Origin of the sequence: Streptomyces incanus, assembly GCF_042656345.1 — a bacterium.
Classification (GTDB): domain Bacteria; phylum Actinomycetota; class Actinomycetes; order Streptomycetales; family Streptomycetaceae; genus Streptomyces; species Streptomyces incanus.
In genome coordinates this window covers 55,499-169,113 of sequence record NZ_JBHSPC010000046.1, presented here as the reverse complement: position 1 = coordinate 169,113, position 113,615 = coordinate 55,499, and the positions used below count along the sequence as shown (strand labels likewise).

The window sequence follows — 113,615 nt, the reverse complement described above, 5'->3', positions numbered from 1 at the left end:
AGGGCTACACCGACGTCATGGCCTGCCACCTCGCCGGCGTCACCACCGCCATCGCCACCTGCGGCACCGCCTTCGGCGGCGACCACATCAAGATCCTGCGCCGACTGCTGATGGACAACGGCTCGGCCCGCGTGATCTTCACCTTCGACGGTGACGCGGCCGGCCAGAAGGCGGCCCTGCGCGCCTTCGAGGACGACCAGAAGTTCGCCGCCGAGACCTACATCGCCATCGCACCCGACGGCATGGACCCCTGCGACCTGCGCCTCGCCAAGGGCGACGACGCGGTCGCGGACCTCACCGAGCCCCGCACCCCGCTCTTCGAGTTCGCGCTCCGCCACATCGTGGGCCGCTACGACCTGGACACCCCGGCCGGCCGCGCCGCCGCCCTCGACGAGGCCGCCCCCGTCGTCGCCCGCATCAAGAACAGCGGTGCCCAGCACGAGGTCGCCGTCCAGCTCGCCGGCATGCTCGGCATCCTCGACACCCAGTTCGTGGTCAAGCGGGTGGCGCAGCTCGCCCGCTGGGCCCGCGACCGCGGCGGCAAGGGCCCCGCCCCCGACCGGCAGCAGCACGGCCGGGGCGGCGGTGGCGGCCCGCAGCAGTACGGCTCCGCCCCCGGACCGGCCTTCCCGCGCGGCCCCGCCCTCAACCTGCGCAACCCCGTCTTCGCCACCGAACGCGAACTGCTCAAGCTCGCCCTCCAGCGTCCCGAGCTGGTCTCCCCGGCCTTCGACGCGTACGGCCTCGACGAGTTCACCGCCCCGGTGTACGCGGCGGTGCGCCAGGCCGTCCTGGACGCGGGCGGCGTCGAATCCGGCGTTCCCGGCTCCCAGGACTATCTGATCCGCGTCCGCGAGGCGGCCCCCGACGACACCGTCCGCGCCATGGTCACCGAGCTCGCCGTCGAGGCGATCATGCTGCACCGGGGCGTCAAGGAGGTCGACGAGACGTACGCGGGCGCCCAACTGGTCACCGTCCGCCGTCGCGCCGTCGAGCGCCGCATCCGCGAGATCACCGGGCGGCTGACCCGCGTCGCCTCCCAGGGCGACCCGGCCGAACTGGCCTCCGTGCAGAACGAGCTGTGGGTCCTCCAGCAGTACGACCAGGCCCTGCGCGAACACGGCGCGGCGGCGCTGTAGGCAGGTCGTAACCGCCGGGTCACCGCGCGGAAGCAAAAAGTCGTCGCACGCCCCTCGTGGGGACGATGTGTCGTACCCCACACTGGGGGGCGGTGCCTGAGTCCTCGGAGCGCGGCCGCTCCGTCCCCGACGGGTCCCGGACCCCCGCGGCCACGCTCATCGCGTACGGGACGGACAGCGGCGAGGCCGTCGGCTCCGCCCCCGAAGTACCGCTGCCGCCCCCCTCGGCAGCGATCACCCTGGAGGTCGCCCCGGTGCAGACCCAGATCCAGACCCTCACCCAGTCCGCCGCGCGTACGGCCGGTGCGCGGCCCGACGCGGATGTCCTGGTGGCGGTGCCCGCACAGAGCCGGCCCGCGCACCACCCGGAGACGGAGCCCGGACCCCCGTCCGCGGCGCTCGATCCGGGGAATCCGGCGGACCCCGCGGACGCGGCGGACCCCATGGAGGCGGCGGACCCTGCGGACGCGGCGGACCCCATGGAGGCGGCGGACTCCGTGGAGGCGGCGGATCCCGTGGAGGTGGTGGAGGCGGCCCCGCCGCCGGTGCGCACCGAGTCCGGCAGCCCCTCCTCGGACCTGTTCCGGCAGTACCTGCGGGAGATCGGCCGTATCCCCCTGCTCACCGCCGCCGAGGAGGTCGAGCTCGCCTGTCGCGTCGAGGCCGGCCTGTTCGCCGAGGAGAAGCTGCGGCTGGCCTCCGACCTGGACAGCAGGCTCGCTCTGGACCTGGACCGGCTCGTCGTCATGGGCCGGATGGCCAAGCGGCGGCTGATCGAGGCCAACCTGCGGCTCGTCGTCTCCGTCGCCAAGCGGTACGTGGGCCGCGGACTGACCATGCTGGACCTGGTGCAGGAGGGCAACCTCGGCCTGATCCGGGCCGTGGAGAAGTTCGACTACGCGCGCGGCTACAAGTTCTCCACCTACGCCACCTGGTGGATCCGCCAGGCCATGTCCCGGGCGCTGGCCGACCAGGCCCGCACCATCCGCGTCCCCGTGCATGTCGTCGAACTCATCAACCGTGTCATCCGTGTCCAGCGCCGCATGCTCCAGGAACGCGGCTGTGAACCGACCACGGACGAGGTCGCCGCCCAGCTCGACCTGGCCCCCGAGCGGGTCGGCGAGGTGCTGCGGCTCGCCCAGGAGCCCGTCTCCCTGCACACCCCGGTGGGCGAGGAGGACGACGTCGCCCTCGGCGACCTCATCGAGGACGGCGACGCCGCGAGCCCTGCCGAGTCGGCCGCGTTCCTGCTGCTGAGGGAGCACCTGGAGGCGGTCCTGTCGACGCTGGGGGAGCGGGAGCGCAAGGTCGTCCAGCTCCGCTACGGCCTGGTCGACGGCCGCCCCCGCACCCTGGAGGAGATAGGCCGCATCTTCGGCGTCACCCGCGAGCGCATACGCCAGATCGAGTCCAAGACCCTCAGCAAACTCCGCGACCACGCCTTCGCCGACCAGCTGAGGGGCTACCTGGATTGACTGCTCCTCTCCCTGACCGGAGGGGATTCCTGGCTCAGGCCGCCTCCGGGAGCAGCGCTCCCGGAGGTCTTACGCCCTCGACACCAGCCGGGGCCAGACCAGCCCGGATCAGCATCACGCGGGCGGAGTTCTTGTCCCTGGAGGACACGGTTCCGCACGTGGTGCAGGTGTAGGTACGTTCCGACAGTGGCAGGCGGTGCTTGGCTCTTGCTCCGCACTGCGCGCAGTCCATGGTGGTGTGCATGGGGTCGACCAGGTGCACGATGCGGCCGTGCTTCCGGGCCATCTCGATCAGGGCCTGTTTGGTGGCTCCGATGGAGGCGTCGGCCGCCTTGCGTGCCATGGTCGACCTGGCGAGGAACTTCGGTTTGAAGTCCTCGACGGCGATGGCGTCGTGGTCGGTCACCACGCGTTTGGCCCACTTGCGGGCGGTGTCCTGCCGCTGCCGGGCCACCTTCTTGGAGGTCTTCGCGGCCTGCCGCTGTGCCTCCCGGTAGCCCTTGGACGCGGTCTGCCCCTTGGCGGGGCGGCGGCGGGCCATCATCCGCTGGTACCGGGCCAGGCGTTGTGAGGCCTTGCGGCCGTGTTCGGCGTGCGGGAGGTCGTGCGCGTCCGAGGTGGTGGTGGCGGTCTCCTTGACGCCCCAGTCGATGCCGAGAACGGTGCCCGTGCCGGGGAGCGATTGCACTTCGGTGGCGACGACGAACGATGCGTACCAGTGGCCGAGGCTGTCCCGGTACACCCGCACCGACGAGGGAGCGGACGGCAGTTCACGCGACCACACCACGGTCGGGGCGATGCCGCCCGCGAGGTGGAGGCGGCCGTCCTTCAGGCGAAACCCGCGCTTGGTGTAGTTCAGCGTCGGGTTGGCGTCACGCTTGCGCTTGTGCCGGGGCATGCCCGCGCGCTGTCTCACCGGCAGACGGCGTTCCATGTCCTTCAGCGCCTTGGAGCGGGACGTGGCGAAGTCCCGGATCGCCTGCTGCTGCGGGACGCTCGCGCCGTCCCGCAGCCACGACAGCTTGCCGCGGACCTCGGTCAGCATCTTGTCGAGCTGCGCCGGACCGCACGTCAGCTTGCCGCCGGAGTGCGCCTTGTTGCGGGCGTGCACCTGCCGGGACTTGGCGACACATTCGTTCCACAGCCACCGGCACCGGTCCCACTCGGCAAGGAGCGCGGTGCGGGCGGTCGACGAGAGGCGAAGCCGGTAGGTGTACCGGGCTTGCCCGGCCTCCTTGACCATGCGTGGTGTCGCCATGGCATCATTTTAGCATGGCCGATGAGAAAAGAATCTCCCTCCGACTCCCCACCGACCTGCACGCACGGCTGGTCGAACAGGCTCGTGCGGACCGGCGGTCCCTCAACTCCGAGATCATCCACCTGCTTGAGGTCGCCCTCACCAACGCGGGTGGAAACGGCGAATCGCCCTGACGGCGATTCCCCTTCCCTGCCACGCTCCGCAGGGGTCCGCTTCTCCCCCGCAAGCGGGAGGCACCCCCACCCTGGCCTGAAGTCCGGGGCATCCTCGGAGGTATCCGGTGAACGGGAAGGGAGCCGCTCGCGGAAACCCGCAGGCGGCCCCCTTGGGCAGAACCGGGGCAGGCCCTAGTCGACCTCCACCACCGCCTGCGCGAACTGCGCCCGGTACAGGCGGGCGTAGGCCCCGCCCGCCGCCAGCAGCTTCTCGTGGGAGCCCTGTTCGACGATCGAGCCGTTCTCCATGACGAGGATCGTGTCCGCGTCCCGGATCGTGGAGAGCCGGTGCGCGATGACGAACGACGTACGCCCGTGCGCCAGTTCGGCCATCCCCTTCTGGATCAGCACCTCGGTACGGGTGTCCACGGAACTCGTCGCCTCGTCCAGCACCAGGATCACCGGGTCGGACAGGAACGCCCGCGCGATGGTGATGAGCTGCTTCTCACCGGCGCTCACCCCGCTGCCCTCGTCGTCGAGCACCGTGTCGTACCCGTCCGGCAGGGTGCGGACGAACCGGTCGGCGTGGGCCGCCCGCGCAGCCTCCTCGATCTCCTCCCGGGTGACCTCCCGCGAGGCGCCGTACGCGATGTTCTCCGCGATGGTGCCGCCGAACAGCCAGGTGTCCTGGAGCACCATGCCGATCCCGGCCCGCAGTTCGTCCCGGGACATGCGCGCTATGTCGACGCCGTCGAGCGTGATGCGCCCGCCTGACACCTCGTAGAACCGCATCAGCAGGTTCACCAGTGTCGTCTTGCCCGCGCCGGTCGGGCCGACGATCGCGACCGTGTGCCCCGGCTCCACCGCGAGCGACAGGTCCTCGATCAGCGGCTTCTGCGGGTCGTACCGGAACGACACCTGCTCCAGCGCCACCCGCCCGCGCAGCTCGGCCGGCTTCTCGGCCGGCGAGACGTCGGCCGACTGCTCGCCGGCGTCGAGCAGTTCGAAGACCCGCTCCGCCGACGCGACACCCGACTGCACCAGGTTCGCCATCGAGGCGACCTGCGTCAGCGGCATCGAGAACTGCCGCGAGTACTGGATGAACGCCTGCACGTCACCGATAGACAGCGAACCCGACGCGACCCGCAGCCCGCCGACGACCGCCACCAGCACGTAGTTGAGGTTCGACACGAAGAGCATCAGCGGCTGCATGACGCCGCTGTTGAACTGCGCCTTGAAACCGGCCTTGTACAGCGCCTCGTTCTCCTCGGCGAACCGCTTCGCCGACTCCTCCTGCCGCCCGAACACCTTCACCAGGGTGTGCCCGGTGTACATCTCCTCGATGTGCGCGTTGAGCCTGCCCGTCGTATGCCACTGCTGCACGAAGTGCGGCTGCGACCGCTTGCCCACGCGGGTGGCGATCACGAACGACAGCGGCACGGTCACCAGCGCGACCAGCGCCAGGATCCAGGACACGTAGAACATCATCGCCAGCACCCCGATGACGGTCAGCAGCGAGTTGATCAGCTGGCCCATCGTCTGCTGGAGCGTCTGCCCGAGGTTGTCGATGTCGTTGGTCGCCCGGCTCAGCACCTCACCGCGCTGCCGCTTGTCGAAGTACGACAGCGGCAGCCGCGACAGCTTCGTCTGCACGTCCTCGCGCATCCGGTACATGGTGCGGTTCACGGCGCCGTTGACCAGCCGCGTCGCGACCGCCATCAGCAGGCCGGCGACCACGAACACCGCCAGCGCGAACAGCAGGACGGTGCCCACGGCCGTGAAGTCGATGCCCTCGCCCGGCGTGAAGTCGGTGCTGCGGAGCATGTCCGCGACACCGCCCTCGCCGCGCTCCCGCATCGACTCCAGCACCTGCTCCTTGGTGGCCCCGGCCGGCATGTCCCGTCCGACGATGCCCGCGAAGACCAGGTCGGTCGCCCGGCCGAGGATCTTCGGCCCGATCACGCTGAGCCCCACACTCAGCACCACGCAGGCCAGCAGCCCGTAGATGGTCAGGCGTTCCGGCCCGAACCGCGCGATGAGCCGTTTGCCCGACTCCTTGAAATTCAGCGACTGGTGGTCGGGGCCCATCCCGGCTCCGGCCCGCGCCATCGGCCCGGCCATCAGGCGGCCTCCGCTTCCGTCAGCTGGGAGAGCACGATCTCCCGGTAGGTCTCGTTGTCCGCCATCAGTTCGTGATGCCGGCCGGTGCCGGCGACCCGGCCCTCGTCCAGGACCACGATCCGGTCGGCGTCGCGGATGGTCGCCACCCGCTGGGCGACGATCACCACCGTCGCCCCGGCGGTCTCCTCGGCCAGCGCCGCCCGCAGCGCCGCGTCGGTCGCGTAGTCGAGCGCGGAGAAGGAGTCGTCGAAGAGATAGATCTCGGGGCGCCGCACCAGCGTCCGCGCGATCGCGAGCCGCTGGCGCTGGCCGCCGGACACATTGGTGCCGCCCTGCGCGATCGGCGCGTCGAGCCCGCCCTCCAGCCGCTCGACGAACTCCCTGGCCTGCGCTACCTCCAGCGCGTGCCACAACTCGGCGTCCGTGGCGTCCGGATTCCCGTACCGCAGATTCGTCGCCACCGTCCCCGCGAACAGGTACGGCTTCTGCGGCACCATCCCGACCGTCCTCGCGAGCAGCGCCGGTTCGAGGTCCGCGACGGGCACGCCGTCCACGAGGACCTCGCCGTCGGTCGCGTCGAACAGCCGGGGGACCAGCCCGAGCAGCGTCGACTTGCCGCTGCCGGTCGAGCCGATGACGGCGGTGACCTCGCCCGGACGGGCCACCAGGTCGACCGACTTCAGCACCGGCTCCTCGGCACCCGGGAAGCGGAAGCCGCCGCCCCGGATCTCCAGATGGCCGTGCCGGGGCAGCTCGGTGACGGGCGCGGCGGGCGGCACGACGCTGGAGGAGGTGTCCAGTACCTCCTGGATGCGCTCGGCGCACACCTCGGCCCGCGGAACCATCATGAACATGAAGGTGGCCATCATCACGGACATGACGATCTGCATCAGATAGGCGAGGAACGCGGTCAGGTCACCGATCTGCATGCCCCCGCTGTCGATCCGGTGCGCGCCGAACCACACCACCGCGATCGACGACAGGTTCACCACCGTCATCACCACGGGGAACATCAGTGCCAGCAGATTGCCGGTGCCCAGCGACACCTCGGTCAGCTCGGCGTTGGCCTTCCCGAACCGCCGCTGCTCGTACGCGTCCCGGACGAACGCCCGGATCACCCGGTTGCCGGTGATCTGCTCGCGCAGCACCCGGTTCACCGTGTCGAGCCGCTCCTGCATGGTCCGGAACAGCGGACGCAGCCGCCGTACGATCAGCGTCACCGAGACGCCCAGCACCGGCACCACCGCGACCAGTACCCCGGACAGCGGCACGTCCAGACCGAGCGCCAGCACGATGCCGCCCAGACACATGATCGGCGCCGACACCATCAGCGTGAACGTCATCAGCGCCAGCATCTGGATCTGCTGGACGTCGTTCGTCGTACGGGTGATGAGCGAGGGGGCGCCGAAGTGGCCGACCTCACGCGCGGAGAAGGACTGCACCCGGTCGAAGACGGCCCCCCGCACGTCACGCCCCAGCGCCGCCGCGGTCCGGGCGCCGTAGTACACGGCACCGACGTTGCACACGACCTGTGCCAGCGAGATGCCGATCATCAGGGCGCCGTAGGACAGGATGTAGCCGGTGTCCCCCTTGACGACACCGTCGTCGATGATGCCGGCGTTGAGGGTGGGTAGGTAGAGCGTGGCGCAGGTCTGCAGGAACTGCAGCAGCACCAGAAGGACGATAGGTCTTTTGTACGGCCGGAGATGAGTCCGAAGTAGTCGTATGAGCACGCTGAATCTCTCGGGTGGTCGGCAGGAGCGAGTGGTTGCCCCTGGCCCCTATCGTCGAACACTCCACCCGTGTTACCTCAACCGATTTAATCCGCGGTTCCATGGACCGACGGATGCGCGGCCCGCACCGCCCGCCGCCCGGCCGGTCACATCCGGAACGCCCCCGGATGGGTCTGTTCGCGCACCGACACGAACTGCTGGCGTATCGCCTGCCCCACCGCCAGGTCCTCACCCGGCTCCAGCACCTGCGCCGCCGCGCCCTGCCAGACCGGCGGCGTCCGCGGGTCGAGGGTGCCCTGGGACACCCCGAGCGCCCACGCCGCCTGCCGGGCGGCGCCGATCGCCGCGTAGTCCGCGGGCTGCGGCACCACCACCTGCGCCCCGAACAGCGAGGGCGCCGCCGCCTGCACGGCGGGCAGCCCCGCGGCCTGGCCCAGCAGGAACACCCGCCGGACCTCCACGCCCCGGCCGCGCATCACGTCCAGCGCGTCCGCGAGCCCGCACAGCATGCCCTCGAACGCGGCCCGCGCCAGGTGTTCCGGCTTCATCGACTCCCGCCGCAGCCCCGACAGGGTCCCGGCGGTGTGCGGCAGATTCGGCGTCCGCTCGCCCTCCAGATAGGGGAGCAGCACCAGCCCGTGCGAACCCGGTGTCGACTTCATCGCCAGGCCGGACAGGCTCTCCAGATCGGGCAGCCCGAGCAGTTCCGCGGTCCCGCGCAGGGCCCGTACCGCGTTCAGCGTGGTGACGACGGGCAGATGCATCCCGGTGGCGTCCGCCAGCGCGGTGACCATGCCGTTCGGGTCGTAGAGCGCCTCGGGGTGGACGGCCATGACCGAGCCGGACGCGCCCAGTGACACCACCGCGTCGCCCAGCCCGATCCCGAGCCCGAGCGCCGCCGCCATCGTCTCCCCGGTGCCCGCGGAGATCAGCAGCCCCTCCGGGGTGGCACCGGCCGCCTCGGCCGGGCCGATCACCTCCGGCAACATGGTCTGGTGCCCGAGCGCCAGCTCCACCAGATCGGGCCGGTAACCCCCGGTCGCCGCCGCCCAGTAGCCGGTTCCGGACGCACCGCCCCGGTCGGTGGTCCGGCGCCCCGGACGGCCCAGGAGCTGCCACACCAGCCAGTCGTGCGCCTGGAGCAGCACGGCGGTGCGCGCCGCGTTCTCGGGCTCCGTACGGGCCAGCCAGCGCAGCTTCGTCACCGGGTGCGCGGCCTGCGGAACGCTGCCCACCGCCCGCGCCCACGCCTCACGACCGCCGAGCGCGTCGATCAGATCGGCCGCCGCGACCTGGGTCCGCCTGTCGGTACCGACCATGGCGGGCCGCACGGTGTTGCCCTGGGAGTCCAGCGGCACCAGCGCGTTCGCCTGCGCGGAGACCCCAATGGCCTGCACGCCCTCGAGCAGTCCACCGCCCGCCGCCTCGCCCAGCGACAGCAGCCAGTTCTGCGGATCGACGTCGGACGGACGGCCCGTGCCCTGGGGGTTGTCCACCGGGTGCGGCGCATACCCCTGTTTGAGCACGGTCCCGCTGTCCGCGTCACAGACGACGATGCGAGTGAAATCGGGCGCACTGTCCAACCCGGCGACTATCCCCATGGCCAAAATTCTGCCGTACCCGGCGACGTCGCGACGCCGGGCGGTCCGCCGAGGGCTCCCCGCCGGGTGTCACCGGTGTCCCGGTCAGGTGTTGCTCGTCCCCCAGTCGTCCTCGCCGGAGCCCTGCGAGGTGCGCTCGCGCAGGGTGCGCACCCGCTGCGCCATCGAGTCCGGCATCCGGTCGCCCACCTTGTCACTCACCGCGTGGTAGGCCCGGCCCGCGATGTCCCGGCCCTGCTGCGCCGCGGTCTCCGCGGTGTTGCGCACGGCGGGGTTCTGCGCGAACCGTTGCGCCGACTTCTTCAACTGCTCGTAGCGCTCGCGCCCGGCCCTCGTGCCCAGCACGTAACCCAGGACGACTCCGGTGACGAACGTGAGCCGGTAACGCATGGCGGCCACCCTTCCCTTGTGTAGGACTGTGTGCGGGTCTGCACAGGTTTCCGGTTGCGGCGACGGCGCCGGAGAGTACCGATTGGCGAAGCACCCCCCTGCTTGCGCTAATGTATGTGTCGCAGAGAGCGCGCGCCCCCTGGCGGATACCCAGGAGGGTGCGTTCGATGCAGACGAGGCATTCCTCCGTAGCTCAATTGGCAGAGCAGCCGGCTGTTAACCGGCAGGTTACTGGTTCGAGTCCAGTCGGGGGAGCTCGGTCCTCCGTAGCTCAATTGGCAGAGCAGCCGGCTGTTAACCGGCAGGTTACTGGTTCGAGTCCAGTCGGGGGAGCATGCTGAACGAGGACCCCCTGGGGGGTCCTTTTTCATGCCCGGTTCACGTCCTGGTCGACCGCCTGGAGGAACCGTGCGGGCCCGGAGGCAGTCTTCGGGGTCGCGAAGGGGAGCCGTGCCTAGTCGATCATCGAGGCAGGAGATCGTATGAGCGGCTATGCTGCGGCAGACGACACGCACACCTGTGCGCGACACGCCGCTTGGGGCGGTAGCTCAGCCGGTTAGAGCAACGGACTCATAATCCGTCGGCCGTGGGTTCGAGTCCCACCCGCCCCACCTATACAGGTCTCTGACCTGCGGAAACGTTCTTTTTTGGCTGTCGGAGCGTCAACTTTGCCTGAACGGACTGAATCCGCTGCTCGTGAGTTTGGGGGCGGCTCGGTCTGTGACAGCTGGTGGCCTTCTGACCTGCACGAATGCGCGTAGGTGCGTAGCCAAGGAGACGTGTTCTGCTGGGCCGCGCTGCGTAGGGCCATGAATTGAGGCCATCCTGAGGCCGCTGGTAACGAGGACAGTGTTATCGATGATCCTGTGCTCCGGTCGGCGCAGGTGGGTCGAGGCGTTCGACGTGGTGGCCGTCTGGGTGTGCGGCGCGCGAGAGTGTGCGTCGTGGTGATGGCCGGTGGGCGCCAGGAACTGCCCCAAGAGGAAACGGCCCCGAGCGGTCACTCGGTCCTCTCGTGTGGTGCTCCGTGGTTCATGTGGTCAGGACGTCGGGGCGGTCGAAGACGGGTCTCGTCCAGCTGCTCAGGTTACGGACCGCCGGCAGCTGAGTATGTTCCGATGCCCGGTCACTGTCGGTGTGACAGCCGGCGGCTTCGACTAACGCGTCTCAGATGGATCACCTCCGCTCGCGCGGTGAGCACGGCGAGGGTGCCGGTGTCCGGGGAGAAGGCAAGGCGGCCGAAGAAGTCGTGAAGCTGTTGTCTTTCCGGACTTGAGGACGGTATCTCCGCTGGTCAGGCGGGTCGGTGATTCCGTGGGAGCCATGGCCTGTCGTGTCGTCGCTCCCCGGGAGGTCGCGGATGCCGTCGGTTGTCGGACTGCTGGAACAGCACGAGCTCGCAGCTCGCCGTCGGGTCGACGAACTGCGCGAGGAGGCCGACCGCATCCAGGCCGAGCTGGCAGACCTCACTGAGAGCCGCACCTGATCTCAAGCACCGCTCGGCTCCCCGGCTCTGCGGCTCCGCAACCATGACGACGCCATGGCAACAGCGCGTACGGGGTGCCGGCCGTGTGGATTCGACGCCCGTTCCCGCAGTCCTGTCTGCGGGAACGGGCATGCCACGTTCAGGCATGCGGCAGGAGCTGTTCCACGCCGGCCTCCATCGCCGCTTCGTCCACCCAGGGCGGGTTCGCGCCGTGGACGGAACAGGTCACGGCGGCCACGTGAGCGGCGAAGGAGCAGGAGTCGGTGACGTCCTCGAGGCTCAGTGCGTCGAGTCGCCCGCCAAGGTGTCCGAGGGCGGCGAGGCGGTGGAGCAGGCCCGCAGTGAAGGAGTCCCCGGCGCCGACGGTGTCCACAACGTCCACGGCCGGGGCTGGGACGGTGACGCGGAGGCCGTCTAGGCCCGCACTTCGCGGGTCACCCGTTAGTGAAGGCTCAGCGCATGATCACCGACCGGTTCCCGCCGCGATCGGTTGCCCGATGACAATCACGCCGCCGGGCCGACCGCCCGTGGACCGATCCCGATCACTTGATCTTCACGATCGAGGGACCCGCGAAGTACGGGTCTAGGGAGGCAAGGGCGCCGCGCCCGCCGAAGGTGATGACGACGAGGCGCGCGCCAGCGGCATGCCAGGTGTCGCACGCCTCCTCAGGGCCGACGCCGGGCAGGAGCAGCGCGAGGTCGTCCTCGCTGAGGCGAAGGATGTCGGCGAGGGCGCACCAGCGGGGAAGCCGTTCGCGGTAGACGGAGGGCGATACGAGCAGGGGCCGGACGTTGGGGTCGATGGACACGGTGACGTGCTCGCGCGCCCTGGCGAGATTGTCCTCGATGCGGCTGCCGCCGGGCTGCTGTATCAGCGCCAGGAAGCCAGTGTGCAGGCAGGCCGCATCGTCCAGCCGGGCGCCGGCGAGTTCGTCGTCGGTCCACTGCCAGTCGGCGGCGCTGTCGGCATAGAACGTGTAGGTGGCCTGGCCGGAGTCGTCGAGGTCGGCGACGGCGAGGGTGCTGGGCTCGGGGGCGGCGGTCACGCTGCCGGTCAGGTCGACGCCGGAGGCACTGAGGCGGGCATGGAAGAGGGCGCCGAAGACGTCGTGGGAGAACCGCCCGAGGAAACGAGTCCGGGTACCGAGCCGGGCGAGGGCGACGGCGGTGTTGGCGGGGCCGCCACCGGGCAGGGCGCGCAGCGCGAGTTCATCGGAGCTGGACCGGGCGGGGTCGGTGAAGGCGTCGGCGACGCACTCGCCGAGGACGGTGACGCTGCTGGGGGCCTGGGGTCGGGCCATGGTGGTTGTTTGCCTCTCTCGGGAAGAGCGCGGGGGGTGAAGGGCACCGGGCCGGTGGCCTGATGCGGCCCATGCACAGGTATTGACATGCCGCTCAAGACGCACGTAACTTCCCTGCCACACGGAAGTAACGCGCGTTATTAAAGCGCGAAACCGGAGGTGCTGTCTCACCGCCGGACGGCCGAAAGGGACTGGAAGTGGCCACGAACAGGACGCATCGCGTGACCATGAGCGATGTGGCGCGCCACGCGGGTGTCTCGCGGACCACCGTCTCCTTCGTCCTCAACGACAAGCCCGGCGCCGCCATCCCCGAGGAGACCCGTCGGCGGATCCTGGAGGCGATCGACGAGCTCGGCTACCGGCCCAACGCCGGGGCGCGGGCGCTGGCCGCGAACCGCAGCGGATGGTTCGGGCTGATCACCGAGATCGTGACCGGCCCCTTCGCGACCGAGGTGATCACGGGTGCGCAGAGCCGCGCCTGGGGTGACCGGAGGTTCCTGCTGATCGCCGCGAGCGAGGGCGACCCCGCCCAGGAGGCCGCCGCGCTCGACCAGATGCTGGAACACCGGGTGGAAGGGCTCCTGTACGCCACGACCTGGCACCGGGCCGTCACGCTCCCCAAGGCCGCCCGGGAGGTGCCGACGGTGCTCGTCAACTGCTACGACGCGGAAGGTGAGCTGCCGTGCATCCTGCCCGACGAGGTGTCGGGCGGTTACAAGGCGACCCGCCGGCTCCTGGACGCCGGTCACACCCGCATCGGGTTCATCAACCTCGACCCGGCGATCCCGGCGGCCATCGGCAGGCGCGAGGGGTACGAACGTGCCCTGCGCGAGGCCGGGATCACCCCCGACCCCTCCCTCGTCGTCCCCGGCTGGGCCACCGCGGACAGCGCCTATACCGCCGCCTGCGAACTCCTTGACCGCCCGGCCGGCGACCGGCCGACCGCGCTGTTCTGCGGAAACGACCGGATGGCGATGGGCGCGTACGACGCGATCAAGGAACGTGGGCTGCGCATCCCGCACGACGTGGCCGTGGTGGGGTTCGACAACCAGGAACTCATCGCCGCCTATCTGCGGCCGAAGCTGACGACGCTCGCCCTGCCCTTCGAGGCCATGGGCACCAAGGGCATCGACATGCTCGCCGCTCTCGCAGCGGGGCAGCCGCTCGACACCCGTCAGGTGACGATCGACTGCCCGCTGCTCGAACGCTCGTCGGTCTGACCGCTAATCAGTCCGCCGAGGAATCCCATCCCGTCTTCGCCCTGTGTGTTGAAGAGAGGAAAAGAGTCTCCATTATGGCACCCTCCCGCATACCTTCACGGCGGCCCCGAGCCGTCCTGAGAGCGGTCACCGTGACCGCCGCCGCGGCCCTGGTCCTGTCCGCCTGTACGGGTGGCTCGGGCACCTCCGGCGCCGGTGACACCTCCGGCAACCAGCTCCTCACCATCCCGCGCGAGGATCTGGCGACGTTCACGCGCAACTTCAACCCGCTCTCCCCGCAGGCCGCCCCCATGACCCTGCAGGCGGTCTACGAGCCGCTGGCGGTGCACAGCATGGCGGACGCCAAGGACACGCCGTGGCTGGCCACCAAGTGGGAGCAGGCCAAGGACGGCAAGTCCCTCACCTTCACGCTGCGCGAGGGCGTCAAGTGGTCGGACGGCCAGGCGCTCACCGCCGACGACGTCGTCTACACCTTCGAGCTCCAGAAGAAGGTGCTCGGCGGCTTCGACTACCTGGACAAGGTCACCGCGGTCGATGCCCACACGGTGAAGTTCTCCTTCAACAAGGCGTTCTCGACCGCCTTCTACGAGATCAGCGGCCACTACATCCTGCCGAAGCACATCTGGTCCAAGGTGAAGGACCCGGCGAAGTTCACCAACCCGAACCCGGTCGGCACCGGCCCGTACACCAAGATCGAGAAGTTCCAGAGCCAGTCGTACGAGCTGCGCAAGAACCCCGACTACTGGCAGCCGGACAAACAGCGGATCGCCGGTATCCAGATGCTCGCCTTCTCCGGCAACGACAGCGCCAACATCGCCTTCACCAACGGCGAGGTGGACTGGACGCAGTCGTTCATCCCGGACATCGAGAAGTCCTTCGTCGCCAAGGACAAGAAGCACAACCACTACTGGTTCCCGGCCACCGGCGCCATGATCAACTGGCAGCTGAACACCACCAAGGCGCCCTTCGACGACCCGGCGGTGCGCAAGGCCCTCAGCATGGCCGTCGACCGCGACCAGATCACCAAGGTCGCGATGAACGGCTACGCCGAACCCGCCGACTGCACTGGCCTGGCCCGCACGTACGACAAGTGGCGTGACACCTTGCTCGCCGCGTCCTGCACCTGGACGAAGTACGACACCGACGCGGCGGCCAAGGCGCTGGATGCGGCCGGCTACGAGGAGAGCGGCGGCAAGCGGAAGCTGAAGAACGGCAAGGACTTCACGCTCGACATCTCCGTCGGCTCAGCCTCCTCCGACTGGATCTCGGTCGCCAACATCATCAAGCAGAACCTCGCGAAGGTCGGCATCACCGCCACCGTGAAGACGCCCGACTGGTCGGCGGTCTCGGCGTCGTACAACACCGGCACGTTCGACACCGGCATCGTGTGGAGCAACAACGGCGCCACGCCGTACGAGTACTTCCGCGGCGTGATGTCGACCAAGATGGTGCAGCCGGTCGGCAAGCAGGCCACGGAGAACTACCACCGCTTCGGCGACAAGAAGGCCGACAAGCTCATCGACGCCTTCGCCGCCGCCACGGACGAGAGTGCGCAGCGCGAGCAGATGAACGGCCTGCAGGAACTGTACGACAAGGACGCACCCGTCGTCCCGCTGTTCACCGGCCCCGAGTGGGGCGCGTACACGGATGCCCGCTTCACCGGCTGGCCCTCCGAGGAAAACCCGTACGCCACCCTCGGCAACCGCAACGGCAGCACGGTCCTCGTGCTCACGTCGCTGAAGCCCGTCAAGGGCTGACGCCGCCCGCGGACCGGCGGCCGCCCTCCTCCCCGGACGGCCGCCCCCGCGCACCGAGCCACACGTTCACCCCCCCCACCGACAGGGAGCACGACCCGTGCGTCTGATCCTGCGCAACCTGGGGTTCTATCTGCTTGCCTTCTGGGCCTCCATCACCCTGAACTTCGTTCTCCCGCGCTTCATGCCGGGCGACCCGGTCTCCCGGATGTTCGCGCAGGCCCAGGGCACCATGCAGCCCGACCAGATAGCCCAGCTGCGGAAACTCTTCGGCCTCGACGACCGCCCCCTCTGGGAGCAGTACGTCTCCTACGTCAAGAGCGTCTTCACCGGCGACCTCGGCATCTCCATCACCCGCTTCCCCACCCCGGTCTCCGACGTGATCGGCTCACAGATCGGCTGGACCCTGCTCCTCGGCGGCGTCGCGCTCGTCATCGCGGCCGTGCTCGGCAACCTGCTCGGCATCGTCGCCGCCTGGCGGCGCGGCGGCGTCCTCGACTCCGCCTTCCCGCCCCTGCTGATCTTCGTCGGCTCGTTCCCGTACTTCTGGCTGGCCATGGGCGCGCTGTACCTGTTCGGGGTGAGCCTCGGCTGGTTCCCCATGCGGCACGCCTACGACGTCGGCCTGACTCCCGGCTTCAACGGCGAGTTCCTCTCGAACGTCGCCACCCACCTGGTGCTGCCGGCGCTGACCATCGTGCTGGTCTCCATCGGCGGCTGGATGCTCGGCATGCGCAACACCATGATCGCCACGGCGGCCGAGGACTACATCATGATGGCCGAGGCCAAGGGCCTCAGCCCCTCGCGGATCATGTTCCGCTACGCCGCCCGCAACGCACTGCTGCCTTCCGTCACCAACTTCGGCATGGCACTCGGCTTCGTCGTCGGCGGCGCCCTGCTCACCGAGGTCGTGTTCGCCTACCCCGGCATCGGCTACCAGCTGCTGATGGCCGTCCAGGGCCTGGACTACCCGCTGATGCAGGGCATCTTCCTGACGATCACGGCCGCGGTGCTGCTCGCGAACTTCCTCGTCGACCTCGTCTACGTCCGCCTCGACCCGCGCGTCCGCGTCCGCTGAGGAGGTTGCCGACATGACCGCCATCGACATCGCGACGGCCACCACGCCGACCATCCCCGCACGCACGTCCCGCCGCCGCGGACTGCTGCGCCAGCTCATCGACAGCAAGAAGGCGCTGGCCGGGCTGATCCTGCTCGCTCTCTTCGCGCTGCTGGCTCTGCTCGCGCCCGTCCTGGCACCGGGCGACCCGTCGCTCATCAACTCCACGGGCAGCCAGGCACCCTCGGCCGCACACTGGCTGGGTACGACCGCCAAGGGACAGGACGTGCTCGCCCTCACCCTGTGGGGTGCGCGCAGCTCCCTCTTCGTCGGCTTCACCGTGGGCCTTGTGGCGACCGGCGTCGCCATCCTCGTCGGCCTGGCGTCCGCGTACTTCGGCCGTATCGTGGACGACGCGCTGACCCTGGTCACCAACATCTTCCTGCTGCTGCCCGGCCTCCCGCTGCTCATCATCCTGGCCGCGTTCCTGCCGCCCGGGACCTCGACCGTGATCCTGGTGCTCGTCGTCACCGGCTGGGCGGGCTCGGCCCGGGTCCTGCGCGCGCAGGCCAAGTCGATCCGCGGCAAGGACTTCGTGGCCGCCGCCGTCGTCACCGGCGAGCGCCCCCTGCGGATCATGTTCCGCGAGATCCTGCCCAACATGGCGTCCGTGGTGATGACCACGCTGCTGGGCTGCGTGATCTTCGGCATCGGCGCCCAGGCCGGCCTGGAGTTCCTCGGCCTCGGCGACAGCAGCGTCGTCAGCTGGGGCACCAACCTGTACTGGGCCAGCAACGACGGCGCGCTGATGACCGGCACGTGGTGGGCCTTCGTCCCCTCCGGACTGTGCATCGCGCTCGTCGCGTTCGCGCTCGCGCTGGTCAACTACGCGGTCGACGAGATCACCAACCCCAGGCTGCGCAGCCGCCGTGCCCGGCGTGAAAGGAGGGGCTGAGCCATGGAACCCGTACTTGAGGTGAACGGCCTGCGCGTCGAATACCGCGGTGACGGACGCACCGTCGTGGGCGCCGACGACGTCTCCTTCTCCATCGGAGCCGGAGAGATCTTCGGCCTCGCCGGAGAATCCGGCTGCGGCAAGTCGACCATCGCCAACGCGGTGATGCGACTGCTGAAGCCCCCGGCGGAAATCACCGCGGGCAGCATCCGCTTCCAGGGCCGCAACGTCCTCACCCTGGACGCACGCGAGCTGCGCGCCTTCCGGTGGCGGGAGATCGCCATGGTCCTCCAGTCGGCGATGAACTCGCTCAACCCCGTCCTGACCATCGGCGAGCAGATCGTCGACATCTTCACCACCCACGAGAAGCTGAAGAAGCGGGCCGCGCGGGAGCGGGCGGGCGAGCTGCTTCAGATGGTGGGCATCGACCCGGGGCGGCTGAAGGCGTACCCGCACCAGCTCTCCGGCGGCATGCGCCAGCGCGTCGTCATCGCCATGGCAGTCGCACTGCGCCCCCGGCTGCTGATCATGGACGAGCCGACCACCGCGCTCGACGTGGTCGTGCAGCAGGAGATCATGGCGCAGATCCGCGACCTCCAGCGGGAGCTGGGCTTCTCCATCCTCTTCATCACCCACGACATGTCCCTGATGGTCGAGCTGTCGGACCGCATGGGCGTGATGTACGGCGGACGGATCGTCGAACTCGCCGACGCCAAGGACTTGTTCACCAATCCGCTCCACCCCTACACCGAGGCGCTGATGAACGCCTTCCCGCCGCTGACCGGCCCGCGCCAAGAACTCACCGGCCTCTTCGACGCCCCGCGCACCGCTGACAGCTGCGGCTTCCACGTCCGCTGTCCCGAGGACCGCTCGGACTGCTCCATGAACATCCCCGACCTGCGCGAGATCGCCCCCGGCCGGTGGGCGGCCCAGAGTGCCCAGGGAGCCCCGCGATGACCCAGCCCCTGCTGTCCGTACGCGGTCTGACCAAGGACTTCCAGGTCGGCACCGTCTTCTCCCGGCGCCGCGTCCGAGCCGTCAACGACGTCTCCTTCGATCTCCCGGCCGGCCGGATCACCGCCCTGGTCGGCGAGTCCGGCAGCGGCAAGTCCACCATCGCCCGCTGTCTCGCCCGCCTCGAACAGCCCTCCGCCGGACAGGTGCTGCTCGACGGCGAGGACGTCCTGCGCACCGAGCGGCGCCGGGCGTCACGGGCGTACCGCCGCAAGGTCCAGATGGTGTTCCAGGACCCCTTCGGCTCACTCAACCCCGTCCACCGCATCGAGCACTTCCTCACCCGGGCCCTCGTCCTGCACGGCCACTCCGCCACACCAGAGGCGCTGCGCGAGCTGATAAAAACGGTCGGCCTGACCGAGGACATGCTCCAGTCCTACCCGCACGAACTCTCCGGCGGCCAGCGTCAGCGCGTCTCCATCGCCCGCGCGTTGGCGGTGGAACCGCGCCTCATCCTGGCCGACGAACCGACGTCGATGCTGGACGTCTCCGTACGCGTCGGCGTGCTCAACCTGATGCGGCGCCTGCGCGACGAGCGGAACATCGCCATGCTCTACATCACCCACGACCTGGGCTCCGCCCGCTACCTCGCCGACACCACGATGGTCATGTTCGCCGGCGAACTCGTCGAGGGCGGCGACGCACTGGCCGTCATGGACGCCCCCGCCCACCCCTACACCCGCCTGCTGCTGTCCGCCGTACCCGACCCCGAACGGGCCGGCAGCTACGACCCCGTCGAGCGCGCCCGCCTGCGCGAGGCGATCCTCAACCCCACGTCCTGCCCCTACGGCGACGACGGCACGTGCAGCCGCACCGAACCCGTCCGCCACATCGTCGGCGAGAACGACGGACAGCCCCACTGGGTGCGCTGCCACCTGCGCGCACCCGCCTCCGACATCGCCCGCCGCGTCCTCAAGGCCACCGACCGGCCGGACAGCGAGGCCACCGACGACACCGAGAAAGCGGAGACCACCGCCGCATGACCCACGACCTCACCCTCCCCTCCGGCAGTCCCACCGCCGAGGGGCTGGCCGAGCGCTCCCTGCGCGACCCCCACCGCCCCCGCTTCCACTTCACCTCGCCCGGCGGCTGGCTCAACGACCCCAACGGGCTGAGTCACTGGAACGGCGTCTACCACCTCTTCTACCAGTACAACCCGCTCGCCGCCGCCCACCACCGCATCCACTGGGGCCACGCCACCAGTACCGACCTCGTGCACTGGGCCGATGAGCCAGTCGCCCTGGTGCCAGGCTCGGACGGCCCGGACCGCGACGGCTGTTGGTCCGGTGTCCTGGTGGACGACGGGGGGGTGCCCACGCTCGTCTACTCGGGCAGGCACGGCGAGCATGAACTCCCTTGCGTGGCCAGGGGATCGGCGGATCTGACGTACTGGACCAAGGACTCGGCCAACCCGGTCATCACCGCCCCGCCGGAGGGCGTCGACATCACGGCCTTCCGCGACCACTGCGTCTGGCGGGAGGGCTCCGGCGAGAACACGGTGTGGCGTCAGCTGGTGGGCTCGGGAATCCGGGGCGTCGGCGGAACGGCCTTCCTGTACGAATCCGACGACCTGCGCAGCTGGCGCTACGTCGGCCCCCTGCTGACCGGCGACGCCTCGCAGAACCAGGGCGAGCTCGACTGGACCGGCACGATGTGGGAGTGCGTCGACCTCTTCCGGCTCGGCGAGGACGAGGAGGCCGGCAGCACCGACGTTCTGGTCTTCTCCGCCTGGGACGAGGGCACCACCCACCACCCCCTGTACTGGACCGGCCGCTACCAGGGCGACACCTTCACCCCGACCGTCCTCCATCGTCTCGACTACGGCGGCCGCTACTTCTACGCCCCCCAGTCCACCCGCGACGAGCACGGCCGCCGCATCATGTTCGGCTGGCTCCAGGAAGGCCGGACGGACGAGGCGAACGCGCAGGCCGGCTGGTGCGGTGTGATGTCCCTGCCGAGGGTCGTCACGCTCGCCACGGACGGCGGCCTGCACCAGGCCCCGGTACCGGAGCTGACCGAGCTGCGGCGGGAGCGCGTAGAGGTGGCTCCGGGCCGGCTGGCCGACCCGTACACCCCGCTGCCCGCCGTGCGCGGGGACCAGCTGGACATCGAGACGACCCTGCGTCTCGCCCCCGGAGCGACCGTCCGGCTCGTGCTCCGAGAGACACCGGACGGCGCGGAACGCACGGTCGTGGAGGTGAGCCGGTCGCACGACGGAACGGGCGGCACCCTCCGTCTGCACCGCGAGACCAGCAGCCTCGACCCGACGGTCGACACCGAACCCCGGTACGGCGACCTGTCGTTGGGCCCCGAGGGCCGGGTCGACCTGCGCGTCCTCGTCGACCACTCCGCACTGGAGATCTTCGCCAACGGGCGGCCCCTCACCGCCCGCATCTACCCCACCCGCCCGGACGAGGCCGTCGGCGTCGGTATCGGTGCCGACGGCGATGTGGCCCTGGAGCGGTTCGACGCCTGGCAGATGGCGTCGGCCTTGACCGACGGGCCCCGGCCGCTGTGGCCGTGACGGTCTTACACACGACCACGGCCCGCGGGGTGGACGTCCCCCCGGGCCGTGGCCCACCCTCCCCTGTTCTCCCTCAGGAGCCGCCATGAGCGTGTCCCGCCGTACCCTCCTGCTCGCCGGAGGAACCGCCGCCACCCTGCTGCCTCTCGGAGGCATCCTCCCCGCAGCACAGGCCGCCACCCCGAGCACCACCGGAGCGGCCCCCGCCGCCACCCCGATCCCCGACCCCATCCCCGTCACCGGCACCTGGACCCGCACCTCCGACGGCGGCCGGACGGCGACCGCCGACCGCCGCGGGCCCGCCCTCGCCCTGTCCGAGCAGCCACTCGCGGCCAAAGGCACGTACGCGGCCCGCGTCACGCCCCAATCCTCTTCCGCCGTAGGCGCGTTGGTGTTCCGGGCCGCCCTCGACGGCTCGACCGGATACGCGGTCGCCCTCGACCCCGGCCGCTCCCGCATACGGCTCTACGACCTGGCCGGCGGCGACACACTCGCCACCGCTCCACTTCCGGGCGCGCAGGCCGGAAAGCCCTACGACCTCGAAGTGGCGGTCGACGGACCCGAGCTGACGGTGCATGTCGACGGCAAGCGGCTTCTCCACACCGAGGACCACCGCCACGACACCGGCTCGGTGGGCCTGCTCGCCCAGGGCGGCAAGGTCACCTTCGGCCCGCCCTCCCTCTCCTCGGTCACCACCAACCTCACCGGCTGGACCACGAGCGGCGGCACCTGGACGGCGAGTCCGCTGGGCTGGCGCGCGGCCCCAACCCAGGGAGCCACCGCCCGCGCCCTCACCACGACCAAGACGTACGACACCGCGTTCCAGGCCGACCTGCTCCTGCACGACGCTTCCGCCATCGCCGCACTGCTGGTGCGCACCGACGCCAAGGCCACGCGCGGCTACGGCGTCCAAGTCGACGCGGACCAGGACAGGCTGAGGCTCTACCGCATCGACGGCGACGTCACCCTCGGCACCTACGCGACCACCATCAAGGCCGACACGGTCTACCGTCTGCGCGTCGAAGCCGAACACGACGAACTGCGCGTGCACTGGCAGACCAACTTCCTCTCTCCCGACGGCTACAGCCCCGTCATCACCGCCCAGGACTCCACCCACACCAAGGGCCGACTCGCCGTCACGGCATCGGCCGGCGAGGTGTCCTTCGAGGACATCGCCGCGGCCGACCTCGCCACCGGCCTCCAGGGCTGGACGGCCCGCTCCGGCACCTGGACCCCGGACCTGCGCGGCATCCGCGGCGAGAACGGCCTGCGCACGGCCCCCTTCACCGACGGCGACCTGGTGGCGAGGGCCGACATCACACCCGGCGACCGCTCCTCCTCGGCCGGCCTCGTCCTGCGCGCGTCCGCGAACGGCTCCGGCGGCTACGAAGCCCGCCTGGAAGCCGGCCGCAACGCCGTCGCCCTGCTGGACCGCTCCTCCGGCACCCGCCTCGCCTCCGCCTCCGGCCCGGTCCGGCGCATCACGGCCGGAGGCACGTACCGCGTCGAGGCCCGCGCGACGGGCAGAACCATCGAGGTGTACGTGGACGGCGTACGCGCGCTCAAGACCCGCGTGTCCCGCACCAAGGGCGCCGCCTTCGGCACCGCGGCCGCGCACGGGACGTCGTACTTCCAGAACGTCGAGGTGCGCGGCACCGCCGACTACTTCACCGAGCCGTACCGCCCCACGTACCACTACTCCCAGCTCACCGGCTCCACCAGCGACCCCTGCGGCCTGCTGCACCACGACGGCGAGTACCACCTCTTCCACCAGGACGAGGGCCGCTGGGCACACGCGGTCAGCACCGACCTCGTCCACTGGCAGCTCCTGCCGATCGCCCTGCCCTGGAACGCCTACGGCCACTGCTGGACCGGCTGCGCGGTCGTGGACGCCGACGACACCTCCGGTCTCTTCGAGGGCGGCTCGGGCCTGATCGCCTATTACACGAGCTACCACCCGGACAAGCCGGGCGGGAACGCCAGCGTGCGCATCGCGTACAGCAAGGACAAGGGCCGATCGTGGCAGCTGCACGGCGGCTCGAGTCCGGCCGTGCAGAACCCGGGCGGCCCAGACGCCGACTGGACCTTCCGCGACCCGAAGGTCATCCGCGACGAGGCCCACGAACAGTGGCTGATGGTCGTCTCCGGCGGCGACCACATCCGCTTCTTCACTTCCACCGACCTCCTCACCTGGACCCAGGTCAGCTCCTTCGGCTACGGCGACTGGGCCACACCCGGCGTCTGGGAGTGCCCCGACTTCTTCCCGCTCCCCGTCGACGGCGACAAGGACAAGGTGAAGTGGGTCCTCACCCTGAGCACCGGTGCCGTACGCGCCACGAACGGCTCGGCCGCCCAGTACTTCACGGGTGAGTGGAACGGCACCGGTTTCGCTCCCGACCAGAAGGCCGGCACGGTCCTGCGCGCCGACTCCGGCCGTGACTACTACGCCGCCATGTCCTTCTACGGCCTGACCGACGACCGCCGCGTCTGGCTCGGCTGGATGAGCAACTGGGACTACCCCTTCAGCGCCCCGACCGGCGGCTGGAACGGCCAGCTGAGCACCCCCCGCGAACTGACCCTCACGGACACCGCCGACGGCGTACGCCTGGCGCAGCGCCCGGTCCCGGAGCTGGTCACGCTGCGCACGTCCACCACAACCCGCAAGGACCTCGCCGTCGGCCCCACCTCCGCGAACCCGCTCGCGGGAGTCCGGGGCATCGCCTACGAGATCGAGGCCGAGATCACCCTTGGTACTGCCAGGGAGATCGGCTTCCGGCTCCGGACCGACGACGAGCAGCACACGACCGTCGGATACGACGCCGAGGCGCAGGAGCTGTTCGTGGACCGCTCGGCATCGGGCCTGAGCGACTTCACGCAGTACTTCACGGGCCGCACGACCGCGCCGATGAAGACGACCGACGGCCGCGCGACCCTGCGCGTGTACGTCGACTCGTCCTCGGTCGAGGCATTCGGCGCGGACGGACAGGCCGCCGTGACCAGCCTGATCTTCCCCGGCCCGGACGCCGACGGCATGGCTTTCTACGCCAAGGGCGGCACCGCGCACATCGAGTCGCTCAAGGTGCACAGGCTCGGCAGCACCTTCCGCCTGGTGGATCGGGTGAAGCCGCTGGTGGCCGCCCCGAGCGGCGGTGAATTCCGCTCGGACCTCGGCAAGTTGACGATCACCCCCGCCGGCCGCTGGTCGACGGACAGCGCGGGCCGCGCCGGAAGCTTCGACAAGGACTCCAACGCGATCTCGGCCCGCACGGCGACGGACTTGGACCTCACCACTCTGGTCCGGCTCGGCGGCCCCGCCCCGGACACGAGCGGCGCCCTCTCCCTCCTCTGGCGCGCCTCCTCCGACGGCGCCGACGCCTACTGCCTCAACATCGACCCCGACCTACGCGTGATCCGCCTGGTCGCCAAGGCCAACGGCTACTTCGACGACGGCGCCGCCCTCGCCCGCGTCCCGGCACTGGTCCGCCGCGGCACGAGCTACCCCGTCCGCATCCTCACCGAGGGCGACCGCATCCAGGTGTTCCTCAACGGCAAGCGGATCATCGACGTGACGGACACGACGTACACGAGCGGACACATCGGCCTGAACGTGTTCGGAGGGAGGGCGGCGTACCAGGACACCCACGCGAAGGAGCTGTGACCGCCGGCCAAGCCGACAAGCAACCGTGACCGCGGAGGCTCCGCCCCCGAGTATCCGGCGGGTGGAGCCTCCGCGAGCGCGAGGGTCAAAACGCTCAGGCGGAGACGGAGGCGCAAAAGCCCTGGCGGCTTGCGCCTCCTCGTCCGTCACCGACCGGGGCGAGCTACGTCAATCCAGAGCAGGACCAGCTAGGGCGAGACCACGTGGGCTGGGATTCGAACATGGACGACGTGGCCCTGTTCCGCGCCAATCGCGGGTGTTGGGTGCTGGGTGCTGGGTGCTCGGTGAGCGGGCCGACCGGGAGCTTGTCGCGCTGTTGTCGGCGCAGGGCATCGTGCGCCAGGCCCACCCGGCACCCCGGAGTGGAGCCTCTGCGCGTTGGAAGTCCACTGCGCGTGGGTTCGAATCCCGTCTTTCAGCTGGCGCGATCGTCCTTTTCGTCTTCAGCGCGATCCTGTCGGGCCTCATTGAGGCCGAGTTGAGGCCGCAAGGGCAGGAACAGACTGACAAGGGCTGAGAAGCACTCACATGGGTAGCCCCATCTGACCTGCGAAAACGTCAAGGATGAGCGTTGATCGGCAAGGATTGCCAAGATCCCCAAAGGACTCATAATCCGTCGGCCGTGGGTTCGAGTCCCACCCGCCCCACCACACACCACGCCTGGTGAATCGATCTGACCAGCAACTTCGCTGGAGGGTCGAGTGAGTCGAGGGGCCCGGTGGCCCTGGGCGGTCATGTTTTCATGATTCTGAGGCCGAGATTGAGGCCGCCGATTTTCTTCGCATCGGACGGGTCGCATTGTTGCTGGATGTGTGTCGCGCTGTCGTGTGTGCCGCGCACATCGGCTTCGCGCGGTGCGAGGTCCGGTGGCTGTCGAACGTGATCCGCGCACAGTGTTTCGGCGGCGGTCCTCTGCTGGTCGTCGAACGGTCCGGCGGGTGCCGCCGCCTCGTTTCCTGTCCACTCGCCCAGCGGCCTGTGTGCGCTGCCACGCACGACGGTTGGGGTCGGCCTGTTCGTCCATGGCCTCGGTTAAGGCGCTGTGCGTCGCTCGGCGGTCGTTCAGCGATGTTGGAGCGGTAGGAGTCTTCCGCCGTTATCCCCCGGCGGGACTGCGTCGTTTGACGCCTGCTGGGCAACGGCCCGTACAGAGAACTGCCAGACCTCGCCCCACCACCTCCGGCGGGTGACCCTGAGCGGTGGTGCACTCTCATGTTGGTGGTGTACTTTGATGGCATACATCGTGGATATTGGAGGTGCTCGATGTCCGTCACGCAGATTGATCTCGATGACGAGGCACTTGCCGAGGCCATGCGGCTGATGGGTGTCACGACGAAGAAGGAGACGGTCAACGCGGCCCTGCGGGACTACGTGGCACGGATCAAGCGGCTCGATGCTGCCGAGAAGCTGGCCGCGCGCGGTGCGCGGGGCGAGTTTGAGCAGGCCGCGGCGGCACATGACGCAGGCAAGCGTGCGCGACGCGAGGCCTTCGAGTGATCACATACCTGCTCGACACCTCCGCCCTGTGGCACCTGTTCCGCACCCCCGGTGCATTGCTGCCCTGGGAGGGACACATCGCCGCCGGGGTGTTCCACCTCTGCGAGCCGACGCGCACCGAATTTCTCTACTCGGCGACCAGCCCGTCCCACCGGGACGAGCTCGCGGAGGAACTGGATGCACTCTGCCTGCTCTCTCCCGTTCCGAAGAATGCCTGGCGTTGGGTCGACACCGCCCAGTACAAACTGACCCAGCGGGGCCAGCATCGCGCGGCAGGAGCGATCGACCTGTTGGTGTGTGCGGCCGCGGTCCACCACGGGCACACCGTCCTCCATGTGGACAACGACTTCGCGACGGTGGCCGGAGTACTCAAGGAAGTTCAGCAGCGAGACGTACGAGCCTGATCTCCTGGGGACGGTCCATGGTGTCGGTCTGTTGCCTCTCGCTGATCGATGCCCAGGTCACTGTCCCAGAACTGTGAACCTGGTCGGTCCTCTGAGTGCAGCCGTCGCACCGTCCAGATCCGCGAGCCGTGCGGCAAGGGTGGCCTCTGCGAGCCGGGTCAGCAGTGCGGCGCTGAACTTGAGGCCGTTCAGTGCACGTGCATCCACTGCGGGAAGGCACAGGTGATCGGCTGCCTCCGAAATGACCTTCCCCCATTCCGCGGGCGTCACGTCCTCGCGACGTCGGATGCAGGTGTCTGTTGGCCTCTGGAGGGGATCGGTGGTTGTGGTGAGTGTGGCGGCCAGGGTGGCGTTGGCCCGGTAGCCGGCCCAGGTCCACCAGCGCACGTTGGTGTCCCGCCCGCCCCTCACTACCACTGGTCCCGTCGGGGTGGACCAGTTCTGAGCTGCTCTCGCGGGCTTGGGCGAGCGCGGTCCCGGCGCGCGTGGTGAGGGCGACCGGCGGGTTGAGGTTTGCCCCTCTCGTGATCGAGGCAGGGGCCGGTCAGCGTGCTGAGCGCGTCCAGCGCCTTCTGCTCGGTGCGCGTGGGCGTGTCGAGCGCCTCGCCGGCGCACTCCAGCGGCGCGGATGCCGCTCCGCCGTCGGAGACGACCACCGTGCGACCGCTGGGCAGTCGGCCCAACCCCGGCCGTCCGCGCAGCAGGTCGGCCTCGACGGCCAACTCCCCTCCGGGTGGCGGATCACCGGTGAGGGCTCGGGCAAGCAGCCGATCCGGCGCTTTGCCGACCCCGTGCCCATCACTCCCGCCGGTATCGCCTGTTCCAGGGCGCCACCGGTATCCCCTGCGCGCCGTTCCGGGACACCGTCCTGATCCGCGGTCAACGGCTTCGTGATCCGAGCGCTGTGCGCCGCTCCCAGTCCGTCGGAGCGGTGAAGCAAGGACGGCTTGGTTCCAGCCGTCCCGCGGCTATGGCTCCGTCGAACGGGGCTGGGTCTCCGGGATCCGTGAGGTGAAGAACATCGCGAGAAGAGCGGTGAAGGCGAGGATGGCGAGTGCGGCGCGCAGACCATCGATCCTGGCCTCGGTGTTCGCGTCGAGTGCCGCTTGAGTCACCTCCGTGCTCGTGCCCGCTTCGTCGAGGGCGGACTTGAGCTGGGCGTCCGACAAGAAGGGTGCGCCGCCTTGGAGTTCGACAGTCGCCTGGCTCTTGACCTCGGCCGGGATCGCCGGATTCCGGTCCACGCTGGTGAGGAAGGAAGTCGTCAGCACGGCGATCATGAGTGACCCGGCGAGTGCCGTACCGATCGAGGCGCCGAGGTTGGTGACGGCGTTCTGGACGCCGCCGACCTCTGCGCTCTGTGCTTCGGGCACCGCGGACACGGTGACCGACCCGAGCTGGGACGCCAGTGCGCCCATGCCGAGTCCGATCAGCAGGAGGGGGATGGTGACGATCTCCGCGCCGGCGTCCGCGTCGAGCGCGGCCATCAGGACCACCGCGCCCGCGAGCAACGCGAGGATCCCGAGTCGCACCACCCGCCGAGGCGAGACGTCCGGGAAGAAACGGGGGATCAGGACGGCGGCCGCCAGCAGCGCCACGGAGAGCGGCAGGATGCGGGCGCCGGTCGTGAGCGCGGACAGACCCAGGGCGACCGACAGGTAGAGCGGTACGACGAAGAACACGCCCATCTGAACGAGGTACTGGAAGAAGAACATCGTCAGTCCGCCGGTGAGCTGCCTGTTGCGCAGCATGGCCGGGTCGATGAGTGGTTCCCTGCACCGCTCCACCCTGCGGGCTTCCCAGCGGAGGAAGAGCCGGACCAGCAGCAGACCGGCCAGCATCAGCCACACGGCCAGCGAAACCCCGAGCCACGAGGGCGCGTCGGGCTTCGGCTGGAACCAGCCCCATTCGTCCGAGCGGAGTACGCCGTAGACGAAGATCCCGAGCCCGAGCGAGGACAGCACGACACCGACGAGATCGATGCGAGGGCGTTCTCCGACCGGCGCGTCAGCGATGCGGCCGGCGAGCACCAGGATGCCGAGCACCATCACGACCTCACCGGCGAAGATCCACCGCCAGGAGAAGTACGTCGTCGCGACACCCCCGATGAGCGGCCCGACCGCGATCGCCACAGCCCCTGCGGCCGCGACGAGACCGTAGGCGGCCGGACGGCGTTCAGCGGCGAAGTTGCTCGCCACGAGCGCCACGATCGCGGGCAGGATGAGTGCCGCCCCCACGCCCTCGAGAAACGACCAGCCGAGCAGCAGCACGGGCAGGTTCGGTGCGAGCGCCGTGGTGAGGGAGCCGCAGCCGTAGATGAGGCAGCCGATCATGAACGCGCGTTTGCGGCCGATCAGCGCCCCTGTCTTGCCGCCGGGGATCATGAACATCGCCATCACGAGGGTGTAGGCCGTGATGGCGCCCTGGATACCCGTCACCGTCGTGCCCACGTCTTCGGCCACCGTCGCGATCGAGACGTTCATGACCGAGCTGTCGAGCGCCATCAGGAACTGCCCGGCCGCGAGTGTCAGCAGGACGATGCGCGTCGGTGCCGAGCTCTCGGCCGTGTCTGTTCCGGGTGCCATGCGCGAATCGTCCCAGTCGCCCCGGAGGACGGTCCGCGACCCGCTACGGAGGTCAACCGGTTGGTGGGCCGAGGCCGGCGGAGTCACGTCGGGCGGGAGTCGCCCTGGTGCGAGAGGGGCAGTCCCCTACGCCGCGGCAGTGCGAAGCGGACCATCGCCTCGCGGTACGAACGTACCGTGGAGCTCACGATGCGGGCGCGCTCGGCATCGTCGACGCCGTTTGCCCGGCCCGCGATGACGAGACTCGCCGAGAGCCGCTTGACGTCCCACTCCCAGGGCCCGGCACGGCTTGTACGCGGCGTGGCCCGACCGCGGCGAGCGGCGCCGTGCAGGGGCCGCGGTCGCTTCGGCAGCGAGCCACGTGGTGGAAGAGGACGCTGGATCCAGGGGCACCGTGTGATTGAGAGGCATCCCATGACTCGGACCAGCACACACCACAAGACACACACGCCATTCTTCTCCCGCCCTGGTGTCCGCCGCTTCGCACCGTTCGTTCTGATCACCGCGATCGCTCTGGTTTTCATTTTCGAGAACCGCGCGAGCGTCAAGATCCGCCTTCTCATTCCAGAGGTGATCATGCCGCTCTGGGGAGCCCTTCTGATCGCCTGGGGCCTCGGCATGCTTGCCTGCGCCTTCACTCTGCGCCGACGCTCCCACCGGCATACACGGTGACCGAGGTGAGGTGCTGTGCCGACCTGGAGCTGTCCACGTTTTGCCGGGACACCGGGCGGTGGGCGCGGCGCCGTTCTCGCCGCCGGTGGCCGGCCGGTCGCGCCGTCGTCTGCCTTCCTGCACCGCGTTCACCAGAAGCCGGGCCGCCACTCCGGTCAGTAGGCGGTCCACCGTCATCCGCCCCGTGGTGAGCAGCCGGGTCTCTTCGCCCGCGGGGTAATGTTTCCGAACCCGACCGTGCTGAAGACGGTCATGGCGAAATGCGGCGCGTCGGTCCGTGACAGCGATTCGCTGGAGCTGTTCGACGCGCTGCGCCCCCTCAGCCAGGATTCCGTCACTGGAGGTATGCGGCCGGAGGCTCGTCGGGAGCTGCGCCTGCAGGACACGGTCCACCTGCGGCCCGAGGCCGAGTTGCCTCGCCGGCGATCCATGGGTGTGACCGGGATGACATCCAGAGCCACGCGCGACGTGGTGAGAAAATGGAAGAGCTGGTTCGCAGAGGCTTTGCGCGCTCATCCGTATGACCGCGTCGGTCTCTGCGCTCCCACACTTGCCCGCCACCGACCGTCTGCGGTCGGGGCTGAGCGGTGGGACGGCCGTACGCCCTGCTCACGCTCGGGCACGGCCGAGCGCGGCGCCGCACGCACAGCGAGGCTTGAACAGCATGCAGTTCTCCGAGGGGCAGACACTCATTCATCCCCACCACGGTCCGGCCACCGTCACCGAGGTTCTCGATCGCTCGGTCAACGGCAAGAGCAGGCGCTACGTCCAGTTCCAAATCCACCGGACCGACCTGCGCATCGCCGTTCCGGTCGAGAAGGCCGACGAGGTGGGCCTGCGATCGGTCTACGCCGCGACACAGGTACAAGAATTGCTCGGTGTCCTGAAGGCTCCCGCAGATGAGCAGGAGGAGGCTTGGTCGCGGCGGTTCAAGGCCAACAGTGAGGCACTCCGGGTCGGCGACCTTCTGCTCACCGCCGGCGTCGTTCGTAACCTCATGCGACGTCAGGAGGAGCGCGGGCTTTCTGCGGCGGAGAAGGACATGCTCAAGCACGCCCGCCGGCCGATCCTCGCAGAACTCGCACTGGCGCTCTCGCTGACCGACGGGGAGACCGAGAAACTGCTCGACTCGGCCATCCTCGGTGAGCAGCACACCACGTGAGGCTCTCCCGTTCTGCCCGTGATGCGGAGGTGTCGGGGGTGTCGGGGGCGCCCTCCTCCACTGGAACCTCGGTGCCAACCCGTCCGACGGCCGTACCATGTGTGGGCCGCGAGGTGGTCATCGAGGAGATCGGCAAGTTCTACGGCGTGACACGCGAACGCATACGCCAGGTCGAGGCCAGGACGATGAACAAGCTGCGCCATCCCTCACGCTCGCACGCGCTGCGGGACCACCTCAACGACGACTGACAGAAACCCGCGGGCCGGCCTCCCGGCCCGCGGGGCCGCTCATCCGGAGATCACGAGCCGGCCGTCGGAGGAGACCCGTCCGCGGTCCTGGAACGCGGCACGGACGGCGGCCACGTAGGCATGGAATGTCTCGGTGCGACGGCCACTGTCGCGCATCGCCCGGGTCAGGTCCCCGCCGGGGAAGAACGCCTCACGCTGGGCTCTGCTCAGTTCCAGCTGCACCCCGGCAGAGGCCAGGGTCTTGTTGCAGATGTTGGCCGGGTGGGTGCCCGCGATCTCGGACGGCGCGGTGACGACCGAGAATCCGGCGCTCCGCAGACGCCCCGTCACCCGGGCGACCAGGTCCACGTCGAGGCCGCCGACGGCTGTCTCGGCCAGGCCGGTGGTTCCGGTGCAGCCGTGGAAGGACAGGCAGTGGCGGGAGGCGCGGACGATGCCCTCACCGACCGGCTCGTCGAAGTTCGTGCTGGTGACGTGCAGATCAGCGTTCCCGGACGGCTTGAGTCCGGCGAACTCGTAGTGCGACATCAGTCCGGCGCCGACCGCGCGGGCCGCCTTCCCGGACCCGCCCTCGATGCCGCCGCCGTGGACCGCGAGGGAACACCACGTCGCCCCGGCGACGAGGACCTGGCGGCGTTCGTAGTCGACTCCCTCCGTCTCGGCGGCCGCCAGCTCGCTGTAGGAGCCGTACAGGTCGGCCACGGGTCACGCCCCTTCCACTGTGCAGTCCGTCCGTTCAGAAGTCGGGGCAGAGGTATGTGTGTACTGCGTCCAGGATCTTCCCGTCGGTCTCCGGGGTGCTGATCTCGGGCAGGCGCGTCGTGATGGTGAACCGCTCCAGCGTCTGCCGGACCAGCTTGTCCCTGTCGTCCGGGGAGGCATTGATGGAGCCGCACTGGTTCAGCCCGCGGCTCACGGCCTGCTCGTCCGTGCCGGGCTTCGAGACGCGGCGGTCGATGGCGTCCCATGCCTCGAGGAACCTGTACCGGGCCGTGGCGCTCGGCTCGGGCGGGAGGCCGGCGGCTTCGCGGGCCTTGGCCTTGTCCTCGGCGCTGATGCCGGCCGACCGGCTGCGGCTGTCCACGGCGGCGGGCTCCTCTTCGCTGTTGCACGCGGTGAGCGCGAGGGCGAGCACGGTCAGAGCGGCGGCGGTCGTGGTGCGGGTGCGCAAGGTCCGTTGCTTTGATCATCAAGTGATCTCGGCAATCCCGGTGTTTCCACCGGAATGGTCCGTAACGGTCTCACCGGAGCGCGAGTTGAGCGCCGGTGTCCCGTTGACGGTCTCCCGTTTCCGTCCTGGCCCGGGGGCCGGGGGTTGCGCCACCTGCCCGCCCGTTCCGGCCGTGCGGCGCGGGTGGGTGGTGCGGGTCTTCCGGTCGGTTCCACGGGGCTTCGGCTCCGCCTCGGCGGGGTCCAGGTCTCCGGCCACTCCGGTACCTGTGGTGCGGGCCGCGAGGGCGGCCAGGTTATGTCCGGCGCCGGTGCCCGTTCAAGCCGGAGCCGGCCTCCGTCACCACGTCACTGACCGTGAGACCCCGGACCGTTGCGCTCTGCACGGTCCGGGCGACCTGACGCTCCAGGTCCGCTTTCCGGCACCCTCCTGGCCGGCGGCCGCAGCCGGGCGATCCTCGCCTCCGCTCTCGGCTCCCCGGCCGCCCTGGCCGTCGTCGTCGAGACCCCCGGTCTCAGCCACTTCTTCGGCTGCACCCCCCTTGGCCCTGTCGCCCGGGCCATCGCCCTGTCCTCCGAGGCAGCGGCGACCCCGGGCTCCCTCTTCCTCCCCGCGCTGGTCAGTCGGGTCCGCGCCTGGACTTCCCACGAGTGGACCCGATGATCACGCGTTCTTCTGCTCGCGACCACCCACTGATGCCTCAGGCCTCTTCCAGAGCGTCACCGAACTCGCGCAATGCGCGGCCGTGGTGGCTGTGAGCAAGCTGGTGCCCGACTGTTATGGCAAGCGCCACCGGCCATTCGATGATCTCCAGTGCGGCGAGCACGCCCAGCCCCGCGATGAAGACGAGGTGGTTCGGCGGCGGCAGTTCCAGCTGCTTGCCGAATACGTCAACCACCACGGCGTTGTGTGCGACGGCCGCTTCGGCTGCCGCGCGGGGACTCTTGTCTCCCGCGTCCACGCCTGGAACACCGGACTGAACGGGGCGGGGCTGCTGTATGGCGCCAGTCGATGCAGTCATGGTGCTGTCCGTTCCATCAGGATTCTCTGATGTGTTTATCGTAAATTTTACTGCTGATTCCCCTGCGGCAACCTGCCCCACCAGCTTCACCAGCCAGCCGTTCAAACCGTCGGCAACAGCAACGCCCGCAGGGCAGTCGCAATGAAGTCGGTGATGGCGCCGTACAGCTCAGCTGCTCACGCGGGTCGGCTCACCCGTCGCCGACATCACTGAGACTGGGGCCGCCGAAACCGAAGGAAGCGTATGGAAACTCCTGACTCCCCCACGGGAACGGCACGAGCCGTGCAGGGAGGCCGTCCCGGTCCGGACGCCGCCTGACACTGCTCGGGGGATTGCGGTCTGTCATCACCACGACGGATGCTTCCTCGGGCCATGGCGCGGCCCCGATCGGGACGGTCACGGCGGCGGCTTCGGCCTCGGTTTCGGGGGCCACGGGAAGCTTGGGTGTGCGGAACCGGTCGAGGAAGCCGAGGGCGGCTCCGGCGATGACCAGGTAGAGCAGGAGGACGATGAGGGCCTGGGTGATTCCGTGTCCGTCGAAGCAGATCGTGTTGCGGATGAGCTTGTTCCGCCCGCTCCACCGCACACCCTTCGGCCACCCTGCGGTCCCAGCCGTCCTCGGATACCGAGTATCCCGACACCCCGGCCGTTCAGCCCTCGCCGGACCCGATCGAAGCAGTGCCCCGAACCTCGCCGCGCCGTGCTCCCGGCAGTCCCGCGTGCTGCGCGGGCATGTTCCGGGCGTCCGAAGCGTTGGTATCTTCGATGGTGGACGTTTCGTATGGTTGAAGGGAGTCGGCCCATGGCGCGCAGTGGCGGCAATGCCGAGCGGGACGGGGCGCAACTGCGGCCACGTGAGGACTTCTTCATCGCCGAGCGTCCCGGATACCTGCTCCACAAGGCGGCGCTGCTGCTGCTCGAGGACGTGGAGAAGGCGCTGGAGACGGTCGGCATGCGCAGCCGGTACTTCTTCGTGCTGGCCTCGCTGGCCGGAGGACCCGAGCTCTCCCAGCAGGACCTGAGCCGGCTGCTCAACCTCGACCCGACCACGGTCGTGACGGTCATCGACGAGATGGAGCGCAACCAGCACGTCGAGCGGCGGCGCAACCCCGCCGACCGGCGGCGGTACAACCTGATCCTCACCGACGCCGGCCGGGCGGCGCTGGCGGCGGTGGACAGTGTGGTCACCGAGGTCGAGACGGCGTTCTTCGGCACGCTCGACGACGACGAGCGCGAAGTGATGCGCAGGATGCTCGACCGGATGCTGGCGGGCCGCTGGCCCGCGTCCGTCTGTTCCGACTGACGGACGCGGGCGGCACAGAGGTGAGTTGACGGCGGTGGCGGTGGTGCGGGCGGGCCCTTGAGGGTCCGCCCGCTTTCGTTTGTCCGCCGCTTCCCGTCGCTTGCCCCGCCGCTTCTTGCCGTCCGTCCGCCGTCCGTCTGTGACCGCGCGTGCGTCCTGCCGCGGGGTTGCGCAGGCGACGGCCGGATCCTCGTTACCCACTGTGATTGCGGTTGACCCGGACTTTCCAATCATCTATTTTTCCATCATCGATGAATCCGGTTGATAGGAGAGTCCCCCTCATGTCCGCAGAACGCGCACCATCGCCCGCAAGGTGGTGGACCCTGGGGATCGTCGCGTTGGGCACGTTCATGCTGATGCTCGACCTGAGCGTGGTGGCCGTCGCGCTGCCGGCGATCCACGAGTCCCTGGACAGCAGCTTCGCCGACCTGCAGTGGGTCTTCGACGCCTACGCCCTCACCCTTGCGATCTTCCTGGTGGCAGCGGGCTCGCTCGCCGACCGGCTCGGCCGCAAGCGGCTCTTCCAGGTGGGCTTCGCCGTCTTCACCATCGCCTCGCTCGCCTGCGGTCTGGCCGGCGACGCCACCGCGCTGAGCCTCTACCGCGCCGTGCAGGGCGTCGGTGCGGCCGTCATGTTCGCGGTCGGCCCGGCCATGCTCAGCCACGAGTTCCACGGCAAGGAGCGGGCGACCGCCTTCACCGTGTTCGGTGCCGCCGTCGGCCTCGCCGTCGCCACCGGGCCGCTCATCGGCGGTTCGCTGACCAGCTCGCTGTCCTGGCGCTGGATCTTCTACATCAACGTGCCGGTCGGCATCGTCGCCGTCCTCGTCGGCGCGCTGCGAGTGCGCGAGTCGCTCAACCGGCGGGCCCATCCCACCGACTGGGCCGGACTGATCACCTTCAGCATCGCGCTCGGGGCCCTGGTGTTCGCCACCATCCGGGCACCCGAGGAGGGCTGGACCAGCGTCAACACGCTCGGCCTGTACGCGGCCAGCGCGGTCTTCCTGGCGGTGTTCCTGTTCATCGAGCGGCGACTGGGCGAGCGCGCGATGATCGACCTGGCGTTCTTCCGCAACCCCACCTTCGTCGGCATCTCCCTCGTCGCCATGATCGGCAACGCCGGCGCCCTGCCGTCGGTCTTCTTCGAGACCAGCTACTTCCAGAACATGCTGGGCATGGACGCCTGGGACGCGGGGCTGCGGTTCCTTCCACTGACGGCCGCGATGTTCGTCGCCGGCGCGATCGGCGGCGGACTCATCGGCAAGGTCCCCTTCCGGGTGCTGCTCGGCGGCTCCACCCTCGTCATGGGGATCGGCCTGCTCTTCCTCAACCTGGCGGAGGCGGACTCGGCCTGGACCGTGCTCATCCCGGCCCTGGTCATCTCCGGCTTCGGCATGGGCGCCTTCAACCCGGCCCGTGCGGCGCTGGCCATCGGCGTCGCCGAACCGGCCAAGTCCGGTGTCGCGTCCGGGATCAACGAGACCTTCCAGCAGGTCGGTGTCGCCGTCGGTATCGCGGGTGTGGGCGCCTTCTTCCAGAACCGGGTGGCCGACGAGTTCGCCGCGTCGGCGGCCGGACGGCAGATGGGTGATGCCGCCGCCGAGGAGGCCGCCCACGGCATCAGCGCCGGCGCGTTCGACGCGGTCGCCGCGAACGCGGGTGCACTGCAGGAGCAGGTGGTCGCCGCCGGGCGGGACGCGTTCATGACCGCCTTCCACGGCGCCATGACCCTCTGCGCGATCCTCGGGTTCATCGCCGCGCTCATCGGCTTCCTGATGCTGCGGACCAAGGACCTCCACGCGAGTGCGCTGTCGACGATCCCGCCGGACCTCGACGAGGACGGCGAGCTGCGGCCGGACGTGCCGGTGGGCGCGCCCTCCTGAGCCGCTGCTGATCCGCTCCTGACCCACCGTCGCCGCACGGCGGCACCGACATGACACCGACGCCCGGCCGGACATCCCGGCCGGGCGTTTTTGTGTGCCGGCGAAGGACTGCTGGGGCGGGAGATGTTGAATCCGTGTCAATTTCAAATTCAACCGACGCGAAAGGCGGGTCAAGCGGAATTCATACATCCTTCATTCGTGGCGAACGGAATTCAAGGTTCCGACCGGATCGAATACTTGCGCAAAGGGGGCGTAAAATAGTGACGGGCGTCACAAACCGTGAAGGCTTGTGAATGTTAGAGTCCTGGCATAGAGCGAAGCCACCCATGGTGGCGGCAGGTTGTCGAATGTGCAACCACAACGGGGAAGGTCTCGGGGAGGGGTGGCCGGACGGGATTCCGGCCGACCCCTGCCGAGAAGCATCAATACGTCACGGGGGACGTTCGAGTGAACCGCATTCTGTTCTGCTGTCGCTGTAGATGACGCCGGTGCCGGCATCGGGCCGGCGTCGGTGACCTGCCCTTTTTCTGGTGTCCGCGTCTGGCGCCCTTGCGCGATCCAGGCCGCGGCGCCCTTTCCGCCTGAGCTGGTGCCGCGGCACGACGCCGTGCTGCGCACTGCCCTGGGCCGATTCCTGCACGGCCGGAATTCATCGGAAGCCGTCGGCTGATCCCTGGCGCATTCCGTGGAAAGGACCGGCCGGTGCCGACTTCATCTTTGTCATGCACTGAATTGGAGTGCTCCATGCGCGAATTCGTGTCCGAAAAGCCGCTTGCGGGTGCCCTCTCCGGCGAACCGGAGAAGCGCCCGATCAGTGCCGCCGCGCCGGCCGAGGAATTGGAGGAGTGGCTGGGCGACCCCGATGTGGAGGCCAACTCCTTGTCCTTCGCCCGGAGCCTGGAGCTCGACGAACGTGAGGAATTGCCGGCCGACGGAATCGGCCGGGTGCGGGCCTTCGGATTTCACCGGTACTTCGTGCCCGACTGGCTGGGCGGAGACCTCCGGAGCACCGAGGAACTGCTGATGCTCACCCGTGTGATCGCCCGCCGCGACATGAACGTGGCCGTGAGCGAGAGCACCCAGATCTGGATGATGCTCGCCTGGATCGGCGGCGACGCCGGACAGCGGGCCCAGTGGGCGAGCACCGTGCTGCGCGGAGGGGTCGTCCCCTGCCTGGCCTACTCGGAGCCCGGCCACGGCGCCGACCTGGCCGCCAACGAACTGGTGGCCACCCCGGACGACGGGCAGTACGTCCTCACCGGCGAGAAATGGCCCATCAACCGGGGCCGGACCTCGACCCATGTGGTGCTCCTCGGCGCCACGGGCGACGACGGTGTGCCGGCCAAGCGCAAGCAGTCCATGTTCCTCGTGGACAGGTCGCGTGTCGTCTCCGGCGAGGTGACCGGCGTACCCCGCGTCCCCACGTACGGCCTGCGCGGATGCGACATCAGCGGAGTCTCCTTCGACGACGCCCGGGTGGACGCCTCCGCCCGGCTGGGTGCCGAGGGGGAAGGGCTCGAACTGTCCTTGCGCGGCCTGCTGATCACCCGCACCCTGTGCACCGGCCTGTCCCTCGGCACGGGCGACACCATGCTGCGGACGGTGGGCGGCTTCCTCGCCGGCCGGACGCTGTACGACGGGCCGGCGAGCGAGATCCCGTACGTCACCGAATCCCTCGCCAACGCCTACCTGAGCCTGCTGGTCGCCGAGTGCGAGAGCCTGGTCGCGATGCGCGGACTGCATCTGTACACCGAGGAGTTCAGCGTCTGGGGCAACGCCGCCAAGGTCCAGGTGGCCCGCCTCGTCGACTTCGCCGGCAAGGCGCTCGCCCGCACGCTGGGCGCCCGGTACTACATGCGGGCAGCGGAACACGTCGGCATCTTCCAGAAGATGCTCCGCGACGGCGCCGTCGTGTCCGTCTTCGACGGCAGTGAGCCGGTCTGCCTGGACAGCATCACCCAGCAACTGGCAGCCCTCGCCAAGTCCCACGGGCGGCCCCGCGACGAGGACTGGAGCACGCTGTACGACCTGCGGGCCGAACTGCCCCCGTTCCAGCCGGCCCGGGTGAGTGTGTTCGGCCGCGGCCGGGACGCGACCTTCGCCAGCCTCCCCGCGCTCATCGACCGTCTCGCCGGCCTCGCACCCAGCGCCGGCTGCGACGAGGAACGGCTCACCGCACTGCGGACCCGGGCCGGGGAACTGCGCGAACGGCTCGACGCGCTCTACACGCGTTTCCAGGACCTGCGCAGGGCACCGGCGGCAACGCCGTCGGCCTCCACCAAGACCACCCCACCGCGGCTGATGAGGCTGGCGGAGGACCTGTGCGCCCTGCACGCCAAGGTCGCCGCCCTCGGGATCTGGCTCCACAACCGGGACCACCTCGACGCGTTCTTCGCCGACGGGGCCTGGCTCGAGGCCGCCCTGGCCCGTGAGCAGGTCCACCAGTACGAGGTCGGCGACCTCGACCCCCGGACCGCCCGCACCCTCTTCGACCGCATGAACTCCCAGCGCGAGAAGCACGAGTTCTTCTCCCTCAGGACCATGCGCCAGGCCGCCCCGGGCACGCACGAGGCGCACGAGGCGCGCCACGGCGCAGACCGGCCGGCCTCCGCCGCCTGACCCGGCACCCGCCCGCCCGCCGGACGATCGACCCGCCCGGCGCACGATCCGCCGCCCGTCCGACGATCCACCTGCTCACCTGCACACCTGCACACCGGAAGGTCCCGACCTGCGATGAACACCACGAACATGACGCTCGACGACGTGAAGCACGTCCTCACCCAGGCGGTCGCCGCCGAGGCCGGCGTACCCGCCGCCGAACTGGCCACCGACCAGCCGTTCACCTCGTACGGCCTCGACTCCATGGCGGCGCTCGCCGTCGGCATGGAGATCGAGGACGCCTGCGGGCTCTCCGACCTGCCGGTGGACCTGCTGTGGGACCACCCGACGGTCGACAGCCTCTCCGAGGCGCTCTGGAACCTGATGAACACCGTGCCCGTCCCGGCCACCGCGGACGGCCAGTGATGACGACCGGGACACCCATGACCACCGCGTCTCCGGCGGCTGCCGCGCCGCCGCTCGTCAACGCGCAGCAGGCCGGCCTCTGGTTCATCCACGAGACCGACCCGCAGTGCTCCGCCTACCACATCGTGTTCGCGGCCGAGGTCACCGCCGACGCCGAACTCGGCCGCAGGACCGAGGCGATCCTCCGCGACCTGATGGCCGAGCACGACGCCTTACGCGTCTGCTTCCAGCCCGGTGAGAACGGGCCGGCACAGCGGGTCCAGGAGTCCGTGCCGCTCGACATCCGGCACACCGACGCCCGCGGCATGGACCCGGCGACGCTGCGGGACCGCGTCAGGACCGACACCCGCACACCGTTCGACCTGTCCCGGCCGCCGCTGTGGCGCATCCACCTGTACCGGACAGGCGAGCACACCTGGGTGTTCGCGGCCGTGCTGCACCATGCCGCCGCCGACTTCTGGTCACTGGCCCTGCTGCTCGGCGAGGTCCGCGGCCGACTGGAGGGAAAACCGGGACAGTTCACCCTGGACGGCGGTGCCTTCGCGGCCTACGCCGAGCAGCAGCGGACCTTCCTGGCCGGCGGGAAGGCCGCCGCGCTGGTCGCCGACGAGGCGGCACGGCTCGCCGACGCGCCTCCCGGCCTCGACCTGTACGGCGACCGGCCCCGGCCGCCGGCCCCGACGTACGAGGGCGGCTCGGTACCGTTCGCCCTGTCGGCCGAAGCGACGGACACCGTAAGGGAGTTGGCGCGCGAGGCCGCGGCGACGCCGTACATGGTGCTGCTGTCCGCCTACTTCGTGCTGTTGAGCCGGCTGAGCGGCCAGTCCGACGTCCTGGTCGGCACCCCGACCTCTGGCAGGCTGCAGCGCCAGTACCGCGACGCGCTCGGCAACTTCGTCAATACCGTCGTCGTACGCGGTGAGGTCGAGGAGACCGCGACGTACCGGGAGGTGCTCGCCTCCGTACGGGCCCGGGTGCTCGAGGCGATGCGGGCCCAGGAACTGCCGTTCCCCTGGCTGGTCCGGGAACTCGCGCCGCCCCGCGACCCGAGCCGGACCCCGCTGTACCAGGCCGGATTCGCCTGGGACCGGCTGCCGTTCCTCACCGACATGGACGCCTTCTTCCTGCTGGACCCGGACCGGACGGCCGAACTGGACGTCGCCGGAGCCACCTTGCGGCCCTACCCGGTGCCGCAGCAGGAGGGTCAGACGGACCTGTGGGTCGAGATGGGCGGGGAGCGAGACGGCGCCTTCGCGGGTGTCCTGCGCTACAACACCGACATCTTCGAGCCGGGCACGGCCCGCGACCTGGCCGCCACCTTTGTCGCGACCGTTCAGAGCCTGGTCCGGCAGCCGGACGCACCGCTGCACAGCCTCGCCCGGGGCGACGAGCGCCAGTCGGCGCGGCTCGCCGCCCAGGGCTCCGGCCCCGTACGCGCGCTGCCCGACGCCAGGCTCCCGGACCTCTTCCGGGACCAGGTCCGGCGCACCCCCGACGCGACCGCCCTCGTCGCCGACGGCGAGGAATGGAGCTACGCGCGGCTGCTGGAGCGGACCGAGGAGGTCGCGGCGGCCCTGCGCGCCGCGGGCATCGCCGCGGGCGACCGGGTCGCGGTGATGGCGGAACGCGGGGCACCGCTGGTGGCCGCCCTGCTCGGCGTGCTGGAGGCCGACGCCGCCTATGTGCCCCTGGACCCCAAACTGCCGGTGGAGCGGCTCGCCTACATGGCCGAGGACTCCCGCGCGCGGCTGCTGCTCGGTGAGCGCGGCACGGGGGAGGACCCGCTGCCCGGACTCGGACTCCCCGTGCTGCATCTGGACGACCTGGCGGCGGGCGTCACCGGTGCCGGGGCGCCGGAGACCGTGCCGGAGCCCGGCGGCACCGGGACCGCGAAGGGGACGGACACGGAGGGGACGGACACGGAGGGGACGGGCAGGAAGGGGACGGACCCGGACGGCAGGGGGCTGGCGTACATCCTCTACACCTCCGGTTCCACCGGCCGCCCCAAGGGCGTGGCGATCGGGCACCGTGCCCTGGTCAACCTGCTGCTGTCGATGCGCGACACCACCGGGTTCGGCGCCTTCGACAGTCTGCTCGCCGTCACCACGGTCTCGTTCGACATCGCCGGGCTGGAACTGTTCATGCCCCTGGTGGCCGGCGGGCGCGTGATCGTGTGCGACAGCGACACGGCCGCCGACGGCGCCCGGCTCGCGGTCCGCATCGAGGAGTCCGGCGCGACCTGGATGCAGGCCACCCCCACCTCGTGGCGCATGCTGCGCGACGCCGGCTGGGACGGCTCCCCGCGGCTGAACGTGCTCTGCGGCGGCGAGGAACTGCCCCTGGAACTGGCCGAGTTCCTGTCCGGCCGGGTGGCGAGCCTGCGCAACGTGTACGGGCCGACCGAGACGACCATCTGGTCCACCGAGGGCCCGGTCGACCCCGCCGCCGGCATCGACATCGGCCGCCCCCTCGCCAACACGCGGCTGTACGTGCTGGATCCGCGGGGACGCGCCGTCGAACCGGGCTTCCCCGGCGAGCTGTGGATCGGCGGCGAGGGCCTCGCCGCCGGGTACTGGGACCGGCCCGAGCTGACCGCGGAGCGGTTCGTCACCGGGCTGCCCGCCGCCCCGCGGCAGCGGCTGTACCGCACCGGTGACCGGGCCCGCTGGAACAGCGACGGCCGGCTGCTGCACCACGGCCGTCTCGACAACCAGGTCAAGCTGCGCGGCTACCGCATCGAACTCGCCGAGGTCGAGGCCGTGCTGCAGGCGGTGGACGGGGTCTCCGCGGCCGTCGTGGTGGTCCGCGACGACCGGCTCGTCGGCTACGTGGTGCCCGAACCCGGTAACGAACCCGGTACCGAACCGAGTACGGCCGAGATCAGGAAGGCGGCGGCCGTGTCGCTGCCCCCGTACATGGTGCCGGGCCTCCTCGTCGTCCTGGACGAACTCCCGCTGACGGCCAACAAGAAGATCGACCGCAACCGGCTGCCGGAGCCCGAGGTCACCTCGGACGCCGTCTTCGAGAAGCCGCGCGACGCCACGGAGATCACGCTGGCCCGCATGTGGACGGAGATCCTCGGCATCCCCGAGGTCGGCGTGCACGACAACTTCTTCGACGTGGGCGGTCACTCACTGCTCGCCGTGCGGCTCAGCGCCGCCATCCGCGAGGAATGGGACGTGGAGATCCCGATCTCCGAACTGCTGCGGCAGGGCACCATCGCCGAACTGGCCACGACCGTACGGCGCGGCGGCCAGGAGACCCCCCGCATCCCGGTCGTCACCCTGCGCGAGGGGGAGGAGGGAAGCAGGCCGCTGTTCCTGTTCCACCCCTTCGGCGGCACCGTCTTCTGCTACGTCGAGCTGACCCGCCACCTCCCCCCGGGCCGCGCGGTCCTGGCGGTGGAGGCGCCCGGCATCGAGAGCACGGGCGAGGCCGAGGTGAGCGTCGAGGGGATGGCCACCCGGTACATCGAGTACCTCAGGGAGATCCAGCCCACCGGGCCGTACGCCCTCGGCGGCTGGTGCTTCGGCGGGGTGATCGCCTACGAGGTGGCCGGCCGGCTGCGCGCCGCCGGCGAGGAGATCGAACTCCTCGCCGCCATCGACAGCCGCGCCCCGATCGAGGAGAACATCCCTCAGACCGCGGACGACGCGACGATCCTGTCGTGGTTCGCGCGGGACCTCGCGGTGCCCTACGGCAAGAGCCTCGACATCCCCGCCGAGCACCTGCGGGAACTCGGGGGCGACGCCGCCTTCGACCACATCCTGCGCCGGGCCGCCGCCATCGGCGTCCTCGCCGAGGACGCGGACCGCGACCAGATCCTGCGCTACTTCGAGGCGTACCTCGCCAACGGCATCGCCCTGCAGACCTATCTGCCCGAGCCCAGCGACCTCGACCTCCTGCTGCTGCGCGCCGTGGACGAACCCGTCGACTACGGGCCGAAGCTCGGCTGGGACACGCTGATCAAGGGATCGCTCCAGGTCGTCGACGTCCACGGCGACCACAACTCCGTCATGTATCCGCCGCACGCCGCCGTCGCCGCCGAGGCGATCGCACCGCACATGGGAGCACACCAGCGATGAACACCGCATCCCTCAGGGCCGAGTACGAGTTCGACCTTCCGGTGGGGCCGAAGGAGGCCTTCGCCTGGCTGTCCGACCCCGCCCGCGACCCCGAGTGGCAGTCCGGCTGCGTGGACACGAAGCTGCTCAACGGGACCGCGCGCGAGGGCTGCCGGTACGAGATCACCTTCGCGATGATCGGCAAGCGGATGACGTTCACCGTCGACATCACCGAGTACGAGCCGGGCCACCGCTCCCGGTTCCACGTGGTGGACGGGCCGTTCGGCTACACCGGCACCTACGACTACACCGAGCACCCGGACGGCACCACCGGCGTGCACTGGACGTTCGACGTGGAGCCCGGGGACTACTTCGGGATCATGCCGAAGTCCCTGCTGCGCAAGGTGCTGGTCAGCCAGGTCAAGAAGGACTCCGGCCGGCTCGCCGACCGGCTCGCGCAGACGGAGCGGCCCCGGTCGTCCTGACCCGGGCCCCGGCGCGCCCGCACCGATCACACCCGCGTCCTGACAGGAGAAGTCATGCCAGGGGAAACCCCGTCGTACGGGATCACACCGCAGCACGGGAGCACAGCACAGCACGAGAACACGCACACGCCGCAGTCCGCGGGCCGACCGCGCCCGAAGGCCGTCGTCACCGGTGTCGGCACCACCACCGCGCTCGGCGGTGACGTGGCCACCACCTGGGACGCGCTGCTCCTCGGCGAGAACGGCATCCGGCTGCTGGACGGCGAGGACTGGACGAAGGACATGCCCCCGGCGCTCGGCGGGCGGGTGAAGGTCGAACCCGGACCCGCACTCGAGCACAAGCAGCGCCGCCGGCTGAGCCGTTCCGCCCAGCTCGCCGTGACGGCCGCCGCGGAGGCCTGGAACGACGCCGGCCTCGACAGCGCCCCGGCGGGGTCGCGCCGGGTGGCCGTGGTCGTGTCGGCCGCCCTGGGCGACGTGAACGCGATGATCAGCGGCTGGGAGGCGCTCAAGAGCCGGGGCTGGAACCGGGTGCATCCGCTGACGGTGCCGATGTCCATGGGCAACGGCTCCGCGGCCGCCGTAGCCCTGCTGGTGAACGCGCGGGCGGGGGTGCACGCCACGGTCAACGCCTGCTCCTCCGGGACGCAGGCGCTGGCCACCGCGGCCGAGCTGATCCGCCGCGGCGAGGCGGACGTCGTCGTGGCCGGCGGCACCGAGGCACCGCTGCACCCGCTGGTCCTCGCCTCGTTCGGGTCGATGCGGGCCCTGTCGAAGCGGGTGGACGACCCGGCCTCGGCGTCCCGCCCGTACGACGCGGACCGCGACGGAATGGTGCTCGGCGAGGGGTCGGGCATCCTCGTCCTGGAGTCCGAGGAGCACGCCCGGGAGCGCGGCGCGCGGATCTACGCCGAACTCGCCGGTGTGGGCAGTTCCTCGGACGCCTACGACATGGTGCAGCCCGACCCGGCCGGGACCGGCACCGCCAGGGCGATCCGGGACTCGCTCGCCGACGCCGGAGCCCGGCCCGAGGAGGTGGTCCACCTGAACGCCAACGGCACGGGCACGCTCCCCGGTGACGCGGCCGAGGGACACGGCATCCGGGCCGTGTTCGGGGACGCCGACGGGGGGCCCGCGGTCTCGGCGAACAAGTCGATGACCGGGCACAGCCTGGGCGGGGCCGGCGCGATCGAGTCGATCGCCACCGTGCTCTCCCTCTACCACGGCATCGTGCCGCCGACCCGCAACTTCACGCGGCTCGGTGAGGACCTGTCGGTCGACATCGTGCACGGCAGCCCGCGGAAGCTGGAGGGCGAGCGGAACGTCGCGGTGAAGAACTCGGCCGGGTTCGGCGGGCACAACGTCGCCCTCACCTTTCGCGGCGTCCCCGCCCGACAGCACCCGTAATAACAGCACACGTAATAACAGCACTCGTCATAGCAGCACACGTAATACCCGTATCCAGACGTGGAGTTGTTCCAGTGACAGCGATTGACCGCACTGTGGTCGTCACCGGTCTCGGTGCCACCACACCACTCGGCGGGGACGCCGCCTCCACCTGGCGGGGACTGCTGGCCGGCCGCTCCGGGGTCCGCCCGCTGAGGCACGACTGGACCCGTGAGGTCCAGGTGCGCATCGCCGCCGAGGCCGCCGTGGAGCCGAGGGAGGTGCTGCCCGGATCCGAGACCGGCAAGCTGGACCGCGCGGCCCAGTTCGCCCTCGTCGCGGCGCGCGAGGCGTGGGCCGACGCCGGGTTCACCGGCCGGGCCGGCGCGGACGCCCCGGTGGACCCGGACCGGCTCGGCGTGGTCGTCGCCTCCGCCATCGGAGGGATGACCTCGCTGCTCGACCAGTACGAGATGCTCAAGCAGCAGGGCCCGCGCGGGGTTTCCCCGCACGCGATGCAGATGATGATGGCCAGTACGCCCTCGGCCACCGTCGGCCGGGACGTCAACGCCCGCGCCGGGGTGCACAGTCCGGTCAGCGCCTGCGCCACGGGCGCCGAAGCCATCGGCTACGCCATCGAGATGCTCCGTACCGGCCGCGCCGACATCGTCCTCGCGGGCGGCACCGAGGCGGCCATCTGTTCGCTGAACATGGCCGCCTTCGGCAACATGATGGCGATGTCCAAGCGCAACGACGACCCGGAGGCGGCCTCTCGCCCCTACGACGTCGACCGGGACGGCTTCGTCATGGGCGAGGGCGCGGGCGTCCTGGTGCTGGAGTCGGCCGAGCACGCGGCCCGGCGCGGCGCACGCGTGTACGCGGAGGCCGTCGGGCAGGGGCTCTCCGCGGACAGCCACCACATCACCCGGCCCGAACCGACGGGCCGCGGCATCGCCGCCGCGCTGAGCAACCTGCTGGAGGCCAACGACCTGAAACCCGCCGAGATCGTGCACGTCAACGCGCACGCCACCTCGACCCCGATGGGGGACGTCGCCGAGATCACCGCGCTGCGCACGGTGTTCGGCGACGACACCGACCACTTCGCGGTCTCCGCCACCAAGTCCATGACGGGCCACCTGATGGGCGGGGCCGGCGGGGTCGAGTCCGTCGCCGTGATCCTCGCGCTCCGGGACCGGCTCGCGCCCCCGACCGTCAACCTGGACACCGTCGACCCCGAGGTGGCCGCGGACATCGTCCGCGACGAGCCGCGTCCGCTGCCCGAGGGGCGTATCGCCGCCCTGAACAATTCCTTCGGATTCGGCGGCCACAACGTGGTGCTGGCGTTCCGGACCCGGTGACGCCGCTCGGCGCGCTCACCGGTGGGCCGGGCCCGGGTCCGCCGCCTCCGGGCCCGTTCCGGCCCCGGGCGGCCGGAGGCGGCGGACGAGGGCCGTGGCCAGGGCCTTCCGTACCTCCTCTGGAGGGCGGGGGACCGCCCGGTCGGCATCGGCGGTCACCGCCGCGGCGACCGTACGGAGCGGGGCGCCGGACAGCCGGGAGGCCTCGCGCAGGATGTGCCAGGCGGTCTCCGAGCCGCAGCCGTGGGCGGCCATGAGGATGCCGCGGGCCCGGTCGACGACCGGCCGGGAGGCGATCGCCTCCCGGATCCGCTCGACCTCCTCCTCCCGCACGGGCGGCCGTTTCGCCGGCTCCACCGCCCCCGCAGGGGTGGCGGCGGGCGCCGGCGCGCGGTCCCTGCCGGGAGAGCGCAGCGGGTCGGTGGTGTCCAGGCCGACGAGCGCCAGGATGCGGCGCGGCTGACCGGTCCAGCGAGTGGCCGTGACCGGCACCGACCGCCGGCGGCCGTGGTCGCGCAGGACCTCCAGGAACCGCAGTCCCGCCGTGTCCATGAAGTGCACCCCGCTCATGTCCAGGTCGACCCGGGCCGTGCGGGCGGGCAGCCGGGCCAGCTTCCGGGCGAGGGTGTCCGCGCAGCCGTGGACCAGTTCACCGCGCGGGGCGAGCAGCGCCCGGTCCGCGTCCATACGGCCGCCGATGGCCAGGGTGCTGCGTCGTCCCGAGGAAGGTCGTCCCGAGGAAGGTCGTCCCGAGGAAGGGGGTGGGGCCGCGGAGGTCATGACACCGCCTTGTCGGTACGCGTACGGGCCGGCGGGCGTACGGGTCGGTCGCCGTGGACCGGACGGCAGGGCGTGCGGGAGTGCGGAGCGTGCGCGGTCCGGGCAGTACTCGCGGTGCGCCTGCCCGGTTTGCCGCGCCCTACACCCCTTGTCGTCGACCCGGCCGGAATTCCGGCCGGGTACGGCGGGTACGGCGGGTACGGCCGGCTCGGTGGCTCAGGTCGCCAGCGGGTCCAGTACCAGGGGGGCGATCTTGCCCTCCAGCATGGCGCCCAGTCCCTGGACGGCGCACACGTCCGGCCGTTCGGCGATGTGGACCGGCATGCCCGTCGCCTGCCGCAGCATCTGGTCGAGGCCCGGCAACAGGGCGCTGCCGCCGACCATCATGATCCCGCGGTCGGCGAGGTCGGCGACCAGGTCGGGCGGGCAGCCCCGCAGCACCTTGCCGATCCCGTCCAGTACCGCTGTCCACGGGGTCTGGACGGCGTTCCGCACGGCGGCCGTGTCGACCTTGACCGAGCGGGGAAGGCCGGTGGCGACGTCCCGGCCGTGGATCTCCGTCGACTCCGGGCCGTGCGGGGTGAGCCCGTTGCCGGACAGGGCCAGCTGCAACGGCCGTACGGACTGGCTCGGCAGCATCAGTTCGTGCTGGTGGCGCAGGTGCTGGACGATGGCGTGGTCCACGGCGTCACCGCCGACGGGCATGCGCTCGGCCGTCACGATCGAGCCGAGGGAGAGCACGGCCACCTGCGTGGTCGCCGCCCCGCACACCAGGATCATGGTCGCCTCGGGACGTTCCACGGGCAGCCCGCAGCCGACGGCGGCGGCGATGAGCGTGTCGACCAGCTCCACCCGGCGGGCGCCCAGCCCGACCAGGGTCTCGATCGCGGCACGCCGGGCCAGCGGATCGGCGTCGTACGGCGTGCAGGCCGCGGCGCGCAGGCCCGGCCGGCGGCGCAGCGTGCGGCGGATCCGGTCGCCGAGCAGATGCCGCAGCATGCGCTGCGCCATGTCGATGTCGACGACGGTGCCGCCCGACACGGGTCGTACGACACGGATGTAGTTCGGCGTCCGTCCTTTCATCCGTTCCGCGAGCTCGCCGACCGCGATCAGCGCGCCGGTACGGGTGTTCACGGCGGCGGCGGACGGCTGGTCGACGACGAGACCGGCACCCTTGACGTAGACCCGGGTGCGGGCTGCTCCCAGGTCGACGGCGAAGTGGCAGCGGCGCAACTGCTCCAGACTGGCGGTCACGGCAGATCCTCCCGAGTGCGCGGTCCTGAGGTCCGCCGGACGGCGGACCTCAGGACCATCGTGCGCCCCCGAGAGGGCCGCCGCCCCTTGTAGGGGGCCGGGTGGGGGGCCGCCGAACGGGTGCGGCGCGGCAACCGCAGGGACGGACCCGGACCTCCCCCCCCCGGCCCCGTACGGCTCGCGGGCTCGGCCGAGGTGCTGCGGGAAGAAGACGATGACCGCCCCCCGCCGATGCGGGCAGCCGGGGCCGACGCGGGCGGTGGGGGCCGATGCGGCGGACTCGGCGGACTCCCGGACGGGATCGGGGAGTTCGACGAAGGTCGCGTCGTCGGCGACGCGGGCGACGGTCTCGCGCGCGGTGAGCCGGTCAGTCGTGGCGCAGCGCCCGCTTCATGATCTTCCCCATGTCGTTGCGGGGGAGCGCGGCGAGGCGGTGGAGCACCCGCGGACGCTTGTGCGGGGCCAGGCGGGCGGCGACATGGTCGGCCAGTTCGTCGAGAGCGGGCGGCGCCCCCGGATCCGCCGGGACGACCCACGCGACGATCCGCTCGCCCAGATCGGCGTCCGGCTCCCCGGTCACCGCGGCCTCCCGGACACCGGGGTGTTCCAGCAGCGCGTTCTCGATCTCACCGGCGCCGATCTTGTACCCCCCGCTCTTGATCAGGTCGGTGGCCTTGCGACCGACGATGCGGACGTAGCCGTCGGCGTCGCGCACCGCCATGTCACCGGTGCGGAACCAGCCGTCGGCGGTGAAGGCGCCCGCGGTGGCGTCCGGCCGGTTCAGGTACTCGGTGAACAGGTTCGGGCCGCGCACCTGGATCTCGCCCACGGTCTCCCCGTCGTACGCCGCCACCGGGGACCCGTCCTCCTCCACCAGCCGCAGCTCCACGCCCGGCAGCGGCACGCCCACGGTGCCGGGCCGGGCCTCGCCGTCCGCGCGGACGCTGGTGTTCATCAGCGTCTCCGTCATGCCGTACCGCTCGACCACCCGGCGTCCGGTGGCCGCCGCGATCCGCTCGTGGTCGTGCACGGGCAGCGCCGCCGACCCCGACACCAGCAGCCGCGCCCCGGCCAGCGCCTTGGCCAGCTCCGGCCGGGTGGGCAGCGCCTCCGCGACGCGGTGGTACATCGTCGGCACGCCGAACAGCATGGTCGCGCCGCCGCTCAGCTCCCGGGTCACCCCCTCGGTGGTGAACCTGCCGAGGTGACGCACCGAGCCGCCGCGGCGCAGCGGGCCCAGGATGCCCAGGACCAGCCCGTGCACATGGAACAGCGGGAGCCCGTGGACGAGGACGTCGTCGCCGGTCCACTGCCAGGCGTCGGCGAGCGCGTCCAGGGTGGCGGCGATCGCGCGACGGGGGATGACGGCGCCCTTGGGCGGGCCGGTGGTGCCGGAGGTGTAGACGACGAGGGCCGGGTCCTCGTCGTCCGCGCGGCCCCCGGCGCGGTCCCCGGGGAGCGCGCCGGGGGCGCGGTCGGCCGGGTCGACGTCCAGGCGGGCCAGGCCGCCCAGCGCCGCCGGGAGTTCTTGGCCGGGCGCGGCGAGGACCAGGTCCGGGGTGCTGTCGGACAGGATGTGGCCGAGCTCCTTCTCGCCCGACTTCGGGTTCAGGGGCACCACGGTCACCCCGGCGAGCAGCGCCGCGGTGACCGCGACCGCCGTCTCCAGCGTCGGGGTCGCCCAGACGGCGACCCGCCGCGCTTCCCGGACGGCCCCGATCACCGGGCCGGCCACGGCGGCGAGTTCTCCGTACGTCAGTGAGCGCTCGCCGAACCGGAGAGCGGGCCGGCCGGCGGCAGGGCCGTCGCCGTCGGTCAGGGTCGGGAAGAGAGAGGGCACGCGTCGTACTCCTTAACCGTTGGGGCTGTACAGCTGCCATTCCTGGGGGCACCGGGGCCCGACCGGGCTCCTACCCTCAGCCGGGCACGACCGGCACCAGCCACACCACCGCCGGTACCAGCGCGACCACGATTCCTCCGTACATCATCGGCTGTCGGCGGTGGCGCCCTGCCGGCCTCGCGCCCGACCGGCCGTTCGTACGCACGGGTTCGACACCCCGGGTGGTGGACGGGATCATCCGGGCGGCGGCCCGCTGAAGGACTGGCTGACGGGCGGATCGCCGACCGCGGTCCGTTGCAGCAGGCCCCAGGTGAACTCGGCGACCACCTCGTGCCGCCCGCCCCGCGCGTCCGGCGCGACGAAGGCGAGACCTCACCGGGTGGGAGCGGTGCCTTCGAGCGGACGGGCCGGGGCGAAGGCGCGGGCGGCCTCGTCGACCGTGCAGGACCACGGCGTCAGGTCCTCGACGGTGCGCAGGACGGGCGGGGCGGCATCGGGCGCGCGGACCAGCCACTCGTTCCAGACGGTGCCGCCGGGCGCGGTGAGGATCTCGAAGCGGAGGTCCGGCCAGAGCGGGAGCCGCCACCGCGACGCCTCGCAGTCGAGGTCGCCGATCCGGCGCCGGGCCCGGGACTCCGGCTCGCCGAGTACGGACCGGTACCTGAAACGGGCCGAACGGGAGCGAGGCGAGCGGACCATGGCCTGCCAGCGCTTGTTCGCCTCGCGCATCTCGGCGAGGGAGGCACCCAGTTCACGACGGGCGTCCTCGACCAGGCCGGGCTGGTGGTCGGCCATGCGGCGCAGCAGGACGAGCTGGAAGTCGAGCGGGGTGAACGGGCCGGACGGGCTACCGGGGGGATTCGCGGAAGGCACGGAAACCATCGTCGCTCACCGGCGGCGCTCCGGGGCGGCGGCCGTCCGGGAGGAGCAGTACCGAGTTCACACAGCGCGGACCCCCGAGCGCGCGGTGCGGCAGGACGCGGCGGAGCAGACCGTGGGAGACGACGTAGGAGGTCCTGGCCTGGTGGACCTCCAAGGGGAAACGGGCCACCGGGGCCGGCAAGGGCGGTAGGCCGCCAGGGGTTGCCGGGGCCGGCAGGGCCGGCAGGGCCACCGAGGATGGCGGGGTCGGCAAGGGCGGTAGGTCCGGCAGGGCTGGTAGGTCCGCTGGGATGGGTAGGGCCACGGGGGCAGGCGGGGTCGCCAGGGACGGCGGGGTCGGCAAGGGCGGTAGGTCGCCGGGGTCGCCGGGCCGGGCAGGGCTGGTAGGTCCGCTGGGGCTGGTAGGGCCACCGGGGCAGGCGGAGTCGGCAAGGGCGGTAGGTCGTCGGGGTTGCCGGGGCGGGCAGGGCTGGTGGGGCTTGCCGGGGACGGCGGGGCAGACAGGGTGGGCAGGGCAGGCTGGGCCGGCAAGGGTGGGTAGGGACGGCGGGGCCGGCAAAAGCCGGTCGAACTGGTAGGGGCGGCAGGGTTGCCAGGGTCGGTGGAGCGGGCGGGGCAGGTGGGATCGGCAGGGTCGGCGAGACCGGTCCGACCGCCGGGGGCGCCGGGGTCGGCGTCGACTCTTCGGCAGGCCATTGCCCGGGTGGGTCCGGATGGCTAGCCTGTGTGTTCGCCATTCCGATCGCCTGTTGGTATCTCGAACGGGCTGAGACAGACAGGGAGGGGCCGGTCGTGGGACGCCTCGTACCAGCCGTGACCCGGGCTCTCGACATTCTCGAGCTCTTCCTCGACGGGGACGGGACGCTCTCCGCCCCCGACATAGTGCGCAGGCTCCAGCTGCCGCGCACCACCGTGCACGAACTGGTGACCACGCTCGCCGCCCGGAAGTACATCGTCCCGGTGACCGGCCAGCCCGGCCGCTACCGGCTCGGCGTACGCCCGTACCAGCTCGGCGCCCGCTACGCCGAGCACCTCGACCTCGCCGCCGAGGGCCAGCAGGTGGCCCGGTCCGTCGCCGAGACCTGCGACGAGACGGTGCACGTGGCGATCCTGGAGGACACCGACGTCATCTACATCGCCAAGGTGGACTCCACCCACGCGGTACGGATGGTGTCGGCGGCCGGCCGCCGACTGCCCGCGCACTGCACCTCCGTGGGCAAGATGCTGCTGGCCTCCCTCCCCGAGAAGGAACTCGCCGCGCGCCTGCCCGACGACGCCGAGCTGGCCGCGATGACCCCCAACAGCATCACCGACCCGGCCGCCCTGCGCGAGGCCCTCGCCAGGATCCGGACCCGGGGCGTCGCCGTGGAGAGCCGCGAGTCCAACCCGGACGTCAGCTGCGTGGCCGCCCCGGTCCGCGACCGCACCGGACAGGTGGTCGCCGCGCTGTCCATCTCCGTACCGATGATCCGCTGGAGCGACGACCGCCTCGTCGAGCTGGAACAGCTCGCCGCCAAGGGCGCCGACGACCTGTCCGAGCGCCTCGGCCACCGGAGGACGTCATGACGACGACGCGCAACGGCGCGTACGAGGTCGCGGTCCGGGCGGAGTCCGCCCTGGGGGAGGGCCCCACCTGGGACCCGGCGGCCGAACGCCTCCTGTGGATCGACATCCTCAACTCCCGTATCCACAGCTACGATCCGGCCACCGGCCGGCGCACCCTGCGCCGCACCGAACAACACGTGGGCGCGGTCAAGCCCCGCGCGGGCGGCGGCCTGGTCCTCAACCTGCGGGACGGCATCGGCCTGCTCGACCCCGACGGCACCTTCCGCTGGCTGCGCCACGAGCCCGTCCCCGGCCGCCGCGGCAACGACGCCGCCGTCGCCCCCGACGGCACCCTGTGGACCGGCACCATGCGCTACGACGAGGCCACCGGCGGCGGCACGCTCTCGCGCGTCACCGGCGACGGCACCGCCGAACTCGTCCTCGACGACGTGACGGTGAGCAACGGCACCGGCTGGAGCCCCGACGGGCGCCTGATGTACTACATCGACACCCCCACCCGCCGTGTCGACGTCTTCGACCACGACGCGGACACCGGCAGGGTCACCGGCCGCCGCCCGCTGGCCGAGGTCGAGGACGGCGCGGGCTTCCCCGACGGCCTCACCGTCGACGCCGAGGGCTGCGTGTGGGTGGCCCTGTGGGACGGCGGGGCGGTACGCCGCTACACCCCGTCCGGCGCCCTGGACCGGGTGATCGAACTCCCGGTCCCGCGCGTCACCGCCTGCGCCTTCGGCGGCCCCGGCCTGACCGACCTGTACATCACCACGGCCCGGGTGGGCCTGGACCCCGCGCCGCCCCTGGCCGGCTCGCTCCTGGTCGTCCCGGGCGCGGGCAAGGGCGTCGCCCAGCCCGCCTTCGCGGGCTGACGCACGGACCTCTTCCCTTCCCCGGGGCCTGGCCGGCCTGTCGCTCAGACCCCCGTACGATCCAGCCGCTCGAGGACCTTTTGCTCGTCCGGGGTCATCGGCGGCCGGGTCGACGGGGGCAGGGGGGAGCCGGCGAGGGTGGCGAGCACCGTGGCCGGGTGGAACACACGGGCCGGGGACGTGCGCAGACCGGTGACGCCCCAGAGCGCCGAGGCCGCCGGGTACGAACCGGTGGCCGCCCGCGTGACGCGCCGCGTGTACGCGGAGACGACGCGGTCGGCGGCGGTCGGCGCACCACCGCGCACCCCCGGGTACAGCACGTCCTGACTGACCGCCATGGACCAGGCGGCCTCCGCCACCCGTGCCGCACCCCGCTGCACCCGCCGGGCGAGACCGGGCGCACCGAGGTCACCGGCCACCCCGTTCAGCTCCCGGCCGAGGACCCGCGCGCCGAACGCGGCCACCGACATGCCATGCCCGTACGCGGGGTTGAAGGTGGCCAGCGCGTCCCCGAGAGCGACGAAGCCGTCCGGCCACCGGGGCGCCTTCTCCAGATACCGCCGCACATTGCTCGTCGACCGGCTCAGATGGATGTCGGTGAGCGGTTCGGCGCCGGAGACCAGCCGGCCCACGATCGGGTCCGGCAGGTCGAGCATGTACCGCAGGAAGCCCTCCGGGTCCGCGGGCGGCTCACCGCCGCGTGAGCCGCCGCAGCTCACCAGCCACCGGCCGCCCTCGACCGGCATGACCATCGCGCTCCGCGCCGGCCGGGAGACGAACGGGTTCGCCTGCACGATCGTCAGCGGGAACCTTTCCGCACCCTCCGGTACCCGGTACAGACGCGTCGCGTTGACCAGACCGGAGTCCACGGTCCGCTCCCGGATGCCGTCCAGCCCGAGCCCGTCCAGCCAGGTCACGACCCGCGTACCGCGCCCGCTCGCGTCGACGACGAGGTCCGCGTCGAGTTCCTCGTCACGGATCGCGTGACGGTTCTCCCCGCCGCGTGCCGCCACCCGTACCCCGCGCACCCGCCCGGCGGATCCCGTCAGCCCGGTCACCGCCGCCCTGCGGATCTCGACCGGCGCGTGTTCCAGTACCGCGGTCCGTATCACCCAGTCCAACAGCGGCCGGGTGCACGTCAGCATGGCCGGTCCCGCGCGCCGCCACCGCCTCAGCCAGCCCTCGGAGGTGAGGGCCAGCATGCCCGAGCTGAGGGAGACCTCGTGCGCGCCGGCGGCGAGCAGCCGCCCCCGCGGATCCACGCCCGGCAGCAGTTCCTCCATGGCGTCCAGCCCGCCCGGCATCAGCAGATGCGCGTGGTGTCCCTGCGGCAGGCCCCGGCGGTGTTCGGGGCCGTCGGGCAGCTCGTCGCGGTCCAGCACGATCACCTCGTCCGCTCCGGCGTCGGACAGGGCGGCCGCTGCCAGCATGCCGGCCAGTCCGGCACCGATGACGACAGCTCTACGCGACATGGGGCTCCTCGGGTTCTGTCATGGGTCCAGCCATGGAGTTCGGCCCCGCGCCGTCGGGCGCGGGAGGTGTGCGGGGTGCGGCGGCGGCGACGGGGGGAGGGCGGTCCCGTTCCCGGTCCAGTGCCCGGGCCAGTTCCACCAGCCCGCTCGTGTCCAAGACCTCGGTGGCGTGCAGCCGGTAACTGCCGCCGGTCTGGGGCGGTTCCTCGCGGGCGGTGGCCCGGCGCGCCGCGTCGGCGAGCATGGCGGCCTCCGCGGCCAGCCGGGCCTCGTGGGGGGAGCACCCGGCGGCCAGGGCGTCGTCCCGCGCCCGCTCACGGACGCGGTGGTCGAAGTACGGTGCCAGCGCGAGCAGGGCGTCGTGGATGGAGACCTCGCGCCACTGCAGCCGGACCTGGGGGAGCTGCCACCAGGCGGTGGGCGGCTTGGGAGCGGTGGACGCCGACCGTACGAGGCACCACAGGGGCGCCAGCCGCCGGTGGTCGAGCAGTCCCCGCCACTGGGCGAGCGTCGGGGGCAGCAGCCTCGGCAGCACGAATCCCGCCGAGCACAGCACCGCGCCCAGCGAGGCCATCGGCGGGGCGACGTCGGTGGACAGGAAGTCGAGGTCGTGCCCGTGCCAACGGGCCACGACCGCGGTGTACTTGGTCAGCTGAAAGCCCACCACGTCCAGCAGCGTGCCCAGCAGGATCAGCCACAGCCCGGTGCGCAGCAGCCCGGTGACCTCACGGGCCCACTTCAGACACACGGCGCACATGACCAGCATGGCCGCGCTGTGCCCGAGCAGGTACAGCAGGATCATCTCCCGCATGAACGGGGTGTTGGCGTAGTGCGTGTCGAGGTCGGTCAGCCGCTCGGTGTCCGCGTCGGCGAGCGCGAACAGGACGACGATGGCGAGCACCAGCAGCCCGTACGCGGCGATGCTGCGCAGCACCATGCGCCGCACCAGCTCGCGGGGCCCGCCCCGCCAGTTGATCAGCAGGACGAGCGCGGCGCAACTGTACGCGGAGAGCATCCCGTAGGTCAGCGGCGCGCCGAAGTTGGGGATGCCGGTGAACTCGTTGACGGCGGCCAGGGTCGCCGGGGCGGCACAGACGAAGACCAGGGCGGCGAGCGCGATCGCCACGCAGGTGGACAGCGTCAGCGGGTCGCGCAGGGCGGTGCGCGGGCGGCGCCGCACCAGGACGGAGGAGATCCCCAGCATGAAGGCGGCCAGGTACACGACGAGACTCATGCCGCGGCGCCCCCTCGCGGCGCGGTGCGCCCGGCACCGCCGGACCGGCGGTCACGGCCACCGCGGACGCCGCGGACGTCGCGGTTCATACGGCCCCCGTCGGTGCCGTGGGCGCGGTGGGCGCCGTGGCGGAGGGTGCCGGAGCCGTCGGCGGCACCGGCGCGGCCTGCGGCACCGGTGCGGTGCCGGCCAGGGCGTCGGCGATCCGGGCCAGTCCGGCCGGTCCCGGGATCCGGTCGAGGAGCCGTCCGGTGCCGTGGGCCGGCGGCAGCCGGCGTCCGGGTGCGGCTGCGGCCTCGTCCCGTACCGCGGTGACGATCACGGCGGCCCAGGCGGCGGCCTCGGCCCACTCGGGATCGGCCGTCGTGGTGAGCGTGGACGCGCGGGTCCGGTCGAACAGGTCCCGGTCGAAGTAGGCGTCCAGGTGGCTCAGCGCGTTGTGGACGCTGGTCTGGCGCCACACGAGGAGGGCGGCGGGGGGCGCGAACCGGGGCCGGGGCAGCCGCAGCGTCCGGCGGACGAGCAGGTCGTCGAGCGCCCGCTCCAGCGGTTCGAGCCGGGCGTACGTCCGCCGGGCCCGCCCCCACCGGGCCCCCCGGGGCGTGACCAGCGGCACCAGCACTCCGACGACCGTCAGCAGCGCGCCCAGCCCCGCGGCGGCCGGGGAGACGGCGGTGCCGAGCGCCGTCCAGTCCCGGCCGGACCAGCGGGCGGCCACCGCGACGAGCTTGGCCACGCTGTAGCCGGCGCCGCACAGCGCGCCCGCTCCCATCAGCGTCAGGCCCGCCCGCAGCCCGCCCCGCACCCGGCGCGCCCAGCGCAGCGACGTCACCGCGGTCACGGTCACCGCGGTGAGGTGCGCGACCAGGTACAGCACGATCATCTGCGCCAGATACGGGGTCGTCGCGTAGTAGGTGTCCAGGTCGGTGCGGCGTTCCACCGGCGCGTCCCCGAGGGCGAAGGTCACGGCCACCCCGATCAGGACGCCGGTGTAGGCGAGAATCCAGCGGCGGGCGGTGCGACGCACCCCGGGCCCGCCGCGCCAGTGGACGACGAGGACCTGGGAGGCGGCGCCGTAGGCGATGATCGCCGCGTACGTCAGCGGCGCCGCGAGGTTCGGCACCCCGCCGAGGCGGTTGATCGCGCCCACCGTCGGCGGCGCCCCGAGGAAGAAGCAGAGCCCGGCCAGCCCCAGCACCGCGCAGATGGCCCGCAGATACGGATCGCGCCGGTGCCGCAGCAGATCCGGGGCCCGCACCAGCAGACCGAGCCACAGCGCCCCGCAACTGACGTAGTTGATCAGTCCGTTCACCGTCTGGTCCCGCGGTGGTTGAGCGCGGCCCCGATGCGTCCGGCGAGGTCCTGCGGTTCGCCGGAGCCGCCGCCCTCGGCGGCGAACACGGAGTCGGTGGAGGCGTCCATCCAGATGCGCAGCCGACGGCCCATCAGCATCCCGAAACGGTCGGCCTCCTGTTCCTCGGCGAGGCTGAAGTCGGTGCGGGCGGCGGCAGGCCGGCGGCTCGTGAGATGGCCCGTCGGGCGACCTCCGGATCCCGCTTCCGCTTCCATCCGCCGCCGGTTCATGTGCCACACCTCGTGGCAGAAGATCACGATCTGGTGCCACGCGGCTGCCCGTTCGTCCACCACCACGTCGTCGTGGCCCTCCCGCTCCAGCCACAGTCCGCTCGCGGTGTGCGGCGGGAACGCCGCCCGGTGGACGAGGACTTCACGCCCCCGCCAGGCGCCGACGGAGGCGACGAGCGCGTTGAACAGAACCTCGGGCTCGGCGGGCACCGGCACCCGGATGGGCTCGATGAGCGCGTCGGCGAGACGACGCATCTCCTTCCTGGTGCGCACCGCTCTCTCCCTTGTTTCCCTGTTCCCCCGGGTGATCTCAAGGCCGTTCGAGACTACGCGCCGTGAGGGTCCACGTCATGCGAACAGGTGTCCCGTCGGCCAGGCCCCGAGATCTTGTCCGAAGCATTGACGCGCCCGCGCCCGCCCCTTACGGTCCGTTCGAAGTTACGGGCGTTATTCGATATGTCGAACGCCGAATGTCGGGAGCGCCTTCTTCGGATGCCGTGAACGCACCTCCTATGAGAGCACCTCTTCGACACGACACCTCGACAGATGGGGCAGGGCATGGGACGACCTGGCCTGAATCGCAGGCAACTTCTGACCACGGCGGGCGGTCTCGCGGTCGCGGGCAGCTTCGGTTTCGCCGTCCTCGGCACCGGCGCGGACGCCCTGGTCTCCGACGCCGGTACGCGGGTGCGCTACTGGAACCTCTTCAGCGGCGGCGACGGCTACAACATGATCGCGATGCTGGACGCCTTCCGTAAGGACAACCCCGGCATCGACGTGAAGGACTCCACCCTCCAGTGGGGCAGCCCCTTCTACACCAAGCTCGCCATGGCCGCGGCGGGCAACAGGGCGCCGGACCTCGGCGTCATGCACCTGGGCCGCGTCACCGGCTTCTCGCCGGGCCGTCTCCTGGACCCCTGGGACGTCGGCCTGCTCGCCCGGTACGGCGTGCGGGAGGAGGACTTCAACCCCGAACTGTGGAAGCGCGCCGTCATCGGTGGCAGGCTCTACGCCCTGCCGCTCGACATCCACGTCCAGCTCTGCTTCTACCGCAAGGACGTGCTGGGGAAGGCGGGCCTGCTCGACGCCGACGGGCGCATGGTGCCCGTGACGTCGGTCGACGAGTGGTTCGAGGTACTGAAGGAGGCGAAGAAGGCCACCGGGAAAGGGCTGCAGACCATCGGCCTGTGGGTCAACGACCAGAACTTCCAGTGGTGGTTCTTCGTCGCCTTCTACACCCAGCTCGGCGGCACCTGGTTCGACGACGCCAACACCGAGGTCACCTTCGACACCGACAAGGCCGTCCAGGTCCTGGAGTTCCTGCGCCGGCACATCACCGACGGGTACGCCGACCCGGGCTTCGGCGGCGGCGCGGGCGCCGAACAGTTCCTCAACGGCGCCCCCTTCGTCTGGGAGGGCAACTGGTCGGTGCCCGTCTTCTCCGGGGCGAAGCTCGACTACGGCGCCACCCCGCTGCCGCCCGTCTTCGGGAAGCGGGCCACCCACGCCGAGTCGCACTCCTTCGTCCTGCCGCACCAGTCGGACCGCGGCGGCGCCGCCGACGAGGGCGCGCACCGGCTCGCCGCCTACGTCGTCCAGCACGCCCGGCTGTGGGCGGGCGGCGGACACATCCCGGCGCACACGCCGACCCTGTCCACGGCCGCGTACCGGGAACTGGAGCCGCAGAACGAGTACGTCACGGCGATGGACCACCAGGCCACCGAGCCGAAGGTGTGGTTCGCCGGGTCCACCGGCATCCTCGCCCAGCGCGTCGGACCGATCGTCGTCTCCTCGACGATGGGCTCCGCGAAGCCGGAGGCGGCCGCCCGCCGGATGAGGAGCACGCTCACCGAACTGCTCGCCACGAAGAACCCGATGGACGGCAGGACCGCCGCCGAGGGGGGTGCGGTCGCATGACGACGACCGGTGCTGAGACCGTCGTCCGCCCGGTGCGGGCGACGACCGCCGCCGACGGCGCCACCGTCCGCCGCACGCGGGGATTCCAGCACGGCGGCTGGTTCGTCGCCCCCTTCCTCGCCCTGTTCGCGCTCTTCGTGATCTGGCCGCTGCTGCGCGGCCTCTACCTCAGCTTCACGGACGCCAACATCTCCGGAGACGGCGCGCACTTCATCGGCCTCGACAACTACCGCGAGGCCCTGAAGGACCCGCTGATGTGGGACTCGCTCGGCCACAGCGCGTACTTCACGCTGCTCGTCGTGCCCTGCATCACGGTGCTCGCCTTCCTCCTCGCGATGCTCGCCCACCACATCGAGCACGGCGCATGGCTGTGGCGGCTCTGCTTCTTCATGCCGTTCCTGCTGCCCTCGACGGTCGCGGCCAACCTGTGGCAGTGGCTGTTCAATCCCGGCACCGGCATGATCAACCACGTCTTCGGCATCGGGACGCCGTGGCTGACCGACAAGTCCTACGCGATGCTCGCGGTCGTCATCACCACACTGTGGTGGACGGTCGGCTTCAGCTTCCTGCTCTACCTCGCCGCGCTCCAGGGCATCCCCGCGCACCTGTACGAGGCCGCCAGGCTGGACGGCGCGAACGCCTGGCACCGTGCGGTCCACATCACGCTGCCGATGCTGCGGAACATCACCGGGCTCGTCGTCGCCCTGCAGATCCTCGCCTCGCTCCAGGTCTTCGACCAGGCCGTCGTGATCCAGGACTTCGGTCCGGGTCCCGAGGAATCGACCCGGACCTTCGTGCAGTTCACCCTCGAAGAGGGCTTCACCAGCTACCGCGTGGGCTACGCCTCCGCCCTCTCCATCATCTTCTTCGTGCTCATCGCGGCCGTCGCCCTCGCCCGGATGTGGCTGCTGCGCAACCGTGAGGAGGGCGGCCGATGACCACCGCCGCACCGCAGGTACGGGTCAAGCCCCGCCGGAACTGGCCGCCGAGCCAGATCGTGCTCACCCTCGTCGGCGCGGCCGTCTCCGTGGTGTTCCTCGCGCCGGCGGCCTGGGCGCTGTTCACCTCCCTGAAGTCGGAGACCGAGGCCGTCGAGGTACCGCCGCACTGGCTGCCGGAGGAGTGGACCGGCCAGGCCTGGTCGGCGGTCATCGAGTCCGGCAACATCACCAACTGGCTCGTCAACTCCCTGGTCGTGTCGGTGTGCGTGACCGCCGTCGTGCTGCTGGTGAGCGCGCTGGCCGGATACGGCTTCGCCCGCACCGAGTTCCGGGGCAGGGGCGTCCTGATGGGCGTCGTGATGACCGGGCTGATGATCTCTCCGGCCGTGCTCGGTGTTCCCCTGTTCACGACGGTGCAGCAGATGGGCATGGTCGACACGTACTGGGGAATGATCCTGCCGCAGTGCGCGCCGGCCGCGATGGTCTACATCCTCTACAAGTTCTTCCAGGGCGTCCCGCGCGAACTGGAGGAGGCCGCCTTCATCGACGGCGCCGGCCGCTGGCGCGTCTTCTTCACGATCATCCTGCCGCTGTCGCGCCCCTCGCTCGCGGCGGTGGGCATCTTCACCTTCATCAGCTCGTGGAACAACTTCCTGTGGCCCTACATGGTGACCAACAACCCCGACCTGATGACCATGCCGAACGGCATCGCGACCGTCATGAACTCCTACGGCATCCAGTGGGCCCAGTTGATGGCCGGCGGCCTCCTGGCGGGCCTGCCGCTGATCGTCGTCTTCGTCTTCTTCCAGCGCCAGATCGTGGCGGGCGTCGCGCACACCGGCCTCGCCGGCCAGTGACGCCCACCGCCGCACCGGCACCCGTACCCGTACCCGCACCGGCCCAGGGCCTGTCCGGCGGATCATGCCGGAGAGGGGAGGGCCGGCACGCACTCCCCCCCCGGCCCTTCGAGCAGGGGGTGCGGCGCCCCCAGCGGCGTGGTCGTCGGTCCCCGGGGCTCCTTCCCCGAGCTCTCGGCTTCTCCCCGCTCCCGGCTCCTCCCCCACTCTCGACTTCGATCGAGCGGGGGACCCCCCATGAGCAGGGGACCCCCATCGGGTCGACGCCCTCCTCCGCCGTGCGGCGGCACGCACCAGCCCCCGCTCACCCCAGCCGGACGGATACTGCCCCTTGCCTCCGACTCGATCCGCCGCACAGGCCCTGGCGGACACCGGCGAACCGTTCCTCCGGACTGGGCGGGAGTGGGTCTGCTCAGCGGCACGCCCCGAACGGTCCTGGGCGTTCCCCCACTGCCTCAAGGGCGTGGGAGGTGCCCTCAGGCCCCCGGCGTACTCGACCCCCGGGGCGGCGACCCGCCTCCTGTGCGTGGTCCGGTCTTGGGAGGCCGGATCCCAGCGCGACCCGGCCGCACGGGTACGGCCAAGGCGACGGGGAGGCCCCGAACCATCACTCCGGTGGGGCCGGGGCCCCGCTCACCGGCGCCGTAACCCGGTGTCCGGATCGCACGCTCACGCCAACCCGGACGGCCCACGACACCGCAAGCCCGGAAGCCGACCCTCACACGATCGAGTTGAACCGTCCTTGTGCGCGCTCTCCAGCAAGCAGCTGACGACCCCCGAAAGGAAAAGATGCGTACCGCCTGCTTCACCCTCGACCCCGCCTTCACCGTCGGCCCGGTCGACCCCCGTCTCTTCGGCTCCTTCGTCGAACACCTCGGCCGCTGCGTCTACACCGGCATCCACGAACCCGGCCACCCCGCCGCCGACGCCGACGGCCTGCGCACCGACGTCCTGGACCTGGTCCGCGAACTCGGCGTCACCGCGATCCGCTACCCCGGCGGCAACTTCGTCTCCGGCTACCGGTGGGAGGACTCCGTCGGCCCCGTCGAGGACCGCCCGCGCCGCCTCGACCTGGCCTGGCACTCCACCGAGACCAACCGCTTCGGCCTGTCCGAGTACATCGCCTTCCTGCGGAAGATCGGCCCGCAGGCCGAGCCCATGATGGCCGTCAACCTCGGCACCCGCGGGGTCACCGAGGCACTCGAACTCCAGGAGTACGCCAACCACCCCGCCGGTACCGCCCTGTCCGACCTGCGCGTCGCGCACGGCGACAAGGACCCCTTCGGCATCCGGCTGTGGTGCCTGGGCAACGAGATGGACGGCCCCTGGCAGACCGGTCACAAGACCGCCGAGGAGTACGGCCGTCTCGCCGCCGAGACCGCCCGCGCGATGCGCCAGCAGGACCCCGGCGTCGAACTGGTCGCCTGCGGCTCCTCGGGCCGGTCCATGCCCACCTTCGCCGCGTGGGAGGCGACGGTCCTCACCGAGTCGTACGACCTCGTCGACCACGTCTCCCTGCACGCCTACTACGAGCCGCACGACGGCGACCTCGACTCCTTCCTGGCCTCCGCCGTCGACATGGAGTCCTTCATCGAGAACGTCGTCGCCACCTGCGACCACGTCGGCGCGAAGCTCAAGTCCACGAAGCGGATCGACCTCTCCTTCGACGAGTGGAACGTCTGGTACATGTCCCGCTGGCAGGAGCAGGCGGCGACCTTCGCGCAGGACGACTGGCCCGAGGCGCCGCGCCTGCTGGAGGACAACTACAGCGTCACCGACGCCGTCGTGTTCGGCTCGCTCCTCATCGCGCTGCTCCGGCACGCCGACCGGGTCAAGATCGCCTGTCTCGCCCAGCTCGTCAACGTCATCGCCCCCATCCTGACCGAGCCGGGCGGCCCCGCCTGGCGGCAGACGACGTTCTTCCCGTTCGCGCAGGCCTCCCGGTACGGGCGCGGCGAGGTCCTCGACGTCCGCGTGGACTCACCGACCTACGAGACCGCCCGGTACGGCACGACCGACCTGCTGCACGCCACCGCCGTACGCGCCGACGACGACACGGTCACCGTCTTCGCCGTCAACCGGAGCCGCACCGAGCCGCTGCCGCTGGAGATCGCCCTCGGCGGCCTCGGCCTCACCTCGGTCGTGGAGCACACCGCCCTCGCGGACGCCGACCCCGACGCCCGCAACACCCTCGCCGAACCGGAGCGGGTCACCCCGCACACCGCCGGGGGCACGACCCTGACGGACGGCGGGCTCGAAGCCGTACTGGAACCGCTGTCCTGGAACGTGATCCGGCTGGCGTGAGCGTGACGGAGGGGACCGGTGGAGGCGCGAGGGTCACCGTTCCGGTGACTCCACCGCCTCCACCGGCACTCCGCCGCGCGCCGCCCCCACCAGGGTCAGCCGCGCCTGGCCCGGCCCCGAGGGTGTGGTCCCGTCGGACAGCACGGCCAGGGCCAGTGTGTTGGTCCCCCGTGTGCGGAGAATCCCGTTCGGCAGCATGAAGGTGTGCTGCGGGCCCACGTCATTGATGTACTGGCCCATGTTCCAGCCGTTGAGGAAGATCTGGACGCGGTAGGCGCGCGCGGGGTCGTCCTCGAGGACGAGCCCGACCGACGCGTCCACGTCCGGGTCGACGTCCAGCCGGAAGTCGGTCCGGTACCAGGTGACCCCCTGCCGCCGGTCCTCGCGCGGCAGGTCCACGGCCTCCCAGGCGTTCCGGTCCCGGTCGTCGCCGTACCCCGACAGGTGCCATCCCTCGCGCTCCCCGTACAGCCCGCCGTTGTTCAGCGCCCCGCGCACCCGGTCCGGCGCCCCGGCCCCCTGGATCCGCCAGCTCACCTCGGGGGAGGCCCCCTCGAAGTCGACGCCGGTCAGCCCCCGGGCCGCCCGGCGCGTACGGCGGACGGCCGCCGGTTCCCCCGCGCCTGCCGCGTCCTCCTCCTGCTGCATCCGCCGTACGAGCACGGACAGGACGTGCGTGTTGCGCCCGCGCGGCTTCTTGGGCACGGGGAACGTCGCGGTCGCGGTCCAGGTGCCCCGGCCCGCCGTGTCCTCGTCCGGCACCGGCATCCGGTGCGTGCCCAGCGGCCGCCCGTCCAGCCAGGCCATCAACAGCCCCTGCGTGCCGGTGCTGTAGGACAGGGACACCGACGTGGCGTCGCGTGCGCCCTCGAAATGTCCCCGGTACCAGACGTCGCCGTAGTGGAAGCCGTAGTCGTCGGCGAACAGGACGGGCCGGCCCTCGGGCACGGGCGTGGTGCTCAGGGAGGCGGTGCGGTCGGCGGCCGTCCACCGGGCGTCGTCGAAGTCCGGCTCGGACTCCGGGTTCTCCGCCCGCCGCCGCCAGCCGGTGAGGGCGGGCAGGGACGGAGCGGGCGTGCCGGGCATCAGCCCTTCCAGCACCAGGGAACCGGCCCTGCTGACCGTGGTGCGCACCGGCTGCCCGTTCCAGGTCACGGCGGTGACCCCGCGCGGCGCCCACACCTCCAGGCCGGTCTCGCCCGTGATGTCGCCGGTGAGCTGGACGGTGGAGCCGCGCAGCGTGGCCGACCGCAGCAGCGGCGGACCGTAGACCAGCAGCGAGCCGGACGGGGTCTCGTAGGGCCACAGCCGCTGGGCGGTCGCGTCGTCGGCGAACAGCAGCAGCATCGGCGTGTCGGAGTCGCCGCCCTCGATCAGGACCCGGCTCAGCCCACCCACCCCGAGCGGCGTGACCACGTGCAGCCGGCCCCGGTCGTAGGACCAGGCGGGCTCGAGGTCCAGCCGGTTGGTGAGCGGCTGGACCTCGCAGTCCAGGGCGACCTGAGCCGTCTCGCCGGCCCGGCCCACGAACGCGGCGATGTCCTGCCGCCCGACGGTCACGCTGAACATGGGCTGCGCGGTGGTGAACGCCAGCCTTCGCCGCCCCAGTCCGAGCCCGGTGGCGAGCAGCTTGGCGTCCCGCGCGCCGACCGTGACGGGCACCTCGACGCCGGTGCCCGGCAGCGCCGACCTGACCTCCTCGGCGGAGTCGTTGCGCAGGACGTACACCTGGGCGCCGGTGTCGGGGTTGGCCAGGTGGTAGACCTTCAGCCGGTCGTCCTCGGGCCGCACCGTGGACGCCGGTTCGAGGCGGGCGAGGTCCGGCACGGTCCGCAGCAGATGCCCGAGCTGCTGGAGCGGGGCCAGCTTGGCGGTGGGCCGGCGGGCCTGGTCGATCGGGGCCCCGTAGTCGTACGAGGTGTAGACGTGCGGCGAGGCCAGCCACCCCCACGAGGTCCCGCCGGCCGTCACGCGCGCGTTGTGCAGGGTGATCCCGTTGGCGAGGCTGGTGAGAAGGCTGCTCCGCTCGTACGCCGGATCCCACCTTCCGCGCACCTCCGCGTACCCCTTGCCCCGGGAGGTGGCCCAGCCCCAGGGGGCGGACGCGCCGACGGCCGCCCCGGCGACGAACCCGGGAGTGCGCGCACTGGCCCCGGCCCCCGTCCCGCGCCTGCCGAAGTACCCGAGATCGGCCGGCACCTCACCGGGCACGGGCGAGGACTCGAACCCGTACAGCCGGTTCCCCTCGCCCTTCTCCGTGCCGGCGGGGAAGGACCCGGGCGCCCACAGCCCGTCCGCGCCGCCGTCGTTGTGGAACAGCGGTACGTCGATCCCGTCGGCGCGCACCTTCTTGTAGAGGTGGGACATGTAGGCGCCCGCACCCGTCGAGCCGCTCCCGCCCCGCCCCTCGTACCGGTCCTCGACCTGGTACAGGAGCACGGTGCCGCCGCCCCCGGTGAACAGATGCCGGACGGCGATGGCGTCGACGGCACTCAGCCACGCGTCCACGTGCCCCAGATACGCGGGGTCGGCGGCCTCGGCCGCGCCCTCGGCGACCGTCAGCCACCCGGGGAGGCCCCCGGCGTCGAGATCGGCGGTGCCGAGGTACGGCCCGGGGCGCAGCACGACGTACAGCCGCTCCTCGGCGGCCGTCGTGAGGAACAGGTCGAGGTCGCGCACCCCGGTGAAGTCGTGCTTGCCGGGCGCGGGGGAGTGGACGTTCCAGGGGACGGGGACACTCACCGCGTTGTGGCCGTGGGCGCGCAGCTTCTGCAGCACGTCCCGCCACAGGGACGGGCTCGGCAGCCGGAAGGGGTGCATCTCGCCCGACCAGAGCACCAGCCGTCGGCCGTCGACCAGGAGCGAGTACCGGTCGAAGCCGACCTGGTGCCGCCTGCCGTCCGCGCGCGGCGGGGCGGGCGGCGGCCCCGTCGGCACGGCACGCGTCCCGTTCGTGCCGGTCGCCGCCCCGCTGCCGGCCAGTGCGAGGCCGAGCGCCGCCGTGCCGGCCAGCGCGGTGAAGGTACGCCTGCTGAGCTCCAAGGGAGCCGCCTCCTGTTTGTGCCGCTGGTGCGGCCGCATGGGGCCGCGGGTGGTGCCGTCGAGTGGTCCCGGTCCCCCGTGACGGGTGGTCCTGGTCCCCTGTGACGGGTGGTCCTGGTGGGCCATTGTCTATGCCTGGGCACCACGATGTTCACCTGGTCTTGTGCGAGGAGGCCCCGGCGTTCACGCCGGGGTGGGGGTGCCGCCCGCTTGCAGAGGAGGAATCGCATCCCATGCCCGGCGATGCGGAGCGTCGCCGTACCCGTCCCGGTTGGGGTGCGGAGCGCCCTGGCAGCCGCCCGGCAGAGCCGGGAGAGACGCGAACGCGCGTACCCCCGTTCGCTGGTGGGGGTGGTCGTGGTGGAAGGGGTGTGCGGGTGTGCGTGGCTCGTACGTACGGTCAGTTGGCCGGGAGTCGGCTGACCGGAACCGAGGTGAGGGGGTGTGAGGGGTGGGCGAGGCCGAGGAGGCGGTGGAGCGTGCCCGGTACACCTACCGGCTGCGGGTGTCGGCCACTGCCCGGGTGGGGCTGGAGGGGGAGTGGGGGCGGTGCCGGTGGCTGTGGAACGAGTGTGTGGCCCGCTCGAGGAAGGCTCATGCGGAGGGGGAGGTGTGTGGTCCGGCCCGGCTGGACGGGATGCTGACGCGGGCGCGTGCGGTGACGTCGTGGCTGGCCGAGGGCGCCTCGGTGCCGCAGCAGCAGACCGTCCGCGACTTCGCCGCATCCCGCAGCAAAGCGCTCAAGGACATCAGGAACCGGCTGCCGCTGAAGCGGCGGGCCGGGATGCCCCGCCACAAGAAGCGGCGCGGCAGTGACCCGTCGTTGAACTACACGCGGCGCGGTTTCCGCCTCAGGGACGGGCGGCTGCACCTGGCGGGCGGGATCGTCCTGACCGTGGTCTGGTCCCGCCCTCTGCCGGCCGAGCCCTCCTCGGTGCGGGTCTACCGTGACCGTGTCGGGCACTGGTATGCCTCGTTCGTCGTCCCCGCCCTCCTGGAGCCGCTGCCGCCGACGGGTGCGGTGATCGGTGTCGACTGGGGGGTGAAGGAGACGGCCACCACCACTTCCGACGCCCACGACCTCCCCCATGCCCGCCACGGCTTCAAGGCGCAGCAGAAGCTGTCCCGGTACGACCGGATGATGGCCCGCCGTAAACCGAAGAAGGGGCAGGCGGCGTCGAAGGGCTACCGGGAGGCGAAGAGGTGGCGGGCGAAGACCTACGCCAGGATCGCCCGGCAGCGGCAGGACACCGCCCGCAAGTGGGCGAAGAAGGTCGTGCGGGACCATGATGTGATCGCGGTGGAGGACTTCCGGCCGAAGTTCCTCGCCGCAACGTCGATGGCGTGCAAGGCGGCCGATGCCGCGATCGGCGCCACCAAACAGGCCCTGGTCGAGATGGGCCGCAAGCACGGCCGGGATGTGCGTCTGGTGCATCCCGCGCACACCACCATGGACTGCGCCAAGTGTGGAGCGAGAGCCAAGCACGCACTGCCGCTGTCGGAACGTACCTACACCTGCACCGCGTGTGGAACCGTCTCCCCAAGGGACAAGAACTCCGCCCGCGTGATGCTCCTCCGGGCAGGTCTGGACCCGGCTGGCGTCGAGGGCACAAGACCTCCCGGAGCGCCGCTCCGGAAGGCGGCCTGAGCCAGGAATCCCCCCTCCTTTCAGGGAGGGGAGCAGTCAACCAGGTAGCTGCCCAGGTTCCGCAGGCGGCGGCGGACGGTCCGGGCTTGGACGCCCGGCATCTCGCCGACCTGCTCGGCGGGTGCCCGGGTGGAGACGTGGACCCGAAGGGTCTCGACGAGCCGGTCGCGCCGGCCCGGCCACGTCGTAGGGGTCCGGCCACGTCCTCGGCCGCCTGAGCTGTCCCTGAGCCGTCCTGAAGACGTTGGTCGAGTCCGTCAGCGGTTTCCCGCGGGTCGGGGGTGCGGGGCGGGTCAGGAGACCCGCGTCATTGGACGCGGGAGCCCGAGGAAGCGCGCCCCGTGTCCTCGTCGCCCTCGTCCGCTCCCGGGACATGGACGTCGAGCACCCTGATGTTGATCTCGACGACCTCCAGTCCGGTCATCGTCTCGACCGCGTCCGTAACCCGGGAGCGGACTTCCCTCGCGGCCTCCAGGATCTCGATGCCGTACTCCACCACGACATCGACGTCGATGGCGGTCTGCTTCTCGCCCACTTCCACCTTCACGCCACGACCGGGATCGCTGGAGCGGGACACCCTGTCCTTGACCGCTCCCAGGGCTCGCGAGGCGCCCCCGCCGAGGGAGTAGATTCCCTCGGTCTCGCGCACGGCTATGCCCGCGATCGTGGAGACCACGGTGTCCGCGATGACGGTCGTCCCACGGGTTTCGCCCGTGGTGCCGCCCGTGCCCAGGGCAGTGCCGCTCAGAGTGTCGTTCGTCGCCATGAGTTCCTCGCACAGAGCCGTCGGGGGGGCGGGCCGGATCCGGCGGATGCCATCCACCGGCATCCGCTGCCTCGCGCCCTCATTCCACTGTGCGCCGGAAACCGGTCCTCCGCCATTCGGGTGAGCGGCCGGCGGAGGCACCGGCTCCACCCGCCCTATTGCCCTTCAGGCCGGGTCAGGTCCGGGGCAGCAGGGTGCCGAGCGGCCCCAGATCGAGGTTGAGATCCTCCGGGCGTACTCCGTGCTGCTCGCAGAGTTCCGTCATGCGCTGGTCGAGCAGCATGAGGGTGGTGCCGATCTCATCGGTCTGGTCGTCGGTGAGGTCACCCTGGTCGATGCGCCGCAGGGCCTGCCGTTCCATCAACTGGCGCAGGAGCTCCACCACGGTGAGGACCAGGGCGACGAGATCGCGCCCCATCTGCTCGGAGTCGAGGTCGACCCGGGAGGCCGTCACAGGGGCCCGCTGTCGGCCCACGGGGCGGGCACGCGTTCGCCGACCGACGACAGCAGGGCGTGCAACGACACCCGGACGAGCGGAACATCGGCGATCGCGATGACCAAGTCCCCACTGACGACGACCCCGGTCGCCAGGACCCGGTCCAGAAGATCGACCAGCGGCACCCCGAGGGGGCCGCTCAAGGGGCCCGGAGTGTCCCACGGAACCACGTCGTGCGTCACCCCTCACACCTCGCCCACGAAGGAGTAGGGCACCCATGGACCCGAGAGTTCGATCCCGGCGCCGGTGTGTTCCCGCAAGTCCTGCGCCAGCAGCTTCAGTTCGGCCGACCGGTGCTCGGCGACCAGGTAGGTGGCGTTCAGGACCTGGACGCGGTGGTCGCCGGCCGCTCCCGGCCCGTGCGGCCGGAGCCGGCGGGACGCCTTGGCGATGCGGCACACCCGCGTGTCCACGGTCTCGGCGACGCGCAGGGACTCCTCCCTTCGCTGCTCGCGCTGCGCCTGCAGGTTCCGTTTGCGTTCCAGATACGCCCGCCCCGCTCCCGGGGCCGGACGGCCCCGATCGCCCGGCGGGCTCGGCCGCTGCGCCGCTCTGCCGCCGTCAGCGGCCGCAGAGCCGGTCGCGTAGACCTTCACGCCCCATTCGGCATGGTGCGCGATGCGTTTCAGGGCGGCGTGGAAGCGCGCCGACTCGTTGCTCAGCACGGCCTCGGCCCTGTCCTCCGCGGTGTACAGCGTCGCCAGGGGCAAGGGCACCGTGGGCGCCTGGGCGGCGACCGCCGACACGACCTCGTGGTGGGCGCGCGCGTACCGTTCGAGTTCGGGCTCGTCCGTCAGACGCTCCTGCCAGGCCTCGTCCGTGAACTCGGCAGCCCGAACGGTCTGCACGATCGCGGTGAGCGAACCGAGGGGAAGCGTACGCAGGGGTTCGTCCCGGGTGACCCCGGACACCCCGTCGAGAGCCGGACTTCCGTCGGTGCGGCAGACCGCGTACACGTAGAGGGCGGTCGTTTCCGAATTCTTGGGGCGGTGCTCCGTCATGCCTCTGTCTCTCCCCGGCTCATCGATCGGCCGACGACGTGTCCCGGGACCCTGATTCGAGCGACTCCAGGCGGGCGCGCAGTTCGAGGTTCTCCTCCCGCAGAGCGCTTCGTGCCGCGCGGGAGCTGAGCGCCGGATCGGTCTCCCACCAGTCGATGCCGGCCTTCTTCGCGGTGTCCACGGAGGCCACGAAGAGACGCAGCCGGATGGTCAGCAACTCGATGTCGAGAAGGTCGATCTTGATGTCGCCGGCGATCACGATGCCCTTGTCGAGGACACGCTCGAGGATGTCGGCGAGGTTGGTGTTCGGGGGCCCGGGGACGGGGTGGTTCACGTCGTGCCGGAAGTCGAGGTCAGTCACGACGGGCCCTTCGGGAGCGCCGCTTGGCGGGCTTCTCCTCCTCCTCTTCCTCGCCCTCCTCTTCCTCCTCTTCCTCCTCGTCCTCCGGGCCGGGCTCCTCTTCGTCCTCGTACTCCTCGTCCCCGTACTCCGCGCCTTCGTCCTCTTCCTCGTCCTCGCCCGTCAGTTGATCGTCCGTGGCTTCGCCGCCCTCTTCCTCTTCCTCATCCTCGTACTCCTCGTCCTCCCGGCCGTCCTGGTCCTCTTCTCTTTCCTCCTCTTCCATGGCCTCTTCGTGGGACTTGACGACTTCTCCGTCGCGGATCTCGCCACGCCAGGCTTCGGGTTCATCGTTGGTGAGCGTGACGTACCGCTGGAAGTGCTTGAAGTCCAGGCGTACGCGACGCCCTTGGGCACGCCAGAGGTTGGCCGTCTTCTCGAAGAACCCGGACGGGTAGTACTCGAGGACCAGGACGATGCGCGTGAGGGACGGAGCCAGTTCGTGGAAGCTCACCGCACCACGCGTGGTGCCCTTGGCGCCTTCCGACGTCCACACGATGCGTCCGTCGGGCACCTGCTCCTGGACCGTCGCCTTGAAGCTGCGCGAGGACGGTCCGATCTTGACCTTCCAGTTGCTGGTCGCCTCGTCTTCCATCGAGACGTCCTGAACGCCCTTGGTGAAACCGCTGAACCGGTCGTACTGGGTCCAGTAGTCGTAAGCGGTACGCAGAGGCACTCCCACATCGAGCACCTCGATGATGTTCATGACCTTGCCGCTGCCCGATTTGCGCTTGCGCTTTCCACCGCCGAAGGTCTCTTTGGCCTTCTCCACGACGCTGTCCTTGGCGCCCTTGGCCTTCTCCGAGACGAATGCCTTCACCGGTGAGTCGCCCTGAAGGACGCGTGAGCCGATCGCGGGCAGGGACCCGCCGTTCTCCGCGACGTCGGTCAGCCGGCCCGTGACGCCGGTCAGCTTGGCTCCCGCCTTCTCGGCGAACTTCCCCGCATGTGCGCCGAGGAAGCCGGACAGCTCTCCCCGGAGCCTGCCCAATCCGGACTCTTCGGCCTCGGGTTCCGTGTTCTTCGTCTTGGCCATGGCTGGCTACCTCCGACGCTTCGTGCGCTTGGATGCGGTCCCCTTCGCCGACGACGATGTGCTTGCTGCCGTCTTCTTCGCGGGAGATGTCTTCTTGGCCGCGGCCTTTTTGGCCGCCGCCTTCTTGGCCGGAGCGGACTTCTTGGCGGTCGCCTTCTTTGCCGAAGATTTCTTCTCGGCCGTTTTCTTCTTGGCCGGGGTCTCCCTTCCCGACGGCCGTTTCTCCGGTTTCCGCTCGGGGCCCTCCTCTTCCTCCTCCTCCTCTTCCTCCTCCTCTTCCTCGTCCTCCCCTTCTTCCTCGTCCTCCGGGCCGGGCTCTTCTTCGTCCTCGTACTCGTCCTCCGCGTACTCCGCGCCTTCGTCCTCCGGCGTCTCTTCGCCCTCGCCCTCGCCCTCGCCCTCGCCCTCGTACTCGCCCTCGACCTCTTCGTCCTCGTCCCGGGGAGGTGCGGTGAGACGGGCCGTGCGGTTGCTGAGCACGTCGGCCAGGGAGTTCAGGCCGCGGTTGGCGGTGGCTGTCGCGGCCTTGCGGCCCGCGTCGAGGACCTCGCCCCGGATCTGGTCCTGGAGCTGGGCGAACTGGGGAACCTCGCCGAGCCGGCGCATCCCCTCCGCGGCGAGCTGGCGGGGTGTCAGGCCGAACCGTCTGCCGGCCAGGTACGTGGCGACGGTGAGTGCCAGCCGTCCTTTCCTGGTCCGGCCCAGCAGATAGCCGCCGACCACCGCGGCCCCGAGGGCAGCCTTGGCCTGGTCTTCCATCAGCACGTCACCTTCTCTCGCGATCGCTGTGTGCCGGACCGACCCGCACGGCGTGCAGACGGTCGAGCAGCCGTTCTTCTTCTCGTTCGAACTCTTCCGTTGTGATGTCGCCCGCCTCGAGCTCCTGGTTGAGCACCGCGAGCTGCGCACGCAGCACGGCGGGGTCGTGCAACTCGCGCTCGGCGGCGTCGTGGAGTTTCTCGGCCACCCAGACCACGCCCCGGACCGGCGCGATGGGCAGCGTGAGCAGGCCGGTGATCAGTCCCATGTCACGCCCCGCCCACGGGTATGGGGCGGGCCCCGGACGAGACGAAGCTGTAGCAGGGGAGCGGACCGGCGAGCCGGAGCTCCACCTGCTCCCGATGGACGTCCGCGAAGGTCCGGGCCCTGGTGAGGAAGGTGTCGGTGTCGTCGCGGTCGACGAGGAAGGACATGTTGAGCACACAGCCCGAGACGGGGGGACCCGCTGCCACGGCGCGGGCCCCGGGCGCGAGTTCACGCACCATGCGCTGTCCTGCCGCCGCCGCCCTGCGGGTGAGCGCGGTGGTGACGGCTTCGCCCAGTCTGATGCGGGCCTCGTAGCCGGGGCGCCGGCGTGCGGCATCGCGAAGCCGCCGTACGTCCTTCTCCTCGGCGACGAGGGCCGCCAGCGCGTTCTGCGCCGGAAGCGCCTTGACGTTGATCTCGAAGCGGCCGTCCAGCTCTTCCAGAGTCGCGGCATGGCGGGACCCGGCGGCGGCCAACTGATCGAGGACCGTCCCCTCGTCCGGCGCGACCATGCCGAACCGCATGGGCAGCACCGGTCCCCCGTCCGCCAGGCGCATCAGGAGTTCCTGGTGCGCCAGCAGGTCACGACGTCGCGCGCGCAGTTCGGGCGGTGCGTCGCTGACGACCGCGTCGAGCGGGCCCTGCCCGATCGTCCTTACCGGGGCGGGAGGGGACCCCACACCGCCGAGCCCTTTCGGGAGCGCCGTTCCCGCCCGCAGGATCGCGTAGACGTACACCCCGTCGGTCGTCACGGTCATGCCTCCACGCGGCGTCGGCTGCTCTTGCGTGCGGGAGCGCGCCGCTTCCCCGGGCGTTCCCACTGCTCGTCCTCGCCCTCGACCTCGTCGTCGTCCTGGTCCTCGGGCTCCTCGTCGCCGCCACCCACCGCTTTGCGCACGGTCTCGCCCACGGTGTCCGCGGCCTTGCGTACCTTGCGCTTGCCGACGGCCTTGGCCGCCCCGCCGCCGAACAGTTCGGGAACCGTGGTGCTGCGGGAATCGCGCTCGAGATCCAGCCGGTTGCACGCTTCCGCGAACCGCAGGTAGGTGTCCACACTCGCGACGACGATGCGCGCGTCGATCTTGAGGATCTCGATCCCGACCAGCGAGACCCGTATGAACACGTCGATGACCATGCCGCGGTCGAGAATCAGTTCCAGTACGTCGTACAACGTGCCGGCGCGAGGCGGGCAGGCCACTACTTCGTCCGAGTAGGTGGTCACGGGCATGGACGTTCCTTCCAGCGGAGGGGGCGGTCACGGATCACTCGTCGGCCGCGCCTCGTCGGTAGCGGCGGACCCTGCGGTACTCCATGAGCTCACCGGCCCGGTCGAGTTGCACCTCGTACGAGGCCAGGAGACTCGTGGTGTCGGGAATCCGCGGAACCTCCAGAACGTCCACCACCACGCACCAGCCGTCGTCGGAACGCCGGACGGCGGACACGCCCTCCGTCGGGTGGTCGATCAGCCCCTCCAGGCTCCGGAGGGCAGCACGGGCCGCCTGCTCGGGCCCCCGTGCGGCTCCCGTGCGGCGAGCAGGGGCCGTCTTGGAGCTCCCGGCATCGGAGCGACGTGGTTCTGCCATACGGTCAGTTTTGACACTCCTGGCCGCTGCGCATCCCGAGCGAGGCCATCCGTGAGAGGCGCGGAACGCGAGCCGCGTGTGCCGCGGTGGCGGGGGCGCGCTTTTTCCCGCTGCGGTGTAAAAGAAACATCAAGACACCATGCGTGCTGAGAGAACTCCGGGGCATCTGCTCCATCGGAGGTTGATAATCATGGTTCCCCTGCTTCTCGTACTCCTGCTGGCCCTCGTCCTTTTCGGTGCCGGATTCGCACTGAAGGCACTGTGGATCGTGGCGGTGATCGTGCTGGCCGTATGGCTGCTCGGTTTCGTCATGCGCTCCACCAATACGGGCGGAAGTCGAGGCCGGTGGTATCGCTGGTAGGCCCAGGAACGCGCCTTACCTGAATGGTCGGGGTGGTACCGGATTCATTTCCGGTGCCACCCCGCGTTCGTGCCCGGAATGCCGTGCTCGACCGCCGCTCCGTGAGTAACCTTTGCGGCTCCGCCATGGGACGGTCGGCGACGCTAGCGTTGCTTCGCATGCCCCACACCGAGATCGAGGTCACCGCGGAGTCGGTACGGGATCTTCTGCGAGACCAGCACCCCGAACTGGCCGATCGCCCTCTGAGCTTTGGTGCGCGTGGCTGGGACAGTCAGATGTGGCGGCTCGGCGACGACCTCGCCGTTCGGTTGCCCTGGGTGACGCAGTCTGCGGACACGCTGCTGCGCAAGGAGCACACCTGGCTGCCCGCCCTTGCCCCACACCTTCCTCTGCCAGTTCCCGTCCCGCAGCTCCTCGGCGAGCCCTCCGAGCGGTTTCCACGCCCCTGGATCGTCACCACCTGGGCACCGGGCGAGCCCGCCGACCGCGCCCCCGCCACGCGCGCTGAGGAGGCGGCCGACGTCTTGGCCGCCTTCCTGACGACTCTTCACCGCCCGCCCCCGAGGGGGCGCCCGCCGGCCGCGACCGCGGGGGGCCGCCGGCCGGCCATGCCGAGCAGTTCGCCGAGCAGCTCACCTCGGCCACCGAGCGGGGGCTGGTCCCCGCCCCGGACGCCGTCCGCGCGGTCTGGGAAGACGCTGCCGCCGCACCCGACTGGGCGGGCCCGGCACTATGGCTCCACGGCGACCTGCATCCGGCCAATGTCCTCACCGCGGACGGCACCTTCTGCGGCGTGATCGACTTCGGCGATCTCTGCGCGGGCGATCCGGCCTGCGACCTCGCGGCCCCCTGGGTACTGCTGCCGGACGGCGCCGCCGACCATTTCTACGGGGCCTACCAGCCGACTCCGGGCGCCGCTACCTTGCGTCGCGCCCGCGGCTGGGCGGTGCTGCGCGCCCTCGCCTGCATCCTCATCGGAGATGCCGGCGCCCACGGCCGTCCTGGTGGCAAGCCCGCTTGGGGCCCACCCGCCCACGCCACGTTGCGACGCCTCGTCGCAACGGCCCGCTGAAGGAGCGGGTGGAGCAGGCCGCCGGAGAGCACGAACGGTTACCGACGGGCCGGGTTCCTCGGAGAGCCGGTGACAGTCGAATACGAGAGCCCACCAGTACCCAAGCCCCAGCAGTTCCCCACCCCCAAGCCTCTTTCAAACGGGTCGAGATGTGGTGCGTGCGGTAGGACGAACGCTGTTGTCGGCCATTCGATCACGCTGTTGGACAGTGTCCCTTCGGGTGGTGTGAGGGATCCGAAGGTGGCGTCGTGGGTCGGGGCCGGTAATGCCACTCGGCGGTATGGCGATCTCGACGTGTGCGATGCCGGGACACTCGCCCACGCCCCGGGGAGAACACCGCCCCAAAAGCATGAGCACTTTGGCTTCCGTTGTCCTGATGCCGCTCGTTTGAGTGCTCACGTGACACATGCCCGCCGACTGCTCACGCTTTTCAGCGAGGCACCCGTCTCCGGTCCCGCAGCCTCGGGACCGCGGAGATCCCCTGCACCACCCGGTGGCAACACCGTTGCGTCAGGCATGACAACTTCAGGACGGAAATGGCTCATCGGCTGCTCCGTGAGCTCTGGGGCTGGAGGAGTTGGTCGACGGGTGCGTAGCCGTCGGTGAGCGGTCGGGCGTCGCCGATCCAGGAGGTGAGGTCGTCGCCGGTGACGATCTTCCAGCCGGTTGCCGGGCGTCCAGCGCTTCCTGGGTCGCGCGTAGGTCGACTGGTCGGCTGGAGGCGAGCATCACCGGATTGCCGCCCTCAGGGACGGCGGTCGGGTCGAGGCCGATATCGGTGGGTTCGCCGGTGAGGGCGACGTGCTCGAAGGTCTCGCTGAGGGTGGCTACTTCGGCACGTGCGAAGGCCAGGCCGCCGTGATCGATGAGGTTGGCAACGTACAGGCCGTCCTCGTCGAGCACCCGCCGTACGCCGGTCATCGCTTCCACCGTAGTGAGGTGCCACGGCACACTGACGCTCCCGAAGGCGTCACCGGCGACGAGGTCACGACTGCCGGTGTCCGGTCGCCGCAGGCCGAGCCCGCCGTCCTCGACACGTATGTCGATACCGGCTTCCGGTCTCAGCCCCGCGTGCTCCCGCAGCCCCTGGACCACCGCGCCGAACGTCCGCAGACTGTCCGACGACTCCGGCTCGCCACCGGTGCCCGTCGCCCCGCCCGTTCCTGCCGCACCCTCATCGACCACTGTCGGTCACCTCCCGCAGTCATCGTCACGGGTGGTGACCGGTATTGTCCATCCCGTCACCGTGTACGCCGGTGCGGCGTACGCGGCTCTCACCTGGAGAAGTGTCCGCCGGGTGCGCCAGATGGGGCGCATGACCGCACAGCCCGCACAGCAAGATCCGGTTACCGTACGTGTGTTCACCCAGCGGTTCAGCTCCACCCCGCGTGGTGCCCGGCTCGCCCGGCACCTCGCCGTGCGCCAACTGCACGCCTGGGGTGTCCCGTACGGCACGGACGTCTCCGACGCCGTCGCGCTGATCGTCGGCGAGCTCGCCGCCAACGCCGTGACGCACGGCCGCGTGCCGGGGCGGGACTTCGAGCTGACGCTCACTCGTCTCGCCGACGGGGTCCTCGTCGAGGTGACCGATACGCGTACCGGGCCGCCGTACCCGCCTGATCCCGGTGGTGCGGGCGCTCCGTGCCCTCTCGACGAGCGCGGTCGTGGGCTCCTGCTTGTCGAGGCGCTCGCCGGGCGGTGGGGGGTGGTGGACCGGGAGCCGCCGGCGAAGACCGTTCGTGCGGAGGCGGGCGTCGACTGGGGCTGCGCGGGTCATTGACGCGCACGTGGTTCGATTCTACGGTCCGTTCGAACTTGCGATCGCCGTTCGACATCACGGACACGCTCTGGCCCCCACCGCAAGGAGACCCGCATGCGCCGCAGCTCCTTCCGCCGACGCACCGCTCTGCTCGCTCTCCCCACCGCCGCGGTCCTCGCGCTCATGCCGACCACCGCGTCGGCCTACCCCAACCCCGGCCGGGTCACCGGCTCCGTCGTCACCCACGATCCGTCGATGATGCGGACGTCGTCGGGGCAGTACCTGCTGTACGCGACCGGCGGCGGCATCAGCAACAAGACGTCAAACGACCGCACCGCCTTCAGCGCCGGGGCGGACGCCTTCTCCTCGCGCCCGAGCTGGTGGCGGACCTACTCCTCCGTGCCGGAGGCGTGGGCGCCCGACATCTCGTACCACGGCGGCAAGTACCTGATGTACTACTCCGTCTCGTCGTTCGGCTCCAACACCTCCGCCATCGGGCTCGCCACCTCCAGCACCGGGCAGCCGGGGAGCTGGACCGACCAGGGCAGCGTCCACACCTCCAGCTCCTCCAGCGACTACAACGCCATCGACCCCAACCTCTTCGTCGACGACGACGGCAAGTGGTGGCTTTCCTTCGGCAGTTGGTGGACCGGGATCAAGATGATCCAGATCAACCCGTCCACCGGGAAGCAGCTCTCCTCCAACACCACCCGCTACTCCCTCGCCTCCCGGCCCACCGGGACCAAGGCCGTCGAGGCGCCCTTCGTCGTCAAACGGGGCGGGTACTACTACCTGTTCGCGTCCTACGACACCTGCTGCGCCGGCACCGGCTCCACCTACAAGGTCAAGGTCGGCCGAGCCACCGGCATCACCGGACCGTACCGCGACAAGAACGGCGTCTCGATGATGAGCAACGGCGGGACACCCGTGCTGGAGTCGCACGGCAGCATCGTCGGCCCCGGCGGACAGTCGATCATGAACGACGTCGACGGCGACCTGATCGTCTACCACTACTACGACGCCAACGACAACGGCACCCCCAAACTCGGCATCAACCTCCTGAACTGGAGCAGCGGATGGCCCGTCGCCTACTGACCCTGCTGGCCGCGCTGCTGCTCGCCCTCTCGCTCGGGCAGTCCTCCGCGCAGGCGGCCTCGTTCGGCAATCCCGTCAAGGCCCAGAAGGGCGCCGACCCCTGGATCGTCCGCCACGACGGCACCTACTACCTGATCAGCACGTCCTGGACCGACGTCATCACGATCCGCAAGTCGGCCACTCTCGCCGGACTCGCCACCGCGCCCAGCGTGCAGGTGTGGCAGGGCGACGCGGCCTCCCGGTGCTGCAACATCTGGGCGCCCGAACTGCACTTCCTCAACGGCCGCTGGTACCTGTACTACGTGGCCGGACAGAACGTCTCCGACTACATTCCCACCCAGCGCAGCCACGTCCTGGAGAGCGCCGGTTCCGACCCCCTGGGGCCGTACACCTACAAGGGGCAGCTCAACTCCTCCTGGATGCTGGACCCGACCGTCGCCACCATCAACGGGCAGCTGTACCTCTTCGGCAGCGTGAACGGCGGGACACAGAACATCGTCGCCGCGCGGATGTCCACCCCGTACACGGTCAGCTCCTCCTTCTCCACCGTCTCCACGCCCACGTACGCCTGGGAACGGCAGGGTGGAACGGTCAACGAGGGGCCGGAGATCCTGCAACGGGGCGGCCGGACCTTCCTCATCTACTCCGCCAGCGGCTGCTGGACCCCCGACTACAAACTCGGCCAGCTCGCCCTCACCGGATCCGACCCCGCCTCCGCGTCGTCCTGGACCAAGAAGTCCACGCCCGTCTTCCAGCGCAGTGACGGCAACGGTGTGTACGGGCCGGGGCACAACGGGTTCTTCACCTCGCCGGACGGGAGCGAGAGCTGGATCGTCTACCACGCCAACGACTCCACCTCCGACGGATGCGACAACGGGCGCACCGCGCGGGCCCAGAAGTTCACCTGGAACTCCGACGGCTCACCGAACCTCGGTACGCCCGTACGGCTCGGGGCGAGCCAGACCGGACCCTCGGGCGAGCCGTCGGCCGTCGCCGCCACCTACACCCTCACCAACCGCAACAGCGGCAAGTGCCTGGATGTCGCCGGGAGTTCGACCGTCGACGGGGCCAATGTGCAGCAGTACGCCTGCAACGGCGGCGCCAACCAGCGCTGGCGGCTGGAGGATCTCGGTGACGACACGCACCGGCTGGTCAACGTCGCCAGTGGCAAGGTGCTGGACACCGCGAACTGCTCCGCCGCGGACGGGGCCGACCTGCGCCAGTGGTCGTGGCTGAACAACACCTGCCAGCGGTTCCGGTTCGTCGCCACCGACAGCGGTCACGTCCGGATCGTCAACCAGGCCACCGGCAAGGTCGCCGACGTCGCCGACTGCTCCACCGCGGACTCGGCCGACGTACGGCAGTGGACCTGGCTGAACAACGCCTGCCAGCAGTGGCGGCTCAACCCGGTCTGAGCGACCCGGAACCCCGGGTGCGTCGGGGTGCGCGGCACCCCGACACGCCTGCTGGGTCCCGTGGGGGGTCTGTCAGCTCAGCTGGCCCACGCCCGCCGCCTCCGGCCAGCTCTGCGCTCCGGACCAGCCGGCCGCCGGGGCCTGGGACAGGCCGTCGGTGCCTCTGACCTGCGCCGCCGTCAGGCCACCGCGGGCGGGGACACCGGGCGGCGTGGGGCCGGTGGGCATCTGCGGGGACGGGTACGACGCCGCGGCGGGCATCGCCGGGGGCGCGGGTACCTGGGCCGGAGCCGCCAGGGGGTGCTGCGGCATCTGCTGAGGGACCGGCTGCTGCGGCATCTGCTGGGGAACCGGCTGCTGCGGCATCTGCTGCGGCACGGGCGGGGGCTGCAGAGGGGGGGACCGCAGGGGCTGCGGCGCCTGCTGGGGCATCTGCTGCGGTCCCGACGAGGCTGCCGCCGGCATGGGCATCCCGCCGCCCGCGCCCACCGGAACCGGGGACGGGGCGGAGGGGAGCGGCATGCCGATGCCGGCGGCCGGAGCGGCGGGGAGACCCGGCGCCCCCGTACCGGCGCCGATGGCCTGGGCGGCGAGGCCCTGGGTACCGGCGCCGTTGGTCTCGCTGACCAGCCGGTCTATCGCCGCCGTGCCCGAGCTGTAGCCGGTCCCTGTGGCCTGCTCGGGCACGGCGGCTCCCCTCCTGGAGGTCCCGTAGAGCACCTGTTCCAGGCCGGACACCAGGCGACGTACGTCCACCTGCGGACGTACCACGAGACGCAGGAAGCGGCTGGACGAGCCGATCTTGTTGCCGCACTCGCGGACCAGGAGCCGGTGCTCGGTGAGCATCCGGTCCCGGACCACGGTGCCTTCGGCGCCCACGGGGAGGCGCACGAAGAGGAAGTTGCCCTGGGACGGGTAGACCGTCAGTCCGGGCAGTGAGGAGAGCTGGCCGGACATGTCCATCCGGTCGCGGCGCACCTGGTGGAGGCTCTGCTGGTACTCGGTGCCGTGCTCCTTCAGCATGAACACCACGTGCTCGGCGAAGGAGTTGAGGTTCCACTTCGGCAGCATCGAGCGGACGCGGCCGGCGAGCGCGGGGTTGGCGACGAGATAGCCGAACCGGATGCCGTGCAGCCCGAAGTTCTTGCCGAGGCTGCGCAGGACGATGACGTTGGGGCGCAGCATCGCCTCCTGCACCACCGACGGCTCCACCTCGGCGTCGGCGAACTCCAGGAACGACTCGTCGATCACCACCAGGTCGAGGTCGGCCATCGCGTCCATGAACTGCACGACCGCGTGCTTGTGGAGGAAGCCGCCGTCGGGGTTGTTGGGGTTGCAGATCACCGCGACCTTGGTGCCCCGCGCGCGGATGAACTCGGCGTACTGGGCGAGATCGAGGGCGAAGCCGCTGGACTCCTGGAGCGGGAACATGTCGACCCGCTTGCCGGTCTCCATGGGCTGGTCGGTCCAGCGGCCGAAGGTGGGGACGGGGACGGCGAGGGACTCGCGGACCAGCAAGTGGTCTATCCAGGTGATGAGTTCCGTCGAGCCGTTGCCCATCGCCACGCACTGCGGCGGGAGTCGGAGCAGGCTGCACAGCTCGGCCGTGATGGTGTCGGCGCTGCTCGGGTAGTACGTGATGATGTCGCGCAGCCGCGTGGCCATGTCCTCGAACATGGCGGGGGTGGGGAAGTACGGGTTGCACGGAATACAGAAGTCGACCGGGCCGGCCCCGTCGCTCTCCCGCGCCAGCGCAGCCATGGAGGGGCTGTGTGCCGCGGTGCTGCGGAACAACGAGGTGACGTTGTCGGCCATGGAACCTCCGTGTACGGCGGGCCCGTCGGGGGAGACGTGCCGGGCCCGTCATGCGTGGGTGGCCCGCGCGGGGGAGCGCGGGCCACTCGTACATACGGAGGGGGGTGTGGCGCTGTTCAACCGGTGTGAAAAAAGTGTGACGACGTGAACCCCGGGCCTGGTTTATGCGTCACGTGCCCCCGGGTCTGCCTCCCCCAGGCCCGTCAGGACCCGTGTTCGGGGCTCAGGCGTCGAACGAATGCACCGTCGTCGTCCGGTACGTCTCGCCCGGACGCAGCACGGTCGACGGGAACGACGGCCGGTTCGGCGAGTCCGGGAAGTGCTGGGTCTCCAGGCACAGTCCGTCGCCCTGGCGGTAGACCCGCCCGCCGGTGCCGACGAGGGTGCCGTCGAGGAAGTTGCCGGAGTAGAACTGCAGTCCGGGCTCGTTGGTGGCGATCCGCAGGGTGCGGCCGGAGGACGGGTCGCGCAGGGTGGCGGCGGGCCCGGGGCGGGCGGTGACGCCCTTGTCGAGCACCCAGTTGTGGTCGAACCCCTGCCCGTACAGCACCTGTGGGTGGGCGACGCGGAGGTCCCGGCCGACCGGCTTGGCGCTCCGGAAGTCGAAGGGGGTGCCACCGACCCGGGCCAGTTCGCCCGTGGGGATCAGCCCCGCGTCGACCGGCGTGTAGCGGGTGGCGGCGATGGACAGCTCGTGGTCGTTGACGGAGCCGCTGCTCTCGCCGGCGAGGTTCCAGTAGACGTGGCTGGTGAGGTTGACGACGGTGGCCCGGTCGGTGGTGGCCGCGTAGTCGACGCGCCAGTCGCCGTGCCGGGTGAGGGTGTACGTCACCTTCGTCCGCAGGGTGCCCGGGTAGCCCATCTCGCCGTCGGCGCTGACGTAGTACAGGCGCAGTCCGACGTCGGACCCCTCGGTGAACGGCTCGACGTCCCAGACCCGCTTGTCGAAGCCCTGGGCGCCCCCGTGCAGGCTGTTGGCGCCGTCGTTGACGGAGAGCTGGTGGGCCGTGCCGTCGAGGCTGAAGCGGCCCTTGCCGATCCGGTTGCCGTAGCGGCCGATCAGGGCGCCGAAGTACGGGCTGGAGGCGACGTACTCCTCGAGGGTGCCGAAGCCGAGGGAGACGTTGGTGTGGCGGCCCCGGCGGTCGGGGATCTCCAGGGACTGGACGATGCCGCCGTAGGACAGGACCTTCAGCCGGGTCCCGCCGTTGGCCAGCGACCAGCGGTGCACCTTCGTGCCGTCCGCGAGCGTCCCGAAGGGCGTCCGCACGGGCTTTCCGGGACCCGTGCCCCGGTCGTTGCCGCCTCCCGTGGCGTGCGCCGTGCCCCCACCGACCGTGGTGGCGGCGATCCCGGCGGCCGCGGCCGCCGCTCCCGCCATGACCGTGCGTCTGTTCAGTTCCATGCTGTGCAGCTCCCCTTTTCTTGGGGCTCGTTCGCCTCCGGGGCGCCTGAGCCGGTGTCGGGAGACCGACCGTGCTCGACCCTTCGGGCCTCCGCGCGCTCGTCCTCTCGACACCGTCGCGCCCCTTCGGCTCACTCGCCTGTTTGAGGTTGGTCCCCGCATTGCGGGCGGGGACCGAGCCGACCTACGAACCGACCTTGCGCTTGTTCCACACGTCGAAGCCGACCGCCGCCAGGAGCACCAGGCCCTTGATGACCTGCTGCCAGTCGGTGCCGACGCCGACGAGGTTCATACCGTTGTTCAGCACACCCAGGACCAGACCGCCGATGATCGCGCCGAGCACGGTGCCGACACCGCCGCTCATCGACGCGCCGCCGATGAACGCGGCCGCGATCGCCTCGAGTTCGAAGTTGAGACCGGCCTTGGGCGAGGCCGCGTTGAAGCGGGCGGCGAAGACCAGACCCGCCAGGGCCGCGAGCATGCCCATGTTCAGGAAGACCAGGAAGGTGACCTTCTTGTCCCGCACGCCCGACAGCTTGGCCGCGGGCAGGTTGCCGCCGATGGCGTAGATGTGGCGGCCGATGACGGCGTTGCGCATCACGTAGCCGAAGCCGACGAGCAGCGCGCCCAGGATCAGCAGCACGATCGGGGCGCCCTTGTAGCTGGCCAGTAGCAGCGTGACGGTGAGGATGGCGGCGGTCAGCGCCACCAGCTTCAGCAAGAACAGCTTGGCGGGCAGGACGTCGAGGGCGAACTCCTGCTGGCGGCGCCGGTCGCGGACCTCCTGGAGCACCACGAGGGCTATCAGCCCGAGGCCGAGCAGCAGGGTGAGGTTGTGGTAGTTCGTGTCCGGGCCGACCTCGGGCAGGAAGCCGTTGGCGGTCGTCTGCAGCCCCTTGGGGAACGGGCCGAGAGTCTGGCCGTCGAGGAAGATCTCGGTCAGGCCGCGGAAGGTGAGCATGCCCGCCAGGGTCACGATGAACGACGGCAGCCCGCCGTACGCGATGAACCACCCCTGTACCGCGCCCGCGATCGCGCCCACCGCCAGGCACAGCAGCACCGCGACGGGCCAGGGAAGGTCGTTGCGAACCATGAACACGGCGGCCATCGAGCCGACGAACGCCGTCAGCGAGCCGACCGACAGATCGATGTGGCCGGCGATGATGACCAGCATCATGCCGATCGCGAGGATCAGGATGTAGCTGTTCTGCAGCACCAGGTTGGACACGTTGCGCGGCAGCAGCAGGTCGCCCTCGGTCCACACCGCGAACAGCACCACGATCAGGCCGAGGGCGATCAGCATGCCGTACTGGCGCATGTTGCGGCGCATGCCGTCCAGCATCAGATGGAGCAGGCCGTCACCGGTGCCCGCCCCGTTCCTGCCCGGCGGCGCGGCGGCCGGGGTCTTGTCGGTGACATCCGTGCTCATCGGGTTACCTCTTCGTCCTTCTTGTCCTTCGTCATCCGGCGCATCAGCGATTCCTGGGACGCCTCGGCCCGCGAGAACTCCCCGGTCAGCCGCCCGGCTGCCATCGTGTAGACGCGGTCGCACATGCCGAGCAGCTCGGGCAGCTCGGAGGAGATGAAGACAACCGCCTTGCCCTGGGCGGCCAGTTGGTCGATGACCGTGTAGATCTCGTACTTGGCGCCGACGTCGATGCCGCGCGTCGGCTCGTCCAGGATCAGCACCTCGGGACCGGCGAAGATCCACTTGCTGAGGACGACCTTCTGCTGGTTGCCGCCGGACAGCTTGCCCACCGGCTCGAAGACCGTGGGCGCCTTGATGTTCATGGACTTTCGGAAGCCCTCGGCGACCTGGCGTTCCTCGTGCTCGTCCACGATTCCCCGCCTGGCGACCTTGCCCAGCGCGCTGAGCGAGATGTTGCGGTTGATGGTGTCGATGAGGTTCAGGCCGTAGTGCTTGCGGTCCTCGGTGACGTACGCGATGCCGTGCCGCACCGCCTCGGGGACGGTCTTCGTACGGATCTCCCGGCCGTCCCGGAGGACCGTGCCGGCCGCGTACCGCCCGTAGGTGCGGCCGAACAGGCTCATCGCCAGTTCGGTGCGACCGGCGCCCATCAGGCCGGCGATGCCGACGATCTCGCCGCGCCGGACCTGCAGCGACACGTCGTCGACGACCTTGCGCTGCTGGTCGATCGGGTGGTGCACGGTCCAGTTGCGCACCTCGAGGGCGGGGGCGGCGCCCTCCTCGGGGTGGTGCGGGGTCCGCTCCGGGAAGCGGTGCTCGAGGTCGCGGCCGACCATTCCGCTGATGATCCGGTCCTCGGTGGTCTCCGCGGCCTTCACGTCGAGCGTCTCGATGGTCCGCCCGTCCCGCAGGATGGTCACCGAGTCGGCGACCGCGCGGATCTCGTTCAGCTTGTGGGAGATGATGATCGAGGTGATGCCCTGTTCCTTGAGCTGGAGGATCAGGTCGAGCAGCTTGCCGCTGTCCTCGTCGTTGAGCGCCGAGGTGGGCTCGTCGAGGATGAGCAGCTTCACCTTCTTCGACAACGCCTTGGCAATCTCCACCAGTTGCTGCTTGCCCACGCCGATGTCGGCGACCCGGGTCTCCGGGTGGTCGTCGAGCCCCACCCGGCGCAGCAGTTCGGTCGCGTGCCGCAGCGTCTCGTGCCAGTCGACGAAGCCGCGCCGGGCGTGCTCGTTGCCGAGGAAGATGTTCTCCGCGAGGGAGAGGTACGGCACCAGGGCGAGCTCCTGGTGGATGATGACGATGCCCTGCCGCTCGCTGGCCCTGATGTCCTTGAACCGGCAGAGGCCCTCCTCGAAGAGGACCTCCCCCTCGTAGGTGCCGTGCGGGTGGACGCCGGAGAGGACCTTCATGAGGGTCGACTTGCCGGCGCCGTTCTCGCCGCAGATGGCGTGGACCTCGCCCTGCCGGACGGTCAGAGTGACGTCCGACAGCGCCTTGACGCCGGGAAAGGTCTTGACGATCGAGCGCATTTCCAGGACGGGTCCCGCCATGGTCGTGCCTTCCAATCCGTAGGTGACGGCGGTGTGCCGGGGTCGTCTACTTGAGGTCGCTCTCCTTGATGTAGCCGGAGTCGACCACGGTCTCCTGGTAGTTGCTCTTGTCCACGGCGACCGGCTCCAGCAGGTAGGCCGGCACGACCTTCGCCCCGTTGTCGTAGGTCTTGGTGTCGTTGACCTCGGGCTCCTTGTCGTTCAGGAGCGCGTCGATCATGTTCGTGGCGACCCTGGCGAGTTCACGGGTGTCCTTGTAGACCGTCATGGACTGCTGGTCGGCGATGATCGACTTCACCGAGGCGACCTCGGCGTCCTGGCCGGTGACGATCGGCAGCGGCTTGTTCTTGGAGCCGTAGTCGTCCGACTTCAGCGCCGACAGGATGCCGATGGAGATGCCGTCGTACGGGGAGAGGACCGCGTCGACCCGCTCGCTCTTGTAGGACGAGGTCAGGATGTCGTCCATGCGCTTCTGGGCGGTGCCGCCGTCCCAGCGCAGGGTGGTGACCTGGTTGAGCTCGGTCTGGCCGGACCGGACGACGAGCTGCTTCTTGTCGATGTACGGCTGCAGGGCGTTCATCGCGCCCTGGAAGAAGTAGCGGGTGTTGTTGTCGTCGTTGGAGCCGGCGAACAGCTCGATGTTGAAGGGGCCCTTCTTGCTGCCGTCCTTCAGGCCGAGCTTGTCGGCGATGTAGTCGCCCTGGAGTTCGCCGACCTTCTCGTTGTCGAACGAGGCGTAGTAGCCGACGTTCTCCGTGCCGAGGATCAGGCGGTCGTAGGAGATCACCGGGATGTCGGCGTCCTTGGCCTGCTGCAGGACGTTGTTCAGCGACTTGTTGTCGATCGCCGCGACGATCAGCGCCTTGACGTCCTGCGTGATCAGGTTCTCGACCTGCGCGACCTGCTGGTCCGGGTCGTCCTCGCCGAAGACCAGCTTGGTCTTGTAGCCCTTGGACTCCAGGTTCTTCACGACGTTGTCGCCGTCGGCGATCCAGCGCTCGGAGGACTTGGTCGGCATCGCGATGCCGATGGTCGCTCCCTTGGAGTCTCCCTTGTCCTCCTCGCTCCCGCCCTCGCCGCTCTGACCGCAGGCGGACAGGGTGAGGGCGAGGGAGACGGCGGTGGCTGCTGCGGCGATGGCGGCTCTGCGGTTACGCATGATCATCATCCTTGAAGTGTGTGCAGGGCGGCCCGGAAGTGCGAAGTCGCTTTCGGGCCAAGGGGTTTGGCGATGAAGGTGCGGTGCGGGGCGGTGCGGTGAGGAGAAGGTGCCGGGTAAACCCGAGAACGGGTGTGTGGGATTGTGCGCGGCTGTGTCGGCTTCTGTGAAGCTGATTTTCCGGAACGTTATGACGAGATGCCGAACCTGCGCAGATCGCCGGGCAGCCGTGAACCGAGCGGAGCCATGTCACCGTCCGCGCCGTGGCGGGCGAGCAGGTCCAGGGCGAGCCGTCCGCGCCGCACCCGCTCCTTGGCGCAGGCGAGGGTGACGTCCCGCATATGGTGCCCGTACGGATAGATCCCGGGCGCCTTGGACAGGCCGAACTTCAGGTACAACGGCGCCCCGCGCCGGATCAGTTCGGCGACCTCGTACATCCGGACGTAGCCGCCGAGGTCGTCGGGGGCCTCGATGTACATGTCCATCGGGGTGGCCGAAACCCTTCTGATCTCGGTGAGGTGATCGAGCGTCAGGTCACTCGGCACGTTGATCGAGTCGGCGCCGAGCTGCTCGCACACCGCGTACGAGGCCGGGTTGACCGGTCCGATGAGGGCCGAGACCTTCAGTGTGGTGTCCTGCGGAATGATCCCGGCCGCCCGCGCCCGATGCAGCGTCCACAGCACCCCCTCGTCGGCGACGAGCAGGCACTTTACGCCCAACTCCGTTGCTCGTACGGCGTCTTCGACGCAACCGGCGACCGCGTCGTGGCCCCGGGCGCGCGGTCCGGCGCCGCGCGAGTCGGTGCGGGTGGAGCCGCCGATGTCCCAGGTGCCCCGCGGGCCGGTGAACAGGCAGAGCTCGATGTCCCGTTCGGCGGTGGCCTCGGCCATCTCGGTGATCTCGGCGTCGGTCAGCATCCAGACGCCGCTGCCCTGGCTGATCCGGTGGATCGGCACGTCCAGCCGGGAGGCCTCCTTCAGGACCACCGCCAGCGCCTCGGGCCCCTCGCAGGAAGGAACCTCGGTGCGCCAGCGGCCGCCGCCGGGGAAGGAGTGCGGCGAGGCGTCGGCGGGGTCGGGGGCGGGGGCGCCCAGGCCGAGCGCGGTGAGCGCCTGCTCACCGGGCCTGCGGGCCGCCTTGGCGGAAGCGTCGGTCACAAGATGTCCTTTTGTTCGGTATGTCGGACGAGGTTCGCGGCCCGGGGGAGGAGCCGGGCAGGACGCGGTCGACGGGAGGAGGCGGACGGCGGGGGAGAAGGGCGGGTACGCCGGCACGGGACGGTCGGGGTGCCCGCACGGGACGGTCGGGGTGCCCGCACCGGCGTACGACCGGGCCCCTAGGGGCGCAACAGGACCTTGCCCACCTTCGGATCGCCGGATCCCACCAGCTCGATGGCCTCCGAGAACCCGGCCAGCGGCAGCTCGTGCGTGACCAGCGGCAGCGGATCGAGCAGCCCGGCGGCGAACACCCGCACCGTGTGCGCCCAGGCGTTTGGCGGCGCCCCGAAGACGGTGTGCACCTCCAACTGCCGTACGACCAGGTCCGTCGGGTCGAGACCGTCCGCGCCCGGCGCCGGGATGCCCGTCAGGACGAGCCGCCCGCCGCGCCTCAGCAGCGCGGCGGCCGTGCGGGCCGCGTCGGCGGACCCGGCGGTCTCGATCACCACGTCGAAGTCGTCCGGGAGCGGCTGGTCCTTGGTGCGAAAGCCGGTGGCGCCGTACCGCCGGGACAGCGCCTCGCGGTCGCCGCGGGTACCGACGACCAGCAGTTCGGCCGGGGAGTTCGCACGCAGGAACTGCACCGCGAACATGCCGAGGGTCCCCGTACCGACCACGGCGACCCGCTCACCGGGCACCGCGTTCGCCTTGAGCGCGGCGGCGGCGATACAGGCCGCCGGCTCCAGCAGCGCCGCCGCGGTGAGGTCGGCGTCGTCCGGCAGGACGTGCAGCAGGCGGGCCGGGAGGGTCAGCGTGGCGGCCATCGCCCCCGGCCGGGTGAACCCGGTCTCCTCGTAGCCCGCCGAGCACAGCGTCGTCTCGCCGGCGTGGCAGCGGTCGCACACCTGGCAGTTCCTGAAGCCCTCTCCGACGACCTTGCGGCCGGTGAGGGAAGCGGGCACGCCCGCGCCCACCCGCTCCACGGTTCCGGACCACTCGTGGCCCGGTGTGAGCGGGTACCGCACGTACCCCTCGGGACGGTTGCCCTGGTACACCTCGCGGTCACTGCCGCAGATGCCGGTCGCGTGCACCCGGACCAGCGCCTCGCCGGGGCCGGGGTCGCACGGCTCGTGCGCGACGAGGCGGTGCGCGCCGGGCCCGTCGACGACGACGGCCACGCAGGACGCGCCCGCGGTGCCGCCTGCGGTGCCGCCCGCGGGGCCGGGCTCGGGGCCGCCCGCTCGCCCGGTCACTTCGTCCCCTTGGAGCCGGACTTGGGCTTGCGCTGCTCCCAGCCCTCGGCCCACAGGTCGAACCGGGCCTGCTGCTGCGGGAACTCGGCCGCCGCGTCGACGTCCAGCTCCACGCCGAGGCCGGGGGCGTCGGAGAGGTGGAAGCAGCCGTCCTCCGGGTTCACCTGCGGGGCGCCCTTGACGACCTTCTTGATCTCCGCGTCGGCGAAGTCGTTGAAGTGCTCCAGGATCTTGAAGTTCGGTGAGGTGAAGCCGACCTGGAGGGAAGCTGCGGTGAGCACCGGGCCGCCGACGTTGTGCGGCGCGACCAGCATGTAGTGGGTCTCGGCGGTCGCGGCGAGCTTGCGCGTCTCCCAGATGCCGCCGATGTGGCCGACGTCCGGCTGCAGGATGTCGACGGCCTGACTCTCGAACAGCTCACGGAACTCGATGCGGTCGTGCACGCGTTCACCGGTGGCGAGAGGGATGTCGACCTTGGCGGCGACCTTCTCCAACGCCTTGAGGTTCTCCGGCGGGACCGGCTCCTCCAGCCAGGCCGGGTCGAACGGCGCCAGCTCCCTCGCGAGGCGGACGGCGGTGGCGGGGGAGAAGCGGCCGTGCATCTCCAGCATCAACTCGGCCTCGGGGCCGATCGCGTCACGGACCGCCTCGATCAGGGAGACGGCGTACAGGGTCTCCTTGTGGTCGAGTTCGAAGTGCCCGGTGCCGAACGGGTCGATCTTCAGGGCCCGGTAGCCGCGCTCCACCACCGCCTGCGCGGCCTTGTGGTACGCCTCCGGGGTGCGCTCCGTGGTGTACCAGCCGTTGGCGTACGCCTTGACCTTGTCGGTCACCCTGCCGCCGAGCAACTGCCAGACGGGGACGCCGAGGGCCTTGCCCTTGATGTCCCAGCAGGCCATCTCGACGACGGCGATACCGGACATCACGATCTCGCCGGCCCGGCCGAAGTCGCCGTACTTCATCCGGCGGACCAGGTCCTCGACAGCGAACGGGTCCGAGCCGAGAATGTGGTTGACCTCGGCTTCCTTCAGATAACCCAGAAGGGCGTCGGTATGCCCCAGCATCCGGGTCTCGCCGACTCCCGTGATCCCCTCGTCGGTGTGCACCTGGACGTACGTCAGGTTGCGCCACGGCGTCCCGACCACGTGTGTGCTGATTCCGGTGATACGCACGGCAGTTGCCCCTCGCTGCGTTGTGGACCCTGTGACCGTTCGATGGTGCGCTGCGACGTGTTCGATATTTCGTCACACGTTCGAAATGCTGGCGTGACAGTAAGGACGGGGTGGCGGGGGTGTCAATGGGTCGCGCGCATAACGGTTTCGACAGTTTCGAAACCTATGAGCAAGCGTCCCTACCAAACCTTCACAGCTTGCTCTAGGAAACGGACGCGAGCGGAACTTAGCCTTCACGCGTCATGGACTACTGTCACCCGTGCCGAAGGCACCTCAACGGCGCCCTCGCCTGCCCGGGGTGCGGCACCCCTGCCGAGATCCTCCCGGCCCGCCCGGAGGCTTCCGGCGCCCCCCGAACGGCGTACGAGAACGACCCGCCGGGGCCGGAGCCTGAGCCGGAATCCGAACCTCGGCCGGACCGCGGACACGAGCCGGACCGCGGACGCGAGCCGGACCCGGGACCGGCCGAGGCCGGTGAGGCCGCCGGGCCCGGGAAGCGGCAGGGCGAGAAGCGGCAGGGCGAGAACCTCGCGACCGCTTCGCCCGCAGACTCCGAGGACGAGGCCACCCCGCCCGCGGACGAAGACCCAGGGGCGGGTATGAGCCGCCGGGACCACAAGGCCGCGGCGCACCGCAGGCGACGGCGGCGTTCACTGCTGGTGGTGGCGGGGTTCGTCCTGGCCGCGGGCGCGTTGAGCCTCGCGGAGCTGGGGCTGGACGCACCCGGGTCGAAGTCCGAGTCGGCGGTGGCCAGGGACGAGACACCGGCCGGCGGGCCGGTCGAGACCGAGCCGACGCCGCGGTCGAGCGGCGTTCAGGGCGTGGGCGGGGACGCGTCCGTGACATCCCCCTCCCCGGAGGCGTCCGGCTCGCCGTCGGTCTCGCAGTCGCCGACGGACGAGGAATCGGCGGAGGCGGAGGACGAGCCCGACGAGGCGACCCCGTCGGCGCCCGCGGACACCTCCCCGGCCGACCCGACGACGGGCCGGCCGCAGGCGCCCCCGGCCCAGCCGGACGACCCGGACGACCCGGACCCGGCCCCCACGAAGCCCGAACCGGACCCGGACCCGGACCCGGAACCGGAACCCGAGCCGGAACCCTCGAAGCCCTGCAACCGCTTCCTGTGGTGGTGCACCTGACGGCCGCTCATCCCCGGCCTTCGGGCGCCGTCCCTCAGGGCCTGTCCGGCGGATCATGCCGGAGACGTGGGGGCCGGCACGCTTTCCCCGGCTCTTCGAGCAGGGGGCGGTGCCCCCAGAGGCGTGGTCGTCGGTCCCCGGGGCTCCTTCCCCGAGCTCTCGGCTTCTCCCCGCTCCCGGCTCCTCCCCCACTCTCGACTTCGCTCGAGCGGGGGGACCCCATGAGCGGGGGGACCCCCATCGGGTCGACGCCCTCCTCCGCCGTGCGGCGGCACGCACCAGCCCCCGCTCACCCCAGCCGGACGGATACCGCCCCTCACCTCTGACTCGAGCCGCCGGACAGGCGCTAGTGATCTGGTCGTGAGTTGTTTCGGTACCACGTGAGTCGCTTTGCGTACCGGTTCACGGGTTTGGCTGACGGGTGCCGGTCTGCTTCGGTCTGCTGAGGGTTGTGGGTGACAACAGGCTGGAGCCGCTGGTTCTGAGCGAGACCGAGCGGCAGGTGTTGAGCAACTGGGGCAAGCGTCGGACGACCGCGCAGGGTCTGGCCCTGCGGGCCACTAGGTGTCCAGCATCGTCCGCAGGGTGTCGCGCAGGGAGCGGCGTTCCTCGTCCGTGAGGGCGGCCAGTGGTTCGCGGGCGAAGCGCAGCGACTCGCGCAGGCTGCGGGCCACCCTGCGGCCCTCCTCCGTGGCCGCCGCCACCTTCACGCGGCGGTCCGCCGGGTCCGGGCGGCGCTCGGCCAGGCCGCGGGACTCCAGGCGGTCGACGATGCCGGTGACGTTCGACGGCTCGCACTTCAGGCGGTGGGCGAGCTTCCTCATCGGCAGGGGCTCCAGACAGAGCAGGCTCAGGAGCCGGGCCTGCGCGCCGGTGAGTTCGTGGCCGGCCGCCGCCTCCTCGTACTCCTCGTGGTAGCGGGCCACCACCGAGCCGATGAGGTCGACGACCTCCAGAGTCAGGTCGTCTGGGCGGCTGGGGGGACGGGGTGTGACAGCCATGTCCTCCAGGGTACCCACATGCTTGACATCCTGAAATATTCAACGGCATGGTTGTTTCAGGTGATGAAACACTTCGAGGAGAGGCCGCACCCCATGTCCGAGACCCCCACGCTCCCCGCCACCGGCCGCGCATGGCACCTGGCGAGCCGGCCCGTAGGCTGGCCGAAGCCCGAGGACTTCACCCTGGTCGAGGCAGAGATGCCCACGCCGGGGGAGGGCCAGGTGCTGGTGCGGAACATGTACCTCTCCGTCGACCCCTATATGCGCGGCCGGATGAGTGACGCCCCGTCCTATGTGGCGCCGTACGCGGTGGGCGAGGCCATGCAGGGCGGTGCCGTCGGCGAGGTCGTCGCCTCCCGCGCGGAAGGACTGGCCGTCGGCGACCACGTGCTGCACGGCCTCGGCTGGCGCGAGTACGCGCTGGTGGACGCGAAGGGCGCCGTCAAGGTGGACGCCGGGGCCGCGCCGCTCTCCACCTACCTGGGTGTGCTGGGCATGCCGGGGTTCACCGCGTACGTGGGGCTGCTGCGCGTCGCCGCTTTCAAGGAGGGCGACACCGTCTTCGTGTCCGGCGCGGCCGGTGCCGTCGGCAGCCAGGTGGGGCAGCTCGCGAAGCTCAAGGGGGCCTCGCGGGTGATCGGCTCCGCCGGATCCGACGAGAAGGTCGCCCTGCTCGTCGAGGAGTACGGATTCGACGCCGCGTTCAACTACAAGGACGGCCCGGTGAGCCGGCAACTGCGCGAAGCCGCGCCGGACGGCATCGACGTCTACTTCGACAACGTCGGCGGGGATCACCTGGAGGCCGCGATCGGTTCGCTGAACCGGGGCGGACGGATCGCCGTGTGCGGGATGATCTCCGTCTACAACAACACGGAGCCGGCGCCGGGCCCGCGCAACCTCGCCCGTCTCATCCAGACCCGGGGCCGCATCGAGGGCTTCCTGGTGAGCGACCACAACGACCTGCGGCCGGAATTCGTGCGGGAGGTCGGCGGCTGGATCGCCTCGGGCGAGCTCAAGTACCGGGAGACCGTCGTCGAGGGCATCGAGAACAACCTCGAGGCGTTCCTGGGCGTCCTGCGGGGCGACAACACCGGAAAGATGATCGTCAAGCTCTGACGCCGGACGGCAGGCTCCGCCGCGGGACGAAGGGACGGCGACACCGGCCGTCCCTTCGCCGCGTGCCGGCTCGCGGCCCGCTCACATCCTCAGCCTCGCCCGGCGCCCAGCGCCTGCCGCCCGGCGCCCGGCGCGCGTCGGCCGGTCGTTCTCCGGGACCGCGCCGCCGGGGAGGACGGCACGGCGTCGCCCTTGCCCTCGGCCGCGACCTCCGGCCAGGAGCAGGTGACTTCGCGGTCCAGTTCCAGGGCGCCGTCCTGCACGAGGACGGCCACGACCGGGAACGCCGCGCCCTTGGGGGACGAGTGGACGTCGTACAGCGCGTCGGGCTCGGTGCCGGACCAGAGGTCGACCACCTACCGGCCGTGCGCGGGAAGCCCCTTCGGCTCAACGCCGGCCCCGAAAGTGACACCCGGCCGATGTCCGGCCGATGACCGGACCATCGGCTGACGACATGCCGACGACGGGCCCCTATAGTTCCCCCATGCGCGATCTTGGGGTGGGTTTCCGGTATCTCCTGAAGGGTCAGCGATGGGTCGCCCGGCACGGCAAGCAGTACGGCTTCGGCCTGCTGCCGGGGCTGATCACGCTGGTGCTCTATGCGGCGGCGCTGGTCGCGCTGGCCATGTGGGGGCCGGACTTCGTCGGCTGGGCGACACCGTTCGCGGACGGCTGGTCCAGTCCCTGGCTCGGTCTGTTCCGCGGGCTGCTCACCGTCCTCCTCTTCGCGCTCGGCCTGCTGCTCTCCGTCATCACCTTCACCGCGGTGACCCTGCTCATCGGCCAGCCCTTCTACGAGAGCCTCTCCGAGAAGGTCGACCGGGACGTCTCGCCCGACGGCACCGCCCCCGAGTCCGAGCTGCCCCTGTGGCGGGAGCTGTGGATCTCCGGCCGGGACAGCCTCCGTATCGTCGTACGGGCCCTGCTCTGGGCGGTGCTGCTCTTCGCGCTCGGGTTCGTCCCGTTCGTCGGGCAGACCGTCGTACCGGTGATCGGGTTCATGGTCACCGGGTTCTTCCTCACGGAGGAGCTGACGGCGGTGGCCCTGCAGCGGCGTGGGGTCGAGCTGCGGGCGCGGCTGGCCCTGCTGAGGGGCCGCAAGACCCTCGTCTGGGGCTTCGGCACGCCGCTGGGGCTGGCGTTCCTCGTCCCGTTCGTCGCGGTGTTCCTGATGCCGGGCGCGGTCGCCGGCGCCACCCTCATGGCGCGGGACCTGCTCGGCGAGGAGATCAGGGACGACGACGGCGCCGAGGCGCCCGTGGCGCCGTCGCAGCCGTCTCCGTCGCAGCAGTCGCAGCCGTCTCCGTCGATTCGCCGGGACGGGCACTGAGCGTAGGACGAGGTGACCACATCGTGGTCCTTTGTGAAGGATTCGTACGAACTCCCGATCGAGTGCCCGATCGCGGACCGCGGGATCACCGCGACGATTAACGTCTGAATCGGGGTAGCTCCTGTCGGTCGGGGTATTCCTCTGCATGAGCAGCCCCGGTCCGGGACCCTGACCCCGGACCGGGGCTCATGTGCGTCGCCCCGGACAGGCTCTAACGCACCGCGAAGCCGTACACCGTCTCCGAGCGGAACGTCCCACCCGGCCGCAGGACCGTGCTCGGGAAGTCGGGCCGGTTCGGGGAGTCGGGGAAGTGCTGCGTCTCCAGCGCGATGCCGGCGCCGGGCACGAAGGGCTCTCCGATGTGGTCGGCGGTGTAGACCTGCATCCCGGGTTCGGTGGTCGCCACCGTGAGCACCCGCCCGGACGCCGGGTCGTACAGCTCGGCGACCTCCACCGGCGTCGGCGTCACGCCCTTGTCGAGCACGAGATTGTGGTCGTACCCGGTGCCGGTCTTGCGCGCCTCACGGAAGTCGAAGCGGGTGCCGGTCACGTCCTGGTGGTCGCCGAGCGGGATCAGATCCGCGTCGACGGGGGTGAAGCGGGAGGCGGCGAGCCGCAGTTCATGCCCGGCCGCACTGCCGGAGCCGGGGTCGGAGCCGGGGTCGGAGTTGGGGTCGGAGCCGGACCCGGCCAGGTTCCAGTACGAGTGGTTCGTCGGGTTCACCACCGTCGGCGCGTCCGTCACCGCCTCGTAGCCGATCCCCAGCGCACCCCGCTCGTCCAGGGTGTACGTCACCGACATCTCCAGGCGGCCAGGGAAGCCCTCCTCGCCGTCCGCGGAGACCAGGACGAGGCGCAGACCGTGCGGAACCGGCGTCACGTCCCACACGCGCTTGTCGAAGCCCCGCTCACCGCCGTGCAGCGAGTTCGGCCCGTTGTTCGGGGCGAGCGTGTGGACCCGGCCGTCCAGCGGGAAGCGGGCACCCGCGATGCGGTTGGCGTACCGCCCGACCAGGGCGCCCGCATAGGGCCCCGGATGGGCGAGATAGCCGTCCAGGCCGGGGAAGCCCAGCACCACGTTCCCGGAGCGCCCCTCCCGGTCCGGCACCTCGACGGCCTGCACGATCCCGCCGTACGACAGCACCCGTACGCGTACGCCGGCCCGCTCCAGGGTCCAGCGGTGCACCGGAGTGCCGTCGGAAAGTGTGCCGAAGAGTTCGTTCATGTGCGAAACGATAGGTCACGGCTTCGCCGCCGTGACCGTACGATAGGCGATCTCCGCCAGCCGGGCCTGACCGTCGACGCCGGGGTGGAACCAGTCCCAGTGGCTCAACTGCGCGGTGCCGAACCTGTACTCGTACACCGCGCCGCCGTCGTAGCGGCACCGGTCGTCCTCGGCGCAGACCTCCTCCAGCGCCTTGTTGTAGTCCTCCACCCGGCTCCGCACCGTCTCGCGCCGCTCGTTCGCCGCCGCGTCCAGGGCATCGGGATCGCCCAGCATCGACGGGCAGATGCCGAGCTTCCACACCTGCTTGCCCATCGCGCTGGTCCGCCCCTGCGACCACAGCTGCTTCAGATCCGGCACGCTCGCCACATACACCTGGGCCTTGGGCAGTGCCTTGCGCAGGGTGCGTATCGCTTCCTCGAAGTCCGCGCGGAAGTCGGTCACCGGCGTCATCGCCGACGTCGTGGCCCGGCAGGCGTCGTTCGCCCCGGCCATCACCGCCACCAACTCCGGCCTCCGGCCCACCGCTCGAGCCATCTGGCCGGGCAGGTCCGCCATCCGCGCCCCGGTGACCGCGTAGTTCCAGCTCCGCTCGGCCGCCCCGGCCGGGCCCAGCAGTCGCACCGCCAGACTGTCGACCTGCTCGCTGCCGCCCGTCGCCCACGACACCTCGGGACAGTCCGCCAGCACCGCGCACGCGTCGAAACCGGTCGTGATCGAATCGCCGACGGCGGCCACGGAGGCGGGGCTGGTGTCCCAGACCGGAGGGTACGACGGGGCCGGCGCGGCCTTCTTCGCCCCGGGGCCGGACGGAGCGGCCCCGTCACCGCCGACGGCGTCGCAGCCGGCGGTCCCCAGCACGGCGGCGGCCGCCACGGAGGCGAGCACGGCTCGCGAACGGCTGCCCCGCTTCGGCCCCTGCCACCGTGTCCCCTGGTCCATCCCGCAGCCTCCCCGCACATCGTCGTCACCGTCCCCCCATGCATAACAACGCACGAGAGTTCCCGCCTGCCCGGCTGCCTGCCCGGTCGCCCGGTTGCCCGCCCCAACGGAACGGCTCAGACGGAACGGCGCATATGGAACGGCTCACATGATCCGGGTCCGGCATCCCCGGGGTTGTCGTCCTGCCGGGTGAATCGCGGAAGTTTCCGGGTACCGGGGCGGACGGTACGTCACACTCCTTCCCCCACCACACGGTAGCCTCGGCCTCAACGTGGTCCTCCCGGCCACCCGCTGATCGGCCCTTTCCGACCTGTCCCGCTCTGCCCGGAGGTTCCGGTGACGACACGTGGAGTCCTGTACGTGCACTCCGCGCCGCGTGCGCTGTGCCCACACGTCGAGTGGGCCGTCGCGGGGGTGCTCGGCGTGCGCGTCAGCCTGGACTGGATCCGGCAGCCCGCCGCCCCCGGCACCTGGCGCTCGGAGTTCTCCTGGAAGGGCCAGGCAGGCACCGCCTCCAAGCTCGCCTCGGCGCTGCGCGGCTGGCAGTTGCTGCGCTTCGAGGTCACCTCGGAGCCCTGTCCCACAGCCGAGGGCGAGCGCTACAGCTGCACCCCCGACCTCGGCATCTTCCACGCCGTCACCGGCATCCACGGCGACATCATGATCCCCGAGGACCGGCTGCGCGCCGCCCTGGCCAGGTCCCAGCACGGCGAGACCGACCTGGAGGCCGAGATCGCCAAGCTCCTCGGCAAGCCCTGGGACGACGAGCTGGAACCGTTCCGCTACGCGGGCGAGGGAGCCCCGGTCCGCTGGCTCCACCAGGTCGTCTGACCGCGCCGGCACTCCGTACCCCGCGCCCCCTCCTCCGTACCCCGCCCCCGACACGCCGAAGGGCCCCACCTCGCGAGGTGGGGCCCTTCGGCGTGTACGCACCCGGCGTACCGGCGTCGGTCAGACCGACCGGAACGCCAGCACCACGTTGTGCCCGCCGAACCCGAACGAGTCGTTGAGGGCGGCGATGCGGCCCTCGACGGGCAGCTTGCGCGCCTCGCCGCGGACCACGTCCGCGTTCGCCTCGGCCTCGGGGTCGATGGTGTCGATGTTGATGGTCGGCGGAGCCACCCGGTGGTACAGCGCGAGCACCGTCGCCACCGACTCCACGCCACCGGCGCCACCGAGCAGGTGCCCGGTCATCGACTTGGTCGCGGAGACCGCCATGTGGTCGACGTCGTCGCCGAACACCTTGCGCAGCGCCTTCAGTTCGGCGATGTCACCGGCCGGCGTCGAGGTGGCGTGCGCGTTGACGTGCACGATCTCGGACGGGTTCAGGTCGGTGGAGTCCAGCAGGTGCTGCAGGGCGTGCGAGATGCCGCGGCCCTCCGGCTCCGGCTGCACGATGTCGTGGCCGTCGGCCGAGATGCCCTGGCCGACCGCCTCCGCGTAGACGCGGGCGCCGCGCGCGGCGGCGTGCTCGGCGGACTCCAGGACGATCACGCCCGCGCCCTCGCCGAGGACGAAGCCGTCCCGGCCGACGTCGTACGGCCGCGAGGCGCCCTGCGGGTCGTCGTTGTTCTTGGACATCGCCATCATGTTGCCGAACGCGGCGATCGGCAGCGGGTGGATCGCCGCCTCCGTGCCCCCCGCGACGACGACGTCGGCGCGGCCGGAACGGATCATCTCGATGGCGTAGCCGATGGCCTCCGCGCCCGAGGCGCAGGCCGAGACGGGGGTGTGCACACCCGCCTGGGCGCCCACGAGCAGGCCCACGTTGGCCGACGGGCCGTTCGGCATCAGCATGGGGACGGTGTGCGGGGAGACGCGGCGGACGCCCTTCTCCTTCAGCACGTCGTACTGGTCGAGCAGGGTCGTCACGCCACCGATGCCGGAGGCGATGACCGTGCCGAGCCGCTCCGGGGCGATGCGCGAGTCCTCACCGGCCCTGCCCTCGAAGCCGGCGTCGGCCCACGCCTCCTTGGCCGCGACCAGCGCGAACTGCGCCGAGCGGTCCAGGCGGCGGGCCTGCGGCCGCGGGATGGTCTCAGTGGGTTCCACGGCCACGGGGGCCGCGATACGGACCGCCTGGTCGGCGGCCCACTCCTGGGTCAGGGACTTGACTCCGGAACGTCCGGCGACCAGACCCTCCCAGGTCGAGGCCGCGTCGCCACCCAGCGGTGTGGTTGCGCCGATACCGGTGACGACCACGGTGCGATTGGTCGAGCTCATCGGAATTCTTTCTCCAACGGATACGAGGATTCGTACGGCGCCACCGCCGGGTGGCGGGGCCGGGGGCTCCCGGCCTCGGGTCTTCCGTCCGGATCAGCCGGGCCCGGTTGATCCGGACGGAAGACCCAGCAGCGCTCAGGCCTGGTGCTTGAGGATGTACTCGGTCGCGTCACCGACGGTCTTGAGGTTCTTGACGTCGTCGTCCGGGATCTTGACGTCGAAGCGCTCTTCGGCGGCGACGACGACCTCGACCATGGACAGCGAGTCGACGTCCAGGTCGTCGGTGAAGGACTTGTCCAGCTGGACGTCCTCAACCGGGATGCCGGCGATCTCGTTCACGATCTCCGCGAGACCGGCGACGATCTCTTCCTGAGTGGCGGCCATGATGGCGCTCCTTCGCTGTGATTCCTGAGGGTGTGGCGCCCGCCGCGACAGCGGCGGGTGGTGCGGTCCCCGTGGCCGGACCGGATGATCCGGCACGGAGTGCCTAAGGGAGAGTAACGACCGTTGCGGCGTAGACGAGACCCGCCCCGAAGCCGATGACGAGCGCGGTGTCGCCGCTCTTCGCCTCGCCGGTCGCCAGGAGCCGCTCCATCGCGAGCGGGATCGAGGCGGCCGAGGTGTTGCCGGTGGTACGGATGTCACGGGCGACCGTGACATGCTCCGGCAGTTTGAGGGTCTTCACCATCGAGTCGATGATCCGCACATTGGCCTGGTGCGGGATGAAGACGTCCAGGTCGTCCGAGGTGATCCCGGCCGCGTCCAGCGCCTGCTGGGCGACCTTCGCCATCTCGAACACGGCCCAGCGGAACACCGCCTGGCCCTCCTGCGTGATCGCGGGGAACTTCTCGACCTCGCCGTCGCGATAGTCCGTCCACGCCACGGTCTGCTTGATGACCTCGGACTTGTCGCCCTCCGAGCCCCACACGGTCGGGCCGATCGCGGGCTCCTTGGACGGGCCGACGACGACCGCGCCCGCGCCGTCACCGAACAGGAAGGCGGTGGCCCGGTCCTCCAGGTCGGTCAGGTCGCTCAGCCGCTCCACGCCGATGACGAGCACGTACTCGGCGGAACCCTCCACCACCATGCCCTTGGCGAGGGTGAGGCCGTAGCCGAAGCCCGCGCAGCCCGCCGAGATGTCGAAGGCGGCGGCCTTGTCCGTGCCCAGCCGGTCGGCGATCTCGGTGGCCACGGCCGGGGTCTGCTTGAAGTGCGACACGGTCGAGACGACCACGGCGCCGATCTGCCCGGCGTCGATGCCCGCGTCGGCGATCGCCTTGCCCGACGCCTCGACGGACATCGCCGCGACGGTTTCCTCGGGCGACGCCCAGTGCCGCGTCTCGATGCCGGAACGCGAGCGGATCCACTCGTCGGACGAGTCGATCGTCTCCAGGATCACCTCGTTCGGCACGATCCGGGTGGGCCGGTAGCCGCCCACACCCAGGATGCGGGCGTACGGGGCACCCTTACTGGGCTTGATCTTCGCCATGCGGATTCTGCTCCTAAGGGCGTCAGGCGTGCTCGGCTACGAGCGCGCGGGCGGCGTCGAGGTCGGCGGGGGTCTTCAGGGCGAGCGTCGCGACGCCGGGCAGTGCACGCTTGGCGAGACCGGTCAGGGTCCCCCCGGGGCACACCTCGATCAGCGCGGTCACCCCGAGCTCCTTGAACGTCTCCATGCACAGGTCCCAGCGCACCGGGTTGGCCACCTGGCCGACCAGGCGCTCCAGCACCCCGGCACCGGTCGCGACCGTCGCGCCGTCCTTGTTCGACACGTAGACGGCCTTCGGGTCGCCCGGCGTCAGGTCCTCGGCCGCCTTCGCCAGCGTGTCGACCGCGGGGCCCATGTGGTGCGTGTGGAAGGCGCCGGCCACCTTGAGCGCGACGACCCGGCGCACGCCCTGAGGCTTGTCCGCCTCCAGCGCGGCCAGCTGCTCCTTGGTGCCGGCCGCCACGATCTGGCCCGCGCCGTTGATGTTCGCCGGGGTCAGCCCCAGCTTCTCCAGGTGCGCCACGGTGACGTCCGGGTCGCCGCCGAGCAGCGCCGCCATGCCGGTCTCGGTGACCGCGGCGGCGTCGGCCATGGCCAGACCCCGCTTGCGGACCAGGCTCAGCGCGGCCGTGTCGTCGAGAACCCCCGCGAACGCGGCCGCGGTGAACTCGCCGACGCTGTGACCGGCGACCGCGCCGGGCGCGATCTGTGCCACCGCCGAAGCGGCGTCGGCCGCACCGGCACCCAGTGCCGACACGGACAGCAGACCGGCCGCGACCAGCAGCGGCTGGGCGACGGCCGTGTCGCGGATCGCGTCCGCGTCCGCCTCGGTGCCGTAGTGGGCGAGGTCGAGTCCGATGGCGTCGGACCATGCGGCGACGCGGTCCGCGGCACCGGGAAGGTCGAGCCATTCAGTCAGGAAGCCGGGCGTCTGAGCGCCCTGGCCGGGAGCGACGAGTACGAGCACTCTCACACTCTCTCTTGACGACGGCCGAAGCCGCCCGTGAGGACAGGGACGAAGAACACGAGGGGGTTTTGTGGAACCCCGACAAGAGGCTAGAGCTGAAGATCGCCGTCGACCAGACGCCCCAGGATCAACGCGACCCGCAGTGTGAACGCAGAGCGTACATCGGAGGGTGACCATCCGGTGACGTCTGTCACACGTCGGAGCCGGTAACGCACGGTATTGGGGTGCACGAACAGCATCCGTGCGGCCCCCTCGAGGCTGCTCGCCTGCTCCAGATAGACGCTGAGCGTCTCCAGCAGCGCGGCCCCGGTTTCCTCGAGCGGTCTGTAGATCTCCTCCACCAACTGTTCACGGGCCGCGGTGTCACCGGCGATCGCCCGCTCCGGCAGCAGATCGTCGGCCAGCACCGGACGCGGCGCGTCCTGCCAGGCGGAACACGCCTTCAGGCCCGCCGCGGCGGCCTGCGCGGACCGGGTCGCCGCCTGCAGGTCCGGCACCACCGGGCCCGCCACCACCGGCCCCTGCGCGTACGGCCCGATCAGCGACTTGGCGACGGCCAGCGGATTGTCGCTGCCGCCCGCGATCACGACCAGCCGGTCCCCGAGCACCCCCGTCAGCACCTGGAGCTTGGCGTGCCGGGCGGCCCGCCGGATCGCCTCCACGGTCAGTTCCGAGTCGCCGTCGGGCGCGGTGCCGAGCAGCACGCACACATGCTCCGGCGAGTTCCATCCCAGGGCGGCGGCCCGCGACACGGCGCCCTCGTCGGCCTCGCCGCTGAGCACCGCGTTCACGACCAGCGACTCCAGCCGCGCGTCCCAGGCGCCCCGTGCCTCGGCCGCCTGCGCGTACACCTGCGCGGTGGCGAACGCGATCTCCCGCGCGTACACCAGGAGTGCCTCGCGCAGCACCGACTCGTCGCCCGGCGCGGCCACCTCGTCGATGGCGGTCTCCATGACCTCGATGGTGGTGCGCACCATCTCCACGGTCTGCCGCAGCGTGATGGCCCGGGTCAGCTCGCGCGGCGCGGTCCCGAAGACATCGGTGGAGATGGCCTGCGGCGCGTCCGGGCGCCGGAACCACTCGGTGAAGGCGGCGATGCCCGCCTGCGCGACCAACCCGATCCAGGAACGGTTCTCCGGTGGCATCGCCCGGTACCAGGGCAGTGTCTCGTCCATCCGCGTGATCGCCTGCGCGGCGAGGTGGCCGGACGACTTCTCCAGCCGCTTCAGCGTCGCGGCATGCGGGTGGGCGGGGCGTGCTGGGGTTTGGGGCTTGCTGGTTTCGGGTTCGGGCACGGGGACAAGACTGCCTCATCCGGACGCCTGAACGGGCCGCCGGGTCGCGCGCGAGGTCTCCCGCCGGGGTTCCCGAGGGCTCCCGCCGGGTTGCGGTCGGGCCGTCGCCGGGTCTCCCGCCGCACTCTCGCCGGGTCTTCGCCGAGTTTCCCGTCAGGCCTTCGTCGGACCCCGTCAGAACTCCCTTCGGACCCCGTCAGAGCTCACCTCGGCCCCCGGCGGGCTCCCCTTCGGTCTTCCGCCGGCTCTCCCCCGGGCTCAAGGGCGCGCGCCGGGGCTACCGTGGACCGCGTGACGGACGTACGGCGCGCGCACGAGCGCTTCCAAGGCGGCGATCCGGCGGCCGGGATCGAGAGCCGGCACGCCTTCTCCTTCGGCCCGCACTACGACCCCGACCACCTGCGCTTCGGCGCGGTGATCGCCTGCAACGAGGAGCGGCTCGCCCCCGGCGCCGGCTTCGACGAGCACCCGCACAGTCACACCGAGATCGTGACGTGGGTGGTGGAGGGCGAACTGACCCACCGCGACTCCACCGGCCACGAGACGGTCGTCCGCCCCGGCGACGTCCAGCGCCTGAGCGCCGCCTCCGGCGTACGGCACGTGGAACGCAACGACGGCCCCGGACCCCTGACCTTCCTCCAGATGTGGCTGGCCCCGCGGGAGCCCGGCGGCGACCCCTTCTACGAGGTCGTCCGCGGCATCGCCGACTCCACCCCGTACGCCCTCCCGGAGGCGGGCGCCATGCTCCACGTCCGGCGGCTGACGGCGGGGGAGCGGACGGCGATCCCGGACGCCGCGTACGTATACCTCCACATCGTGCGCGGTGAAGTAACCCTGAACGGCGAGCGCCTGACCCCGGGCGATGCCGTCCGCATGACAGACGCCGAGGAATCGGTGCTGGTGGCGGTGGCGGCCGCGGAACTGCTGTTGTGGGAGATGCGCGCAACGTGACCGGCCCAGCAGCGGCTGAGATGCGGAGAAAGTTACATCCGCTAAGTTGCTGGTGCAGAGTTCATTACGTTCATAGGTAACTTTCTCTGCGGGGTTGTGTAATCATCTCTGTATGAACCGGGCTGAGCAGCTTGTTGTGCTCTCGGGTGCCACTGCAGACCAGTGGGGCCTGGTGACGGCTGCACAGGCCAAGCAGCTGGGCCTGAACGCGGTGCAGCTGCTGCGCTTGGCCGAGGTCGGCCTACTGGAAAGCGTCGGCCGTGGGGTCTACCTGCTGTCCGCCGGCGGTATGCCTCAGCACCTGGAGATCAAGGTCGCGTGGCTGCGGCTGCAGCCCAAACAGTTCGCCTGGGAGCGCCCCGCAGGTCACCGGGACTCCGGCGTCGTCTCCCATGCCTCTGCCTGTCGGCTGCATGAGCTGGGTGACATCCCCGCCCCTGAGGTGGAGATCAGCGTGCCGCGTCGACGGACGACGACCGAGCCCTTTGTGCGCCTGCGTACCGTCCCGGTGGAGGCAACGCAGATCACGGTGGTCGATGGCTTGCCCGTCACCACCGCTGATCGCACCATCGTCGACCTGCTTCGGGCGAAAGCCGACGGCGGGCACGTCGGTGGCGTCATTGCCGACGCCGAGCGCCGCGATCTCATTGCTGTGGACGAGCTCGCCGCGCACGTGCAGCCGTTCGCCCGCAAGTACGGCCTGCATGCGCAGGCCACGGGCCGTGAACTGATCGACCATCTGGTGGCCCAGGCCGGGGAAAGTCTCCGCCGGCACGAAGTGGACCGGGCAAGACGTGAAGCCTTTGACATGGCCGCACAGTCGGCATCGCTCATCCTCGAGCAGGCGTTCGGAGGCATCCATAAGAGAATCCAGGAGATGCAGGGGCTCCGCAGCGCAGGCCTTGACCAAGCGTTTCAGAGGTTGTCGGAGTCTGATCCGGCGTTGATGCAAGCGTTCGCGAATCTGCATCAGCCCGCACTGGGGGAGGTCATCGGGAAGCTCTACCAGCCCAACCCCGCCCTGACGCGGGCGCTGCAGGAGTTGTACCAGCCCGACCTGGGCGTGACCCGGGCTATCGAGCAGGCCATGGCTGTGCCCCGGGTGGCGAAGGAGAGGAAGTCGATGGAGCTCTCTTCGGCGCATACTCAGGAACCCCGTGCGGAGGACAGGGACGTCACCGAACGCCAGAACCCGTTGTGTGACGACCCGGCCAGTGAGGAACACCCAGCGGATGAGGACGGCGCAGAGCCGGCCGATGAGCGGCCCAACTGAACCCCGGACGAGCTGATTTCTACTCAATCCCTGGCATATTCTGCGGACTTACCGGTGATCTTGAGTGAAAGCCCCGGCGTTCACGCCGGGGATGAAACGCATCTCAAAACTTCTCTGACGTGTACTTTAGAGCGGACGTTGTTGCTGCTCGATGTGCTGATGGATGATCGCCAACGGCGCCCCTCCGCGCGATGCGGAGAAGCCTGAGGGCGAACACAGGTGCCCGTGCATGATGGCGCGGTTGATCCAGCCGGTGAACTCTCCCCCAGCCTTCGGCCGGGAGGTGCCCCCAGCCGTATCCGACGGGCGGGGACGCCCTTGAGGCTGTTGACCAGCTTGGAGACGGCGACCTTGGGCGGGTAGTGCACCAGCAGGTGCACGTGATCCTTCTCTCCGATGAACTCCTTCAACTCCGCCTCGAAGCTGGCGCACACCTTCCGCATGATCTCTTCGCAGCGTGTCGGCATCGCGTCGTTGAACACCCCGCGCCGGTACTTCGTCACGAAGACCACATGCGCGTGCATCGCCGAAACGGACGTGTCTGCCACGCCTTGGTCATTCCGCTCATCGATGGGATCACATCGCAGTAGTGTCATGGTTTGTGCAGCTCCGCTACAACTACCGGGCCTACCCGGACGCCGCCCAGCGTCGTGCGCTGGCGCAGGCGTTCGGGTGCGCCCGGGTGGTGTGGAACGCCTGCCTGCGCGACCGCAGGCAGGCGCACGCGGCGGGACTGCCGTACGTGACGTCGGCGGAGCTGTCCCGGCTTCGCATCACCCAGGCCAAGCACACCGAGGAACGAGCCTGGCTCGCCGACGTGTCGGCGGTCGTCCTGCAACAGTCCCTACGGGATCTGGACACCGCCTACAAGAACTTCTTCGACAGCCTCAAGGGCAAGCGGCAGGGCCGGAAGGCCGGCCCGCCCCGCTACAAGTCGAAGAAGGACACCCGCCAGTCGATCCGCCTCAACACCAACGCCTTCTCCCTCCAGGCGGGCGGCACGGTGTACGTGGCCAAGGTCGGCAACCTCAAGGTCAAGTGGTCCCGCCGGCTCCCGGCCGCGCCCACGTCCCTGACCGTCACCAAGGACAGCTGTGGCCGCTACTTTTTGAGCTTCGTCGTGGACACCGAACCGAGTCTCCTCCCCGAGCTGGACACCGACGCCGGTCTCGACCTCGGACTGTCCGCCTTCGCGGTCCTGTCCGACGGCAGCAGGATCGACAGCCCGCGCTTCCTGCGCCGGGCGGAGAAGAAACTCAAGCGTCTTCAACGGGACCTGTGCCGCAAGCAGAAGGGTTCGAAGAACCGGGCCAAGGCCCGCCTCAAGGTCGCACGCCAGCACGCCAGGGTGGCCGACCGGCGCCGGGACTTCCACCACAAGGCATCCACACGGATCATCCGCGACAATCAAGCGGTGTATGTGGAAGACCTCGCGGTGGCCGGCCTGGGCCGCACCCGGCTCGCCAAGTCCGTGCACGACGCGGGCTGGTCCGCGTTCGTCGGCATGCTGGAGTACAAGGCGCTCAAACACGGCCGCACCTTCGCCAAGGTGGACCGCTTCTTTCCCTCCTCCCAGGTCTGCTCGGCCTGCGGATTTCGGGACGGTCCCAAGCCCCTGCACGTCCGCGAGTGGACGTGCGGCCAGTGCGGCACCGTGCACGACCGCGACCACAACGCAGCCCGCAACGTTCTCTTCGAAGGACGCCGTATCGTCGCCGCCGGACGGGCGGAGACACCAAACGCCTGCGGAGCGCCGGTAAGACGGGTACACGTGCCCGCGCAGCGCAGTGAAGCAGGAAGCCCCCGGAAGGGCCAGACGACCCAGGCCGGAACCCTCGCCCTTTAGGGCGAGGAGCACGTCAACGTAGCGGAGCCGACGGCCGCACAGGTCGACGCGACCGGAACAACAGAGGATTGAGGCAGGTCCCCCCCCACGTGACGAACCCTCACATGTCGTCCCACCAGGCACCGTCCCGCGAGGAACTGGACGCGCTGAGGCAGCGCTACCGCTCCGAGCGCGAGCGACGCGTACGCCCGGACGGCGCCACCCAGTACCAGGCCCCCGAAGCCGAGTTCGGCTACTACGCCGCCGACCCGTACGTGGCGGAGACGGCCGAGCGCGAGCCGTTGCACGACACCGTCGACGTCGCCGTGGTCGGCGGCGGGTTCGGCGGCATCCTCGCCGGGGCGCGGATGCGGCAGCGGGGCGTGCAGTCCGTCCGCGTCGTCGAGACGGGCGGCGACTTCGGGGGCACCTGGTACTGGAACCGGTACCCGGGCATCCACTGCGACATCGAGTCGCACGTGTACCTGCCGATGCTCGACGAGACCGGGTACGTCCCGGAGTGGAAGTACGCCCCCGGCGAGGAGATCCGCCGCCACGCGGTGCGCGTCGCCCGGCAGTTCGACCTCTACGAGCACGCCCTGTTCTCCACGTCGGTCACCTCACTGACCTGGGACGAGGCCGGCGAGACATGGCTCGTGACCACCGATCGCGGCGACGCGTTCCGGGCCACGTACGTCGTCACCTCCACCGGTACCCTGTCCACGCCGAAGCTCCCCGGGATCCCCGGCATCCAGGACTTCAAGGGGCACACCTTCCACACCTCGCGCTGGGACTACGTCTACACCGGCGGCACCCCGGACGGCGGCATGACCGGCCTCGCGGACAAGCGGGTGGGCGTCGTCGGCACCGGCGCCACCGGCATCCAGGCCATCCCGATGCTGGCCGAGGACGCCGCGCACGTCTACGTCTTCCAGCGCACCCCTTCCACCGTGGACGTCCGCGCCAACCGCCGCACCAGCGCCCAGGACGTCGGCGCCGACCGCGAGGGCTGGGCGCGCGAGCGCCGCGAGAACTACCTCCGCATCGTCTCCGGCGAACCGGCCGACGAGGACCTCGTCGCCGACCGCTGGACCGAGTCGGCCGGCCTCCTGGAGAAGCTCCTGCCGAGCTTCCGTCGCCAGGACGACCGGGAGGCCTTCGAAGCGGCCTACGAGGCGGCCGACGCCGTAAAGATGAACGAACTCCGCACCCGTGTGGAGGAGACCGTCACCGACCCGGACACGGCGGAGAAGCTCAAGCCCTGGTACCGGTACGCCTGCAAGCGCCCCACCTTCTCCGACCGGTACTACCCGGCCTTCAACCGCGCCAACGTCACCCTGGTCGACACCGCCGACACCCACGGCATCGAGCGCATCACCGAAACCGGCGTGGTCGTCGGCGACACGGCCTACGACCTCGACTGCCTGATCTTCGCCACGGGCTTCTCCGTCGGCACCTCGGGCGTCGTCTCCGGCAAGCTCCCCGTCCACGGCCGGGGCGGCACCCAACTCCTGCGCGTCTGGGCGCGGCAGGGCCCGCGCACCCTGCACGGCTTCACCAGCAACGGCTTCCCGAACCTGATCCAGATGGGGTCCCTGCAGAACGCCAGCAGCGTCAACTTCACCCACATCCTGGACGAACAGGCCGTCCACGCGGCCGCGTTGGTCGCCGCGGCCGAAGCGGCGGACGCGCTCGTCGAACCGTCCCGAGAGACCGAGGACGCCTGGCTCGCCACCCTGGCCGAGGACGCCCCCGACCACGAGTGGTTCCACGCCGACTGCACCCCCGGCTACTACAACCGCGAAGGCCGGGGCCGCCCCAACGGCCCCACCGCCTACCCCCACGGCGCCCACGCTTTCCACCGACTCCTGAGGCGCTGGCGCGAAGACTCGATGAGCGAGATCCTCCAGCCGAGGGCACCGGCTCGGGACCGGTAGGCCGACTCCGGTGAGGGACGCCCGGCGTGGATTCCGGCGCCGACAGCCGGGCTCCTGACGGTCGCACAACTCAAAGAAAGCTTTAGTTCTGTGCGCGGCATCGTCCTGGAACTCAAGGTCCCGTCCCACTGCGGGTCCGGGAGCGGACGCCTTGCTGAAAAGCGTGCCCTTGTGTCGGGTGGGGAATTCGAGGACCTTCCTCAGCGGAAAGGAGTTCGCGCACCTGCTACGACGAGTGCCGCGGTGATCGCTGACGGGGCCTGGTGGCGGCCTGGGGCGGTGTCTGTGGCAGGCTGCGGATCATGGGGTGGTCGTTCAAGGTGCATGGCGGTGTCGCGGCCGGGCTGGGCGCTGTTCTGCTGGTACTGGCCGGGCTCACCTTGCTGCCAGGAGTCCTGCCGCTGGCCAAGACGGGATGGCTGCTGGCACTGAGCGCCGTATTGTTCTTCCCGATCGTCATATCCGCTGTGGTGCGCCTCTTCCTGGCACGCGTGGACAAGGACTTGGCCTGGCAGGCTTTCCGGTGTTTCCCCGGCTGGGTGCAGGCGGGGCTCGCGGTACTGGTCCTGTCGGGGGTGGGGATGACGTTCTTCGGTAAGGGGCAGGAGGGGAACCTGCAGGCCGCCGAGGTGAAGGGCGGGCGGTACTTCGCCTTCGACACCACGCCGTACGCACGCGGCACGGTCGAGCTCTCCTACGAGCAGTACCAGGTCGTCCTGGAGGCCGATCGGCGCGTCTGGATCACGGTCTCAGGCGCGCTCTTCGTCGGCGCCGCGTACGCCGTCCTGGTGGCCGGTGAGCTGCGCCGGGCGGATCGTGGCGCTGCGTCGTCGAGGTAAGTGGTGGCGGGTCCCGTCGTACGGGGGCGGCGGCGGGACCACGCCATGGTGTCGCGGCGGTCGGTGCGGGGCTTTCAGGCGCGCAGTTCCGCCAGCACCGCGTCCGTGAACGGCGGCCACGCCTCGACCGCCCAGGGGCCGAAGGCGCGGTCGGTCAGGGCGACGCAGGCGACGCCCGCCGCCGGGTCGATCCACAGGAACGTGCCCGACTGGCCGAAGTGGCCGACGGTGCGGGGCGAGGAGGAGCCGCCCGTCCAGTGCGGGGACTTGGCGTCGCGGATCTCGAAGCCGAGGCCCCAGTCGTTGGGGTTCTGGTGGCCGTAGCCCGGCAGGACGCCCTTGGTGCCCCGGTACTGGACCGTCATCGCCTCGGCGACGGTCCGCGGGTCCAGCAGGCGCGGGGCCTGTACCTCGGCGGCGAAGCGCAGCAGGTCGTCCACGGTGGACGTGCCGTCCTTCGCCGGGGAGGCGGCGCCCTCCAGGGACGTCGACGTCATTCCCAGCGGCTCCAGCACCGCCTGCCGCAGGTACTCGGCGAACGGGATGTCCGTCGCCTTCGCGATGTGGTCCCCGAGCTGCTCGAACCCGGCGTTGGAGTACAGGCGGCGCTCACCGGGGGCGGAGGTCACCCGGTGCTCGTCGAAGGCGAGGCCGGAGGTGTGGGCGAGGAGGTGGCGGACCGTCGAGCCCTCGGGACCGGCCGGTTCGTCCAGCTCGATCGCGCCCTCCTCGTACGCCACGAGCGCCGCGTACGCCGCGAGCGGCTTGGTGACCGAGGCGAGGGGGAAGCGGTGGCCGGTGGGGCCGTGGGTGCCCAGGACGGTGCCGTCCGCCCGGACGACACCCGCCGCGGCGGTGGGAACCGGCCAGTTCTCGATCAACGCGAGGCTCTTGAGCGACATGCCTTCGAGGGTATGCGCTCACAGCCGCAGCTCGAGCAACGGGTCCGGCCTCCGGGCGAAGCCCAGGGAGGCGTACAGGGGCTCGGCCTGCGCGGACGCCGTGAGGCGGACACGGCGGACGCCGTGCTCCCGGAACCACTCCAGGAGCGCCTCCATGCACGCCCGCGCACACCCCTGACGGCGGGCGTCCGGGGCGGTGGCGACGCTGAAGACATAGCCGTCGGTGCCGTGCGGGTTGTGCGCGCCGCCGATGCGGTACTCGATCGTGCCGGCCACCAGCGCCGACAGCCCGTCCCGTTCCGGACGGTCCACGACGAACGCCGCGAACGGGCCGTCCGGCTCGGCGAGCTTCGCGCGCAGCACCGGCAGCGCGTCGGCGTGCCAGTCCGTGGCGGGGGAGGAACGGGCCATCGAGTCGATCATCACCTGACGCAGGCGCAGCACTTCCTCCGCGTCCCCGGGCACCGCACGGCGTACACGCACACGAGTCATGGCCGGCATGCTATTCGGCCGGGACGCCCGCCTTCTCGCCGTTTTCCCGCCGGCCGTGCTTGCCTGGAGTGCGCTCCAGGGATCTAGCGTGGAGGGTATGACGGTGACGGAGACCACGGGTGAGAGCACGGGCGCCAGGACCGACACCTGCGCCGGGCCGCCGCAGCGCGACCGGCGGCCGGACGGCGCGGACAAGTACACGATCAGCGAGGTGGCCGCCCTCAGCGGGCTGAGCGCACACACCCTGCGCTGGTACGAGCGCATCGGGCTGATGCCGCACATCGACCGGTCGCACACCGGCCAGCGCCGCTACAGCAACCGCGACCTCGACTGGCTCGCCCTCGTCGGCAAGCTCCGCCTGACCGGGATGCCGGTCGCGGACATGGTCCGGTACGCGGAGATGGTGCGGGAGGGCGACCACACCT

At 70.7% G+C, this 113,615-nt stretch carries 98 protein-coding genes, 3 tRNA genes and 8 pseudogenes (2 of these 109 running past the window's edge); 51 read left to right on the top strand and 58 right to left on the bottom strand.

Annotation, left to right across the window (positions count from 1 at the left end; genetic code table 11):
- Both dnaG and ACFP2V_RS17830 read left to right on the top strand, forming a co-directional pair.
- Window positions 1–1,139, top strand: partial view of a DNA primase gene (gene dnaG / locus ACFP2V_RS17835; RefSeq protein WP_381212825.1) — the 3' portion only. The gene continues 802 nt to the left of window position 1, outside the view; only the last 1,139 of its 1,941 coding nucleotides appear in the window; the start codon falls outside the window, past its left edge; the stop codon is at window positions 1,137–1,139.
- A 92-nt stretch (window positions 1,140–1,231) separates the two neighbouring features.
- Window positions 1,232–2,614 (top strand): RNA polymerase sigma factor, encoded by a 1,383-nt coding sequence (locus ACFP2V_RS17830; protein WP_381212822.1) that lies wholly within the window; start codon window positions 1,232–1,234, stop codon window positions 2,612–2,614.
- 34 nt (window positions 2,615–2,648) lie between these two features.
- Here the strand turns inward: ACFP2V_RS17830 and ACFP2V_RS17825 are convergent, their stop codons facing one another.
- Window positions 2,649–3,872 carry an RNA-guided endonuclease InsQ/TnpB family protein gene (locus ACFP2V_RS17825; protein ID WP_381212819.1) on the bottom strand — a complete coding sequence of 408 codons (1,224 nt, stop codon included), beginning with the start codon at window positions 3,870–3,872 and terminating at the stop codon, window positions 2,649–2,651.
- A gap of 14 nt (window positions 3,873–3,886) precedes the next feature.
- On the opposite strand from ACFP2V_RS17825, the gene ACFP2V_RS17820 reads away from it, so the two are divergent.
- Window positions 3,887–4,045: an Arc family DNA-binding protein gene (locus tag ACFP2V_RS17820; protein WP_381212816.1), complete on the top strand. Its 159-nt coding sequence runs from the start codon at window positions 3,887–3,889 to the stop codon at window positions 4,043–4,045.
- A 174-nt stretch (window positions 4,046–4,219) separates the two neighbouring features.
- Here the strand turns inward: ACFP2V_RS17820 and ACFP2V_RS17815 are convergent, their stop codons facing one another.
- The 4 genes from ACFP2V_RS17815 to ACFP2V_RS17800 all read right to left on the bottom strand — a co-directional run bounded on the left by ACFP2V_RS17815 (window position 4,220) and on the right by ACFP2V_RS17800 (window position 9,872).
- Complete coding sequence (locus ACFP2V_RS17815; protein ID WP_381212813.1) at window positions 4,220–6,148, bottom strand: ABC transporter ATP-binding protein; 1,929 nt, start codon at window positions 6,146–6,148, stop codon at window positions 4,220–4,222.
- The gene (locus ACFP2V_RS17810; RefSeq protein WP_381212810.1) at window positions 6,148–7,881 is read right to left on the bottom strand and encodes an ABC transporter ATP-binding protein; all 1,734 of its coding nucleotides are present in this window, start codon (window positions 7,879–7,881) and stop codon (window positions 6,148–6,150) included. The genes ACFP2V_RS17815 and ACFP2V_RS17810 overlap by 1 nt, the downstream gene beginning before the upstream one ends.
- Before the next feature lie 146 nt (window positions 7,882–8,027).
- The gene (locus ACFP2V_RS17805) at window positions 8,028–9,482 is read right to left on the bottom strand and encodes a xylulokinase (protein WP_381212807.1); all 1,455 of its coding nucleotides are present in this window, start codon (window positions 9,480–9,482) and stop codon (window positions 8,028–8,030) included.
- Window positions 9,483–9,566: 84 nt separating this feature from the next.
- Entirely contained in the window at window positions 9,567–9,872 is a 306-nt protein-coding gene (locus ACFP2V_RS17800; RefSeq protein WP_381212805.1) for a YtxH domain-containing protein, read from the bottom strand.
- 182 nt (window positions 9,873–10,054) lie between these two features.
- On the opposite strand from ACFP2V_RS17800, the gene ACFP2V_RS17795 reads away from it, so the two are divergent.
- From ACFP2V_RS17795 to ACFP2V_RS17780, 4 genes are all read left to right on the top strand, one after another.
- Window positions 10,055–10,127, top strand: a tRNA-Asn gene (locus ACFP2V_RS17795).
- Between the two features lie 5 nt (window positions 10,128–10,132).
- Window positions 10,133–10,205 (top strand) — tRNA-Asn (locus ACFP2V_RS17790).
- A 204-nt stretch (window positions 10,206–10,409) separates the two neighbouring features.
- Window positions 10,410–10,483 (top strand) — tRNA-Ile (locus ACFP2V_RS17785).
- Window positions 10,484–11,232: 749 nt separating this feature from the next.
- Window positions 11,233–11,358, top strand: a complete 126-nt coding sequence (locus ACFP2V_RS17780) for a hypothetical protein (protein WP_267893674.1) — start codon at window positions 11,233–11,235, stop codon at window positions 11,356–11,358.
- 139 nt (window positions 11,359–11,497) lie between these two features.
- On the opposite strand, the pseudogene ACFP2V_RS17775 reads toward ACFP2V_RS17780, so the two are convergent.
- Together ACFP2V_RS17775 and ACFP2V_RS17770 are read right to left on the bottom strand one after the other, a co-directional pair.
- Window positions 11,498–11,776: pseudogene (locus tag ACFP2V_RS17775) on the bottom strand (PfkB family carbohydrate kinase); the annotation flags it as partial.
- A 163-nt stretch (window positions 11,777–11,939) separates the two neighbouring features.
- Window positions 11,940–12,659, bottom strand: a pseudogene (locus ACFP2V_RS17770) (PfkB family carbohydrate kinase); the annotation flags it as partial.
- 227 nt (window positions 12,660–12,886) lie between these two features.
- On the opposite strand from ACFP2V_RS17770, the gene ACFP2V_RS17765 reads away from it, so the two are divergent.
- From ACFP2V_RS17765 to ACFP2V_RS17730, 8 genes are all read left to right on the top strand, one after another.
- Complete coding sequence (locus tag ACFP2V_RS17765; protein ID WP_055595809.1) at window positions 12,887–13,879, top strand: LacI family DNA-binding transcriptional regulator; 993 nt, start codon at window positions 12,887–12,889, stop codon at window positions 13,877–13,879.
- Window positions 13,880–14,010: 131 nt separating this feature from the next.
- Window positions 14,011–15,636, top strand: coding sequence for an ABC transporter substrate-binding protein (locus tag ACFP2V_RS17760; RefSeq protein WP_381212801.1), 1,626 nt, complete (start codon window positions 14,011–14,013; stop codon window positions 15,634–15,636).
- A 97-nt stretch (window positions 15,637–15,733) separates the two neighbouring features.
- On the top strand, window positions 15,734–16,711 hold the full coding sequence (locus ACFP2V_RS17755) for an ABC transporter permease (protein ID WP_381212798.1): 978 nt from the start codon (window positions 15,734–15,736) through the stop codon (window positions 16,709–16,711).
- Window positions 16,712–16,724: 13 nt separating this feature from the next.
- On the top strand, window positions 16,725–17,645 hold the full coding sequence (locus tag ACFP2V_RS17750; protein ID WP_055627281.1) for an ABC transporter permease: 921 nt from the start codon (window positions 16,725–16,727) through the stop codon (window positions 17,643–17,645).
- Between the two features lie 3 nt (window positions 17,646–17,648).
- Window positions 17,649–18,602 (top strand): ABC transporter ATP-binding protein, encoded by a 954-nt coding sequence (locus tag ACFP2V_RS17745; protein WP_381212795.1) that lies wholly within the window; start codon window positions 17,649–17,651, stop codon window positions 18,600–18,602.
- Window positions 18,599–19,642 (top strand): ABC transporter ATP-binding protein, encoded by a 1,044-nt coding sequence (locus tag ACFP2V_RS17740; protein WP_381212792.1) that lies wholly within the window; start codon window positions 18,599–18,601, stop codon window positions 19,640–19,642. The genes ACFP2V_RS17745 and ACFP2V_RS17740 overlap by 4 nt, the downstream gene beginning before the upstream one ends.
- A complete protein-coding gene (locus ACFP2V_RS17735) occupies window positions 19,639–21,183 on the top strand; it encodes a glycoside hydrolase family 32 protein (protein ID WP_381212789.1) in 1,545 nt (514 codons plus the stop codon). The genes ACFP2V_RS17740 and ACFP2V_RS17735 overlap by 4 nt, the downstream gene beginning before the upstream one ends.
- A gap of 85 nt (window positions 21,184–21,268) precedes the next feature.
- Entirely contained in the window at window positions 21,269–24,841 is a 3,573-nt protein-coding gene (locus tag ACFP2V_RS17730; RefSeq protein ID WP_381212786.1) for a GH32 C-terminal domain-containing protein, read from the top strand.
- 732 nt (window positions 24,842–25,573) lie between these two features.
- Here ACFP2V_RS17730 and ACFP2V_RS17725 read toward each other — a convergent pair.
- Window positions 25,574–25,837, bottom strand: a complete 264-nt coding sequence (locus ACFP2V_RS17725) for a hypothetical protein (RefSeq protein WP_381212783.1) — start codon at window positions 25,835–25,837, stop codon at window positions 25,574–25,576.
- Between the two features lie 267 nt (window positions 25,838–26,104).
- Between ACFP2V_RS17725 and ACFP2V_RS17720 the strand changes: the two genes are divergently transcribed.
- Both ACFP2V_RS17720 and ACFP2V_RS17715 read left to right on the top strand, forming a co-directional pair.
- Window positions 26,105–26,338, top strand: coding sequence for a type II toxin-antitoxin system VapB family antitoxin (locus ACFP2V_RS17720; protein WP_030606313.1), 234 nt, complete (start codon window positions 26,105–26,107; stop codon window positions 26,336–26,338).
- Complete coding sequence (locus ACFP2V_RS17715; RefSeq protein ID WP_381212781.1) at window positions 26,335–26,742, top strand: PIN domain nuclease; 408 nt, start codon at window positions 26,335–26,337, stop codon at window positions 26,740–26,742. The genes ACFP2V_RS17720 and ACFP2V_RS17715 overlap by 4 nt, the downstream gene beginning before the upstream one ends.
- A 57-nt stretch (window positions 26,743–26,799) precedes the next feature.
- On the opposite strand, the gene ACFP2V_RS17710 is transcribed toward ACFP2V_RS17715, so the two are convergent.
- The 3 genes and pseudogenes from ACFP2V_RS17710 to ACFP2V_RS17700 all read right to left on the bottom strand — a co-directional run.
- Window positions 26,800–27,129, bottom strand: coding sequence for a hypothetical protein (locus ACFP2V_RS17710; RefSeq protein WP_381212778.1), 330 nt, complete (start codon window positions 27,127–27,129; stop codon window positions 26,800–26,802).
- 581 nt (window positions 27,130–27,710) lie between these two features.
- Window positions 27,711–29,327, bottom strand: a complete 1,617-nt coding sequence (locus ACFP2V_RS17705; protein WP_381212775.1) for an MFS transporter — start codon at window positions 29,325–29,327, stop codon at window positions 27,711–27,713.
- A 140-nt stretch (window positions 29,328–29,467) separates the two neighbouring features.
- Window positions 29,468–29,608: pseudogene (locus tag ACFP2V_RS17700) on the bottom strand (DUF2252 family protein); the annotation flags it as partial.
- 133 nt (window positions 29,609–29,741) lie between these two features.
- On the opposite strand from ACFP2V_RS17700, the gene ACFP2V_RS17695 reads away from it, so the two are divergent.
- Entirely contained in the window at window positions 29,742–29,999 is a 258-nt protein-coding gene (locus tag ACFP2V_RS17695; RefSeq protein ID WP_381212772.1) for a hypothetical protein, read from the top strand.
- Window positions 30,000–30,172: 173 nt separating this feature from the next.
- On the opposite strand, the gene ACFP2V_RS17690 is transcribed toward ACFP2V_RS17695, so the two are convergent.
- Window positions 30,173–30,430: an ion channel gene (locus ACFP2V_RS17690; protein ID WP_381212866.1), complete on the bottom strand. Its 258-nt coding sequence runs from the start codon at window positions 30,428–30,430 to the stop codon at window positions 30,173–30,175.
- Between the two features lie 233 nt (window positions 30,431–30,663).
- Between ACFP2V_RS17690 and ACFP2V_RS17685 the strand changes: the two genes are divergently transcribed.
- Together ACFP2V_RS17685 and ACFP2V_RS38680 are read left to right on the top strand one after the other, a co-directional pair.
- Window positions 30,664–31,161, top strand: coding sequence for a CarD family transcriptional regulator (locus tag ACFP2V_RS17685; protein ID WP_381212770.1), 498 nt, complete (start codon window positions 30,664–30,666; stop codon window positions 31,159–31,161).
- The gene (locus tag ACFP2V_RS38680; protein ID WP_465269205.1) at window positions 31,158–31,409 is read left to right on the top strand and encodes a sigma factor-like helix-turn-helix DNA-binding protein; all 252 of its coding nucleotides are present in this window, start codon (window positions 31,158–31,160) and stop codon (window positions 31,407–31,409) included. The genes ACFP2V_RS17685 and ACFP2V_RS38680 overlap by 4 nt, the downstream gene beginning before the upstream one ends.
- A 39-nt stretch (window positions 31,410–31,448) precedes the next feature.
- On the opposite strand, the gene ACFP2V_RS17675 is transcribed toward ACFP2V_RS38680, so the two are convergent.
- Window positions 31,449–32,111: a poly-gamma-glutamate hydrolase family protein gene (locus ACFP2V_RS17675; RefSeq protein ID WP_381212767.1), complete on the bottom strand. Its 663-nt coding sequence runs from the start codon at window positions 32,109–32,111 to the stop codon at window positions 31,449–31,451.
- 34 nt (window positions 32,112–32,145) lie between these two features.
- Window positions 32,146–32,580, bottom strand: coding sequence for a hypothetical protein (locus ACFP2V_RS17670; RefSeq protein ID WP_381212764.1), 435 nt, complete (start codon window positions 32,578–32,580; stop codon window positions 32,146–32,148).
- A 372-nt stretch (window positions 32,581–32,952) separates the two neighbouring features.
- Between ACFP2V_RS17670 and ACFP2V_RS17665 the strand changes: the two genes are divergently transcribed.
- Window positions 32,953–33,243: a hypothetical protein gene (locus ACFP2V_RS17665; RefSeq protein WP_381212761.1), complete on the top strand. Its 291-nt coding sequence runs from the start codon at window positions 32,953–32,955 to the stop codon at window positions 33,241–33,243.
- Window positions 33,244–33,280: 37 nt separating this feature from the next.
- Here the strand turns inward: ACFP2V_RS17665 and ACFP2V_RS17660 are convergent, their stop codons facing one another.
- Together ACFP2V_RS17660 and ACFP2V_RS17655 are read right to left on the bottom strand one after the other, a co-directional pair.
- Window positions 33,281–33,706, bottom strand: coding sequence for a hypothetical protein (locus ACFP2V_RS17660; RefSeq protein ID WP_381212758.1), 426 nt, complete (start codon window positions 33,704–33,706; stop codon window positions 33,281–33,283).
- An 85-nt stretch (window positions 33,707–33,791) separates the two neighbouring features.
- Window positions 33,792–34,187, bottom strand: coding sequence for a hypothetical protein (locus tag ACFP2V_RS17655; protein ID WP_381212755.1), 396 nt, complete (start codon window positions 34,185–34,187; stop codon window positions 33,792–33,794).
- Between the two features lie 216 nt (window positions 34,188–34,403).
- Here ACFP2V_RS17655 and ACFP2V_RS17650 point away from each other — a divergent pair, with 216 nt between their 5' ends.
- The 8 genes from ACFP2V_RS17650 (at window position 34,404) to ACFP2V_RS17615 (ending at window position 47,104) form a co-directional block, all read left to right on the top strand.
- Window positions 34,404–34,904 (top strand): MarR family winged helix-turn-helix transcriptional regulator, encoded by a 501-nt coding sequence (locus ACFP2V_RS17650; protein ID WP_381212753.1) that lies wholly within the window; start codon window positions 34,404–34,406, stop codon window positions 34,902–34,904.
- Window positions 34,905–35,185: 281 nt separating this feature from the next.
- Window positions 35,186–36,787, top strand: a complete 1,602-nt coding sequence (locus ACFP2V_RS17645; RefSeq protein WP_381212750.1) for an MFS transporter — start codon at window positions 35,186–35,188, stop codon at window positions 36,785–36,787.
- 744 nt (window positions 36,788–37,531) lie between these two features.
- Window positions 37,532–39,406 carry an acyl-CoA dehydrogenase gene (locus ACFP2V_RS17640; RefSeq protein ID WP_381212747.1) on the top strand — a complete coding sequence of 625 codons (1,875 nt, stop codon included), beginning with the start codon at window positions 37,532–37,534 and terminating at the stop codon, window positions 39,404–39,406.
- 114 nt (window positions 39,407–39,520) lie between these two features.
- Window positions 39,521–39,811: an acyl carrier protein gene (locus ACFP2V_RS17635; protein ID WP_381212744.1), complete on the top strand. Its 291-nt coding sequence runs from the start codon at window positions 39,521–39,523 to the stop codon at window positions 39,809–39,811.
- Between the two features lie 17 nt (window positions 39,812–39,828).
- Window positions 39,829–43,896, top strand: coding sequence for a non-ribosomal peptide synthetase (locus tag ACFP2V_RS17630; RefSeq protein ID WP_381212741.1), 4,068 nt, complete (start codon window positions 39,829–39,831; stop codon window positions 43,894–43,896).
- Window positions 43,893–44,360: an SRPBCC family protein gene (locus tag ACFP2V_RS17625; protein ID WP_381212738.1), complete on the top strand. Its 468-nt coding sequence runs from the start codon at window positions 43,893–43,895 to the stop codon at window positions 44,358–44,360. Before ACFP2V_RS17630 ends, ACFP2V_RS17625 begins: the two co-directional genes overlap by 4 nt.
- A gap of 54 nt (window positions 44,361–44,414) precedes the next feature.
- Entirely contained in the window at window positions 44,415–45,767 is a 1,353-nt protein-coding gene (locus ACFP2V_RS17620) for a beta-ketoacyl-[acyl-carrier-protein] synthase family protein (RefSeq protein ID WP_381212735.1), read from the top strand.
- 74 nt (window positions 45,768–45,841) lie between these two features.
- Entirely contained in the window at window positions 45,842–47,104 is a 1,263-nt protein-coding gene (locus ACFP2V_RS17615; protein WP_381212732.1) for a beta-ketoacyl-[acyl-carrier-protein] synthase family protein, read from the top strand.
- A gap of 15 nt (window positions 47,105–47,119) precedes the next feature.
- Here ACFP2V_RS17615 and ACFP2V_RS17610 read toward each other — a convergent pair whose 3' ends face one another.
- From ACFP2V_RS17610 to ACFP2V_RS17595, 4 genes and pseudogenes are all read right to left on the bottom strand, one after another.
- Complete coding sequence (locus tag ACFP2V_RS17610) at window positions 47,120–47,791, bottom strand: ANTAR domain-containing protein (protein WP_381212729.1); 672 nt, start codon at window positions 47,789–47,791, stop codon at window positions 47,120–47,122.
- Between the two features lie 309 nt (window positions 47,792–48,100).
- The gene (locus tag ACFP2V_RS17605; RefSeq protein WP_381212726.1) at window positions 48,101–49,138 is read right to left on the bottom strand and encodes a rod shape-determining protein; all 1,038 of its coding nucleotides are present in this window, start codon (window positions 49,136–49,138) and stop codon (window positions 48,101–48,103) included.
- 367 nt (window positions 49,139–49,505) lie between these two features.
- Window positions 49,506–50,978, bottom strand: coding sequence for an acyl-CoA synthetase (locus ACFP2V_RS17600; RefSeq protein ID WP_381212723.1), 1,473 nt, complete (start codon window positions 50,976–50,978; stop codon window positions 49,506–49,508).
- A 234-nt stretch (window positions 50,979–51,212) separates the two neighbouring features.
- Window positions 51,213–51,860, bottom strand: a pseudogene (locus tag ACFP2V_RS17595) (hypothetical protein).
- A gap of 792 nt (window positions 51,861–52,652) precedes the next feature.
- Between ACFP2V_RS17595 and ACFP2V_RS17590 the strand changes: the two are divergent.
- Together ACFP2V_RS17590 and ACFP2V_RS17585 are read left to right on the top strand one after the other, a co-directional pair.
- Window positions 52,653–53,426: an IclR family transcriptional regulator gene (locus tag ACFP2V_RS17590; protein WP_381212721.1), complete on the top strand. Its 774-nt coding sequence runs from the start codon at window positions 52,653–52,655 to the stop codon at window positions 53,424–53,426.
- A complete protein-coding gene (locus ACFP2V_RS17585) occupies window positions 53,423–54,289 on the top strand; it encodes an SMP-30/gluconolactonase/LRE family protein (protein WP_381212718.1) in 867 nt (288 codons plus the stop codon). The genes ACFP2V_RS17590 and ACFP2V_RS17585 overlap by 4 nt, the downstream gene beginning before the upstream one ends.
- 44 nt (window positions 54,290–54,333) lie before the next feature.
- Here ACFP2V_RS17585 and ACFP2V_RS17580 read toward each other — a convergent pair whose 3' ends face one another.
- The 4 genes from ACFP2V_RS17580 to ACFP2V_RS17565 form a co-directional block, all read right to left on the bottom strand.
- Window positions 54,334–55,761, bottom strand: coding sequence for an FAD-dependent oxidoreductase (locus ACFP2V_RS17580; RefSeq protein WP_381212715.1), 1,428 nt, complete (start codon window positions 55,759–55,761; stop codon window positions 54,334–54,336).
- Window positions 55,751–56,995 (bottom strand): MAB_1171c family putative transporter, encoded by a 1,245-nt coding sequence (locus ACFP2V_RS17575; RefSeq protein ID WP_381212712.1) that lies wholly within the window; start codon window positions 56,993–56,995, stop codon window positions 55,751–55,753. Before ACFP2V_RS17575 ends, ACFP2V_RS17580 begins: the two co-directional genes overlap by 11 nt.
- An 85-nt stretch (window positions 56,996–57,080) precedes the next feature.
- Window positions 57,081–58,307 carry an MAB_1171c family putative transporter gene (locus ACFP2V_RS17570; protein WP_381212709.1) on the bottom strand — a complete coding sequence of 409 codons (1,227 nt, stop codon included), beginning with the start codon at window positions 58,305–58,307 and terminating at the stop codon, window positions 57,081–57,083.
- Window positions 58,304–58,852: a toxin gene (locus ACFP2V_RS17565; protein ID WP_381212706.1), complete on the bottom strand. Its 549-nt coding sequence runs from the start codon at window positions 58,850–58,852 to the stop codon at window positions 58,304–58,306. The genes ACFP2V_RS17570 and ACFP2V_RS17565 overlap by 4 nt, the downstream gene beginning before the upstream one ends.
- A gap of 285 nt (window positions 58,853–59,137) precedes the next feature.
- On the opposite strand from ACFP2V_RS17565, the gene ACFP2V_RS17560 reads away from it, so the two are divergent.
- From ACFP2V_RS17560 to arfA, 4 genes are all read left to right on the top strand, one after another.
- Window positions 59,138–60,496, top strand: a complete 1,359-nt coding sequence (locus ACFP2V_RS17560) for an extracellular solute-binding protein (protein ID WP_381212703.1) — start codon at window positions 59,138–59,140, stop codon at window positions 60,494–60,496.
- Window positions 60,493–61,434, top strand: coding sequence for a carbohydrate ABC transporter permease (locus ACFP2V_RS17555; RefSeq protein ID WP_381212700.1), 942 nt, complete (start codon window positions 60,493–60,495; stop codon window positions 61,432–61,434). Before ACFP2V_RS17560 ends, ACFP2V_RS17555 begins: the two co-directional genes overlap by 4 nt.
- Window positions 61,431–62,294, top strand: coding sequence for a carbohydrate ABC transporter permease (locus ACFP2V_RS17550; RefSeq protein WP_381212697.1), 864 nt, complete (start codon window positions 61,431–61,433; stop codon window positions 62,292–62,294). The genes ACFP2V_RS17555 and ACFP2V_RS17550 overlap by 4 nt, the downstream gene beginning before the upstream one ends.
- A gap of 789 nt (window positions 62,295–63,083) precedes the next feature.
- A complete protein-coding gene (gene arfA, locus ACFP2V_RS17545; RefSeq protein ID WP_381212694.1) occupies window positions 63,084–64,598 on the top strand; it encodes an arabinosylfuranosidase ArfA in 1,515 nt (504 codons plus the stop codon).
- 33 nt (window positions 64,599–64,631) lie between these two features.
- On the opposite strand, the gene ACFP2V_RS17540 is transcribed toward arfA, so the two are convergent.
- The gene (locus ACFP2V_RS17540; protein WP_381212691.1) at window positions 64,632–67,640 is read right to left on the bottom strand and encodes a glycoside hydrolase family 35 protein; all 3,009 of its coding nucleotides are present in this window, start codon (window positions 67,638–67,640) and stop codon (window positions 64,632–64,634) included.
- Between the two features lie 451 nt (window positions 67,641–68,091).
- Between ACFP2V_RS17540 and ACFP2V_RS17535 the strand changes: the two genes are divergently transcribed.
- Window positions 68,092–69,288 carry an RNA-guided endonuclease InsQ/TnpB family protein gene (locus ACFP2V_RS17535; RefSeq protein ID WP_381212688.1) on the top strand — a complete coding sequence of 399 codons (1,197 nt, stop codon included), beginning with the start codon at window positions 68,092–68,094 and terminating at the stop codon, window positions 69,286–69,288.
- Between the two features lie 35 nt (window positions 69,289–69,323).
- On the opposite strand, the pseudogene ACFP2V_RS17530 reads toward ACFP2V_RS17535, so the two are convergent.
- The 12 genes and pseudogenes from ACFP2V_RS17530 to ACFP2V_RS17475 form a co-directional block, all read right to left on the bottom strand.
- Window positions 69,324–69,461: pseudogene (locus ACFP2V_RS17530) on the bottom strand (PucR family transcriptional regulator); the annotation flags it as partial.
- A 134-nt stretch (window positions 69,462–69,595) separates the two neighbouring features.
- Window positions 69,596–70,054, bottom strand: coding sequence for an Asp23/Gls24 family envelope stress response protein (locus ACFP2V_RS17525; RefSeq protein ID WP_381212685.1), 459 nt, complete (start codon window positions 70,052–70,054; stop codon window positions 69,596–69,598).
- Between the two features lie 175 nt (window positions 70,055–70,229).
- Window positions 70,230–70,508 (bottom strand): gas vesicle protein K, encoded by a 279-nt coding sequence (locus ACFP2V_RS17520; protein WP_381212682.1) that lies wholly within the window; start codon window positions 70,506–70,508, stop codon window positions 70,230–70,232.
- A complete protein-coding gene (locus ACFP2V_RS17515) occupies window positions 70,505–70,732 on the bottom strand; it encodes a gas vesicle protein (RefSeq protein ID WP_381212679.1) in 228 nt (75 codons plus the stop codon). Before ACFP2V_RS17515 ends, ACFP2V_RS17520 begins: the two co-directional genes overlap by 4 nt.
- Before the next feature lie 3 nt (window positions 70,733–70,735).
- Window positions 70,736–71,551, bottom strand: coding sequence for a GvpL/GvpF family gas vesicle protein (locus ACFP2V_RS17510; protein ID WP_381212676.1), 816 nt, complete (start codon window positions 71,549–71,551; stop codon window positions 70,736–70,738).
- 19 nt (window positions 71,552–71,570) lie between these two features.
- Window positions 71,571–71,912 carry a gas vesicle protein gene (locus ACFP2V_RS17505; protein ID WP_381212673.1) on the bottom strand — a complete coding sequence of 114 codons (342 nt, stop codon included), beginning with the start codon at window positions 71,910–71,912 and terminating at the stop codon, window positions 71,571–71,573.
- Window positions 71,905–72,987 carry an SRPBCC family protein gene (locus ACFP2V_RS17500; protein ID WP_381212670.1) on the bottom strand — a complete coding sequence of 361 codons (1,083 nt, stop codon included), beginning with the start codon at window positions 72,985–72,987 and terminating at the stop codon, window positions 71,905–71,907. The genes ACFP2V_RS17505 and ACFP2V_RS17500 overlap by 8 nt, the downstream gene beginning before the upstream one ends.
- Before the next feature lie 6 nt (window positions 72,988–72,993).
- Window positions 72,994–73,746: a histone protein gene (locus ACFP2V_RS17495; RefSeq protein ID WP_381212667.1), complete on the bottom strand. Its 753-nt coding sequence runs from the start codon at window positions 73,744–73,746 to the stop codon at window positions 72,994–72,996.
- A gap of 7 nt (window positions 73,747–73,753) precedes the next feature.
- Window positions 73,754–74,014 carry a gas vesicle protein GvpG gene (locus ACFP2V_RS17490; RefSeq protein ID WP_381212664.1) on the bottom strand — a complete coding sequence of 87 codons (261 nt, stop codon included), beginning with the start codon at window positions 74,012–74,014 and terminating at the stop codon, window positions 73,754–73,756.
- Between the two features lies 1 nt (window position 74,015).
- Window positions 74,016–74,765: a GvpL/GvpF family gas vesicle protein gene (locus ACFP2V_RS17485; protein ID WP_381212863.1), complete on the bottom strand. Its 750-nt coding sequence runs from the start codon at window positions 74,763–74,765 to the stop codon at window positions 74,016–74,018.
- Window positions 74,766–74,767: 2 nt separating this feature from the next.
- Complete coding sequence (gvpJ, locus tag ACFP2V_RS17480; RefSeq protein ID WP_381212661.1) at window positions 74,768–75,241, bottom strand: gas vesicle protein GvpJ; 474 nt, start codon at window positions 75,239–75,241, stop codon at window positions 74,768–74,770.
- Between the two features lie 34 nt (window positions 75,242–75,275).
- On the bottom strand, window positions 75,276–75,596 hold the full coding sequence (locus tag ACFP2V_RS17475; protein ID WP_381212658.1) for a gas vesicle protein GvpO: 321 nt from the start codon (window positions 75,594–75,596) through the stop codon (window positions 75,276–75,278).
- Between the two features lie 190 nt (window positions 75,597–75,786).
- On the opposite strand from ACFP2V_RS17475, the gene ACFP2V_RS17470 reads away from it, so the two are divergent.
- Window positions 75,787–75,957 (top strand): hydrophobic protein, encoded by a 171-nt coding sequence (locus ACFP2V_RS17470; RefSeq protein WP_332427262.1) that lies wholly within the window; start codon window positions 75,787–75,789, stop codon window positions 75,955–75,957.
- Window positions 75,958–76,115: 158 nt separating this feature from the next.
- Window positions 76,116–77,029 (top strand): annotated as a pseudogene (locus ACFP2V_RS17465) (aminoglycoside phosphotransferase family protein).
- A gap of 541 nt (window positions 77,030–77,570) precedes the next feature.
- Here the strand turns inward: ACFP2V_RS17465 and ACFP2V_RS17460 are convergent.
- Window positions 77,571–78,124: pseudogene (locus ACFP2V_RS17460) on the bottom strand (fused MFS/spermidine synthase); the annotation flags it as partial.
- A 220-nt stretch (window positions 78,125–78,344) separates the two neighbouring features.
- Here ACFP2V_RS17460 and ACFP2V_RS17455 point away from each other — a divergent pair.
- The 3 genes from ACFP2V_RS17455 to ACFP2V_RS17445 all read left to right on the top strand — a co-directional run bounded on the left by ACFP2V_RS17455 (window position 78,345) and on the right by ACFP2V_RS17445 (window position 81,298).
- Window positions 78,345–78,809, top strand: coding sequence for an ATP-binding protein (locus ACFP2V_RS17455; protein WP_381212860.1), 465 nt, complete (start codon window positions 78,345–78,347; stop codon window positions 78,807–78,809).
- 93 nt (window positions 78,810–78,902) lie between these two features.
- Window positions 78,903–79,883 carry an arabinan endo-1,5-alpha-L-arabinosidase gene (locus ACFP2V_RS17450; RefSeq protein ID WP_381212655.1) on the top strand — a complete coding sequence of 327 codons (981 nt, stop codon included), beginning with the start codon at window positions 78,903–78,905 and terminating at the stop codon, window positions 79,881–79,883.
- Complete coding sequence (locus ACFP2V_RS17445; RefSeq protein ID WP_381212652.1) at window positions 79,865–81,298, top strand: family 43 glycosylhydrolase; 1,434 nt, start codon at window positions 79,865–79,867, stop codon at window positions 81,296–81,298. Before ACFP2V_RS17450 ends, ACFP2V_RS17445 begins: the two co-directional genes overlap by 19 nt.
- Window positions 81,299–81,370: 72 nt before the next feature.
- Here the strand turns inward: ACFP2V_RS17445 and ACFP2V_RS17440 are convergent, their stop codons facing one another.
- From ACFP2V_RS17440 to ACFP2V_RS17405, 8 genes are all read right to left on the bottom strand, one after another.
- A complete protein-coding gene (locus ACFP2V_RS17440) occupies window positions 81,371–83,113 on the bottom strand; it encodes a pyridoxal phosphate-dependent aminotransferase (protein WP_381212649.1) in 1,743 nt (580 codons plus the stop codon).
- A 223-nt stretch (window positions 83,114–83,336) separates the two neighbouring features.
- Entirely contained in the window at window positions 83,337–84,518 is a 1,182-nt protein-coding gene (locus ACFP2V_RS17435; protein ID WP_381212646.1) for an aldose epimerase family protein, read from the bottom strand.
- 184 nt (window positions 84,519–84,702) lie between these two features.
- Window positions 84,703–85,947 carry a multiple monosaccharide ABC transporter permease gene (gene mmsB, locus ACFP2V_RS17430; protein WP_381212643.1) on the bottom strand — a complete coding sequence of 415 codons (1,245 nt, stop codon included), beginning with the start codon at window positions 85,945–85,947 and terminating at the stop codon, window positions 84,703–84,705.
- A complete protein-coding gene (mmsA, locus tag ACFP2V_RS17425) occupies window positions 85,944–87,503 on the bottom strand; it encodes a multiple monosaccharide ABC transporter ATP-binding protein (RefSeq protein ID WP_381212640.1) in 1,560 nt (519 codons plus the stop codon). Before mmsA ends, mmsB begins: the two co-directional genes overlap by 4 nt.
- Window positions 87,504–87,549: 46 nt before the next feature.
- Window positions 87,550–88,662: a multiple monosaccharide ABC transporter substrate-binding protein gene (chvE, locus tag ACFP2V_RS17420; RefSeq protein ID WP_381212637.1), complete on the bottom strand. Its 1,113-nt coding sequence runs from the start codon at window positions 88,660–88,662 to the stop codon at window positions 87,550–87,552.
- Between the two features lie 188 nt (window positions 88,663–88,850).
- Entirely contained in the window at window positions 88,851–89,819 is a 969-nt protein-coding gene (locus ACFP2V_RS17415; RefSeq protein ID WP_381212635.1) for a hypothetical protein, read from the bottom strand.
- Window positions 89,820–89,998: 179 nt separating this feature from the next.
- Complete coding sequence (locus ACFP2V_RS17410; RefSeq protein WP_381212858.1) at window positions 89,999–90,997, bottom strand: zinc-dependent alcohol dehydrogenase; 999 nt, start codon at window positions 90,995–90,997, stop codon at window positions 89,999–90,001.
- Window positions 90,998–91,068: 71 nt separating this feature from the next.
- Window positions 91,069–92,244 carry a mandelate racemase/muconate lactonizing enzyme family protein gene (locus ACFP2V_RS17405; RefSeq protein WP_381212632.1) on the bottom strand — a complete coding sequence of 392 codons (1,176 nt, stop codon included), beginning with the start codon at window positions 92,242–92,244 and terminating at the stop codon, window positions 91,069–91,071.
- A 242-nt stretch (window positions 92,245–92,486) separates the two neighbouring features.
- On the opposite strand from ACFP2V_RS17405, the gene ACFP2V_RS17400 reads away from it, so the two are divergent.
- The gene (locus ACFP2V_RS17400; RefSeq protein ID WP_381212630.1) at window positions 92,487–93,383 is read left to right on the top strand and encodes an SCO2400 family protein; all 897 of its coding nucleotides are present in this window, start codon (window positions 92,487–92,489) and stop codon (window positions 93,381–93,383) included.
- 560 nt (window positions 93,384–93,943) lie between these two features.
- Here ACFP2V_RS17400 and ACFP2V_RS17395 read toward each other — a convergent pair.
- Window positions 93,944–94,384, bottom strand: coding sequence for a MarR family winged helix-turn-helix transcriptional regulator (locus ACFP2V_RS17395; protein WP_381212627.1), 441 nt, complete (start codon window positions 94,382–94,384; stop codon window positions 93,944–93,946).
- Window positions 94,385–94,477: 93 nt separating this feature from the next.
- On the opposite strand from ACFP2V_RS17395, the gene ACFP2V_RS17390 reads away from it, so the two are divergent.
- On the top strand, window positions 94,478–95,500 hold the full coding sequence (locus ACFP2V_RS17390) for an NADP-dependent oxidoreductase (protein WP_381212624.1): 1,023 nt from the start codon (window positions 94,478–94,480) through the stop codon (window positions 95,498–95,500).
- Between the two features lie 89 nt (window positions 95,501–95,589).
- On the opposite strand, the gene ACFP2V_RS17385 is transcribed toward ACFP2V_RS17390, so the two are convergent.
- On the bottom strand, window positions 95,590–95,856 hold the full coding sequence (locus ACFP2V_RS17385) for a hypothetical protein (protein ID WP_381212621.1): 267 nt from the start codon (window positions 95,854–95,856) through the stop codon (window positions 95,590–95,592).
- Between the two features lie 128 nt (window positions 95,857–95,984).
- Here ACFP2V_RS17385 and ACFP2V_RS17380 point away from each other — a divergent pair, with 128 nt between their 5' ends.
- Window positions 95,985–96,830 (top strand): EI24 domain-containing protein, encoded by an 846-nt coding sequence (locus ACFP2V_RS17380; protein WP_381212618.1) that lies wholly within the window; start codon window positions 95,985–95,987, stop codon window positions 96,828–96,830.
- Window positions 96,831–97,041: 211 nt separating this feature from the next.
- On the opposite strand, the gene ACFP2V_RS17375 is transcribed toward ACFP2V_RS17380, so the two are convergent.
- Together ACFP2V_RS17375 and ACFP2V_RS17370 are read right to left on the bottom strand one after the other, a co-directional pair.
- Window positions 97,042–98,055, bottom strand: coding sequence for an aldose epimerase family protein (locus ACFP2V_RS17375; protein ID WP_381212616.1), 1,014 nt, complete (start codon window positions 98,053–98,055; stop codon window positions 97,042–97,044).
- 15 nt (window positions 98,056–98,070) lie between these two features.
- The gene (locus tag ACFP2V_RS17370) at window positions 98,071–98,997 is read right to left on the bottom strand and encodes an SGNH/GDSL hydrolase family protein (RefSeq protein WP_381212613.1); all 927 of its coding nucleotides are present in this window, start codon (window positions 98,995–98,997) and stop codon (window positions 98,071–98,073) included.
- Window positions 98,998–99,333: 336 nt separating this feature from the next.
- On the opposite strand from ACFP2V_RS17370, the gene ACFP2V_RS17365 reads away from it, so the two are divergent.
- Window positions 99,334–99,828, top strand: coding sequence for a DUF3145 domain-containing protein (locus tag ACFP2V_RS17365; protein WP_381212611.1), 495 nt, complete (start codon window positions 99,334–99,336; stop codon window positions 99,826–99,828).
- A gap of 120 nt (window positions 99,829–99,948) precedes the next feature.
- On the opposite strand, the gene ACFP2V_RS17360 is transcribed toward ACFP2V_RS17365, so the two are convergent.
- From ACFP2V_RS17360 to fasR, 5 genes are all read right to left on the bottom strand, one after another.
- A complete protein-coding gene (locus ACFP2V_RS17360) occupies window positions 99,949–101,220 on the bottom strand; it encodes a beta-ketoacyl-[acyl-carrier-protein] synthase family protein (protein ID WP_381212608.1) in 1,272 nt (423 codons plus the stop codon).
- A gap of 135 nt (window positions 101,221–101,355) precedes the next feature.
- Window positions 101,356–101,604: an acyl carrier protein gene (locus tag ACFP2V_RS17355; protein ID WP_004988657.1), complete on the bottom strand. Its 249-nt coding sequence runs from the start codon at window positions 101,602–101,604 to the stop codon at window positions 101,356–101,358.
- A 103-nt stretch (window positions 101,605–101,707) separates the two neighbouring features.
- Complete coding sequence (locus ACFP2V_RS17350) at window positions 101,708–102,709, bottom strand: ketoacyl-ACP synthase III (RefSeq protein WP_381212605.1); 1,002 nt, start codon at window positions 102,707–102,709, stop codon at window positions 101,708–101,710.
- Between the two features lie 22 nt (window positions 102,710–102,731).
- Entirely contained in the window at window positions 102,732–103,676 is a 945-nt protein-coding gene (locus ACFP2V_RS17345; protein ID WP_381212602.1) for an ACP S-malonyltransferase, read from the bottom strand.
- Between the two features lie 89 nt (window positions 103,677–103,765).
- A complete protein-coding gene (gene fasR, locus ACFP2V_RS17340) occupies window positions 103,766–104,971 on the bottom strand; it encodes a fatty acid biosynthesis transcriptional regulator FasR (protein WP_381212599.1) in 1,206 nt (401 codons plus the stop codon).
- 282 nt (window positions 104,972–105,253) lie between these two features.
- Between fasR and ACFP2V_RS17335 the strand changes: the two genes are divergently transcribed.
- On the top strand, window positions 105,254–105,922 hold the full coding sequence (locus ACFP2V_RS17335) for a pirin family protein (protein WP_381212596.1): 669 nt from the start codon (window positions 105,254–105,256) through the stop codon (window positions 105,920–105,922).
- A 112-nt stretch (window positions 105,923–106,034) separates the two neighbouring features.
- A complete protein-coding gene (locus tag ACFP2V_RS17330; RefSeq protein ID WP_381212593.1) occupies window positions 106,035–107,195 on the top strand; it encodes a type IV toxin-antitoxin system AbiEi family antitoxin domain-containing protein in 1,161 nt (386 codons plus the stop codon).
- 126 nt (window positions 107,196–107,321) lie between these two features.
- Here the strand turns inward: ACFP2V_RS17330 and tnpA are convergent.
- A pseudogene (gene tnpA / locus ACFP2V_RS17325) lies at window positions 107,322–107,747 on the bottom strand (IS200/IS605 family transposase); the annotation flags it as partial.
- 49 nt (window positions 107,748–107,796) lie between these two features.
- Between tnpA and ACFP2V_RS17320 the strand changes: the two are divergent.
- The 3 genes from ACFP2V_RS17320 to ACFP2V_RS17310 all read left to right on the top strand — a co-directional run bounded on the left by ACFP2V_RS17320 (window position 107,797) and on the right by ACFP2V_RS17310 (window position 111,796).
- Window positions 107,797–109,041, top strand: a complete 1,245-nt coding sequence (locus ACFP2V_RS17320) for an RNA-guided endonuclease InsQ/TnpB family protein (protein ID WP_381212855.1) — start codon at window positions 107,797–107,799, stop codon at window positions 109,039–109,041.
- 104 nt (window positions 109,042–109,145) lie between these two features.
- Complete coding sequence (locus ACFP2V_RS17315) at window positions 109,146–110,957, top strand: flavin-containing monooxygenase (protein ID WP_381212590.1); 1,812 nt, start codon at window positions 109,146–109,148, stop codon at window positions 110,955–110,957.
- Between the two features lie 302 nt (window positions 110,958–111,259).
- The gene (locus tag ACFP2V_RS17310) at window positions 111,260–111,796 is read left to right on the top strand and encodes a hypothetical protein (protein ID WP_381212588.1); all 537 of its coding nucleotides are present in this window, start codon (window positions 111,260–111,262) and stop codon (window positions 111,794–111,796) included.
- A 74-nt stretch (window positions 111,797–111,870) separates the two neighbouring features.
- Here the strand turns inward: ACFP2V_RS17310 and ACFP2V_RS17305 are convergent, their stop codons facing one another.
- A complete protein-coding gene (locus ACFP2V_RS17305) occupies window positions 111,871–112,698 on the bottom strand; it encodes a serine hydrolase domain-containing protein (RefSeq protein ID WP_381212585.1) in 828 nt (275 codons plus the stop codon).
- A gap of 18 nt (window positions 112,699–112,716) precedes the next feature.
- Complete coding sequence (locus tag ACFP2V_RS17300) at window positions 112,717–113,199, bottom strand: GNAT family N-acetyltransferase (protein WP_381212582.1); 483 nt, start codon at window positions 113,197–113,199, stop codon at window positions 112,717–112,719.
- A gap of 88 nt (window positions 113,200–113,287) precedes the next feature.
- Between ACFP2V_RS17300 and ACFP2V_RS17295 the strand changes: the two genes are divergently transcribed.
- Window positions 113,288–113,615, top strand: partial view of a MerR family transcriptional regulator gene (locus ACFP2V_RS17295; protein WP_381212579.1) — the 5' portion only. The gene runs 149 nt beyond the window's last position; only the first 328 of its 477 coding nucleotides appear in the window; the start codon lies at window positions 113,288–113,290; the stop codon falls past the right edge of the window.

What these genes read in the sequence shown, in the direction of transcription:
- ACFP2V_RS17730 (WP_381212786.1), top strand. Translation starts at nt 21,269, where the DNA reads ATGAGCGTGTCCCGCCGTACCCTCCTGCTCGCCGGAGGAACCGCCGCC.
- ACFP2V_RS17735 (WP_381212789.1), top strand. Translation starts at nt 19,639, where the DNA reads ATGACCCACGACCTCACCCTCCCCTCCGGCAGTCCCACCGCCGAGGGG.
- mmsB (WP_381212643.1), bottom strand. Translation starts at nt 85,947, where the DNA reads ATGAGCACGGATGTCACCGACAAGACCCCGGCCGCCGCGCCGCCGGGC.
- ACFP2V_RS17580 (WP_381212715.1), bottom strand. Translation starts at nt 55,761, where the DNA reads ATGTCGCGTAGAGCTGTCGTCATCGGTGCCGGACTGGCCGGCATGCTG.
- ACFP2V_RS17780 (WP_267893674.1), top strand. Translation starts at nt 11,233, where the DNA reads ATGCCGTCGGTTGTCGGACTGCTGGAACAGCACGAGCTCGCAGCTCGC.
- ACFP2V_RS17560 (WP_381212703.1), top strand. Translation starts at nt 59,138, where the DNA reads ATGGGACGACCTGGCCTGAATCGCAGGCAACTTCTGACCACGGCGGGC.
- ACFP2V_RS17685 (WP_381212770.1), top strand. Translation starts at nt 30,664, where the DNA reads ATGCAGTTCTCCGAGGGGCAGACACTCATTCATCCCCACCACGGTCCG.
- ACFP2V_RS17310 (WP_381212588.1), top strand. Translation starts at nt 111,260, where the DNA reads ATGGGGTGGTCGTTCAAGGTGCATGGCGGTGTCGCGGCCGGGCTGGGC.
- ACFP2V_RS17645 (WP_381212750.1), top strand. Translation starts at nt 35,186, where the DNA reads ATGTCCGCAGAACGCGCACCATCGCCCGCAAGGTGGTGGACCCTGGGG.
- ACFP2V_RS17395 (WP_381212627.1), bottom strand. Translation starts at nt 94,384, where the DNA reads ATGGCTGTCACACCCCGTCCCCCCAGCCGCCCAGACGACCTGACTCTG.
- ACFP2V_RS17400 (WP_381212630.1), top strand. Translation starts at nt 92,487, where the DNA reads ATGGACTACTGTCACCCGTGCCGAAGGCACCTCAACGGCGCCCTCGCC.
- mmsA (WP_381212640.1), bottom strand. Translation starts at nt 87,503, where the DNA reads ATGGCGGGACCCGTCCTGGAAATGCGCTCGATCGTCAAGACCTTTCCC.
- ACFP2V_RS17380 (WP_381212618.1), top strand. Translation starts at nt 95,985, where the DNA reads ATGCGCGATCTTGGGGTGGGTTTCCGGTATCTCCTGAAGGGTCAGCGA.
- ACFP2V_RS17440 (WP_381212649.1), bottom strand. Translation starts at nt 83,113, where the DNA reads ATGGCCGACAACGTCACCTCGTTGTTCCGCAGCACCGCGGCACACAGC.
- ACFP2V_RS17630 (WP_381212741.1), top strand. Translation starts at nt 39,829, where the DNA reads ATGACCACCGCGTCTCCGGCGGCTGCCGCGCCGCCGCTCGTCAACGCG.
- ACFP2V_RS17765 (WP_055595809.1), top strand. Translation starts at nt 12,887, where the DNA reads ATGAGCGATGTGGCGCGCCACGCGGGTGTCTCGCGGACCACCGTCTCC.
- ACFP2V_RS17720 (WP_030606313.1), top strand. Translation starts at nt 26,105, where the DNA reads ATGTCCGTCACGCAGATTGATCTCGATGACGAGGCACTTGCCGAGGCC.
- ACFP2V_RS17490 (WP_381212664.1), bottom strand. Translation starts at nt 74,014, where the DNA reads ATGGGACTGATCACCGGCCTGCTCACGCTGCCCATCGCGCCGGTCCGG.
- ACFP2V_RS17455 (WP_381212860.1), top strand. Translation starts at nt 78,345, where the DNA reads ATGACCGCACAGCCCGCACAGCAAGATCCGGTTACCGTACGTGTGTTC.
- ACFP2V_RS17475 (WP_381212658.1), bottom strand. Translation starts at nt 75,596, where the DNA reads ATGGCAGAACCACGTCGCTCCGATGCCGGGAGCTCCAAGACGGCCCCT.
- ACFP2V_RS17470 (WP_332427262.1), top strand. Translation starts at nt 75,787, where the DNA reads ATGGTTCCCCTGCTTCTCGTACTCCTGCTGGCCCTCGTCCTTTTCGGT.
- ACFP2V_RS17740 (WP_381212792.1), top strand. Translation starts at nt 18,599, where the DNA reads ATGACCCAGCCCCTGCTGTCCGTACGCGGTCTGACCAAGGACTTCCAG.
- ACFP2V_RS17330 (WP_381212593.1), top strand. Translation starts at nt 106,035, where the DNA reads ATGAACCGGGCTGAGCAGCTTGTTGTGCTCTCGGGTGCCACTGCAGAC.
- arfA (WP_381212694.1), top strand. Translation starts at nt 63,084, where the DNA reads ATGCGTACCGCCTGCTTCACCCTCGACCCCGCCTTCACCGTCGGCCCG.
- ACFP2V_RS17635 (WP_381212744.1), top strand. Translation starts at nt 39,521, where the DNA reads ATGAACACCACGAACATGACGCTCGACGACGTGAAGCACGTCCTCACC.
- ACFP2V_RS17610 (WP_381212729.1), bottom strand. Translation starts at nt 47,791, where the DNA reads ATGGACGCGGACCGGGCGCTGCTCGCCCCGCGCGGTGAACTGGTCCAC.
- ACFP2V_RS17450 (WP_381212655.1), top strand. Translation starts at nt 78,903, where the DNA reads ATGCGCCGCAGCTCCTTCCGCCGACGCACCGCTCTGCTCGCTCTCCCC.
- ACFP2V_RS17750 (WP_055627281.1), top strand. Translation starts at nt 16,725, where the DNA reads ATGACCGCCATCGACATCGCGACGGCCACCACGCCGACCATCCCCGCA.
- ACFP2V_RS17695 (WP_381212772.1), top strand. Translation starts at nt 29,742, where the DNA reads ATGACTCGGACCAGCACACACCACAAGACACACACGCCATTCTTCTCC.
- ACFP2V_RS17445 (WP_381212652.1), top strand. Translation starts at nt 79,865, where the DNA reads ATGGCCCGTCGCCTACTGACCCTGCTGGCCGCGCTGCTGCTCGCCCTC.
- ACFP2V_RS17360 (WP_381212608.1), bottom strand. Translation starts at nt 101,220, where the DNA reads ATGAGCTCGACCAATCGCACCGTGGTCGTCACCGGTATCGGCGCAACC.
- chvE (WP_381212637.1), bottom strand. Translation starts at nt 88,662, where the DNA reads ATGCGTAACCGCAGAGCCGCCATCGCCGCAGCAGCCACCGCCGTCTCC.
- ACFP2V_RS17640 (WP_381212747.1), top strand. Translation starts at nt 37,532, where the DNA reads ATGCGCGAATTCGTGTCCGAAAAGCCGCTTGCGGGTGCCCTCTCCGGC.
- ACFP2V_RS17510 (WP_381212676.1), bottom strand. Translation starts at nt 71,551, where the DNA reads ATGACGGAGCACCGCCCCAAGAATTCGGAAACGACCGCCCTCTACGTG.
- ACFP2V_RS17435 (WP_381212646.1), bottom strand. Translation starts at nt 84,518, where the DNA reads ATGGAACTGAACAGACGCACGGTCATGGCGGGAGCGGCGGCCGCGGCC.
- ACFP2V_RS17375 (WP_381212616.1), bottom strand. Translation starts at nt 98,055, where the DNA reads ATGAACGAACTCTTCGGCACACTTTCCGACGGCACTCCGGTGCACCGC.
- ACFP2V_RS17820 (WP_381212816.1), top strand. Translation starts at nt 3,887, where the DNA reads ATGGCCGATGAGAAAAGAATCTCCCTCCGACTCCCCACCGACCTGCAC.
- ACFP2V_RS17620 (WP_381212735.1), top strand. Translation starts at nt 44,415, where the DNA reads ATGCCAGGGGAAACCCCGTCGTACGGGATCACACCGCAGCACGGGAGC.
- ACFP2V_RS17575 (WP_381212712.1), bottom strand. Translation starts at nt 56,995, where the DNA reads ATGAGTCTCGTCGTGTACCTGGCCGCCTTCATGCTGGGGATCTCCTCC.
- ACFP2V_RS17495 (WP_381212667.1), bottom strand. Translation starts at nt 73,746, where the DNA reads ATGGAAGACCAGGCCAAGGCTGCCCTCGGGGCCGCGGTGGTCGGCGGC.
- ACFP2V_RS17300 (WP_381212582.1), bottom strand. Translation starts at nt 113,199, where the DNA reads ATGCCGGCCATGACTCGTGTGCGTGTACGCCGTGCGGTGCCCGGGGAC.
- ACFP2V_RS17525 (WP_381212685.1), bottom strand. Translation starts at nt 70,054, where the DNA reads ATGGCGACGAACGACACTCTGAGCGGCACTGCCCTGGGCACGGGCGGC.
- ACFP2V_RS17550 (WP_381212697.1), top strand. Translation starts at nt 61,431, where the DNA reads ATGACCACCGCCGCACCGCAGGTACGGGTCAAGCCCCGCCGGAACTGG.
- ACFP2V_RS17800 (WP_381212805.1), bottom strand. Translation starts at nt 9,872, where the DNA reads ATGCGTTACCGGCTCACGTTCGTCACCGGAGTCGTCCTGGGTTACGTG.
- ACFP2V_RS17355 (WP_004988657.1), bottom strand. Translation starts at nt 101,604, where the DNA reads ATGGCCGCCACTCAGGAAGAGATCGTCGCCGGTCTCGCGGAGATCGTG.
- ACFP2V_RS17390 (WP_381212624.1), top strand. Translation starts at nt 94,478, where the DNA reads ATGTCCGAGACCCCCACGCTCCCCGCCACCGGCCGCGCATGGCACCTG.
- ACFP2V_RS17500 (WP_381212670.1), bottom strand. Translation starts at nt 72,987, where the DNA reads ATGGCCAAGACGAAGAACACGGAACCCGAGGCCGAAGAGTCCGGATTG.
- gvpJ (WP_381212661.1), bottom strand. Translation starts at nt 75,241, where the DNA reads ATGCCCGTGACCACCTACTCGGACGAAGTAGTGGCCTGCCCGCCTCGC.
- ACFP2V_RS17305 (WP_381212585.1), bottom strand. Translation starts at nt 112,698, where the DNA reads ATGTCGCTCAAGAGCCTCGCGTTGATCGAGAACTGGCCGGTTCCCACC.
- ACFP2V_RS17315 (WP_381212590.1), top strand. Translation starts at nt 109,146, where the DNA reads ATGTCGTCCCACCAGGCACCGTCCCGCGAGGAACTGGACGCGCTGAGG.
- ACFP2V_RS17555 (WP_381212700.1), top strand. Translation starts at nt 60,493, where the DNA reads ATGACGACGACCGGTGCTGAGACCGTCGTCCGCCCGGTGCGGGCGACG.
- ACFP2V_RS17815 (WP_381212813.1), bottom strand. Translation starts at nt 6,148, where the DNA reads ATGGCCGGGCCGATGGCGCGGGCCGGAGCCGGGATGGGCCCCGACCAC.
- ACFP2V_RS17690 (WP_381212866.1), bottom strand. Translation starts at nt 30,430, where the DNA reads ATGGATCGCCGGCGAGGCAACTCGGCCTCGGGCCGCAGGTGGACCGTG.
- ACFP2V_RS17370 (WP_381212613.1), bottom strand. Translation starts at nt 98,997, where the DNA reads ATGGACCAGGGGACACGGTGGCAGGGGCCGAAGCGGGGCAGCCGTTCG.
- ACFP2V_RS17745 (WP_381212795.1), top strand. Translation starts at nt 17,649, where the DNA reads ATGGAACCCGTACTTGAGGTGAACGGCCTGCGCGTCGAATACCGCGGT.
- ACFP2V_RS17350 (WP_381212605.1), bottom strand. Translation starts at nt 102,709, where the DNA reads ATGGCGAAGATCAAGCCCAGTAAGGGTGCCCCGTACGCCCGCATCCTG.
- ACFP2V_RS17650 (WP_381212753.1), top strand. Translation starts at nt 34,404, where the DNA reads ATGGCGCGCAGTGGCGGCAATGCCGAGCGGGACGGGGCGCAACTGCGG.
- ACFP2V_RS17705 (WP_381212775.1), bottom strand. Translation starts at nt 29,327, where the DNA reads ATGGCACCCGGAACAGACACGGCCGAGAGCTCGGCACCGACGCGCATC.
- ACFP2V_RS17625 (WP_381212738.1), top strand. Translation starts at nt 43,893, where the DNA reads ATGAACACCGCATCCCTCAGGGCCGAGTACGAGTTCGACCTTCCGGTG.
- ACFP2V_RS17805 (WP_381212807.1), bottom strand. Translation starts at nt 9,482, where the DNA reads ATGGGGATAGTCGCCGGGTTGGACAGTGCGCCCGATTTCACTCGCATC.
- ACFP2V_RS17825 (WP_381212819.1), bottom strand. Translation starts at nt 3,872, where the DNA reads ATGGCGACACCACGCATGGTCAAGGAGGCCGGGCAAGCCCGGTACACC.
- ACFP2V_RS17585 (WP_381212718.1), top strand. Translation starts at nt 53,423, where the DNA reads ATGACGACGACGCGCAACGGCGCGTACGAGGTCGCGGTCCGGGCGGAG.